We start from the raw sequence: 115,343 nt of genomic DNA on the forward strand, positions 1-115,343 counted from the left end.
CGAAGGTTTCGGAGACGAAGTAAAACGCCGTATCATGCTTGGAACATATGTTTTATCCAGCGGCTATTATGATGCATATTATAAGAAAGCTATTGTAATCCGTGAAGAAATTAACCGAGAATTTAATGATATATTTGAAAAATGTGATGTGTTAATAGCACCTACTGCACCACATACTGCATTTCCGCTTAATTTCCGAGGCGCAAGCCCTGTTGAAATGTACCTTTCTGATATCTGTACTGTACCGATTAATATTGCAGGTATCCCATCCATCTCCGTTCCATGCGGAAAGGATGCTAAAGGTCTTCCAATTGGAATGCAGATTATAGGTAAGAAATTTGATGAGGCAACCATCTTAAATATGGCTTATTTCTATGAACAAAATTCCGAAGATAAGGTCGGTATTTATGAAGGAGGGGTCAGAATATGGGATATGAAATAGTCTGTGGTATCGAAACTCATATTGAGCTGGCAACTAATACAAAGATTTTCTGCAACTGTACCACTGCATTCGGAGGAGATCCTAATACTCATTGTTGTCCAGTGTGCACCGGCCAGCCTGGTTCTCTGCCGATTTTAAATAAAAAAGTAGTTGAGTATGCTGTAAGAGCAGGTCTTGCAGTACATTGCAAGATTAATAATATTTCCCATATGGACAGAAAAAATTACGTTTATCCGGATTTGCCAAAGGCATATCAAATTTCCCAGTACGACGAGCCTATTTGTGAACACGGCTACATCGAACTGGACAGTGGAAAACGAATTGGTATCACTCGTATCCATATAGAAGAGGATGCAGGTAAGCTGGTTCATGAAAATGGATACACATATGTTGATTACAACCGTGGTGGAGTTCCACTGATTGAAATTGTATCTGAGCCAGATATCTCTTCTCCAGAAGAAGCAAAAGAGTACGCAGAAAAGCTTCAGCTAATTATGCGTTATGTAGGAATTTCTGACTGCAAAATGCAGGAAGGCTCAATGCGCTGCGACGTTAACGTATCCTTACGTGAAGCAGGTGCAAAAGAATTTGGAACTAGAACCGAGACAAAGAATATTAACTCATTGAACTTCATACAAAAGGCAATGTATGCCGAAATTGAAAGACAAACTGATATTTTGGAGGCAGGTGGTACCATCATTCAGGAAACCATGCGTTACGATGATGTATCAGATTCCGTATCGCCAATGCGTGAAAAGGAAAACTCTGATGACTACCGTTATTTCCCTGATCCAGATATTATACGTTTTGAAATTCCTCAGGAAAAAGTAGATGAAATTCAGAATTCTCTTCCAGAGCTACCTTTTGATAAGTTAAGAAGATATATAGATGAGCTTCAGCTACCAGAAGGAACTGCAAAACAACTCTTCAAATACAGACGTATTACAGAATTCTTTGAAGAGGCATTGACAGAGGGTGCAAGTATTAAAAATGCTTCTAACCTTATTACTGGTACTATTTACGCAAGCATGAGTACAGAGGAAGACAAAGAACTGTTCAAGGTTCTCATTTCTGCAAAACAGTTTGCATCACTAGTAAAACTATTGGACGAAAAGAAAATCAACGTTAAGATGGCTCAAAGCACCCTACAGCAAATGCTAGAAAGCGGCAAGTCTCCAGAGGAATTCATCAAAGCAGAAGATATGGAAGGTATTTCTGATGCTGACTTAACAAAATTATGTCAGGAGGCAATTGATGCTAATCCTAAGGCTGTTGAGGATGTTAAAGCTGGTAAGGACAAAGCAATCAACTCCATGTTCGGTTACATCATGAAGCAAACTAAAGGAAAGGCTGATGTTAAGAAAGCAGAAGCCATTATACGAGAATTAATTAGTAAGATTTCTTAATGAAAACAAATGTTTTTGATGTTTATATTATTAGAATACTATTTTGAAGAGAGTCTGTTTTGAAGCAGACTCTCTTCAAATTCTTTTTTGCATAGGTATCTTATCCTAACAGCATGAGTACTTGAAACATATCACTAGTATGGAAATACATGATATTTGCCTTGAATATAAATATCAAATCTTATTTCCTTATTCAATCTTACCTTTACTCTTCCCGGTAATATCCCATGAAGCATAAGCTTCTTATTGGTGCTGCAGTCTACAGAAATCATTACATTGTAATGCGTACCGACATAATTAAAATCTTGAATAGTCCCGGTTATCTTTCCTTCCTCATTTATAATTATATTTTCTGGTCTCACTAGTATTTTTACAGGTGTTCCTTTCGCATAAGGTATCTTATGCTTGGGTTGGATCACTCCGAATTCGCAGCGTATCAGACTTCCGCTTTCAACGATGCCATCCAGAAAGTTCGTTTTACCTATAAATTCTGCTACAAACATATTTGTGGGTTTGTTGTATATTTCATAGGGCGTTGCAACTTGTTCTATTCTTCCCTCCTGGAGTATTGCTACTCTTTGTGAAATTGAAAGTGCCTCTACTTTGTCATGAGTAACTAAAACAACCGTTGTCCCTATTTTCCGTAGGATTTGCTGGATCTCCTGGCGTACAGTCTCTCTTATTTCCGTGTCTAGATTGCTAAAAGGCTCATCAAGTAAAAGAATATGCGGTTGTCTAATTAGTGCTCTTGCAATTGCAACACGCTGCTGTTGCCCCCCAGATAATTGATGTGGATACTTATCTTTAATATCATAAATTTGCATAAGTTTCAGCATCTCATTTATCCTTTTCACATATTCTTCTTCATTTTTGATTGCAAAAGCGATGTTAGCCCAAGCTGTCATGTTGGGAAAAAGTACATAATCCTGGAATACTATACTTATATTTCTTCTTTCAGGCGGTACCCATATACTCTCACTTGATATCACATTTCCATTAAGCAATATTTCTCCTTCATCATGAGCCTCAAAACCAGATATTATCCGCAATAGAGTTGTTTTGCCGCATCCACTCTTGCCTAGCAAAGTCAGAAACTCTCCCTTTTCCACACTTAGGTCAAGTCCTTTTATTGTGTAGTTAGACGCATTTGGATATTTTTTTGAAAGCTTTCTTATCTCAAGACTTACCATAACTATCCCCCCTTCTCTTTCTTTGTTAAGAAGTATAACGGTAAGAGCGATACAATTACAATTAGAAGACCTGAAGGGGCTGCTTGGGTATAAAATCCATCACTGGCTTGAACCCATATTCTTACTGCCAAAGTATCAAATCCGGCAGGCCTCAACATAAGTGTAACAGGTAATTCCTTCATGGAACTTACCAGCACAAGTGCACCTCCAGATAAGACTCCAGGCAGAATTGAAGGAAGAATCACCCTGAACAATACACTGCCAAACCTTTTACCAAGACTATAGGCAGTTTCATCTATGATTGGCGATATCAGTGACATTGAGGCCTCAGCAGACTGTAGACTTCGAGAAAAATACCTTAATGCAAGCCCAAAAATCAATATCAGCTGACTTCCGACAAGCCAGTTAAAATATCTGTTGACTACAAAAACCATTCCAAGAGCCAGTAACGTTCCAGGAATAATCAACCCCAAGTGACACATATTATTCATAAGAGTTGTAATCTTTGATGGATGTCTAAATTTAAAATATGCTATAGGAACTGAAAACAGCATTGTTATTGCAGCTGCTCCAATGCTAACATACAAGCTGTTCATAATATAACCTGCCATCTTTACTGTAACTGCCCCTGCCAATATGCCTTTGATACTCCATAGGATAAGTGTTGATAACGGCAAGATGATTGAAAAAAACATTACTACCACAGCAAATATCATGCATAGGATCTTATATTTCTCAAGCTTTATAGCCTTAGGGGGCCTGTTCGACTTTGGATTAATAAAAAACGCTCTATTTTTCTGAATTTGATTCTTTATCAGTAAGACTATAAGTCCCAATCCTATTGTCAATATACTGAGTATGGCTGCACCTGAGCGATCCAGTTTCCCAATCATTTGGAAATACACGCTGCTTGTGAAGGTTGTATATCTTAACATGGCTACTGCACCAAAATCAGATATGATATAAAAGAAGACAATAATATTTCCAGATATCACAGCAGGCATTATGAGCGGAAGTGTGATATGCCGGAATATAGAAGAGTAGGACGCTCCACACGAACGTCCGGCTTCTTCATAATTTGCACTTATTTTGCGCAGCGCTGCTGATACAATCAGAAAAACATAAGGAAACGTGAACATTGACATTACAAAGGTAACAGCCCAGAAGGAGTAAATATCGATCACACTGCTACCAAGCAAAGAGAACAAAACACCTCGTTTACCAAAAATGATAATATACGTTAACGCTCCAATATATGGAGGAATAGCAAGAGGAAGCGTTAATGCCACTTTTAAAAACTTTCTGCACGACAGGTCAGTACATTCCACCAAGTATGCCAAGCTTACCCCTATTACTGTTGTAAATGCAGCAACCGCACCTGCCAGACTCAGAGTGTCCCATAAAATAAGCGGAATACGCGTCGCAAACAAGACCTTCCATTTCTCCAATGGAGCAGAAGCTGCCCTTATTACAATATATAAGATTGGCGATGCCATAATAAGGGCGATTATTGCGTTTATTATAAAAAGAACTGTCCTTGGAGGCTTTGCATTCCAAATCTTTAACCAGATACGATTGCCCATCACACTCCCCCTCCTAATCAGAATATCCTGCTTTTTCCATCAACTCGGTAGTCTCCTCCCACAATGGTCCAATTTCACTTAAGGAAGTATTGGCGATTTTGGCAGTTTCGTACTCTACTCCCTCAAGATTGTTTATGATCGGTGTCTCATCATTCATCTTCTGCTGCTCAGCTTTCAATAGAAATTCAACAAAAAGCAGTGCGTTTTTGGGATGTTTTGCATGCTTGGTTATAGCGACTCCAGAAATATTCACAAAAGTTCCAATTTCATCTTTGCCCTGATCGGGAAATATTTGGGCAATGTGATTTAGCCCTTCTTCTGTAAGCTGAATCTTATAATGATAGTTGTTGACAAGCCCGAATTTTACTTCCCCGCTTCCAACAGCTCTGCGCACGTCAGTATGACTTTGAAGTATTAGCGGCTCATTTGCCATGATGCCCTTTAAGAGCTCAAGAGTTTTCTCAGGTCCGATAATGGCTCTAAGTGAAGTAAAATAAGAAACCATCGATTCGTTTCCTGCCCTATCCATTGCAAATTGGCCCTTGTATTTAGGATCCACTAAATCAAAAATGGATTTTGGCATATTTTCATAGGTCATTTGATCCGTATTGTACAAAAAAACACGGTGCCTTATAGTAAGTGCGGTCCAGGTCCTATCCTTGCCTTGATAGTTTGAAGAAATCTGTTCTAATACATCTGACTCGATAGGTGTCAGCATATTCTCAAGTCTCAGATATTCAAGAATACCTGCATCATTGGCCCAAAACACATCTGCTTGCGTATTTTCTTTCTCTTCAACAATTCTGTGTGCGTACTCCGTAGCTTTACCCGATATTAGGTTCACCTTTATTCCAGTTTCTTTCTCAAATTTTTCCACAAAGGGCAGTGCAAACTTTTCCTGTCTGCCGCTGTATATTGTAAGTTCCTTCGCTTCTTCCTTGACTTCCCCAATGTCGCTGCCATCTATCTTTGAAGATGTGCAGCCTGTCATAAGAGCAGCGAGTATGAACATGATACTAATCAAAAATACCAGGTATCTATTCTTTGTAACAATCATATTTCCACCTCCAAGAAAGTTGTTCAATATAATATATACATACTTGTCCACCTTTGTGATACTGATTATGAATAAAACTTCTTATAAATAATGTGTTATAAAAAAGTATCTATTGCAAAACACAAATCAGAACTATATCTATACATTAAAAAGCTTTTCATTTGTAGTGTAGGAAAGAAAGAAAAACTTTAATAGTGACCGGTGGAATTGCAATTATTCTAATTGAATTTTTTCTGAGAATAATTACAAAAGATATGAATTTAACTTATATCGCTATAACAAAAGTATGAATAAATGCTGATGAAACAATAGTTATTGACACGCAAAAAAAGCCACATAAAATGCGACTTTTAAATAATCGTGGATTTAATTGGTGGAGGCGAAACCTAATCCGTTAAAAACAAATGTTCAGGAAATCATCTCCCTGAACATCCGTTTTTTATTAAATTTTAGTTATCTATTATTTAACACCCATCCATCCAGAAATTACCATCATTTGAACTTCTGATGTTCCTTCATAAATTTCTGTTATTTTTGCATCACGCATCATTCTTTCAATTGGATAATCACTTATAAATCCATAGCCACCAAATAATTGTAAACAACGTCTTGTTACATCACTGGCATTGTTAGCAGCAACTAATTTTGCCATAGAAGCTAAATGTGAAAATTTTTCATGATTATCCATTGCACATGCAGCTTGATATACTAGAAGTTTTGCAGCTTCTGTATTCGCTCTCATTTTAGCAAGTTCAAATTGTGTATTTTGGAATTTTGAAAGAGAACGTCCAAATTGAACACGTTCATTAACATATTTTACAGTTTCATCTATCGCACCTTCTGCAATACCAAGAGCTTGTGCAGCAACACCAATACGGCCTCCATCAAGAGTTGCCATTGCAATGTTAAATCCTTTACCTTCTTCTCCTAAAAGATTTTCCTTTGGAACTTTGCAATTATCAAAGACTAATTCACATGTAGCAGATGCTCGGATTCCCATCTTTAATTCATGAGTTCCAATAGAAAAACCTGGGAAATCTTTTTCAACGATAAACGCTGACATACCTTTTGTTCCTTTACTCTTATCTGTCAATGCAAAAATAATATATATGTCTGCATATCCTGCATTAGTAATAAAGATCTTGCTGCCATTTAATACATAATGGTCTCCTTCTAATACAGCTGTTGTCTTTGCCATAGAAGCATCAGTTCCAGCAGAAGGTTCTGTTAATGCAAATGCACCTAACTTTTCACCTGAAGCAAGTGGTTTTAAATATTTCTCTTTTTGTTCATCTGTACCATATGTGTAAATTGGTGTTGCGCAAAGACTTGTATGCACTGAAACAATAATACCTGTTGATGCACAACATTTAGATAATTCTTCTACACATTGTACATAACTTAATGTATCCATTCCAGCTCCGCCAAATTCTTCAGGGAATGGAATTCCAAGTAAGCCCATTTCAGCCATTTTGGCTACATTTTCTTCTGGGAAGCGCATACTTTCATCAATTTCTTTTGCAATTGGCTTTACTTCATTTTCTGCAAAATCACGATACATTTCTTGTAATTGTTGATGATTTTCATCTTGTTTAAAATTCATGTGAATTTCCTACCTTTCATTTTTATATTTGTATGTCAATTGTTTTTATTAGTTGTTACTATCTAATTGGTAACATACTTTACCTGGGTTCATAATAGAATTTGGGTCAAACACTTTTTTAATGCCTTTCATTAATTCCATATTTATTTCTCCAACACTATCAACTAAATAGCGGACCTTTCCACTGCCAATTCCATGTTCTCCTGAAACAAGACCTCCGCATTTTGTTGCTTCTGGGTAAATAATATCAAAGAATTTATCAACTCTTGTTTTAAATTCTGCTTCTTCTAAATCGTTACTGCATTGGTATATGTGAAGATTTCCATCTCCCGCATGTCCAAAACTTCTAATATTAAGTCCACATTCTTCACCAGTTTTATTTACAAATTCAAGATAAGAAGCAATCTTATTTACTGGAACTACTACATCACATTCATCTAATAATTTTGTTTCTGCCATAATTGCTTCTAAGAAACTAGAACGTGCAGCCCATGCATCTTTCATCTTTGCAGGTGTATCAGCTACAAGAACATCAATTGCTCCTGCTTCTAATACTATTTCACTAGCTTGTTCAATAAGGTTATTTAATTCATCTTCATTACTTGCATCTATAGTAACAAGTAAATAAGCATTTGCAGTTACTCCATCAATTACTTGTGGGAATACGCTCTTTCCAATATATCTTTCACTAGCTAGAACAATTTCTCTTTCCATAAATTCCAATGCTTGTGGATTTACGTTTGCCATTTTTAATTTAGGAACAGTAGAAATACAATCATGCAAGTTTTCAAAAGGAACAATCAAACTAGCAACTACCTTTGGTGCTGGCATGATTTTCAAAGTAAGTTCTGTAATAACTCCAAGGGTACCTTCTGAACCAATCATCAAATCCAAAAGGCTGTAACCTGAACTTGTTTTTGATACTGTAGCTCCAAAGTTAGTAATTTCTCCTGTTGGAAGAACAACTGTCATTGCACGTACATAATCACGTGTTGCTCCGTATTTAACAGCTCTCATTCCACCAGCATTTGTTGAAACATTTCCACCTAAGCAAGCGAACTTTTCACCAGGGTCTGGAGCATATAATAATCCTTGTTTTGCACAATCTTCTGCAAGATCATTTAACAAAACACCTGCTTGAACATTAACAACAAAATTTTCTAAATCATAAGAAAGTATTTTATTCATCTTTGTAAGATCAATTAAAACTCCTCCTAAAAGAGGAACTGCTCCACCTGTAAGTCCTGTTCCTGATCCTCTTGGAGTTACTGGTATCTTATGTTCATTACATATTTTTACTACTGCAGCAACTTCCTCTGTAGAATGTGCCATAAATACAACTTCCGGAGCTGTTTTTCCATAAATAGGCATTTCATCATGACTATAATCTTCATTGATATCATCGCCTGTTAAAATATGTCCTGGAGCTGCCTCCTGTAATTTTGTGATTAATTCTTCTGTTAATTTATTATACTCAGCCATTATAATCATTCCTTTCCTTTTACTTTCTTCATTTCTTCAATCATAACTGGAAGAATCTCAGTTACATTTCCAACAATAGCCACATTAGCTATTTCAAAAATTGGAGCATCTTCATCTTTATTAATTGCCACAATATAATTAGAACCTGACATTCCAGATGTATGTTGTGTTGCTCCAGAAATACCACATGCAATATAAAGTTTTGGTGCTACAATCTTTCCTGATTGCCCAACTTGATGTGCACGAGAAATCCATCCATCTTCAATTGGTGGTCTTGTTGCACCTACTACACCACCAAGTACTCGTGCTAATTCTTCAACAAGTTTGAAATTTTCTGGATTTCCCATTCCACGTCCGCCAGATACAATAACTTCTGCTTCTTCTAAATTAACAGATTCAGAAATTTCTTTTACTGTATCAACAATTTTTGCCTTAACAGCACTAGCTGGAATTTCTACTTTTTTCTCTGTAACACCTGCATTTGAAGCAGCCTCTGGCTTTGGAAAACTTCCATTTCTAATTGTAACTACGGCAGTACCTTCTACTTCAATATGTTCTAAAATTGTACCGCCATAAGCTGGTCTAGTGTATATAACCTTACTATCAGTTTTACTCATTCCTATTACATCACTTACACATCCTAAACACATACGTCCTGCAATACGTGGTGCAATATCTTTAGCCAATGCTGTATTTGCTAATAAAATAATGTCTGGATTTTGTTCCTTAACAGTTTCTGATAATACTTCTGTAAAAGTATCACAGTCTGCAGCAGTATCTATATAAATAACTGGAATTCCTAAAGCGGCTACTGTATCTGCAGCAGCCCTGTTACCTACTATAAGAGCTGTTCCTTCAGCATCTAATGCTTTTACTGCACTAATCAATTCAAGGCTTCCGCCTAAAGCTTTTTCTCCATCTGTTTCAATAAACAATAATGCTTTCATACTTTACTTTTCCCTCCTTAGATTGCCTTATCTTTTTTCATTTGCTCAAGAGCAGCACTTACTGCTAGTGCAGCATCTTTCTCTTGAATTTTGATACCAGCCTCTTTCTTAGGAGGTTCAACATACTCGATGCAACGTACTTTTGCTTGTTTTACCTCTCCAATTTCTGCTGCTGAATAAGTTGGAATAACTGCCTTACGACTTGCCATCTTAGTTTTAATAGTAGGATAACGTGGATCATAATCTGGTTTACTTATTGTTACTACAGCTGGAGATGCTATAGAAACTATATTATATCCTTCTTCAGTTTCTTGATGAACTTCCATGGCATCATCTTTCAAATTAACTTCAACTACGCTGCTAACAAAGCCTGTTCCTAATTTTTCAGCAAGCATTGCTCCTACTTGACCAGTAATTTCATCTGTGGATTCCTTACCACAAAGAATTAAATCAAATTTTTTATCTTTTTCTTTTTCAATTTTATGAATAGCATCTACTAAAACATCAGCTGTCCCAATTGAGTCTAAAGCTGCAAATGAATCATCTTTTACAAAAAATGCTTCTTTAGCTCCTACGGCAAGACAATTTTTTAATGTGTTTAAAGAATCCTCTGCTCCAACATTTAATACACTAACATTTCCTCCATTAGCTTCCATAAACCGAACTGCTAGCTCTAATGCATATGTGTCAAATGCATTTGCTACCAAACTGACTCCATTCAAACTAGGTTTTTTCTTCTCCTTATCCAAATGGATTTCAATAGAATCATCCGGAACCTGTTTTACACAAATAAGAATCTCCATACTATCCTTCTCCTTTATACTTTTTACATTTTTATATTATTGTATATGTTTACATGATTAAAATGTTTTTTGATAGAACCATTGTGTATTTAAATTTTTATAAAGTACCATTTTATAAAATTGTTTCGATTTAGTTTCTACAAAAGAATTATCTGCCGTCTGTTGTCTGCTGGTCTTACCAATTTATATTTATAATTTTAGCACAATATATAAAATATTTCAATGATTTATATAATTTTTTTCATGACAAACGCAAGGCTTAGCAGAATAATTATACCACTATAACTAAGTATGGATAAATGCTGCTATATTTATGCAATATCTTAATCCTGACACTTCAGGTGGTTTTCTTTAAACAACAAGAAAACCACCTACTGATAAAATGCTTTTTATAAGTAGGTGGTGGATTATTTCCCTAAGATGATCGTCATTGATACAAATTTATTATTCATTTTGTTTAGTATGTTTCCTTATATGGGTTGTGTTCCACAAGAAAAATAATACTGATATGCAACAATATCCTATCTGTCTTTAAAGTATTCAGTAAAATCCTTTTTCAGATCAATTCCTTCTCTTTTCAGAATCTCCTTTGCAAGATAATAGCCACTTGCCATAACTCCTGCAACTCCGAAGCCAGGAAATACCCATTGCCCCACTAAATATAAATCTTTTATATCAGTTCTCTGCTTTAGATATTTTCCATACTGAGACTGTTCTACGGACCATCCCATAAAGGAACCGTTTTTACTGTACGTATATCTCTCATAGGTCACAGGAGAAGAAAGCTCATGATATGAAACCGCATCAACAAAATCTCTGCCCATATGTTTACCAATACGGTCCATCAGAATTTTCTCGACTTCTTTCTTTAATGTCTTATATTTTTCACCGCGCTTTCTATTATCTTCGGTTTCCCAATAATTATGATACTCATAACTGATTGGAACTAACGCTACCAAAGATCGGAACTCATCGCCCTCTCTCTTAGGATAAATATAAATGATAATAGGTGCTGTTTCAGGTGTATATTCTTCTGTTCTCTTACTATAATCTTTCTTTGCAAGAATGCTTATTCCTTCTAAATTATTAAGGCTATATTTATCCTCATCAAAGGACATAAATAAGGCAGCTACCGGTTCAAATATCTTTCTTCCCGAAATTGCCTTTTTCATTTTTTTCTTTGCAGCAACTTTATCTGAAATCCATTCATATGTAAACTGTGGAGATGCATTACTGATAACAGCGCCATGATACTCTGTTCCATCTTTTGTCTTTACACCATATGCCTGGTTATCTTTAACCAATATTTCAGTCACTTCGGTATTCAGCTTCAATTCTCCTCCTAGATGATTGAGCCCTTTAACTGCCGCATCCGGAATTGCCTGCATTCCATTGACAGGGTAAAAGTTTTTGCCATATACCCACCACTGATATGCAAAAGACATGAATACCATAGGATACGGGGCTTTTGAATAAATTATGGTCTTCAATTCATCAGAAGTCGTAAATAAATCCAGTATCTTGTAGGCATCTTTATTTCCATACTTCATAAACATAGGGCGTTGCTTCTTTGCATTCATGCCAAACTTAATTAACTGGAAAAGATTCATGTCATAGGGTGGTTCTGGTGCTTCAGTTCCGGAAAACATCTCTGTAATAATAGTTTCCATGATATCAAAAATACGATTAACATCATTTTTACTATTCGGAAACTGCTTGAGAAAACTCCCACGAACATTTCCATGCTCAAAATCATATTCCTTTCCATCAATAAAGCATTTCAAATCTCCTCCAAGTGGTTTTGCCTCCACTTGCGGCGCATTCCAAAATTCCATAAATTGCGGTATGGCCTGTCCTTCTTTCAATTCATATAAACCATGGATGCCAAGATCAAAGTGGACACCTTTTCGTGAAAAAGAAGTCACCAAACCTCCAGGTATATTATGTTTTTCTAGTACCAGAACCTTTTTATTATATTTGGCGAGAAAGTTTGCAACACTTAATCCACCCATTCCTGATCCAATAATAATGTAGTCATACTGCATAATCTTTATCCTCTTTAAAACCAAAGATTTATCCCTTACCTTACCATTATCACATTATATGTGAATGGATTCAATCTATTTCTTAGCTTCTAAATAAAGAAACCCTCGGGAATGACGTAAACATGACACACTCCACGTGCCCTATCTAGGAGAACTTATCAAAAACTATAAATATTAATTTTAACAAATATTTTTTGAACACTCCGAGCATGTTTACCTTATATTTATGGTTAAGTATTTAAAATTTAAAGAAAAACAGCCTCATTTTTACCCCTAGAAACGTCAAAAGTCCTTGAAACCAAGGACTTTCTATTGTATCAAAATTATAGTTTATGTATGGTGGAGGCGAGGGGACACATTTTCCCATTGTTTCCAAATGGTGCTGACTATATCTTAAGCTTAATTAAGAATTAAGCCCCTTGGCGTTTTATAGAAGCCATAATATAGTTTTGAAGCTTCTATCCTAGTACTTCAATATTCACTGTTTTATGAACTTAGAAGCCTATGAGTCGATACGCGGCTGTTGAGTTTCCTCACATACCACTCGGTATTGCCGTCGTCTATAATAACGTTACGGTTTCACCGATAAAGCCAAGTTTTCACTTATGAATCACTTCATAAGGCGACTCTTTTATGAATCGAACCCCTGTCCGAAAGCAGCAACACTACAGCATCTCCGAGTGCAGTCCTTAATTTGACATTCCCTCCACTAGACGCCTAAGGACAGGCTTCCAGTTTCAGTAGCTTCATGTTTTCCGTTCCAAGGTCAAAGCTTTCCAAGGCTCGGTTCCCCACTAATTGACGCCCTATCCCAAGTCGTGGGACTCTCGGGTAGGACGAGCGGCTTAATTAAGCTGCTAAAGCGTAATTTTCTTCTGCGTTTATATTTAATTCCCAGTTTTTTAACGCTGGTCCAGGAAACCATCGACTCGCTTCTGTAGCACAACACACCCCCGTCGAAAGCCATGTACGCCCCCGTGTTATAAAATTCAGGTAGTATTGCATTACCTTTAATTTAAAAACGCATTCTATTATCACTATATTTTATCATTATCAATCATCACCGTCAATACGCTCTATTGAAGTGACAAATACTATAATACAATATACACTAAAGGTTATCAATAGGATTTTACAGTATTTTTTCTTAAAATAATGGAAGTATACTATATAATTATAACCAGTTACTAAAAAGTATATTCTTTTAGACAAATTATATTACCTGCTAGTAACTGGTATCTAATTTAATAATTTCCATATTTTAAAACATAGTTTCTATATAATTAACATGGCTACGACTGTAGTTACTGAAAGTCCAATAATTACTGGCTTCAAATTTCTCTTAGCCAATTCAAAGGCATCTACTCTACAAATTGCAGCTACAGGAATCAGTGCCCATGGGACTATAGTTCCACCTCCAACCCATATACCTGCTATCTGTCCAAGAGCAGTTAAAGTATCTATTCCTCCACCTATGGCTGTGGAGAACAACCTTGCAATTGAGCCTACTAGAGATATTCCTGAAAATCCTGATCCATCTAATCCTGTAATGGCACCTGCTGATGTTAAGGTTATTGCCGCAACAGCGGAATTTACAGGAACTAAGTTTGCTAGTGCTGCACCTAAATCATTAACTATTCCAGTAGAAGATTGAGGGAGAATCTTGCCGTAAATTTCATTGAAAGCGGAGTCTCCTAAATAGAAGAAGGCTGCCACTGGAATTACTACTCCAAATATTTTAAAACCAAATTGCAAACCCTTTACAAGATTATTTGTTATACTCTCTAGAGACTTTTTACCGTATGATAATACAGCTATAACTGAAAGTATAAGTATTGAAGTTCCTCCAATAAGAGCAGTTGCATCTCCACCTTGAAGTTTAGCAAAAACCATTATAATAATGTCAACAGCAAAAAGTATTAGAATAGCCATTGCTAAAACTCTTCTCACTTTTATTGAAGAAATTAAATTTAAAGATTTGTACTCTATTTCCTCCATCTCCTCTTCCTGAACAGTTAATGCACCGGATTTAATATCCTTTCTTATCAAATAGAAAGCAGCTACAGTGGTTACTACTCCCATAGTTATAGTTAAAGGTACGCTTGCGGATATAACTTGGGATACTTCAATTCCTGCTGCATCTGCAGTAATTTTTGGTGCAGCTTGAATAACATAATCACTAGATAATGCTATACCATGTCCAAAGATGTTCATAGCTACTGCAGCTCCCATGGCAGGAAGTCCAGCTTTTCTAGCTATTGGTATAAGTAGCGCTCCAACTAGAGCAACAGCTGGTGATGGCCAGAAGAACCAGGAAATTGTCATCATAACAAGTCCTATAACCCAAAAAGCTACCCCATAGGATTTAATGATTTTTTTAAAGGGTGATACTAGCTCTTGATTTATTCCTGACTCAACTAAAAGATTACTCATTGCTGTTATTACTGAAATAATTAATATAGTCGGCAATAGCTCTTTTGTAGCATAAATAAAGCTGTTAAATACACCCATTAAGGATTTATATACTGATTCAGTTCCTAATGCTCCAAGGGCAAATATTCCTATAATACATATTAGGGTTATATCCTTCTTTAATATCATGGCGAAAATAATTATTAGAATAAATAGTAGGTACACATAGTGTAATGCTGTTAACTCTATAATCATTTGTATCCCTCCGCATAAATTATATATATTACTAAATTATGCGGAAATAACAGGGAAGTTCTTTTAATTATATGTATTTATCTATAAATTAAAAAGGCTGTGCATTATGCACAGCTCTATCTCATTCTTTCTTTCATTTGTCTATCAATATCCCTCTTAGCAGATTTTTCTGCTATAGCATCTCTCTTATCGTAATTCTTTTTACCCTTTGCAACCCCAAGAGCTACTTTAACTCTTCCTTTTTTAAGGTAAAGGCTCACTGGAATTAAAGTATACCCGTCTCTAGTTGAATAGCCAAGTAAAGTATTTATCTGCGATTTATGGAGAAGTAATTTTCTTTCTCTCAATGGATCTTTATTAAATATATTTCCTTTTTCATAAGGACTTACGTGCATATTGCAAAGGAAAATCTCTCCGTTTCTAACCTGAGCATAACTATCCTTTAGATTTGCCTTGCCGCCTCTTATAGACTTAACCTCTGTACCTACAAGCACAATTCCAGCTTCCATAACTTCCTCAATAAAATAATCATGATATGCTTTTCTATTTTGTGCTAAGGTATTGTTCTTACTATCCTTCCCCATATTAACACCTACTTTTCAAAGTCACTTTTGGGTATAAATTATACATTATAATTAATACTTAGTCAATAATCAAGAATTTTACGAGGTAAAATTCTTATGAGTAACCAGTTTGCCAGTAACCAGTAAAGGAAGTTTTGCTCTGCAAAACTAGAATTTTATATGAGCGTAGCTCATTATGCTTATTGTAGCTTGCTACAATGGCGGATTTTATAATTAAGCTGCGCTTAATTATTTCATTTACTGGTTACTTAAGAAAAATGTGACGCATTTTTCTTATATTACTCTTCTTCCACAGTTTCTTCTTCATCATCTTCCTTCAACAGGTCAAAGTTTATTTCATAAGAATCTAAATCTACTTTAGATACTCTTATTTTTACTTCATCTCCTAATCTGTATTGTTTCTTAGTTCTCTCACCTATTAGACATAGATGTTCTTCATCATAAACGTAATAGTCATCGTCTAAGGTGCTTATATGAATTAAACCTTCTACTGTATTTTGAAGTTCTACAAATAATCCAAAATTAGTTACTGAAGAAATTATACCCTCGTATTCTTCACCAATTCTTTCACTCATGTATTCAGCTTTCTTTAGGTCATCTACTTCTCTTTCAGCCTCCACGGCAATTCTTTCCATATCTGAGGACTGCACAGCTGCATAATCTACAGCCTTTTCTAACTGCTGAACTCTCTTATCATCAATTAGTCCATCAAGGGATTCTTTAATTATTCTATGAATTATTAAATCAGGATATCTTCTTATTGGAGAAGTGAAATGGCAATAATATTTTGCTGCAAGTCCAAAGTGCCCTACAGATTCTGGTGAATATCTGGCTTGCTTCAATGAACGAAGTAAAAGTGTATTTACTACTGTCTCTTCCTTCTTTCCTCTTACTTCATCTATAATTTGCTGGAGTGCCTTTGGATGCACATCATTGCTTGCCTTTATGAAATATCCTAAGTTATAAGCAAAGTTTCTAAATCTTTGTAGTTTTTCTTCATCTGGATCTTCATGAATTCTATAAACAAAAGGAAGTTTAGTCCAAAACATATGCTCTGCTATAGTTTCATTACATACAAGCATAAATTCTTCAATTATTCTATTAGCAATAGCTCTTTCATAAGGTTTTATATCTATTGGCTTTCCATTATCATTTAATATTATCTTGCATTCTTCAAAATCGAAATCTATTGCTCCTCTTCTCCTTCTCTTTTCGTAGAGAATTTCACAAAGCTCTTCCATTGTTTTAAAATCTTCATATAAATCCTTATATCTTTCTATAAGCTCTGGATCCTTGTCTCTTAGGATCTTAGTTACATTTGTGTATGTCATTCTTTCATTTGTCTTTATTATACTTTTAGTAATCCTATAATCTACAACTTTTCCTTGGTTGCTTATTTCCATAAAACAAGTCATAGCGAGTCTATCAACTTTAGGATTTAAACTGCATATACCATTAGATAACTCCCTTGGAAGCATAGGAATAACCCTGTCAATAAGATATACGGAAGTTCCTCTCTTTAAGGCTTCTTTATCAAGAGGATTTTTTTCTCTTACATAATGAGAAACGTCTGCAATATGAACCCCTAGATAGTAATTTCCATTTGGAAGCTTTTCAATAGAAACTGCATCATCTAAGTCCTTAGCATCCTCTCCATCTATAGTCACCATTTTTATATTTCTTAAATCTTCTCTACCTTTATATTCTTCTTCAGGTATTTCTTGAGGAACATTTGCTGCATAACTTTGAACCTTTGGAGGAAATTCTTCTGGCAGCTTATGTTTTTTAATTATAGTTAGTATATCTATTCCTCTTTCACCTTTTTTACCTAGTATCTCTTTAACTTCTCCTTCTGGATTTCTTCTTTTTTCCGGCCATTCTTTTATTTCAACTATTACTACATCTCCATGGGTAGCGCCTTTAGAGCATTCAATAGGAATAAATATATCTTGATAAATTCTTTTATCCTCTGGAACCACAAAGCCAAAGTTTTTACTAGCTTCATATACTCCAACTAAACTCTTATTAGCTCTCTCCGTAACTCTTAGAATTTCTCCTTCTCTTTTCTTTCCTCTATTTTCATCCTTTAAAACTTTAGCTATAACCTTGTCTCCATGCATTGCACCATTCATATTAGATGAAGTTATAAATAAGTCTGCACTGCCATCGTCAGGAATTACAAATCCAAAGCCCTTAGAATGCCCTTGCAGCCTTCCTGGAATTAGTCCCATTTTTTCTGGTAACCCATAAAGATTTGTTCTTGTCTTTATTACACTACCTTCCTTTTCCATGGTTTTTAAGATATCTTTAAAATCCTTCATTTCTCCCTTTGGAATTCCGAAAACCTTTGCTAGCTCTTGTATATCCATAGGCTTATAAGCCAGTTCTTTCATAAAATCTAATAATGCATTTTTTATGTTCAATCCTTATCCCTCCTATCTAAAATCCTATTCTTATATTATGTTTACCTTTTTTTATTAAACTAATCATATTTATATATTTTTTATTATTTAAACCTATTTTCTAGTGATAATTTCTTTAAAATTCTATTCCCTTTTAATTATATACTATCCTAATTGCCAACCTTAGTCAAACCTTGTCTATATTAGAATTTATTTCTTATAATATAGCATTTTATGTAAATTTAATATTAAGTTAGTTTAATTTTATTATTTTAAATATAATAAATCGCTAATCTCTATTCCCTAATCGCTATATATTCTAAATAGCGACTAGTGATTAGCGATTAGCGATTATATTAAATAAACCTACTTTAAATACTTTAAACTCAACTAATTAAATAATCTTAATAAAATTCCTCCATTATTTGCAATCACTGTTGCAAAAACTAAAGATACTATAGTCATTAGCTTAATTAATATATTCATGGCTGGACCTGAGGTATCCTTAAAAGGATCTCCTACTGTATCACCTACTACAGCTGCCTTGTGAGCATCGCTGCCTTTTCCTCCATGGGCTCCTCTTTCTATGAATTTCTTTGCATTATCCCAAGCTCCACCTGCATTTGCCATCATAATTGCTATTAATACTCCTGAGGAAACTGCTCCTCCAATAAGTCCACCTAGGGCTTCAACTCCTAATAGCATACCTACAGCAATTGGAACAACTATAGCAAGAACACCTGGAAGTATCATTTCTTTTAGTGCAGCTGAAGTTGAAATATCTACACATTTTTTATAGTCTGGTTTTGCTTTACCTTCCATTATACCCGGAATAGTTTTAAACTGATGCCTAACTTCTTCAATCATATGATTAGCAGCTTTTCCTACAGACTCCATAGTTAAAGCACCAAATAAAAATGGGAGCATAGCCCCTATTAAGACTCCCACTAAGGTTACTGGTGTTAAAAGATTAATTGCAGTTAATTCTGTTTTTTGAGCATAGGATGCAAATAATGCAAGAGCAGTAAGTGCCGCTGACCCAATAGCAAAGCCTTTTCCAATAGCGGCAGTAGTATTACCTACAGAATCAAGCTTATCTGTAATTTCCCTAACACTTGAAGGAAGACCTGACATTTCTGCAATGCCTCCAGCATTATCTGCTATAGGACCATAAGCATCTACTGCTACTGTAAGACCTGTTGTAGATAACATTCCCACTGCAGCAAGAGATATTCCATAAAGGCCCATAAATATGTTTTCTCCTCCACCCATTATATAAAATGAGAATAAAACTCCAGCACAAATAAGTACTATAGGAATCATGGTGGAGTACATTCCCACTGCAAAACCAGAAATTATTGTAGTAGCTTCTCCGGTTTCAGATTGTTTTGCTATTCTTCTAACAAATCTATACTCATCAGAAGTATAAATTTCTGTTATTTTACCTATAGAAATTCCAACAATTAATCCAGCTAGTATTGCAAAGAAAGCTTTTGAATCTCCGAAAATGCTTATACTTAATGATAAAGACCCTATAATAACTAATACCCCTCCTATATATGTCCCATGGTTTAATGTCTTTTGAGGGTTGCTATTCTTACTATTTCTTGCAAATATTGCACCAATTATAGATGCTATTACACCAACTGAAGCTAGCATAAGAGGAAATAGTATTTTAGATTGTTCCCCTGAAAATAAAAAATAACCTAAAGTTAAAGCTGATATTATTGATCCTACATATGATTCAAACAAATCAGCACCCATTCCAGCTACATCCCCTACATTATCGCCAACATTGTCTGCTATTACTGCTGGATTTCTAGGGTCATCCTCTGGTATTCCAGCCTCTACCTTTCCAACTAAATCTGCTCCTACATCAGCTGCCTTAGTGTATATCCCTCCACCTACACGAGCAAATAATGCAATTGAACTAGCTCCAAGTCCAAAGCCTGTTATAAAATTAGGATCATTTCCTAAAATTATATACAACAATGCTAAACCAAATATCCCTAGACCAACAACACACATTCCCATTACAGCTCCACCCGAAAAAGCAATTTTAAGAGCTTTCCTTTGCCCTTCTGTTGCTGCCTGAGCAGTCCTTACATTAGCTTTTGTAGCTACATTCATTCCACAATATCCTGCAAGAATTGAAAAAACAGCTCCAAAAACAAAACAAATAGCTGTTTTGTAATCAACTGCAAGTATGATGATAATTGCTACCACCACTATAAATACAGAAAGGTACCTGTATTCTCTCTTCAAAAATGCCATAGCTCCCTCATGTATATACCCAGAAATTTCTTTCATCCTTTCGTTTCCTGGGTCTTCCTTGCTAATACCCTTAGTTAAGATGAATGCAAAAATTAAAGCTAAAATACCGCAAACAATAGGCAAATATGAATTCATATTTCTCCCCCTTAATTATTATTAATCTAGCAGAAGTAATTTATTGTATTAACTTCTATAATAAGTGTATTAAGTATTATCTAGATTTATTAATAATAAATTTTAAGGCAAAATAAAAAACATATGAATCTTTAAATTCATATGTCTAAAATCATAGTTTTAATAAAACTATCTTATGTATTTATATTATGGCCTAGTGCCTATAAAAACTACCTCAATAATGTAAGAAAAGCAGTTATTACCGCAAATCCTATTGCTAACAAAACAGTAAGTCTGCTTAAAAATGATTCATAAGTCCTAGTTTTGTTTTTTGCATAGAATGTTTCTGAAGTACTTGATATTAAATTAAAGCCATCAGCTTTTCCTGGTTGTTTTAATACAGTAATTATAAGTGCAATGGACACTAATATTTGTGCAACCTGTAAAAATTTATACAACTATATGCACCTCCCTATCTAAGCTATTATATACAATTTACATCTATTTATTTTATCACACTATACAATAAATTACAATTTATTTTACTAATATTTTAAAAAAAGAAAGTTGCTAGGCAACTTTCTTTATGAGCTAATTATTTTTTTAGATTGTAGAATGCTTTTAATCCTCTGTATTCTCCATAAGCACCTAACTCTTCTTCAATTCTTAAAAGTTGATTGTACTTAGCAACTCTTTCACTTCTTGCTGGAGCACCAGTTTTAATTTGACCAGCATTTACAGCAACAACTAAATCAGCTATTGTTGTATCTTCAGTTTCTCCTGACCTGTGAGAAACTACTGCAGTATATCCAGCTCTTTCAGCCATTTCTATAGTATTTAAAGTTTCAGTTAAAGTTCCTATTTGATTTAATTTAATAAGAATTGAATTTCCTACTCCTCTTTCAATTCCCATTGAAAGTCTCTTAGTGTTAGTAACGAATAAATCGTCTCCAACTAATTGAACTTTATTTCCAAGCTTTTCAGTGATTAACTTCCAGCCTTCCCAATCCTCTTCTGCCATACCATCTTCAATTGAGATAATTGGATATTTTTCTACTAGGTTTGCATAGTAGTCTACCATTTCAGCTGGAGTTAAGTTTCTTCCTTCTCCTTTTAATTCATATAATTTAGCTTCTGTGTTGTAGAACTCTGAAGATGCTGGGTCTAAAGCTATAAATATTTCTTCACCTGGTTTATAACCTGCTTTTTCAACTGCTTCTATAATTACTTGAATAGCTTCTTCATTGCTGTTTAGGTTTGGTGCAAATCCGCCTTCATCACCAACACCAGTTGATAAGCCTTTATCCTTTAAAAGGTTCTTTAAAGTGTGATATATTTCAGCACACATTCTTAAAGCTTCTGAGAATGATTTAGCTCCTGCAGGCATAATCATAAATTCTTGTAAATCTACGTTATTATCAGCGTGAGAACCACCATTTAATATGTTCATCATAGGTACAGGTAATACCTTTGAATTAACTCCACCTATGTATTGATATAAGCTTAATCCTAAAGATTGAGCAGCTGCTCTTGCACAAGCTAAAGATACTCCTAGCATTGCATTAGCTCCAAGTTTGCTCTTATTTTCTGTTCCATCAAGTTCGATCATAACATTGTCAATACCTACTTGATCAAGAACATTCATTCCAACTAATTCGTCAGCAATTAAGTCATTTACATTTTCTACTGCTTTTTCAACACCTTTTCCTAAATAAACAGCTTTATTGTTATCTCTTAATTCTACTGCTTCAAATATACCTGTTGACGCTCCTGATGGTACTGCTGCAACTCCTACTGTTCCATCTTCTAATTCTACTTCTACTTCTACTGTTGGATTTCCTCTAGAATCTAGTATTTGTCTAGCGTAAACATCAACTATCTCTACGAAAGTTTTCATTATTTTCTCCTCCTTAATTTACATAGAATATATATATTAGAAAACAAAATTTGTTTTCTAGTAAAATCACTTTACCAACATTACTTAATTAAGCTCTTTCCAGTCATTTCTTTAGGAATCTGCAGTCCCATCTCAGTTAAAATAGTAGGAGCAATATCTGCTAAAATTCCACCATCTCTAAGCTCTTTTCCTTTAGCATCTCTAGATACATAAACAAACGGCACAAGATTTGTAGTATGAGCTGTGAAAGGCCCTCCAGTGGAGTAATCCATCATCTGTTCAGAGTTTCCATGGTCTGCAGTTATAAATATAGAGCCATTTTTCTCTAGTATTTTATCCACAACCTTACCTAAACATTCATCCACAGTTTCAACTGCCTTAACAGCTGCATCCATTATACCAGTGTGTCCTACCATATCAGGATTTGCATAGTTTAAAACTATCATGTCATATTTATCTGAATCTATTCTTTTTAAAACTTCTTCTGTTACCTCATAAGCACTCATCTCTGGCTTCAAGTCATAAGTTGCAACCTTTGGTGAAGGAATCAATACTCTATCTTCATTTTTGTAGGTTTCTTCAATTCCTCCATTAAAGAAAAAGGTAACATGAGCATATTTTTCTGTCTCAGCAATTCTCAATTGAGTTTTTCCAAGCTTTCCTAAATATTCTCCTAATGTATTATAATAGATTTCTGGCTTGAAAGCAATTTCTACATTTTCTATTGTGCTGTCATACTCTGTCATTGTAACAAAAGTTAAATTTAAAGTTTCTCTTTTAAAAGCTTCAAAGACTTTATCATTTATTGCTCTAGTTAATTGTCTTGCTCTATCTGGTCTGAAATTAAAGAATATTACAGAATCCTCATCCTTTATTACGGAAGTAGGTTTTCCATCTTTAATTATAACTGTTGGAAGAACAAATTCATCAGTTTTATTGTCATGATATGACTTTTCCACTGCTTCCATGGCACTATTAGCATGCTCACCCTTACCTAGAACTAAAGCATCGTAGGCAAGTTGTACTCTTTCCCATCTTTTATCTCTGTCCATAGCATAGTATCTTCCTGATACTGTTGCTATGGTCCCTACTCCTATTTCACTCATATAATCTTCTATTTCTTTAATAAAACTTGGAGCTGAATTTGGTGCTGTATCTCTTCCATCTAAGAAAGCATGTACATATACCTTTTTTATATTGTTTTCAGATGCTAATTTTATTAAACCTTTTAAATGCTCTATATGAGAATGTACTCCACCATCAGATAATAGACCCATAAAATGAAGGGAAGAATTGTTTTTCTTTACATTTTTTATAGCCTTTAACAAAGCTTCGTTTTTAGCTAAATCTCCGTCTTCTATAGCTTTAGTTATTCTAGTAAGTGCTTGATATATAATTCTTCCTGCTCCAATATTCAAGTGTCCAACTTCCGAATTTCCCATTTGTCCTTCTGGAAGTCCTACTGATAATCCGCTTGCTCCTAACTGGGTATTAGGATATTCCTTTAAGATATTATTGTAATTATTCATTTTAGCTGCCTTTATAGCATTTCCCTCTTTATTATTAGATATACCAAAGCCATCTAAAATAGCCAGCATTACTGGTCTTTTACCCATTGTTCCACCTCCGTTATATAAGAATTTTACGACGTAAAATTCTTAGTAACCAGTAACCAGTTTTATTAATTCTACTGGCAACTGGCCACTGGTCACTGGTTACTTAAGAAAAATGCATCGCATTTTTCTTATATTATTTATCAAAATTAACTATAGCTGCAAACTCTTCTGCCTTTAAAGAAGCTCCTCCAATAAGTCCACCGTCTATATTTGGCTTTGCCATCTGTTCTTTAATTGTAGAAGGTTTAACTGAACCACCATACTGTATTCTTGTTTTTTCTGAAGCTTCTTCATTAAACATTTCTTTAATTGTTTTTCTAATGAAGCTTATAGTTTCTTCTGCTTGTTCTGATGTAGCAGTTTTACCTGTTCCAATTGCCCAAATAGGCTCATAAGCTATAATTGTATTAGAAACTTGCTCTGCTGTAAGACCGTTTAAGTCAAGCTTTATTTGTTTTTCAAGTACTTCCTCAGTTATATTTGTTTCTCTTTCCTCTAAAGTTTCTCCAATGCAAAGTATTGGTATTAATTTATGCTGAAAAGCTTTATGCATTTTTTTGTTTAATGCCTCATCTGTTTCAGCAAAATATTGTCTTCTCTCGCTGTGGCCTAAAATAACATATTCTACTCCTAATTCCTTTAGCATAACTGGTGAAGTTTCTCCAGTAAAAGCACCACTTTCTTCAAAATGCATATTTTGTGCTCCTACCTTTATGTTCGTTCCTTCTACAGCTTTTTTAACTGCCTGTAAACATATTGTTGGGGGACATACTACTACTTCACAGGTAGCTTCCACAACTAATGGTTTTAATTCGTTTATTAGTTTTACTGCCTCTTCAATAGTATTATTCATTTTCCAATTTCCAGCTATAATTGCTTTTCTCAAATTTTACACTCCCTTTTTTTTGTAGGTGCTAGGTTTTAGTTGCTAGGTCCTAGGTTCTAGTCTCTAATCTCTAAATTTAATTGACAATTGAGAATTGACAATGGACAATAAATGTAGTTTTTCTTTCAGAAAAACTTGAATGCAATAAAATAACTAGTTGAAATCAGTTTAATTGTTTTTTTCAAATTTGAGTTTTGCATTAGCAAAACATCCATAATTGTCAACTGTCAATTGTGCATTGTCAATTATTTATACATTTGCTATTTATCATTAAGTGCAGCTATTCCAGGTAGTTCAATTCCTTCTAAAAACTCTAAAGAAGCTCCTCCACCAGTTGAAATATGAGTCATTTTATCTCCAAAGCCTAGATTATTTACTGCTGATGCACTATCTCCACCGCCGATTATTGTAGTTGCATCTGCTTCTGCCATAGCCTTTGCAACAGCAATAGTTCCTTTAGCAAAATTAGCAAATTCAAAAACTCCCATAGGTCCGTTCCAAATAACTGTCTTTGCATCTTTTATTGCATCAGAGAATAATTCAGCCGTTTTGGGTCCAATATCTAAGCCCATAAAGTCTGCTGGAATATCTCTTCCTTCAGATATCTTTGGTTCAGCATTTTCATCAAATTTTTCAGCATATGTAATATCTATTGGAAGAAGTAATTTTACTCCTTTTTCTTCTGCTTTATTCATCATTTCTTTTGCATATTCTATTTTATCTTCTTCTAGAAGTGATTTTCCTATTTCATGTCCTAAGGCTTTTAAGAAAGTATAAGCCATTCCACCACCAATTATTAAAGTATCAACCTTCTCTAATAGGTTATTGATAACTCCTAGTTTATCAGAAACCTTTGCTCCTCCAAGTATTGCAACAAATGGTCTTTGTGGATTTTCTACTGCATTCCCTAAAAACTCCAATTCTTTTTGAATTAAATAACCGCATACAGATTCATTTAAATATTTTGTTACACCAACAGTTGAGCAATGTGCTCTGTGAGCTGTTCCAAAAGCATCATTTACAAATATTTCTCCAAGAGAAGCTAATTCTTTAGAATAATTATCTTCATTTTTAGTTTCTTCTTTTCTATATCTAGTATTTTCTAATAGTACTACATCGCCATCTTTTAAATTTTCCACTGCAGCTTTTGCATTTTCTCCTATAACGTTGTTATCTGCAGCAAATACAACTTCTTTTCCAAGCATTTCAGAAAGTCTTTTAGCAACTGGTGCTAATGATAATTCCGGTTTTGCTTCTCCCTTTGGCTTTCCAAGATGAGAACATAGAATAACCTTAGCTCCATTATTTATAAGATATTTTATTGTTGGCATAGCTCCTACTAATCTATTTTCATCTGTAATTACTCCATTTTTAAGGGGAACATTAAAATCACATCTTACTAATACCTTTTTTCCTTTAACTTGTATATCCTCTACAGTTTTCTTGTTAAATTTCATAATAAATATCTCCCTTCTTTAATTTATGAAAATATTTTTAATAACTTATTAATAGCTAATCCTTACCAACTTATTATAATACTAAATTTACTGAATATCAAAATAAATGGTAAATTACACTTTCTTTACTTTAATAATGCCTTTATTATTCTTCACCGTTTTTGCTATATTTATTAGCTTTAAAAAATATACTTAAAATACACCTAATTGGTCTTTTAACGTCCCACTATAAATCATTTTAGTCCCACTTTTATTATAACGTATTCCACATTTTTTTTACATAGAAAATTATAATTTTCTATGTAAAAAAATAACCATGAGTATAAAAATTATACTCATGGTTAAATAGTATATTATCTTTCACCTTTTATATATGGTTTACCATCTGCTCTTGGAGCTTCAGTTTTTCCAACAAATCCTGCTAAGGCAAGCATAGTTAGTATATATGGTATACTTTGATAAAACTCATTTGGTAAGCTGATGCTAAAGCCTTGAGCAACCATTTGGAAAGCAGTACCAAAGGCAAAAAGCATACAAGCCCACATAGTACCAAAAGGTTTCCAGTTTCCAAAAATCATTGCTGCAAGAGCGATAAATCCACGTCCTGCTACCATACCATCTCTATATAGAGGAGTTATTCCAATAGATAGAGCGGCTCCTCCAAGTCCCGCTAATACACCTGATATTATTACGCACAAGTATCTCATTTTATAAACACTAATACCTAAAGTATCTGCAGCACTAGGATGTTCCCCTACTGCCCTTATTCTTAAACCTAATGGAGTTTTAAATATTACATAGTTAGATACAAAAACTAATACTATAGCTAATATTACAAACCAGTTTAAACTATTTAATATAGGAACATTTTTTAAGAATCCTGGCAAATTGTATGATAAGCCTTTTACTATATTAGTTTGTCCTCCAGTTTTAAATATAGGTCCTATTAAGAAGCTTGCTAATGCAGTAGCAAAAAGATTAATAGCTGTACCTGAAATAATTTGATCTGCTCTCAAATGTATACTTAAGAAACCATGGATAGCTGCAATTACTCCTCCAGCTATCATTGCAAATAATATACCGATAATTGGACTGCCAGTAGTATAGGAACCAAAAACTGCAAAAAAGGCTCCCATTATCATCATACCTTCAAGACCAATATTAACAACTCCTGATTTTTCTGAAAAAACTCCACCAAGACCTGCAAATATAAGAGGGGCTGCCATTCTTAATGTAGCGGCTAATAATGGTACTATTATTATATTATCCATTTACAACCTCTCCCTTCTTTCTTTTATCTGCAAAATACTTCACTATATAATCTGTTGCAACGAAAATTATTATAATAGATTGTATTAAGAATACAATTTCCTTAGGTATATCATTTAACTGAAGTAAAGTTGAACTGCTCTTTAAAGCACCGAACAATACAGCAGAAGCAATACAACCAATAGGGTTAGATTTTGCTAAAAGAGCAACGGCTATACCATCAAATCCAAAGCCTGGAAGTGCCATAAAATCTTGAACCTGGTATCTTACTCCAGCAACATGAGTAGCTCCTCCAATTCCAGCTATTGCTCCTGATAAAACCATAGCTAGTATCATATTCTTAGAAACATTTATTCCACCGTATTCAGAAGCTGATGGATTTATACCCACTCCTCTGATTTCATATCCAATGGTAGTTTTCCATAGCAGCCAGTAAATAAATATTGCAAAAGCTATAGCCATAAAAATGCTAATATTGGCTTCATTAGTATTACTAAATCTCATTAATCTTGCACTTTCCTGTATTAAAGGAGTACTTGACTTTCCCGGAACTGTGAATATAGATTTCTTTACAATCCAATTTGCTAAATTCATACCTATATAGTTCATCATGATAGTATTGATAACTTCATTTGTTCCAAATCTTGCCTTTAAGGCACCTGGAATTCCTCCCCAAAGTCCCCCTATTACAATACCACCAACTATTATAATTAAGATGTGAATTACAGGATTTAAGCCTGGAATTAGACCTAGTATTCCTCCAGCTATCATTCCCATTACGAACTGACCTTCCACACCTATATTAAAAAGACCACATCTAAATGCAATGGAGTTAGCTACACCTGTAAAAATTAAAGGTGTAACATAAGATAGAGTAGTAAGAGCATTTCTCTGTGTGGCAAAGCTTCCTTGCCATACTAAGCCAAATAGATGTCCAAGAGCAGAAAAATACTCACTTATAGCATAACCCTTTGCCCACATTACAAAGAATACAGCTACGAAAATAGAAATTATAATTGCTACAAAAGGGAAAAGAAGACTTTTAATAGCATTAACTATAGTTTTTAAAATTTTATTTTCATTTTTCATTTCATTACTCACTTTGGCTCACCTCACCTTCTTCATCCTTTAAAGTTCCACCTGCCATCAATACTCCAAGCTTCTGTTCATTTGCATCTTCTCTATTAAGTATTCCAACAATTCTGCCATCATACATTACAGCTATTCTATCTGAAAGGGCTAAAATTTCATCTAATTCAAATGATACTAATAATACAGCTTTTCCAGAATCCCTTTCCTGAACTAATCTCTTATGAATAAACTCAATAGCTCCAACATCAACTCCTCTTGTAGGCTGAGATGCTATTAATAAATCCGGGTCTTTAGAAATTTCTCTAGCTACAATAAGCTTTTGCTGATTTCCACCTGAAAGTGATGCAGCCGATACTTCATCACTAGGAGTTCTAACGTCAAACTCAGTAATTATTTTGTGTGCATATTCTCTTATTTTATTATAATTTAATATTCCTTTTTTACTAAAAGGCTCCTTGTGCTGTACACCTAGTATTGCATTTTCGAATAGAGAATAATTTAAAATAAGTCCCCTTTTTTGTCTATCCTCAGGAATGTGACCGATTCCACTATCTATTATCTCTCTAGTTGGTCTATTAAAAATATTTTTACCCTTTAATTTTATGGTACCGCTTTCAGCTTTTCTAAGACCAGTTATTACTTCGATTAGCTCTTTTTGACCATTCCCATCTACACCTGCTATACCTAGTATTTCTCCACCACTTAGTCTGAAACTTACGCCATTTACAGCTGGTAAATTTCTTGCATCTTTAGCGTGAAGATTCTCAACGCTTAGTATTTCATCATTAATGTTGCATGGTTTTTTATCAACAACAAGCTTTACTTTTCTTCCAACCATTAGCTCTGCAAGCTCATCAATGGAAGTGTCTTTTGTATTAACTATTCCTGTAACCTTACCTCTTCTAATGATAGTTACTCTATCGCTCATACTCATAACTTCCTTTAACTTATGAGTAATAAGAATCACAGATTTTCCTTCTGCTTTAAGATTATCAATTATTATTGCTAATTCCTCTATTTCCTTAGGTGTCAAAACAGCTGTAGGTTCGTCTAGAATAAGCATTTGTGCACCTCTATAAAGGGCTTTTAATATCTCAACCTTTTGCTGTTGTCCTACTCCAATATCTTCAATTATGGCTGTAGGTTCAATATTAAAACCATATTTTTTTGCTATTTCTTCTACATCTTTTATAGCTTTATTAATATCTATCTTTAGTCCACGTCTAGGTTCTGTTCCAAGTACAATATTTTCTGCTACAGTAAAATTATGAACAAGCATAAAATGCTGATGAACCATTCCTATGCCTCTTTTAATTGCATCATTAGGGTTTGCTAACTTAACTTTTTCACCCTTTATGTAGATATCGCCTTTTTCTGGTTGATAGAGACCATAAAGTATGTTCATCAGGGTAGTTTTCCCTGCACCATTTTCACCTAAAAGTACATGAGTTTCACCTTTTAACAGAGTAAAATCCACATCTTCATTTGCGATAGTTCCTGGGAATACCTTAGTAATGTTTTTCATTTCAATTACCTTTTCCATTATTGTTCCCCCTTAACGGTAATTAACTTCCCATACTAGATATTAGATTGTAAAAGCTAGATGCATTTTACATCTAGCTTTTACTAGTATATTACTTATTTTATTACTTTTTAGGATAAATTAAAAGAACTATTTTACTGCATCAGTAGTAAAAGTCTTTGCATCTGCTGGCTTTTCAGGTACAACTATTTTTCCTTCTTTTATAGCTGCAGAATATTTATCAACTATTGCAAGAACATCTTGAGGAACATTTGATTTTACTAAATCCTTCATATCTGCTGGCACTTCTCCTCTTGAAGATGGAGCAATTCCAACACCGTCTTCTTTAAGTCCAAATACTTTAACTGTGTTGCCTTTGAAAGTTCCATTTACAACATCTTTAGTTGCTTCATAAGTTGCTGTATCAACTCTCTTTATCATACTTGTAAGTATTACATCAGCATAGCTAGGTTTTTTGTTTTCATCTAATACTGTTATTGCTTGGTCCATATCAACACCAATAGCCCAAACTTGTTTTCCAGCTTTCTTTAACTCTTTGGCTGCTTGGAATAATCCTATACCAACTCCACCTGCTGCATGGTAAATTATATCTGAACCTTCACCATATTCTGCCTTAGCAAGCTCAGCTCCCTTTGAAGAGTCAGAGAAGCTGTTTGCATATCTAACATCAACTTTTATGTTTGGATTAACTGCTCTAGCTCCTGCTATATATCCAGCTTCGAACTTACCAATAAGGTCTCCTTGTTGTCCGCCTATAAATCCAATTTTTCCTGTCTTAGTCATTTTAGCTGCAATAACACCAACTAAGAATGAACCTTCATTTTCTTTAAATACTAGAGATTGTACGTTATCAAGTTTTACTACAGAGTCAACTATTGCAAACCTCTTGTCCTTATTTTGAGTAGCAACATCAGTTAATGCTTTTTCCATTTGATATCCTATAGCAAAAGTTAAATCACTCTTCATATCTAATGCTAAAGCTTGAAGATTTGGAACATAAGCATCTTTGCTTGTAGATTCTACTGCCTTATAATTAAATCCGAATTCTTGTTGAGCTTTTTTAATACCTGTGTCTGCTGCTTGATTGAAGGATTTGTCATTTAATCCACCTTCATCAGTTGAAAGACCGATCATAACTTTTGGTTTTTGTGTATCTTGAGTTGTTTTTCCAGACTCATCAGTTTTTTTGCTTGATCCGCAACCAGCAAATAATGATGCAACCAGTACCACAGTTGCTAATAAGGCAACTAGCTTTCTTTTTTTCATACCCATACCTCCTATAACTTTAAAAACTTAGTTGTTTGTAAAGGTTTACATCAAATTACTCAATAATGTGTTTTAGATTAGTATCACTTATTGTTAATTCAATGGTATTCCCTTACAGTATATTGTATAAAACTGCTTTATATACTATAACTTAATCTTAACAAAAAATCAAGTTTAGTATATTTTTCCCCTAATTGAAATTATATAACTAAAAGTATTGCTTTGTAAAGAACAAAGCAATACTTTTTATTAAATAAAATTAATTAAATTATAATCTGTCAGATACATAAGCTGCTAAATCGGCAAGTCTGTTTGAGTATCCCCATTCATTATCATACCAAGATACAACTTTAACCATTCTTTTTCCAATAATCATAGTTGATAGACCATCTACTATAGAAGATCTTTCATCTCCTCTGTAATCTATTGATACTAAAGGTTCTTCGCTGAATCCAAGGATACCTTTCATTTTACCTTCTGCAGCTTTCTTTAATGCTCCATTAACTTCTTCTAAAGTAACATCTTTTGCTACAGTACATACTAAGTCAGTAACTGATACTGTTGGTGTAGGTACTCTTATTGCTAGTCCGTTTAATTTACCCTTTAGTTCTGGTAATACTAATGCTACAGCTTTAGCAGCTCCAGTAGTTGTAGGAACCATAGATTCTGCTGCTGCTCTTGCTCTTCTTAAATCGCTATGTGGAGCATCAAGTAATCTTTGGTCTCCAGTATATGAGTGAATTGTAGTCATAAGACCTTCAACTATTCCAAATTCATCTTGAAGAACCTTTGCAAAAGGAGCTAAACAATTTGTTGTACATGATGCATTTGAAATTATGTTATGTTTTGTAGGATCATACTTGTCTTCATTTACTCCCATAACTATAGTTATATCTTCATTTTTAGCTGGAGCTGAAATTAATACCTTTTTAACTGTTCCATTTAAGTGTAATTTTGCTTTTTCTGCATCAGTGAATATACCTGTACATTCTAAAACAATTTCAGCGCCAACACTGCTCCAATCTATTTTCTCAGGACTTCTTTCTGCAAATATTTTTACTTCATTTCCATTTACAATTATTGAGTTTTCTGAAGCTTCAACAGTACCTTGGAACTTACCATATAGTGAATCATATTTTAATAGATGTGCTAAAGTAGCTGGACTTGTTAAATCATTTATTGCAACTACTTGAAGTTCATTACTATAATTATTTACTAATGCCTTAAATACATTTCTACCAATTCTTCCAAAACCATTTATTGCTACTTTTCTCATAATATTACCTCCTAAAATTATATCCCATTTTAAATTAAATTTTTCTTTACAAAAGTTCTTTATTAGTGTTCTCATTTTTAATTATATTTATAATCTCTTTTGCTGCACCTTCGTCTAATATAAGGGTATTTTTAGAAATATATCTCTCAGCAGCTATAATAGCTTCAGCCTTACTTTTTCCACCAGCTATGGCAATTAAATTTTTTATTTTTTTAGTATCTTCACTTTTAATTCCAGCTGTAGGCTTTGAATATACAATGTCACCACTTCTATTAAAATAGCATCCAAAAGCTTCACCAACAGCTCCCAATTTCTCTAATTTTTCTATTTCACTCCTTTCCAAACCTCTTTTTTTCGCCATATTATCCGCTTTACCAATTCCATAAATCAATATATTAGCAAGATGAATACTATTAACTACTTCTTTAATACTTTCTTCATTAATAATTTCAAATATTTCTGCATAATCTACATTATCTAAAAGTTGAAGCATCTTATAATCACAAGAAAGTTTATCTGCAAGTCTTGCAACTAAAGTATTTGCTTGTATTTCCACTTCTCTTCCAAGACCACCTCTTGCAGGAACTATAAGAAGTCCTTTTCTATCAGTAGTATTTTGAAAGCTATCTACCATTTTTTTAACACTGGTTCCACCTGTCATTGCTATAATATTATTATCCTGTATTATACTTAAAAGATAATTTGCAGCACTCTTTCCCATTTCGTCTAATACAAGAGAGTTTTCATCTGAATCTCCCGGGACAACAATTACATTTTTTATATTTAGGGCTTTTCTAATAAATTCTTCCATATTGGATAAGCCTTTTAGTTCATGTAAATATTCCTTTAGTTCAAATAAAACATCTTTTCCATCAGCATTTAAAGTCATACCATCAGATTTGATTTCTAAAAGACCTTGTTTCTTTAAAAAATCAACTTCTGATCTAACAATTCTCTCTCCAATTCCCAAATAAGTAGCTAACAATCTTCTGCCAATTGGCTGATTGTATAATATTGTATTTAATATGTTGTATCTCTTCTCCATTAACTCCAATGCTTCCGGAACAATCTTCTTTTGTAACTCTAAGTTATATTTCAAAATTACCACCTTCTCTTGGTCGTTTTTAGTCCCATGTGTATATATTTATGTCCCACTTTTATTATATACCATTCTATAATTTTGTAAAAGATATTTTTAACAAAAAAAAGAAAAAGGTAATTAACCCTTTTCTTATTAAAACCTTTTCCTTTTACTCGAAGATTTAATACCCATTTCTTCTCTATACTTTGCAACAGTTCTTCTAGAAATATCCATATTCTTCTTTTTAAGTAGATCACAAATCTTTTGGTCTGAATAAGGTTTTTTCTTGTCCTCAGCATCTACCAATTCTTGTATTTCTTTTTTTATTAATTTTGTAGAAATATCATCAAAACTATCCATACTAGAAATGCCTGTAGTAAATAAATCTTTTATCTTAATTGTCCCTCTCTCAGTGTGAATATATTTGTCACGAATAGCTCTACTTACGGTAGATTCATGTATTTCTAAGCTGTCTGCTATTTCCTTTAATGTCATTGGTTTTAAATATTCTTCTCCAAACTGAAAATAATCCTTTTGAATTTCTACAATTTTTTCAAGTATATTGTATATGGTACTTTCTCTTTGCCTAATGCTCTTTATTAAAAAAACAGCACTATTTAATTTATCTTTTACAAACTTTACAGTATCCTTGTCCTCTTCTCCGTTAATAATTTGCTTATATAGCTGATTAATATTTAATTTCGGTATAAAGCCATCATTCATTATAATACAAAATTCTCCATCTATCTTTTTAATATAGGCTTCAGGAATAATGTATTTAATTTCTTCGCCAGTAAAAAATCCTCTAGATGGCTTTGGTTCTAAGGATTTAATAATATCTCCATATTCTTGTGCTTCTTTTACACTTATTTTTAAATCCTTTGCTATTATGTTATATTTATTTTCCGCAATCATTTCTAAATAATTTTCAATAATTATGAATAGGTTTTCATCCTCTACATTTTTATACTTTAGTTGAAGAGTTAAGCATTCTTTTATATCTCTAGCTCCAATTCCTAAAGGATCTAATCCATGAATAACCTTTAAAGCTTTTTCAGATAATTCCTTACTAATATTTAACTCTTTTTGAATTTCATCAAGAGTTATATCTAAGTAGCCTCTTTCATCAATATTTTCTATCATATATTTACATACTGCTTTTATTTCATTACTCTCGTCCAACTCTATAATTTGTTCAATTAAATATTCTTTTAATGATCTTTTAGCACTAATAAAATTAAATGGAGAAACCTCTTCTTCATCCTTAGAATAACTTCCGTGACCATAGTCATCAAATTCCAAATACTTTATGAATTTTTTATAGTCAATTTCCTCTGTAGATTTACCTGAATCAATTTCATTTTTTTTATATTCAGCATCTAGTACAGGGTTTTCTTGAATCTCTTTTTCTATATAACTTTGAATCTCAAAATTTGACATTTGGAGTAACTTAACTGATAATTGCATTTGCTGAGTCATAATTAACTTTTGTTCTTGTGTTAAATTGAGCTTGAACTCCATCTTCATACCTTATCACCACTTTGCATTTTTTACTGCATTAATATTATACCATAAGTATTAGCTAATTTAATTATTAATATTTATTTTTTCTCTTTATATAGCTATAAAAAAATAAAAAATGTCAATTTTCGCGACATTCTTTATTATTAACTCTACTATATTCACTCTAATTTAAATATATTTTTCAATATACGCAATTCCGCAAGCATTAGGTCCTGAATGAGTACCTACAACGCATCCTACTTCACACTCTACATAATTAACCTTTCTTTCAGAAAGTTCTTCCTTTAGAATTGGTAAAATATCTTCATTGTCAATATGCAGTACTATTGTATTTTCTTTTTCATCCAAGGTATTCTCATCTATATAATTTAATATTGTTTTTATTGCTTTTTTTGTACCTCGAACCTTGTCCAGTACCGCCATATTTCCATCAACTACTGCTAAGATTAGTCTTATATTCAGTAAGCTTCCTATAGCACCAGCTGCCTTAGATAATCTACCTCCTTTTACAAGGTTATCTAAGCTAGCAAAAGCATATGCAGTTTTAACATGTGGAATAATTTCTAGTATCCTTTCTTCAATTTGTTTTAAGCTACATCCTTCATTTTTCATTTCAGCTGCTTTTATGGCTAGTAATCCCAAACCTGCTGTAACATTATTACTGTCTATTACAACTATATCTTCAGTTTCCAGCATTTCCTTTGCCATACATGCAGCTTGATATGTACCACTCATTTTAGATGATATATGTATTGATATAATTTTATAACTTTCATCTAAATATTTCTTGTATATTTCGTAAAATCTATGAGGATTTACCCCAGAAGTTGTAGGAAATATATCACTTTCTTTAATTTTTTTCAAGAACTCCCTAATATCAATATCTACTCCATCCAAATAGCTTTCCTCTCCAAAATTAACAATTAGAGGAACTACCTCCAAATCATATTTTTCTATTATTTGTCTATTTAGATCACAAGTACTATCAGTTATTATTTTAATTTTTTCCAAAACAGGTCCCCCCTATTTCATTCCCGGAAATTTTAATTGTCTTAAAGCTTCATATACAACTATGGCTACAGTATTGGATAGATTTAAAGATCTAGTTGTAGTATTAATCATAGGAACTCTTATTCTAGTATCTGGATATTTATTTCTTATATCAGCTGGTAATCCTGAGGATTCTCTTCCAAAAACAATAAAATCTCCTTGTTCATATTTAACTTCTTGATATTGATAATTAGAATCCTTGGTTGTAGAAAGAAATACTCTAGAGTTTGGATATTTAGAAATCATATCTTCAAATGATTCATGCACTTCTATATCTAAATATGGCCAATAATCTAAACCTGCTCTTTTTACCTGCTTTTCATCTAAATTAAAGCCTAAAGGTTTAATAAGATGCAATTTACAGTTAGTTAAAACACAGGTTCTTCCTATATTTCCTGTGTTCTGAGGTATCTCAGGTTGAAATAAGACTACATTTAAGTTAGGTGTATTTACCTTCAATTTTGTTCCCCCCTTACATGCCACATAATTATATTACCTTAATTATGAAATAAGGTAAAGTAAAAAAATACTATCTCCTTACACTAAATTAGAGATAGTATTTGTAAAGCTTTGAATGAATATACAATAATTATGTGTTAGAGAAAAAATTTTTCTAATAGTTCAGCCACTCCATCTTCGTTATTACTGCTTGTTATGTAGTCCGCCTTTCCCCTAACAAAGTCAGGAGCATTTCCCATGGCAACTCCAAGTCCAGCATATTCAATCATTGATAAATCATTTTCTCCATCTCCAACACATATTACTTCTTCCATCTTAAATCCATAAAGCTTAGCTAGTGCCTTAACTGCACTTCCTTTTGTAATCCCTTTATTCATAACTTCAAAATTATCTCCTAGAGAGCTTGCTACTTCAAAGTTGCCTATTCTAATAATATCTTCTTTAGCCTGATTTAGTTTATTTAAATCATTACTTATACATATAAACTTCAATATTTCCATTTCTTTTTTTATAAACTCTGCTTTTATATCTTGAGTTACATAAAGTTTTACCTTCATATCCTCTGGAAGATCTGGGTTCATTTCAAGGTAAGTATATCCTTTAGGAAATGGTTTGGGAGAAATTACAGTATCAAATGTATTATAATAATATTTCAAATTATATTTATCCATTATTTCTAATAGTTTCTGGCAATTTTCTTTATCTATTGTAGATTTATATATTATTTTTTCATTATCCTTCTCTCTTATATATGCACCATTTGATGCAATAATTGGAGCTTTTATTCCTAATAAATTAGCATAGTATCTAGCTGATGTAAATATTCTCCCCGTGGATAAAGCTATAAGAATACCTTTTTCATTTGTTCTTTTTATAGCCTCCTTTGTTCTTTCTGTTAGCTCTTTTCTATCATTTAAAAGAGTACCATCCATATCTAAGCATATAAGCTTATATGTCATGCTCATCTCTCCCCGTTTTTAATTGCATTCATCTTAGAAGAAAAATGCGACGCATTTTTCTTAAGTAACCAGTAACCAGTGACCAGTTGCCAGTAGGATTAATAACACTGGTTACTGGGAATTGGTTACTGGTCACTAAGAATTTTACGTCGTAAAATTCTTAAATAAAGTACTAACTGCTTTTTTTAGTTCCCCTCTTGGTAATTCCATTTATAGGAACATAGTAATCATTTGATATAAGTTCCTTACTAATAAACCTGCCATTCTCAAATATATTTCTATAAACCTTAACTCTATATCCAGTAGAAGGCTTCTTTACAACCTCAGTTTTACCTTCAGGCATAGTAGGATCGTCAATATATTTAATAGTCGGCTCAATTTTATCATAAACTTCTGTAGAGATTGTATATGTTCTTTTTGCTAACTCGCTATTTGAATAAATATTGAAATACACTACTTTATTTTTTGTATATCCTTCTAAATATATAGGATAATCAAAGGTGTTCTTAAACTTCAAATCTATATTTCCCCAATCAACAGTAGCATCTAATCCCATTCCTACATAACTAGAAGGAAAAGTATGATGAATTCTTTCTGTTGTCTTAATATTCCCACTTAGTAAAGCATTATATAAAGTTGAGGATACTTGACAAATACCTCCCCCAAGTCCTGAATCCAATTGCTGATTAATAATAACTCCAGCTTCTTTATATCCTCTTTCCTTTGTTCTTTCACCAACTACTTCATTGAAGCTAAAGCTTTCCCCAGGCATTAATACTTTACCGTTTATGCTAGCAGTTGCAACTCTAATGTTTGTTGATCTTGCTTCTGAAGAAGAGCTAAAATCTGTTGAATAAGATGCTATTCTTGTATTAACTTGTTTTAAGCTTGCAGCAGTAACTTTAGGTTTTAATGTTTTTATTGGAGCTTGAATATTTATATCACTACTTATTTTACCATTAATACTTGAAAGAATTTCTTTCTTTAGTTTATCACTATCTAGTTCAGAACCCTCTACGTCTTCACTTACTTGGAACTTTTCTCCTGTAAAACTTATAGTTGCATCTTGTGGTTTTTTATTTATATCTTTTTCAATGCTTTTCACTAAATTCTCTAAAGGCTTTTGATTATAAGTAAACTTCAAATTAAATTCCTTTGGATTTGGACTCTTTATAAGTTTAAATTTAGATATAATATTTGATGTCTTTCCATAAGCTAAAGCTTCATCTACTGTTTCAATTATGCTAAACTTAGCATTTAATTCTGAAAAAGAAATTGAATAATTCCTGTCTAAAGCCTTTATATTTACCTTTTTCTGAAGAATTGCATCTCCAAAATTATCTCTTAGGATTTTAATAGCTTCTTCTTTTGTTTTACCTGAAAAATCCATTCCCTCTATTTTAACCTGAGGATATATTACGTTATTAAATTTTTGTTCTGTAAAATATATATAACTTACTCCTACAGACACTACTAATAAAAAAATTGAAAAGATTAGATTTCTAACTTTCTTCGAAGCTTTTTTATCGCTCTTATTATTTCTTTGTCTACTCATGATGTTTCTCCCCTCTTTCCAGTTTATTATACTACAATATGTACGTAAATTACACATGGAATGTCTCATATTATTATTATAAAATATTGTTAAAGATTATTAGTTACAATAATATTAATAATCTTTATATTTTTTTGTAGTTTTAGGTGATTATAGGAAGGATTTTATTCTATTAGGTAGAATAATATAATATATATTTAGTTCAAAATGTATGTTTTTGAAATTATTAACACTGTTCCAGCAAGGAGGTTTATATATTATATGATTGATACTACCAATTTAGATATTTTACAGCAATTGCCTATGCCTTTAATAGTAATAGACGAATCCTTTAAAATAAATTGTATGAATCTTTCCTTCAAAAATTTGTTAAGAAAACTTGGCTTAAATATAAGTGATAGTGATGATGACTTTATTTTAATTAGTAGAGACCTTAATTTTTATAATGACCTAAAAACTTTTATGGAAAATGAACAATTAAAGCTTATCTTAGAAAAAAAATTTAGTTATTATGAAAAGGTTTTATATTTTAAAATTGAATTTATTAAAGTAAATAATTCATTTTATGATTCCCAATCAATCACAATTATACTTGAAGATATTACAGAATATAAGAAATTTCAGCTATCTCTAATTAAAAAAGAAGAACAATTAAGCTATATATTAAACAGTATTCCAATAATGATGTTTGTTCTAGACAAAGATAATAACATTCTTTTCTGGAATAAGGAATGTGAAAATATTACTGGCTATTCTCAAAAAGAAGCTATATCACTAAAGAATATAGCCTATCTTCTATATCCTGACATAGATTATAGAAAGCAGTTATTTAATAAGTGTATTACTCTAGGAGATAACTTTAAAGACGTAGAAAGTAATATAGTATGCAAGGACGGAAGCGAAAAAACTATTACTTGGTTTTCTGCCTCTTTTGATTTTAATATATCTAACTGGCATTCAATTAGATTTGGTCTTAACATCACTAATAGAAAATATGTAGAAAAATGTTTACTTAATAAAACTTCAGAATTTGAGTTAATTTTTAAAGCCCTTCCAGATTTATATTTTAGATTAGACAAAAATGGTACTTACCTTGACTGCAAGGTCGAAGATCAAAAGGAATTATATTTACCTAAAGAAAAATTTATTGGTAAGACAATACAAGAAGTTATGCCTCCTGAGGTAGCACTAAAATTTAAATCAGCTATCATCAAAGCATTAAAGACCAATTCTTTAGTTATAGTAGAATATCAGTTAGAGGTTAAAGGCGAAATTAAATTTTATGAAGCTAGATTTCTTCCTCTTTCAAAGGATGAGGTTATTGTTGTAGTAAGAAACATTACAAAAAGGAAGCAATCTGATGAAGAATTATTAAAAATAGAAAAGCTTAATTCTATTGGAACCTTAGCAGGTGGAGTTGCCCACGACTTTAACAATATTTTAACTATAATTTTAGGTAATATATCAATGCTTAAAACTTATTCGCACTGCGAAGATAAAGTATTTAAAAAATTTGTAGATATAGAAAAGACTGTGTTTCAAGCTAAAAATTTGACGAAACAGCTTTTGACCTTTGCTAAAGGAAATAAACCTATAAAGAAGGTTACATATATTAATAACTTAATAAGAGAAACCGTAGATTTATCCTTAAGTGGATCTAATGTAATTTGTAATTTAAGTATTTCTAAGGATTTATCTCCCGTTGAAATTGATATTGGTCAAATAAGTCAAGTTATAAATAACTTGGTTATAAATGCTTGCCAAGCAATGCCTAATGGAGGAACTATACATATTACTGGAAGAAATATACACTTAACAGATAATGATGTATTAGGACTTAAAGCCGGAAATTACGTTAAAATATCTGTAAAAGATCAAGGTTATGGAATTAATGAAGATAATTTGCTTAAAATATTTGATCCTTACTTCACTACCAAAAAGACAGGTAATGGACTTGGTCTGACATCTTCCTATTCGATAATCCAAAAACATAATGGAAAAATCCAGGTAAAATCGAAAATAGGTAAAGGTACAATTTTTCAAATTTATTTGCCTGCATGCAATAGCATTCCAATTGAAATTGAAGAAACAAAATCAATTATTTCTATAGGTTCAAGAAAAATATTGGTCATGGATGATGAGCCTGAAATTAGAGATGTTTTAGACTGTATGCTTAAGCATTTGGGATATATTGTGGAATTGTCTAAGGATGGTCAAGAAGCGATACAGCTTTATAAAGAAGCTAAACTTTCTAAAGCTCCTTTCGATGCTGTAATTATGGATTTAACTATTCCTGGAGGAATGGGTGGAAAAGAAACTATAAAACATCTTCTAGAAATTGACCCTTGTATCAAAGCAATTGTATCTAGTGGGTATTATTCTGGAGGAGTAATTGGCGATTATAAACGTCACGGTTTCAAAGGAGTAATAAATAAACCTTATACTATTGAAGAATTGAGCAATTCTTTAAATAATGTATTAAGCAGTTGTTAATCAACAACTGCTTTTTTTACTTCTTCTGCTACTGCTATACATACTCTTTTATCTAAAGCATCAGGAATTATAAACTCCTCATTTAATTCTTCATCAGAAATAAGATTTGCAATTCCTCTTGCCGCTGCAAGTTTCATTTTTTCACTTATATCCTTTGATCTTATTTCAAGAGCGCCCTTAAATATTCCTGGAAAAACTAAAACATTATTAATTTGGTTAGGAAAATCAGATCTTCCAGTAGCTACTATTCTCGCTCCTGCTTTCTTAGCTATATCAGGCATAATTTCTGGCGTTGGATTTGCCATTGCGAAAATTATGCTATCATTATTCATATATTTAACCATTTCTTCATTTAATACATTAGGACCAGAAACACCTATGAAAACATCCTTTCCTTTAATGATATCTCCAATAGTTCCCCTTTCAAATTCTCTATTTGTAACTAAAGCAATCTCCTTCTGAGCTTCATTTAGCCACTCTTCTCCTTCAACTATTGCTCCTTGCCTGTCACACATAGTTATATGCTTTGCTCCTGCTAATAATAATAGCTTACATATAGATATGCCTGCAGCTCCTGCACCATTTATGACAATTCTAACTTCTTCTAACCTTTTATTTATAAACTTTAAAGCATTGTATAACCCTGCTAGAACCACTATTGCAGTTCCATGTTGATCATCATGAAATACAGGAATATCAAGCTCTTCCTTAAGCTTTCTTTCTATATAAAAACACTCAGGTGCTTTGATATCCTCTAAATTAATGCCTCCAAAAGTTGGAGCTATTAACTTTACAGTTTCAATAATCTTATCAGGATCTTTAGTATTAATACAAATTGGAAATGCATCTATGCCGCCAAACTCCTTGAATAGTAATGCTTTTCCCTCCATAACCGGAAGAGATGCTTCTGGACCGATATCTCCAAGTCCTAATACTGCTGTTCCATTAGTTACAACTGCTACTGTATTGCCTTTGAAAGTATATTCATATACCTTTTCTTTATCTTCTTTAATTTTAAGACAAGGTTCAGCCACTCCCGGAGTATATGCAACAGCTAAATCATGTTTTGAGTTCACAGCAACTTTGCTTTTAACTTCTAACTTGCCCCTATTTTCCTTGTGCATTTTTAATGCTTCTTCTTTTACGTTCATCTTAGTATCCCCCCAAATTATTTTTTAGATTATCATCTTTAGCCCCTAATCCACAATTATTTTTGACTAGGCTTATTTTTACTATAATATTCACAGCATTCTGAAAGTGGGCATACACTACATTGTGGATTTCTAGCCTTACATATCTTTCTTCCATGCCATATTATATAATGATGAGCATCACTCCATTTTTCCATAGGAATGTTTTTCATCAATTCTTTTTCTACTTGATCTACATTTTTTCCTGTTCCTATGCCTATTCGGTTAGCAACCCTAAAAACATGTGTATCCACTGCAATAGCTGGAACTCCAAAAGCATTTGATAAAACTACGTTTGCAGTTTTTCTTCCTACACCAGGAAGCTTAATTAATTCTTCCATGTTTTCAGGTACTTTTCCATTATGCTCATTTAAAATACTCTTAGATGCCGCTAATATATTCCTGCTTTTATTTTTATACAAACCACAGCTTTTAATTATTTCTCCTAATTTCTGTTCAGTTAAGGTAACCATAGCCTCCGGAGTATTATATTTCTTATAAAGCTCTTTTGTTACCTCATTTACTCTTTCATCTGTACATTGAGCAGATAATATTGTAGATACTAATAGCTCATATGGGCTATTAAAATCTAAACCACATTTAGCTCCTTTATATGTATTTTCTAGTATTTCTATTACTCTTTTTTTCAATTCTTTTTTCAAAGTTTTCACCTCGTAATTATGTTCATTGCCATTATACCACAAATTAAAAAAGTAGAGGTGAAATTTGCCTCTACTTATATTCTTCCTAAAATAACTGACTATATTCCCCTCTATACTCCTCTGGCAGTAGTTCTGCAATTTTTCCCATAAGAAAATTTATAGCTCTTTCATCATAGTCCTTTCCCGTTTCTCCTTCTTCTTTAGCTGGGATAGTGAAACTTGTACCAATTTTAACATTAACATCTGCATGATAAAACTTTTCTAATTCCATATTTCCTTCTTTATTTATTGGTAAAAGCTTTTCTGTTCCTGTTAATGCAATAGGAACTATAGGAACCTTACATAACCTGGCAATTAAAATTATACCCTTTTTCGCCTGTATCAGCTTTCCTGTTCTACTTCTAGTACCCTCAGGGAAAATCAACACCTTACCTCCACCTTTTATAATGTCAATAATTTTTTTTATGCCTTCCTTATCAGCAGAATTTGGCTTAACAGGAGTAGTTTTAACTATGCTTATTCCTAAACTAGTTAATGAATTATCATTTAATTTTACCCCTGCTGCGAAGGTTACATCAAGACCTTTAAGTACCCTGTTTAGAATTAGAGCGTCTGAATTGCTTAAGTGATTACATACAAATATTACTGGTTCTTTTATACTCTTAAGATAGCTAGCATTTTCAACAGTTATATTAGCATACTTATCTACATAACCTTCTAATAATCTATGTGATATAAATCTAATTAGCCCCTTCGGTAAGTGTCCTATTATCCTAGTCATAGCTGGCGATATCATGAGTTTATTCCACCCTTCTTATTCATCTGTATATATAATACATTATAAATTAGAATTTTTCAAAAGTCTAAAATAATATTCTTTAACGTAAGATGAATTTATATTTTTTATGCTATTTTCATCCATATTATTTTTATTAGATAAATTTATAAGCGCATTTCTTTGAATAATATTTTTACCTCTCCAGCCGCAAGAGGTTATCTTATACTTTTCATTAAAATCTTTCTTATTAATATTTACTAACTCCTTAATATTAGGGTTCTCCATATGTTCTTTAGGTTTAAATTCCTTAAGGGTAGAAAATTTAACTTCCTTATTGCGTGGGCAAACCTCCTGACAAGTATCGCATCCGAAAAGTCTTCCATTAAATAATTTGAACCATTTATCCTCTACATCTTTTTTCTGAGTTATATAAGATAAGCATATATTAGGATTATTCTGTTCTTTTAATATTGATTTTGTAGGACAAGCCTCTATACAAAGATTGCAATTTTCACAGGTTAAAAGCATTGGTTTATCCGCTTGTATTTCTAGATTAGTTATTATTTCTCCTAAGAAAACATAAGAACCATACTCCTCTGTAATTAACATTCCATTTTTACCGATAAATCCAATACCACATAGATAAGCGATATATCTTTCAGGTAGCCCTGTGCTATCAACAAAATATATCGCATCTCCACCAAAGCCTTGAATAAAGCTGCATATTTTTTTCAAATACTTTGAAACTACTTGATGATAATCCTCACCGCGAGTATATTTAGAAAAATATACCAATTCATTATTTTTACTTTCATACCCATAGGGAAAAGCTATAGAAATAATGGTTTTACCATCTTCCATATAAATAAACGGATTCACTCTTCTTTCTATATTACTTTCCTCAAACTCATTTTCTATTCCTTTTTCTTTTCTTTTAGTAAAAAAGTCTCTAAGCTCATCAAAGCTTCTACAATGCGTAAATCCTACTAGATTTAATCCAAGATTATTGCAATACTCTTTAATACTAACTTTATAATCCATTTTATATTAATTTACCTTTCATTCTGCACATCTTTTAAATTTTTCATAATCCCCTATATTAATCAATTCAGTATTTTTGCTTTCTACGATTTTACCTGGTATTCCAACAACAGTAGAACCTTCTGGTATATTTTTAAGCACTACAGAATTAGCACCAACTTTGCAATTATCTCCTATAGTAATAGGTCCTAGGATTTTAGCTCCAGCTCCTATAACAACATTATTTCCAACAGTGGGATGTCTTTTCCCCTTCTCTTTACCAGTACCCCCTAAAGTAACTCCATGGTATAAAAGAACATTATCTCCTACCTCGGCAGTCTCCCCTATAACAACGCCCATTCCGTGATCAATAAATAGCCCTTTCCCTATTTTAGCTCCTGGATGAATCTCAATTCCAGTTAAAAATCTTGCAAACTGCGAAATCAACCTTGCTATGAAAAAAATTCTTCTCTCATAAAAGAAATGAGCTACTTTATAATGAATCAACGCGTTAATTGTTGGGTATAAGAAAAATACTTCTACCGAACTTCTAGCTGCTGGATCATTTTTTAGAACATTATCTATGTCATATTTAATGCTTTTAATGAATTTAAACATACTAATTTCCCCCTATTAAAATAATTGTGAATAATAAAAAGCTTTATCTCTATAATAATCTAGAGACAAAGCTATCTTCTGCGGTTCCACTCTAATTGGATAAAATCCCACCTCATTCAAGCACTTATTAATAAATGCTTTATTACTATAACGGGTAATCCCGTTGCAGCCTACTGTAATTTCGGTGCAAAACTCCGAAGGGCACTTCATATAAACTCCATATAGAAATCTTACAGCCTATGATTTCCTCTCTGAATATCTTGTTTACATTACTTTCCTTCTTCACTGCATTTCCTACTATTTTAGTAAGGATTATATTTTCATTATATGGACTAGAATATAAATTGTCAACAATTTTTCAAAAAACCAAATTAAAAATTTGGGCTCTCTACTTACAAAATCTGTGGGAACCTATTATTTTAATAAGCGGTCTTGACCAAATCCAAGCACTTGTAGCTGTATTAGGGTTAAAATAATATATTGCTCCACCTGATGGATCCCACCCGTTTATGGCATCCCTTGCTGCCCTTATAGAACTAGCTTCCATCTGTGCATGTATTTGTCCGTCAACTATTGCAGTATAAGCTCCTGGCTGATAAATTACTCCAGCAACAGTATTAGGAAATTTAGGATGTTTTACCCTATTCAATACTACTGCTCCTACAGCAACTTGACCTTCATATGGTTCACCTCTAGCCTCTCCATTAATTAGTCTTGCAAGTAACATAACATCTGAATTATTTGAAGATGCAGTATTTGATGAAGTTTTACTACTGGGCCCAGCATTTATACCAAGAGCAGCTAATGTTCTATCTCCAACAATTCCATCTACTGTAAGCCCATTTTTTCTTTGAAAATTTTTTACTCCTAAGTAAGTTTCGTATCCATATATTCCATCTAAATTGCCTTTATAATACCCCCAGGCTTTTAATCTTCGTTGAACTTCTGTTACTATAACTCCTCTTGAGCCGTACCTAAAAGTATCTGTTTTAATAGGTCCATAATGGATTAAAATATTCCATGTACTTACATAGGAGAATACTAGAACTATTATTAGTACACCTATTCTCATTATGCCTAATTTTCTCTTCATGTAAAGTCTCCTCCTAAATATAGATTAGAATCAAAGTCTAATTTACATTTATTTTGTGCAAATTTGAAAAAAATACACTTAAAACATAGTCTAACAAAAATAGAGCTTATATTTTAATACAAGCTCTATTTCTAAAAAACTATACTGCTCTTTTAAATTTTTTCTTCCATTTATCTTCGAACAATTCTTCAATAATGTCGTTTATAATCACTATACCTTGTAATTTTTCTTCATTATCTATTACAGGTATTGTTATAAGATTGTATTTAACAAACTTACTCATAGCTGAATCTAATTCTTCATCATCTCTTAAAACTATCGGTTCCGTATTCATTATTTCTTTTAGCTTTACATTTGAATCTGAAAATACTAAATCATTTAATGTTAAAACTCCCTGAAGCTTTTCATTCTGATCAGTAATATATATATAGTGTGATATCTCTTCATCAGGTTTTAGCTCTTTTAATAATTCGATAGTATCCCCAGCTGTTATATTTACGTTTAACGCTACAAAATCCGTATTCATTATACTACCTACAGTTTCTTCTTCATACTTCATAAGGTCTCTTACTTTTTCAACGTCATCACTTTCTAAATTCATAAGTAGTTTTTCAGCTGCTTCTTCATCTAATTCTTCTAGGATATCTGCTATTTCATCATTAGACATATTGCTCAAAATTTCTGGAACCTTTGATTGATTCATAGTTTCTAATATATCTACTTGAATTTCTGGATCAATTTCCTCCAGTGTATCTGCGGCAAGATGCTTATCTAAGCTTTCAAATATTTTGTTTCTATACTTTAAATCAACTTCCTCCAAAATATCTGCAATATCTGCAGGGTGCAGCTCAGAAATTTTCTTGTAAGGTACTGATATTTTTAAGCTATCTTCAACCATTTCCAATGACTCAACATCATCCCACATTATAACTTTATTATTAGGATGCTTTCTCAATAGCTTATACAAAAGTTGAATAAGCCATCCAATTCCATATCTTCTGCTTAATGCTAAAAAGCCTGTTTCAACTGCTATTACTCTAATTTCATTAGAAATACTTGCAATTCTTAAATCATTAACTCTTACAACCTTTTTACCATTTACATCAACAATCTGTTTGTCTAATAAATGCTTAGATAGAAGATAAGAATAAGCTCTAGGAATAATATCTTTAACTCCTCTTGCCCTTATTTGAATTTTGCCATTTTCATTGCAAAATTCAACATTTCTAAATTCATAGTTATATACTTCTCCACCACTCTTCACTTTATATCCTATAGCTTTAGGATATCCATCTCCAGTAGTAACGTATATATCAGTTAGTTTTCCAATGCAATCACCATATTCATCGTAAATGTCTCTATGGAGTGCCTCGCTTAAATAAAAACTACTAAGCTTTCTCATGGATATTCCTCCTTTTCCATAGAGGAATACCATAATAAACTTAAAAATTGACAATTGGCAATTGACAGTAAAAATATCAAATAAAATACACACTATCAACTCTCAATTGTCAACTTTTAAATTCAAACTAATCTCCTCTATGTTACTATTAAATTTTAAAGTTTTTTCCGATCTCCTACTAAGGGGACCACCTTCCATTTATTTCACCTCTTCTCAAACAATTTTTCATAATTTCATTTACAAATTTCTCTCTTTAATATAAATTATATTACATAATTCCTAAAATGCAACCGTATTTAATCAATTACATTAAAAATATTTATTTAAGTCACTATAGTTAACTCTGGATTAAATTTTCATAGTTTCTCTTATACATTTAAAAAAATCAGACAGATAAACACTATCTGGCTGATTTTTTTAATTTCTCAATGCTATAATTCAATGCAAGAATTCCCAATACATCACTAATTATAATATGTTTAATAAAACCAAAGCCTAATAAAATTAAAATTGCTTCAATAATTATTAAGCTAGAAGAAAGCAGAAGAAGCACCTTTCCTGTCTTCTTTATTCTATTAAAGCAAAATGCCAATATTAATCCTAGTAATATTAGATTCAAAATAATATATGGAATAAATACGAGAATTTTATTTGTAAATTCCATATAGTAACCGCCAAAACTGCCTATACATATCCTAATTGGAAAGTTATATATTAAATATGAATAAACTACTCCTAAGATTATAGCTATTAAAAATATAAATGAAAATTTAATCTTATCATTTCTTATCAATATATATGTGGTAACCAAAATGCTTAAAGGAACATATATAAAGTTCAGAAAATATACTGGTTTTAAAAAATATAAATATACAATATTGTTGGCAAAGAACATGTATATCAAGCAAATATACCTTAATGTTAAGAAGGTGAATATTACTGAGCATATAAGTTTGATCTTATTAGGTGCATACTTAATAGTTTTATTAAGCCCATCATATATAATAAAAATCATAAATAACAATATCATTAAATAAAAATAAAACTTCAATTAAATTATCCCCATAAAATTGTTGTTATCTATAATTATTATACAGTAATATTTTTTATTCATATTTTTTGATTTTTTGTATTAACTACTCCTAATACCTTAATGCCGCCTTTAATACACTCAATTGTAACCGGAAAATCTGGTCCCCTTTCTCCATCTATATCCGTAACAATATCCTCAAAACATTCAATATTAAGCTTATTTGTTTTAAAATATAAAAGACCTTTAACATCTTCTAAATGTTCGCTTTTTAACATTTTTATAAATAAGGAAATTATATCCTTTAACATTCCAGCCTTAATAATAATTACATCAAGCATTCCATCACATAAGTCTGCTTTATATGCAAGAGAGAAATTTCCAGCTGTTTGACCGTTAAAAACTAACATTAGATACATATCTCCGTTAAAGTTCACCTCATCAGAACTTACATTTATACTAAGCTTTCTTAAGTTTGGTATCTGCTCTATTCCCTTTACATAGTAAGCAAGTTTTCCTATAGTATTTTTTAAATTAACATCTGTCTTTTGAGATACATCAGTAAATAATCCTGTACTTGCAACATTTACAAAATAATTATTATTTATTTTCCCAATATCTATATTCTTTGGCTCACTATTTATTATTTGCTCACAAGCCTTTTCAACATTTAATGGTATTCCCATAAATTTAGCAAAATCATTTGCAGTCCCTGTAGGAAGTATCGCTATAGGAAGCTCTATTTTAAGTCCTTTCATACAGTTTACAACCTGGTCTACGGTACCATCTCCTCCTGCAATCAGAATGTACTTATAACTTTCATCTAAATTTGCAAAAGCATCTTCTAATCTGAACTCCTTACTTATTCTAAAAGGGTCAATATTATATCCATAATTTTGATGGACCATTATTACCTTATCAATATCATTAATTATTGTATTCTCACCTGAAAAAGGATTATATATAAACTTTACTTTATTCATACTATATTTCTCCTCGTTTTTGATATAATATTCTTTTCAGCTTATTATATTTTTATAATTACCTCTTTTAATATAATATTATAGCAAAATATATTCAAGTAATAAAAGCTATAAATTGTATCGAATTATTAAAATTTCTATAATATAACAGTAAAAAAGTCTATGACAATTAAGTTCATAGACTTTTAATTAGATTACCTTATTATAATTCTAATTATCTTAAGATAAATTAATTTATTGCATTTTTGGAGTGGCTGGAGTTGATATGCTGCTTAAGGCACTTTCTGCTTCGTTTGCAAAATTTGGCTCTACAGCCATATCTCCAAGTGCCAAAATGCCAACTACTTTCTTGTTTTCCACTATAGGAAGTCTTCTAATTTGTCTTTCACTCATTATTCTTGTTGCATCTTTTATGTCCATATCGGGTGTTCCTACCACTGGATTTGATGTCATTACTTCTCTTACCTTTTGTTGATGAACATTTTCACCGGTAGCTGATGATCTTAGAGTGATATCTCTATCAGTTATAATACCTACTACTTCTTCTCCTCTGCATACAGGTATAGAACCTATATTATATTCTTTCATCATTTGAGCAGCTCTTTCTACTGAATCTTCTGGGTTAATTGTAGCGACAGTTTTAGTCATAATATTTCTTACTTCCATTTCAATCACCTCCTGTGTTTATTTTTACCCAAAAAAATAATATTATTAAAATATATTTTTCCCTTAAATATTTCTTTAAAATAATATATAATTAGATAATAAGTATCATACTAATTCTGAACTTATAATTTTATTGAATATTATTTAGGAGTGATTTTATAATGGCAAAAAGCGCAGTGCCAAATGCTTTTACTTTAGGTAATCTTGCTTGTGGACTTTTATCCCTTATTATGACATTTCAAGGAGATTATAAATCAGCCTGTATGTTTATATTATTAGCTGGAATTATGGATAGGTATGACGGTAGAATCGCTAGATTTTTAGATGCTTCTACAGAACTTGGGAAAGAATTAGACTCCCTTGCTGACTTAGTTTCCTTTGGCGTTGCACCTTCGCTTTTAGTTTTTAATCTATATGATATGATGAATTTAGGAATTCTAGGCTATTTGCTTGCGTTATTGTTTCCTTTAGCAGGTGCATACAGATTAGCAAGATATAATTGTACGGAGTTTGAAGGTTCCTTTATGGGAGTACCAATTACTGTTGCAGGAATGTTTATGTCTCTATACTCTTTCATAACTTTAAAGAATGCTTCAAATATTATGATAACTAGTATACTTATAATAGTTTTATCTTATCTTATGATTAGTAAATTAAAGATAAAAAAAGTGTGACAAATTAATCACACTTTTTTATTCTTTAAAACTTAAATCCTGCTCTATTTCTGTGTATACATATTCAACTGAAAGCCTTTCTTTCAATAGCTGAGTTTTAATATCACAGTATTCAGAATAATTACTACTTGAATGCTCTAATACTTCAATTACATCATCAATTAAATCGCCAATTTTATCAGCTCTTTTTAAAGCCTCTTTTACATCACTTTTACTTGATAGGGCTATTTTATTTAATTCATCTGCTCCTCCAATTAATATTCTATATGAATTAACTAATTTTAAGAGTAATTCACTTAAATTATTCAAATCAGAATAGTAAGTCTGAATAACCTTTCTATTTCCCATGAAATCACCTAAAAGATTAATTTATAATTATTATATTTAGGTTATGCTGATTTCATGCTAAATAATAATAACCCATGGTAATCATTAAATAAATAGCAATTAAAATTGCCCCTTCTAACCAATAGGTTTTCCCATCTTGAAATACAAAGAAGGACATTGCAATTGCAATTGAACTCATAATAATTTGATAATTACTGAATACAAAGTTCATTTGCATACCTAAAAAATAAGAAGAAATTACAAGTAGAGGTGTTACAAATAAAGCAATTTGAATACTTGACCCTATAGCTATCTCAAGACTCATATTCACTTTATTCTTTGTTGCACAGATTATAGCAGAAAAATTTTCACCAATGTTTCCAAGAACGGGAATGAATATTATTCCAATAAACTGCTGAGATAAATTATAATTAGTAATTAATTCTTTTACATTGAATACAAGCTTCTCACTAATTAAAAACAGTATTATTGAACATACAATTATTCCTATAATTATCATGTTCCTTCTCTTCTTACCAGCTTTAGTTATAATTTCTTCCTTTATTTCGCTTATTACAAATAGATTACTGTGTGTATAGAGAGAAAACACAAGACCTAGTAAATATACCCCTATTAATACAACAGAAATTTTCAAACTTATGTTAAACATTACCTGACTAGAAAGCTTACTATAGTGATTTAAAGATGCTAAGATTACCATTGCTGACATTGCTAAAAGCAGCATATTAAAATTTGTTCTTGCGATTAGTCTATTAAATCTTTGTTCTTTGTATCTTATTCCTCCAAAAAAAATTGAAATTCCAAGAACTAAAAGCATATTACTAATAATAGACCCTACTAAAGCTGATTTAACCATAGATATCATACCATAACTAATTGACCACATACTCATCATTAATTCTGGAAGATTACCTATTGTTGCTGCTAATAATCCTCCTCTTTTTTCCCCCACGTATTGAGAAAAATCCGATGTAAAATCTCCTAAAAGTATTGCCAGAGGTATAACTCCAATTGAATACACTATTGTATTAATTAAACTAGAAGAAGTATTAATAAATAAGCTTATTATAGCTATTATTATAAATAAATATTTTTTAATCATATAAACCCCCGCATGAAAAATAATATTTTGTCTCCTTCTAGTTTATGGTTAGGGGGTATTAATAGTTACTCGATAAACTTAGTATTTATAGAAACAGCTGCCTCCAATAAATTCCCTTAATATAGAATTATCTGGTACTAAATCCCCATCTAAATCCTTTATTAAACCTAAAAAACTTCTAAGTCTTAGGGCTTCATAGTAGACGGGACTATCCTCACTTATTTTTCTAAGCTCAGGTTCTGCATATTTTTTTAATACGCAAAGTTCATAAATTAAGTTGGAATTAAACATCACATCTGACTCTTCTTGAAAAACAAAAATATTTTTCTCCTCACCTCTTCGTATAGATGGCCACATTTTAAGTGTATCCTCTGCTCTATATCCTCTTGATAAATAATCTCTAACTATTCTTCTTATTATTCTTACATCAGTTGTTGATATTCGATTATGATTGTCCAAGTTTAACTGGGTTAGAGCACTTATATAAATTTTAAACTTATTTTCCTTTGAAATTGATGGTGTTAACATTTCATTTAAACCGTGTATTCCCTCGATTAACATTATGCCATTTTCAGGAATAATTAATGGCTTTTCATGCCAGCTTCTGCTGCCAGTAAAAAAATTAAACTGAGGTACTTTTACTTCTTTTCCCTTTAACAAATCTCTTAAGTTATCATTAAATAACTCTAAGTCCAAGGCATATATAGATTCAAAATCGTAATCTCCATTTTCATCTCTTGGAGTATTTTCCCTATTTAAAAAGTAATCATCCAATGATATAGGCACAGGAATTAAGCCATTGGCTCTTAATTGTATAGCTAGCCTCCTTGTAAAGGTAGTTTTACCAGAAGAGGATGGTCCTGCAATTAAAACAACTTTTACTGTCTCTCTGTCCTTTATCATATCTGCAATATAAGCAACTTTTTTTTCATGAAGTGCTTCTGCAATTCTAACCATATCAACTATTTCTTTATTAGCTACCTTATGATTTAGTGCTCCTATATCCTTAATTTGAAGAATTCTAGCCCAGTCTTCAGCCTCTGTGAATATCTTAGCCAATTTTTTTTGCTCGATAAATTCTATTACCTCTTTTGGATTGTTTTCTTTAGGCGGCATAAGAATAAAACCTGGTGAATAATGCATTAAGTCAAAAACTTTTATAACCCCAGTTGAAAAAGCCATTGGTCCATAAAAATAATCATACCTTCCTCCTAGTTCATAAAGCTCAATTTTAGAATCACGCGAATATTTTAAAATTCTGCATTTATCTTCCAATCCGTAGCTTCTAAATATTTCAATTGCTTCATCCTTATCCAGTATTACCTTATTTATTTTATAGTCCTTTTCAATTATTTCATTCATTTTATCTTTAATTTTTTCTATATCCTCTTCATTGAGTTTCGGTTCCTTATATATTTCTCCATAAATACCTTTACTTAAGGTATGCTCAATCTCTAAAATCGCATTTGGAAATAAGTCATATACAGCCTTTATAAAAATAAATTGAAGAGTTCTTATATAAGTATTAATTGATATCTTATTTAGATTGCTTACTGGTTCTAAAATACCAGGTTCTTGAATTCTATAGCTAAGCTCTGTTAATTTCCCATTAAATTTTACAATAAGGGTTTCTTCATACCCTTTTAGTTTATTCTCCTTTATTATTTCATAAATCTTATTCCCTTTTTTAATAAATAGTTTTTCTCCACTACTTAAAGTTAAAGCTATTCTATCCATAATATCCCTCCAGGTGTATATTACTAAGATTATAACTTATATCTATCTTTTGAGTAAATAAAAGCATATATAATATAATAATTTCTTAGATTAAATTTAGTCACAAAATTTTAAATTGTATTTACTTTTAATACACTTATATTTTTTCAATTTCTGATAATACTAACTAATTGAAAGGAGATAGGATAAGTATATGTTCATTGTAATGATTAGAACAATCATATTATACATTATTGTAGTGTTTATTATGCGACTCATGGGTAAAAGGCAAATTGGTCAGCTTGAACCTTTTGAACTGGTAATTGCCATTATGATATCTGAACTGGCTTCTCTTCCCATGCAAGACCTTAGAATTCCTATTATTCATGGAGTAATTCCAATAGTAACTCTTCTTATTCTTCAGAGTATAATAACTTTTCTTGAGTTAAAAAGCGAAAAAGCTGGATCACTTATAACTGGTACCCCAAGTATACTTATTGAGCATGGGAAAATTGATATTAATGAATTAAGAAACCAAAGATTGTGCTTTAATGATTTAATCGAAGAACTGAGATTAGAAGGCTATTATAATATTTCAGATATAGAATATGCCATACTTGAAACTAGCGGTCAATTATCTATAATGCCAAAGGCATCTGTAGCTCCAGTAACTAAAGAAGATTTAAAAATACCCTATACTCAAGAAATCTTACCTATTACTTTAGTGTTGGATGGTAAAATAAATAAAGAAAATTTAAAAGCTATAAATAAAGATATTAGTTGGTTAAATTCTCAGCTATCTAAAAATGAAATAGATTCTATAGAAAAAGTTTTTCTTGCTCAGATAGATTCTAGAGGAAAATTCTTTTATCAATTGAACAATAAGAATAAAAATAATAATAGGAGAAATTGATTATGAGAAATTTAGTAATTTCATTTTTGATATTTATTATTTTAATTATAACTATAGTATTTTCAATCAATTTCCTTATTAGCAAAACCAATTACTATTCTGAAAAAGCAAATCAGCTTGAAACTCTAGTTATTCAAGATTCTTGGGATAAGGCTTATGATATTTCTACAGACTTTTTAAATGGTTGGGAAAAGGATTCAAAAAAAATATCTATATTCATTAATCATTTCCACATTGATGCAATAAACAACGAAATTTTAAAATTAACTCAATATATAAAATACCAGGACAAATCAGATGCCCTCGCTATAATTCACGATATAAAATTTTTACTTAAAGTACTTTTAGAAATGGAGAAAGTTACAATTTCAAATATTTTTTGATTCAAGATATAAGAATTTTACGACGTAAAATTCTTAGTGACCAGTAACCAATTCCCAGTAACCAGTTTTATTAATTCTACTGGCAACTGGTTACTGGTTACATAAGAAAAATGCACCGCATTTTTCTTATGTATAGTAAATATACCTATATTAAGTTATAATATATAAAGACAAATCACTTTTACGATGTATATGAAAAAGTATATTATTTTTGAAAGGTGGAATTAAAATGGCATTAGTAACAACTAAGGAAATGTTTGAAAAAGCTTATAATGGGCATTATGCTATTGGAGCTTTTAATATCAATAATATGGAGATTCTTCAAGGCGTAATAGAAGCTGCCAAAGAACTAAAGTCTCCTGTTATAATTCAAGTTTCAAAGGGTGCATTAACATATGCTGGTCCTAAGTACTTAAAAGCAATGGTTGACGCTGCTGTAGCTGACACTGGAGTAGATGTTGCTCTTCACCTAGACCACGGTCCAGATTTAGATACTATTAAATTATGTGTTGAAAGCGGCTTTACTTCTGTAATGTTTGATGGCTCTCATTTTGATTATGAAGAAAATGTAGCTAAAACAAAGGAAATAGTTGATTATGCCCATGCACATGGGGTAGTTGTAGAAGCTGAACTCGGAGTTTTAGCTGGAGTTGAAGACGATGTAAAGAGCGATGTTCATATATATACTGATCCAGATCAAGCTGTTGACTTCGTTAAAAGAACAGGATGCGATTCTCTAGCAATAGCTATAGGAACAAGTCATGGTGCTTTCAAATTTGAAGGAGAAGCTAAATTAAGATTTGATATATTAGAAGATATTCAAAATAAATTGCCTGGATTCCCTATTGTTCTTCATGGTGCATCTTCTGTTGATCAAGAGCTAGTTGCTACTTGTAACAACAATGGTGGTAAAATACCTTCTAAAGCTAAAGGAGTTCCTGAAGAAATGCTTCGCAGGGCATCTTCAATGGCAGTTTGTAAAATAAACATGGATACAGACTTAAGACTTGCTATGACTGCTGGAATAAGAAAAGTATTTGGTGAAAAGCCAGCAGAATTTGACCCAAGAAAATACCTAGGTGTTGGAAGAGATTTAATAAGAAACCTAGTTAAAAGAAAAATTGTAGATGTACTAGGATCTAACGATAAGCTATAAAAAATAGGTTCTAGGTACTGGGTACTAGGAGTTGTAGTTTTTCATTAGCAAAACATCATTACCTAGTACCTAGCTCCTAGCAACTAGTACCTAATAATTTTATGGGGTAAAATTATTATTTTTCAACATAATTAGAAACGTGTTTTATAACCATATTAATGGTACCATCACCATTTCTTATTATTTCAAACTTGCTGTTATCATGATATGTTTCGTTATTTATATATAGATCAATATCCTTGTCAATCTTTAATCTTACCCTATTGAACTTCTTTTCTATCCACTCTTTATCAACGGAAATCTTTTCACTGCCCCCCTGTTCTACAAGATAATTTACGAAGTTTTCCTTTGCATCATTTTGATTTTTGAACAATTCCTCTGCAACTTCCTTAACATCTATTTCTTCTTCTTCTCTTAATTTTTTCTTTAATGTACTTCTTACATTCTCTTGGGCTTCGGCATTCTCCTTTAAATTTACTCTAGTCCACTTTTCTGCAGAATTTATAAAGTTCTTTGTCATATCCCTCTCATTATCAAAAACAGTACATCCTAAATAACTTGCTATAAAGTAATTAGAACCATACTCCTCATTATTGCTTCCTTTATTCACTTTATCTATTACCATTAAATCAAAGGTATTTTCTTCTCTAATAGGCTTTATAAAAGCACACTTTTGAATTCTTTGACCACTGGTAGGAAGTCCAGTAAATTGCGGAACTATATTTATTCCAATTTTGTTTTCAATAAATTCTATAGTATGAACATAATTTTTTGTGTAATCCATTTTGATTATTCCAAGTAATGGACCGTATTCCGTAGATATTGAAGCAAGAACTAAATCACAGGAAGGTATATTTCCTTTTGATCTCATTAGTATAAAAAGTTGTCTTGCAAGCTCTTTAGAAATTTCTAGAAAGTTATTCTCCCCATTTAAAAATTCTTGTGATAAATCCTTTACTATATTTCTTTCTTTATTAAACAATGCATATTTTAATTCCTCATCTGCAAGATTCTTTTGAATATGCTTATATAAAAATTTATATATCTCTTCATTTAAATCTAATGTATATTCATTTAAAATAGGCTCATCAGAATTGTTATCTAAGATATGTATAACAGCTTCATTAATTGTTATATCATTTATATATTCCATCTAAATTCCTCCAGTAACAAAAATATTAATCCCAAGTTATTATAGCACATATATAATTTACTGGTTAAGTTAATAATAATATTAGAACTATAATAATTACGGAGGTTAATTATATGAAGAAATTGATGCTGTTAATTTTTATACCTTTTATTTCAATTTTTACTTCCTGCAATTCTACAAAAACTCCAAGTCAAAATAATATCCCTTCCACGGAAGTTAAAAATTATAAAATAAGTGATTACTATCCCTTCAAGGAAAATATAAAAATGAGTTATATAGGTAAAGGAAATGAATATGCTTCACAAGATATTTTATTTGATTTCATAAAAGGAGATGTTGCACAAGTTAGAATAATTAATCCCGGAACCACTTCAATAAAAGTCCTCCAAAATAAAAATGGAGAACTCTCCTTAATAACCTCAAGAGGAGAATTCTATTACAAGGATGATATGACTGACCTTGCAAATAAAACATCAGAAAGAGAAATAATATTGAAAGAACCTTTAACTGCAGGAACAACCTGGGAGATCTCCAAAGGAATAAAGCGAAGCATTACTAATACCTCATCTAAAGTTTCAACTCCTTATGGAGATTTTAATGCTTTAGAGATAACTACTGAGGGATCTGATTACAAAATTAAGGATTATTATGCACTGAATGTTGGTCTTATTAAATCAATATTTACTTCAAACAATTCAGAAGTATCTAGTTCACTTGAAAAGATTGATACAAATGCTTTCCTCACTGAAAACATTAAATTATTTTTTCCTAGAATTATGACTAACGACATCAAGGAAGTCTTTACTAATGTAAATGCTAATTTAAGGACAAATGAAGAAATTAAAGATACCTTTGAAAAATATTTCAAAACACCACCTAAAGAAAATCTAAGCCCTCTTATAAGTAAAAATACAAAACTAAATAAATTGTACTTAAATACAGCTGAAAAAAAGGTTTATGCAGATTTTTCAAAAGAACTGTTGGAAGAAATGAATACTGGCAGCTCCATGGAGCTTTCAATAATTAATAGTATAACTAATACTTTAGGCACCTATTACAATACAGATAAGGTTTATATAACAGTAAATAATTCTCCCTACAGTTCTGGACATATAGCCTTAGATAAGGGAGAAGCCTTTACAGTAGATACTTCTGGAGCAGAAGAGGCAAAGTAATATTTTTACCCATAAATATAGATATTTCTGTATTATTGGGTTTCTTTATTTCTCCTTTAATTTGCAATGTTAATATGATATAATTTCCTATAAGTTCTTTTACAAGAGGTGAAGCTAATTGAAGGAGATAGAGACTAGAATAATTGATATAAATGTAGATGAAATGAGGAAGAAGCTCTTGAATATTGGAGCAGATAAAGTAAAGCAGGAAAACCAAATAAATAACATTTATGATTTTAGCGACAAAAGGCTGTTATCAGAAAAAGGTTATGCCAGAATAAGAATAGTGGAAGATCAAATTAATAATAAAATGAATTATTATATGACTACTAAAAAGCTACTTAGTCAAGATAAATATAAAATAATGAGTGAAAATGAAATAGCTATCGATGACCCTGTAGAAGGAGAAAATATATTGAAATCCTTAGGTTTAAGTTTGCTTCAATCAATAAAAAAATATAGAGAAAGTTATAAATACAAAAATTCTCTAATAGAAATTGATATAAACGATAAAAGCTTTTGCCCTTTTCCCTATATAGAAATTGAAGCTCCTTCCGAAGAAGAGCTGCTGGAAGTTGTATCTATCTTAGGCTATACACTTGAAGATACTACTTCTTCTACAATTTTTGAGTTGATAGAAAAGAAAAAGGCCTTTGAGAGTTTATAATGTTTGGATATGTATCTCCATATAAAATGGAACTAAAAATAAAAGATTTTGAAAAGTTTAAAGCTTATTATTGTGGATTATGTGTCTCTATTAAAAATTCCTTTGGTAATTTGCCTAGATTTTCACTTAATTATGACATGGCTTTTTTAGGGGTTTTGCTTGATTCTTTGGAAGACAAAAAAAACATATATATAAAAAACAGTTGTATAGCTCATCCTTTTAAAAAAAGGGTAATTATAATAAACAGTTCTGCATTAGATTATGCAGCCTTTTGTAATGTATGCTTAACTTACTATAAATTATTAGATGATTTTCATGATGATATTTCTATAAAATCTAAAATATTATCTCAGTTTTTAAATATATATTTAAAAGGACTTTCACAAGATAAAATATATATTCGTCAATATATAGAAAATAAACTTAGAGAGCTTTCCATTCTTGAAAAGGCTGCTACTAAGGAAAATTTAGATGTTTTATCTCATCCTTTTGCAGATTTAACTGGATTTATTTTATCAGCTTTTGTTGATAATAATGGTTACAAGCTTGATTTGTATTGGTTAGGCTATAACCTTGGAAAATGGATTTATATAATAGATGCTTATGACGACTTAGAAAAAGATCTTTTAAAAAAGAAATTTAATCCAATAAATTCAGCTTTAAATCATGAAAATTTAGATTATTCACAGTTTAAAAATACAATTGAAGAAAGAATTGACTTTACATTGGCCAGCTGTGCAAGAGAATGTTATGAATACTACTTAAAGCTTCCTATCAAAAAAAATCACGATATTTTAGATAATATATTACATTATGGTCTAGTACAAAAAATGAATTTAGTATTTAAAAGGAGTGTATGTGAAAATGAGAAATCCTTATGAGATTCTTGAATTAAAAGAAGGAGCATCCCAAGAAGAAATAAAGCAAGCATATAGGAACCTTGCACGTAAATATCACCCAGACCAATATGGAGACAATCCTTTAAAAGATTTAGCTGAAGACAAAATGCGAGAGTTAAATGAAGCCTATGAACAGCTAACTAAAAATTCTAATGAATATAGCAATCATAGTTATAGCTCTTCTTCTGATTTAGATTTTAATAGCATAAGAATGAACATAAATCGTGGAAACTTTTCTTATGCTGAACAACAGCTAAATAATGTTTCTAATAGAAATGCTGAGTGGAATTATTTAATGGGCATTATTAATATGAATAAAGGATGGTACGATGCAGCTTTTAATTACATCAATACTGCCTGCAGGCTTGACCCTTTCAATAGAGAGTATTCAAATACATTAAATTCTCTTAATAATAAGAATAGATCTTACAGGCAAGCTTACTACGGAAGTAACAGAAATAATGGCGAATTCTGTGATATATGCCTTAAGTTATGGTGCTTAGATAGTATGTGTGAGTGCTGTGGTGGAGATATAATTTCCTGCTGCTAAAGGAGATGGTTTTATGAATAAAACTAGTTCTATTACAAGAGGCGGTACCTTTGCTGCTTTGAGCATTTTATTTATTTATTTAAGTTCTATACTACCTACTAATAAACTAGCTCTATTAACTTTATCTAGCTTTATAATTGTTGCTTCAATTATAACCATAGGCATAAAAGCAAGCTTTATTATGTATGTTTCTGTAAGTATCTTAAGTATTTTTTTAGTTTCTTCTAAAGGAATAGCCTTAACCTATGTTATGTTTTTTGGTTTATATGGCTTTCTTAAATTATTTATAGAAAAACTGCGAAAGCTTCCTTTAGAAATTATTATTAAATTTTTATTTTTCAATATAATACTTGTATTGATATACAGCTTATATGAAAAACTATTTATAGGAGTAATTGATCTATCCAATTTAAAATTTTCTATTTATTTATTAATAGCTGCTGCTCAAATTATTTTTATAATTTATGATTATATACTTACCTTATTTGTATCATACTTTAATGATAAACTTTTAAAAAAATTTTTATGATAGCTCTTTTATTCTACTTGACTTGTAGTCATAAAGTGATTATAATTAATTCTTGTCAATACAAAGAATAATGCCCAATCGCCAAGCGGTAAGGCACCTGACTCTGACTCAGGGATTCGCAGGTTCGAATCCTGCTTGGGTAGCCAATTTTAAAAAGGTATATCATGCATTTTCGCATGATATACCTTTTTTCAGTTATTATTCTCTTCCAACTTAGAATTTCATATTCTTTAATAAATCTGCGAAAAGGAAGTTCCCTTCATCCTCTTGATTATACTTAGCTAATTCTTCTTGTACACTGGTATCAGCTTCCTTAATACTTAAAGCTATCTTCTTTCCTTCTTTATTTAACTCCAGTATTTTAACCTTCACTTCATCGCCTATATTTAGCGCTTGAGAAGGCTTTGCTATGTTCTCTTCAGTTATTTGACTAATGTGTACTAGTCCTTCAATTCCTTTCTCAATTTCTACAAAAGCGCCAAAGTCTGTAAGTCTTACTACTTTGCCTTTAACTATATCATTTATCTTAAAATTATTATCTATTTCATTCCAAGGATCTTTCTCTACATCCTTTAACCCTAAAGCTATTTTGCCTGTTTCTTTATTTAAATCTAGTACAAATACTTCTACCTTATCCCCTTCTTTAACTACTTCTGAAGGATGGTTAACCCTACCCCAAGATAGGTCAGAATTATGTATTAAGCCATCAACCCCTCCTATATCTACGAAGGCACCAAATTTAGCAAGTCTTTTTACAGTACCAGAAACCTTATCTCCTTTTTTTATTTTACTCCAAAATTTTGCTTTTTCAGCTTCAGCAGCTTCTTTTTCAACTTCCTTACCTGATAAAACTACTCTCTTCTTTTCAGGATCAAATTCTATTATCTTAACTATTAGGCTCTTGCCTACAAATTCATTTAGATCCTTTACAAAGGAATTAGACGCTTGCGATGCAGGAATGAAAGCTCTTGTATCTCCTATGTATGCTACTAAGCCTCCTTTAATCACTTCTTTTATCTTAACTTCAATAGTTTCTGCCTTTTCAAATTTATCTTGAAGTTCCTCCCAAACCTTTAATGAATCAGCTTTCTTTTTAGACAGAACTACATTTCCTTCTCCGTCATTAACTTTCATTACATAAACATTGATTTCATCATCTGGTTTTAAAATTTCTTTTAAACTTATTTCTTCATCTGTTATTTCTTCTTTTTTTATTATTCCATCTGAAATATATCCAATATTAACCAACACCTCATTATCTGATACAGAAATAACTTTTCCTTCTATTATATCTCCACTATAAATTGGCTTCATCGATTTCTCTATTTCATTCATCATATCCTTCATTGAAATTGAATCCATATTTTCCATGGTCATAAAAACATCTCCTCATCTTAAAATATTATTAGCCTGAAAATTATTTCTACTATAGTATACCAGAATCTTATTGGTTCAGGTAATTTTTCATTAACAAAAGGAGAAGAAAATCTTCAAATATACCCCATATAGGTATGATACTTAAATGTATTTTAATATAATCGTCTATAATAGCTTTGACAGAAGAGTGTTGCCCAAATATAATCTTTATATACCCCCTGGGGGTAAAATAAAAATTGTATTCACAGGAGGATTTTAAATGGCAGCATTCAATATTAAGGCAAACAGAACATTTACATTTGTAAGAAAGTGGGCATGGATTTTTACCATTGTAGTAGCTATAGGAGGTTTGTGGTATCCAAGATTAGGTCTCCTAGTTATTCCGATTATTTTGTCCTTATCAGCAACAGCATTTTTTAGAGGAAGGTTTTGGTGTGGTAATTTTTGCCCTCACGGAAGTTTATATGATACTGTTATATTAAAATTTACTAGAAATAAAAATATTCCGTGGTTTTTTAAGTCAAAGTTATTGGCAATTGCCTTTTTTTCATGGTTTGCTTATAGAATAATAAGTAAACTTATAAAAGCTTTTGGCTTATTTGGTACAGCAAGCTTTTATAATAAAGTTGGATTAATATTTGTTACTAGCTATCTTATGGTTTTAATAATAGGAGTTCCACTTGCATTATTTATTACTCCACGTACTTGGTGCAGATTTTGTCCAATGGGCATGATGCAAATTCTCTCTTATAAACTTGGAAAATTGTTAGGAGTTGCTAAAAAAACAGATAAAAAAATAACTATAGCAAGTCAAGATATGTGCCATAGTTGTGGTAAATGCTCAAGAGTTTGTCCAATGCAGCTTAAACCATACTTGGCATTTTCAGACAAAAATCAGTTTGACGAAGAAAAATGTATTAGGTGCTCTACTTGCGTAGTCAACTGTCCTGCTGGCATATTGTCACTAAAAGACGAGAAGACTTCCTTAGAAATAAAAAACAGTATTAATATTACTGGATTTGAGAATAGACAAAAGATTGAATCTAAAATTATAAAAATTCAAAAATTAAAAGATGATGTTACAGAGTATACTTTCAAATTTATAAAGCCTGAAAAAGTAAATTATAAGGCAGGACAATTTATTTTAGTAAATATATTGGAAGAACCTCACATGAACCGTGCATATTCAATATCCTCATATAACGAAGACGATACAATCCTAAGTGTTACTGTAAAAAATGTAAAAGATGGCTACGGTACAGAAATAATGTCTCAGAACCTAAAGGTAGGAGATAGTGTTACTCTAGAAGGTCCAATGGGCCATGAGCTAGTTGTAGATAAGACTGCTAAGAATATTCTTTTAGTTGGAGGAGGAATCGGAATTACACCTTTCCTTCCAATAGTTAAAGATATACTAAGCTCTTCAAATTCTATTGAAAAAGTCTCATTAGTTTATGGAGCAAACTATGAAAATGAATTTTTGTATGATAATGAATTCACAGCTTTAAGCAATTCTAATGATAAATTTGAATTTACAAAAGTTGCTGCCTTTGATAAAAATTATAAAGGTAATAAAGGTTTTGTTACAGATATAATTAAAAATTTAAACCTTAGTGATTCTAAAGTATATATGTGTGGCCCAAAACCTATGATTAATGCTGCGAAAAAATTACTAAAAGAAAAAAATATAGATGATAAAAATATTTTTGTAGAAACTGCTTAATAGTAACTAAAGCTATTCTATTAATACCTACTTGACAGGCAAAAGTCTTTTAACTATAATTAAAAATTAAAGAGTTAAATACTGTAATGCGTTGAGAAGGAGTAGTAATGTTCACTCTATTTAAAGAGAGCTATCGTTTGCTGTGAGATAGTAATAGAAGACTATGAACTTGCCTTTGAGCTTATCTGGCAAACCAGATACGGGTAATCCGTTATATTTTGAGTGAAGCTTTATGCTTAATAAGAGTGGTACCGCGGAATAGTATCTTTCGTCTCTTACAATTTAGAGACGAAAGATTTTTTGTTTTATTTAATATTAACTTAAACAACTGTGAGGAGGTCTATTTTAAATGGGAAACTATGGAACATACGTAGATAAAAAGTGGCAAGATAAATGGGAAGCCACTGGGCTACACAATTTTGATGAAAATGCTCCAGGTAAAAAATTATATGCTTTAGAAATGTTTTCTTATCCTTCTGGTGCAAAGCTTCATGCTGGTCATTGGTTCAATTACGGTCCTACTGATTCTTGGGCAAGATTTAAGAAAATGCAAGGATATAATGTATTCCAACCTATGGGTTTTGATGCTTTTGGTCTTCCTGCAGAAAACTACGCAATAAAAACAGGCATTCATCCTAAAGACTCTACAATGAAAAATATTGAAACCATGGAAGATCAATTAAAAGCTATGGGAGCTATGTTTAATTGGGATCATGAAGTAATTACATGCAATCCTGATTATTATAAATGGACTCAATGGGTGTTCTTAAAATTATTTGAAAAGGGTCTTGCCTATCGAAAAAATGCTCCTGTTAATTGGTGCCCTAGCTGTAATACAGTATTAGCAAATGAACAAGTTCTTGAGGGTCATTGTGAAAGATGTGATTCTGAGGTTCAAAAGAAGGAACTTACTCAATGGTTCTTTAAAATAACTGATTATGCTGATGAGCTTATTGAAAAGTTAGATGAACTTGATTGGCCAGAAAAGACAAAAGCAATGCAAAAGCATTGGATTGGAAAATCAAAAGGAGCTGAAGTAACCTTCAGTGTAGAAAATTCTGATATAAAATTTGATGTTTTCACTACAAGAGTAGATACGCTTAATGGAGTAACTTATGTAGTCCTTGCTCCTGAAAGTGTGTATGTAGACAGTGTTACTCAACCAGAATATAAAAATTCTGTTGAAGAATATAAGCTTCAAGCTCAAAAACAATCAGATATTGAAAGACAATCCTTAACAAGAGAGAAAACTGGAGTATTTACTGGCTCCTATGCAATAAATCCTATAACTTCAGAAAGAGTTCCTATTTGGGTTGCAGATTATGTTCTAGCAACTTACGGAACAGGCTGCGTTATGGCTGTTCCTGGCCACGATGATAGAGACTTTGCTTTTGCAACAAAGTACAATCTGCCAATAATTAGAGTTATTGAAGGAGGAGACTCACTTCCATACTGTGATTATGGTAAGCTTGTTAATAGTAATGAGTTCAACGATTTAATAGGAGATAAGGCAAAGGAAGCTATAGTTAAAAAGCTTCAAGAGAAAAACCTTGGCCGCTGGAAAGTGAATTATAGATTAAGAGACTGGTTAGTTTCAAGACAAAGATATTGGGGAGCTCCTATTCCAGTAGTATATTGTGATAAGTGTGGAATTGTTCCTGTTCCTGAAAGTCAGTTACCTGTTGAACTTCCATATGATATAGAGTTTACCCCTGATGGTAAATCTCCATTATCTAAAAATGCTGATTTCTTAAATACTACCTGCCCTAAATGTGGAAATCATGCAACACGTGAAAGTGATACCTTAGATACCTTTGTATGTTCTTCTTGGTACTATTTAAGATATGTTGACAATAACAATTCTGAGATTGCCTTTGACAGCGACAAAGTAAATAAATTGCTGCCAGTAGATAAGTACGTTGGCGGACCAGAACATGCATGTATGCATCTTCTATATGCAAGATTTATAACAAAAGCATTGAGAGATATGGGATATTTAAACTTTGATGAACCTTTTAAATCTCTAACTCACCAAGGCTTAATCCTAGGACCAGATGGACTTAAAATGAGTAAATCAAAGGGAAATACTATTTCTCCAGATGATTATATTAAAGAATTTGGTGCTGATGTATTTAGAATGTATTTAATGTTTGGTTTTGCATACTCTGAAGGAGGAGCTTGGTCTGATGATGGAATTAAATCTATCGGAAGGTTTGTAGATAGAGTTGAAAGAATCCTTGAAGAAGCAAGAGATGAACTTTCTAACAATAATAACTCAAAGACTACCCTTGAAAAAGCTGAAAAAGAGTTAAATTATGCTAGACATTATGCAATTCAACATGTAACAGAAGACACAGAAAAGTTCCAATTTAATACTGCAATTGCAAGAATGATGGAATATACAAATGCTCTATCTAAATATCTTAATGAAGAAAACAAGAATGCAGCTTTCCTTAAAGAAGCTTTAGTTGATTACATTAAGCTATTAGCTCCATTTGCACCTCATTTTGCTGAAGATCAATGGGAGCAACTGGGTGAAACTTATTCTGTATTTAGTACTTCATGGCCTACTTTTGATCCTAATGCATTAATTAAAGATGAAGTGGAAATTGCAATACAAATAAGTGGGAAAATAAGAGCTAGAATGAATGTACCTACAAATTATTCTGAAGATGAAATTAAAGAAGCAGCTATTAATAATGAAACTATTATTTCTTTCCTTGAAGGTAAGAGTATATTAAAAGTAATTGTTGTAAAAGGAAGACTTGTAAATATAGTAGCTAAATAGAAAAAATGCGACCTAAGCTCAGGTCGCATTTTTTATTTGTGCATTCCAATACTTTTTTCAGTTGCTTCTAACAGCTTGCTAAGTTCTATGTCTTCGCCTTCCGAAATAACCTTATTTAATTGGGAACGATAATTATCTGCTTCATTAGTTCTTCCTAGAGATAATAAAGTAAAGATATTATTTGTTATATCTGAAACTAAGCTAGATTTCACTTCAAATAATTTTTGAGCATCCATGATTTCATCTTTTATTTCAAGCATATCCTGATCCAGCTTAAAAGCGGCATCTGCTGCGCTTTTCAGTTTTTCTTTAATCTCTTCTGGTATCTTATGCTTGTATTTGTAATTTAGAGAATGCTCTACAGTAGCCCAGAAGTTCATTGCCAGAGTTCTTATTTGAAACTCTGCTAAAATTTCCTTTACTCCATCTGCCATATTAACTGGATATTTAACTATTATATGATAGCTTCTGTATCCGCTAACTTTTACATCTGTTATGTAGTCTTTTTCATACATTATCTGCATATCTTTTCTGTTTCTTATTAAATCAACTACTCTGTATATATCATCTACAAATTGGCACATCACTCTAATACCAGCTATATCTTCAAGTTCGTATTCTATTCTCTCAAGAGGTATATTAAATTTATTTGATTTTTCTAATATGCTAGATAATTCCTTAACTCTGCCTGTAACAAATTCAATAGGGGAATTTTCATTTTTCCTTCTGTATTCCCTTCTAATACTTTTAAATTTAATCTTTAATTCTTCTACTGCTTGTTCATAAGGTATAAGAAATTTCTTCCATTCTCCTACTGCCATATAATTCACCTTCTACATTAGCTTAAATATTTTTCTAAAAATATTATATATTATAATTTGTAACTATTACATATATATATTATTATTTTAAGAAAATCTATGTTTTTTGTACAATATTTTGCTATAATTTATTTAAGTTAACTTTTAATGATTACTAGGTGGTGGTAAAAATGAAGGATATTTTTTCTGGCTTAGATGATTTAGGCTTTGAAAACGTAGATGGTCTAAACTTGTACGGAGAAAAAGATAAAAAAGAAAATGAACCGGAAAATGACTTCAATGAAAATTCTCTAAAAGATTTATCTCATTTATATGACAAGAAGCTAACTTGTCCTGTTTGTGGTGCGTCCTTTACAGTTAAGGCAATAAAGACTTCTTCTTATAGAATGAAGGGTAAAGATAGTGATTTTTTCATTAGATACGAATTAGTAAATCCATATTTCTATGATGTTTGGTTATGTAACAGCTGTGGATATGCAGCAATGAAAGCAGATTTTGAAAAAATAAAAAGCTTTCAAAAAGACTTAGTAAAACAAAACATTACTTCTAGATGGAGAGGGCGAACCTATACTGAACCTTACGATCTTGCTATTTCTATCGAAAGATATAAACTCTCATTGTTAAATTACGTTTATATGGATGCTCCTGCTAGCAAAAAAGCCATGAATTGCCTGAAACTTGCTTGGATGAATAGATTAGAAGGTGATTCAAAAATGGAGCTTGAATATCTTAATCAATCTCTAAAAGGGTTTAATGATGCATACTTTAATGAGGATTTCCCAATATACGGAATGGACAGGTTTACTACTATGTATTTAATTGGAGAATTAAATAGACGTATTGGAAATGGTGAAGAAGCTATGCTTTGGTTTAGTAAGGTAATAACTACTCCTAGTGTAAATAAAAGGCTTAAGGAATTAGCTAGAGATCAAAAGGATCTGATAAAGTGCGTAAAATCTGATGAAAATAAGGATTCTTCTGAAAGCTATACAACTTCAAGTAAAAAGAAAGGCTTCTTATCATCTCTTTTCACTAAATAATCTAAGGTATTTTGATAAAAAGGCTGTTGACAAAATATGTTTATCAACAGCCTGAATTAGAGTTTATATTCTAGCTCTTTTTATAGTATCTTAACAGGATCAAAATTTATATAATCACATGAGGTCATAATATACTCTATCTCATTATACATACCTTCAAAAACATTTCTTAAAGAAGGCCCATGAAGATGTCCGTAAATAACCTTTTCAACTTTATACTCTTCAAGAATTTTTGTAAAATCTGATTCTTCAAATTTTTCATTTACAGGCGGATAATGCAGCATAACTATGATTTTTTCATATCCTTCATTTTTAGCTTTATCAAGAGATAATCTAAGTCTTATCTTTTCTCTATTATAAATCTTTTCATCATGCTTAGTATATTTTTCTCCTGGAGGATTCCAGCCTCTTGTTCCACATACAGCATAATCTTCGTAAGTGAAAAAGTTATTTTGAATAAAATTCATATCATCATAAAGATTATTAAGCTTATTTATACTATTCCACCAATAATCATGGTTTCCTTTAGAAATTATTTTTCTGCCAGGTAATCTATGTATCCATTCTAAATCAACCTTTCCTTGTTCCATTTTCATTGACCAGGATATATCTCCTGCAATTAAAATCGTGTCTTTATTTGAAATTTTAGTAATCCAATTTTCTTTTATTCTCTCATCATGATTAAGCCAATGTTCTCCAAAAACATCCATAGGCTTTTCAGCATCAAAAGATAAATGCAAATCCGATATTGCATATAAAGCCATACTATGTCACCTTCTATCTGCTAATCTATCTATATCCATTATATAAGCTATTACTTCCGCTACTGCATTATATAGTTCTTCAGGTATATTGCTTCCCACATCAACGTTCATAAGTAAATCAGCTAATTCCTTATTTTGAACAACAGGAACGCTATTTTTCTCTGCTTCTTCAATAATTTTATCTGCTAAATATCCAACTCCTGCAGCTGTTACAATAGGTGCATCATAATTTAATTCATATTTTAATGCTGCTGCCTTTTTTCTATCCTGTGTGGCCATTATACTCTCCCTTATTTTATACCATAAGATTAATTCTTGTAAACTCTATATCTTCAAAAAAGTCTCTGCATTGAACCAGGTCAGCCTGCTTCTCTTTTTTATCTACTCTTACATAAGTAATAAATCCAAGCTCCTTTAGTTTTTTTTCTATCTTTTCTTTGCCTAGCTCAATTACCTTAACCCATTGTTCTTCAGATTTTATATCTAAACTCAGATTAGAATTACTTACTTTTATATAAGCATCTACTACTCCCATATTTACAGTTTTTACAGAAGCAACAAATTTTACATTAGTTGAATCAATTTTTTTACCTTTTTTCCTATCATCTTTAATTATTAATTTGCAAGGATATTGCTTTTCATTAATATTAAGAGGTACATCTAAATAATAATATTGGTTTGACAAAGAATTAAATACTTTAAAATCATTCATCTTTTCTTGAAGACCTTGAATTACTTTACTGTAAGAGTCTCCTTTACTGTTGCTTTCCTGTATAGCCTGTTTTATTATTTCTTTCATTTCATTTGTTTTATCATTTATTTGCTCAATTATCTTATGAGAAATTTCAACTTTATTATTAATTATTTTATTTACTGAAGCTTCCTTTTCTAAGTTTACATTTCTAGGCATCTCTTGTTCTGCTTCTATTTCAACTTTTTTTAAATTATCAGTTGATTTATTAGTTATATCTTTATTGTTTTCAGAAACTTGACTATCCTTATCATCTACTTGTAAAAGCTGCTTGATTATTTGCTTTTTATCAATTTCTGAGTCTTTACCCACATATGAACCTTGTATATAAGCATTAGATTTAAAAGTAGTATTAGCTTCTTTACTTTCTTTAGCTGGCGTTTCTTTAGAAGCATTACTATAGTTTATATTATTTTCAATATCTTTTAGATTTATATAGCTTAGCTTATCCTTTGATAATTGACTTTCAAGACTTTCTAATTCCTTGTATATATGCATTGAATTATTATTAATATTATTAAAACTCTTTATATTCTCTTCAGTTAATGATATTTCATTTTCTGTTAAAGTCAATAATGCATCAAAGCTTAAATTTTTAAACTGGCTAAAAAACCCTTTAAGTTGATTAAATATTTTTTGACCTGCTTCGCTATCAGGTGAAATCTGCTTATTTTCAAGATATTTAAAAATGAATCCATTTTCCTCTGAAGGATTTTTACTTATCTTTTCTTGAAAATCTAGGAGAGATTTAATCATTGAAATATTATCCTTACTTAAAGGCATTCTATGCTTAATCATTCTTTCAAGAATTGCATAATCATCTTTTTTAACCTTTAGGCCTTGTTCCTCTAGTGTGTCTGTAAGAATATTCTCTTTTTCTGTTTCTTCAGTATTGCCAAGTAACTTTATAATAAGCTTGCCATTTTCATATCCATCAACTTGAAATTTTATTAATCCCTCTGGTACTGAATCAATAGGTTGTTTTATTTGGGCAGAAAATTGCCATCCATCTAATAGCTTTAAAATTGCTTCACTTGTCAATTTATCTAAATTAACAATCCTAGCTGAAAATTTATCTCCTAGTACAAATGAAAGTTTCTTTTGTACTTGCTTTGAGTCTAAATTGTACGCACTATTTACATTCCAAATTCCTGCCACCTATTCCACACCTCTTTACAAAACTATATAGATATTATTTTATTATCGAATGATTACTTCTTATCTGTAATGAAAAAAATGTCGAAATTCCGACATTTTTCTTTAAAGTTTATTGTAGAGAAATTTTATAGTAATTTTTCTTTCCCTTTTTAACAAGAGCACTACCATCCTTAAGATCTGCTTCACTTAGCGTAAGGTTTGGATTTTCAACTTTAACGTCATTTAAATAAACTCCACCTTGTTCTATTAATCTTCTGCCTTCTTTTTTAGATGGAATAACTTTTCCTTTCAATAATATGTCTAACAATCCAGTGTTCAAATCCTCTTTTGTTATTTCAATAGAAGGAACATTACTCATATCAGCTCCTCCCCCAAATAAAGCTTCAGCTGCAGTTTGAGCCTTCATTGCTTCTTCTTCTCCATGCACAAGCTTTGTAACTTCAAAGGCTAAAACTTTCTTTGCTTCGTTTATAGCTGCATCTTGTAGTGAGGCAAGTCTTCTTACTTCATCCATCGGTATAAAAGTAAGTAAAGATAAGCACTTTTCTACATCCGCATCATTTACATTTCTCCAGTATTGGTAAAAATCATATGGAGAAGTCTTAGCAGGGTCAAGCCATAAAGCACCGCTTTCTGTTTTGCCCATTTTCTTTCCTTCACTATTAGTTAATAAAGTAGAAGTCATGGCATATGCTGCTTTTCTTTCTTTTTTTCTTATTAGTTCCATTCCAGCTATCATGTTAGACCACTGATCATCTCCACCAAGCTGAATAACACAATTATATCTCTTGTTTAACTCTAAAAAGTCATATCCTTGCATTACCATATAGTTAAATTCTAAGAAAGACAATCCTTTCTCCATTCTTTGTTTAAAACACTCTGCTGTAAGCATTCTATTAACTGAAAAATGAACACCTATATCTCTTATAAAATCAACATAATTTAAATTTAGCAGCCAATCTCCGTTGTCTACAAGTATTGCTTTATCGTCGCTAAAATCTATGAATTTAGCAAACTGTTTCTTTATACTTGCCACATTTGCAGCAATCTCCTCTTTTGTAAGCATTTTTCTCATATCAGTCTTTCCACTTGGGTCACCAATCATAGCAGTTCCCCCACCAACTAATGCTATTGGTCTGTGACCTGCTTTTTGCATATGAGACATGAACATAAGAGCTATAAAATGCCCAACATGTAAACTATCTGCAGTAGGGTCAAAACCTATGTAAAAAGTTACTTTCTCTTTACATAAGAGTTCTCTTATCTCTTCTTCATGAGTAGTTTGTTTAATATATCCTCTTTCTTTCAAAATATCAAATACGTTTTCCATTTCTATTCCTCCAATTTTTCTATTCTAGCTTCAATTAATGTAAATAAAAAGTCCCTTTATATAAAAATATAAAGGGACGAAATTTCCGTGGTACCACCCAAATTAATATGCAAGCATATTCACTCATTTCCCATATAACGTTGGAATTTACGTAACAACCTAGTAAGCCTTAGCCTTTCAGTATAAGATTCAAGAATGTATTTCGCCTCATTTTTCAACTAGTTTACACCAACCACTAGCTCTCTTTATGATCCATAAGGTTACTTTTTTCTATCATTATCTATAGCTTTTATTTATTTAAGCAATATTATATAAGTATTTTTACTCTTATGCAACATATTTCTTAATAAATTCTGGCATGTTATCCTTTTCAAGATTCATGCTAATGTAGAAATCGACATCATATTTTCTAGATATTTTCTCTAAATTAAAAAATAAATGTGCCGCATCATGAACATTTCCATCTATGATATTAAATAATCCATCTATATATATAGTGTTAATATCATAGTCCCTTGACAAGATGCCGCACAAAAAACCATATAAATTGCTGTAATCCATTAAATTGTATTGTTCTGTTGAAATAAATCTAATTCTTCTGTCTAAATGTAGTAGTGGTCCATTATCGTCATCAATATAAACAACATTTCCCTTTGAAAAGTCTACCTTTTCATTAGCAGATTGGATGAGAGCTTTAGTTTTTCCTGAACCTTTTGCATCACAAAAAACATGTAGCATGCTAACCACTCCTTTTAAATTATATATTAATTTATTTATACAATATTTTGAATAATTTATCAACATACTTTTGCTTTAAATAGATTATTTAATTTTATTTATTCCTGGAAATATAACCTTAAATATATTGTCCTTATAAGAATTTACAAAAATTACATCTCCAAATTTCTTAAAGTCTTTTTTCATCCTGAAAAATCCTTTCCTTGTTTGAGCATTTAAATTATCTTCACCTAAAGTAATGATTTTTTCATATATCCACATATTTCTTCTTAGGTAGTCATTAGATACCTCCATAGACCCTTTATTTTCTTTCAATAAAACTCCTGGGCTTGTAACACTTACGCTGCTATTTCCAACTATTATTTCTATCTCTTTATTTATTATTGTATAATCTCTATAAAGTACAGCATTTTTTATAGCTTCATAAACTGCACTTTTAGGATAGTTTTTAGGAAGTATATCACCTAAGGTTTTATTACATTCCTTTAGCATACTCAATAAATCACCCTGGATTATATGGACTTTATGATTATTATTATCCACATTGTTGATAATTCTAATTAAATTATAAGGTAAATACAAATAATTTATTTTAGAAAATACTATCAATCCACCTAGAGTTACATTATATCTTTTTGATTCTTCATCTAAATATATAATTTTAGTATTTTCCATTAATGATAATCTATTTGTATCAGTACATTCAATCCCATGCAGTCTATAGTATTTATTAATAAGATCTACATCTAGGTCCTCAGGATTACTCTTAACTACAGGAGCTAATTCAATATTAATATTCATACTTTCTTGAAAAGAAGTAATAAGTTCCTGTTTTCTCATAGTATCTGTGGTGGAACCCCTTCTTATATAAAAGGCCCCATTCTCTCGAACTTGAAAAGGCTTTAAATTGCTCTGAAAAACTGTGATTATAGCAAGATTTTTATCTTCATGTTCAATAAATTCCAGCCCTATTGGTATAGGAGGCTCGCATCTTGAAGTTATTATTTGTTGAAGTTGTTCTTCAGTAATAGAATCTTTTTCTATACCTATAATCCTTTTAGTCTTATCTTCAACACCAATAATAAGGTATCCCCTTCCACCTCTTGAGTTAGCCAATGCACAAATATCTTTAGCTAGCTCCTTTTTACCTGTTTCTGTACTTAAATCAAGTATAAGTTTAAAATCCAATTTCAGCCCTTCATTACTTTTAAGTAGACTAATAAACTTTTTTTTATTCATACTCCTTATCTCCAATTTTATACTCGTTATATATTATGATTTATCTATAAAAAATACCACTAAATTTCCACTAATTTAAAAAGGAGATTGAATTGTCATTCATCCCCTATTTAATGATTTACTACTTTATTTTTCCCACTCTTCTTTGCTACGTATAGTCTATAATCAGCTACACTAATTATTTCATTTAAGTTTTTACCATCTTCCGGATAATAACTAATGCCAAAGCTTGCAGTAATACTCCCTTGTATTTCCTTATAGCTTACTACTGTATTCTTTATCTTATTTCTTATTTTATCAATCTTATCAAAGACTTCTGAAATACTATGAAAGCCTTCAATAAAGATAACCATTTCTTCTCCACCATATCTAGCAAGCATATCATTTTTATCAATATTTTCTTCAATAGTTTTTACAGTTAATTTTAATACTTCATCTCCATATTGATGTCCATACAAATCATTTGCCTTTTTAAAATTGTCTAAATCCATCATTATAATAGCAAATTTTCTTGTATTATCTTTAGCTAATTTATCTTCTACTACATCATAAAAGTATTTTCTATTGTATATTCCTAAAAGAGGATCTCTAATAGAATTTTCCCTAATTTGATTATAAAGATTATTATTTTCCAATGCTATAGCTATCTGGTTTGCAATAGTAGATATAAATTTTATATGCTCATGGACAAAAAAATTATTCAATGCATGTTCTACTATAATATATCCAATAAACTTCTCTCTTAAATATATAGGTACACCGATTAAAGAATGTATATCACTTTTATTATAATTTCTATCAAAAATAGGTTCCTTTGAATTTATAATAAATGGTTTACCATTAAAACATTCCTTAAATAATTCTTTATGAGAAAGATCTGAGGATTGATTCCTTAAATTTGAAGCTTTAAGCGTTAATTCATCATCTTCTATAAGATATATTGAACAATATGTAGCACCCAAAATACCGATTATCATATCATTTATCATAGGGATCAATTCTTTCTTACTAAGATATGAATTTATGTATTTGCTAATTTCTACAATATTAGTTATGGAATCTAACTTCTTTTCTAGTCTGATATTTTTTTCCGTAAGTAACTGTATTGTACTTTCAGCAAAACTTTGATATGTTTCAAATTCATCTTTTAATTTTAAGTAATCCCTTTTATATTGGTCATCTAAATCAGTATTATTTATGTTCATAAAGTCCCACTTTCTCCTAGAATTTTCATTACCTTATTTTATATAATAATATTACCTTATAATATTCTATAAAATCAATAGAAATCCTTCATTAACATAAATATTTATATTGCTGTTATTACTTAAATTATAAAAAAGTGATTTAAAAAATTAAATCACTTTTTATAATTCCATCTAATAGTTCTTTGGGTTAGAAATTTTCTATTTCTTAACTTTATTTAAACTTATACTAAGTGGAACAGCTATTACTATTCCTGCAACTACTTGTGCAATATTTCCTGGAATATCTTTAAGCGCTAATAAAAATGCTTCATTTATAGTAATTGAAGGAGATACAATATATTTTGCCATTAATACTCCACTAAAATAATAAGCAGCAATCATAAATAATCCACCAATTGCAAATGCAAGTATATTATTTATTATTTTTTTACCCTCATAGTCTCTTCTATAAGCTATGCTGCCAGCAATGTAAGCCATAACTCCCTTTATTACAAAAGTAAAAGGTGCCCACGCAGTATATCCATTTAATAGGTCAAACAAGCTCATACCTATTGCCGAAGCTGCTGCTGCTTTCTTTTTTCCTAATAATAGTGCTGCTACAAAAACCATGCTATCGCCTAAGTGAACTACCCCCATGAAAGACGGTACATGAATTATTGATGTAGCTACAAACACTATAGCCGCCATTAATCCAACCTTAATTAAATCATAAGTACTTGTTTTAGCTGAACTAGCCCCCATTTTTCCCCTATTTTGTTCCATTTAAATTCCTCCATTTCTTTTTGTATATCATAATTATATGTAGTTTTCATTTTTCTGCAAATGTATCGATACACATCTGTACCAAATCATCACACTGCGTAAGTGACTTGCTACAAATAATTTATTAATTATTTGCATATACTATGTTAGAAAATATTACATTATTAATTTGATCAGGAGGATATAGAATGACAATATTAAGATGGCTCGGGGCCTCTCTTCTTATAATTTGGCTGGCAGGAATAGTATTTAGAATAGGCACCAGTCTAATAAATTTTCTGATTGTTTTTTCTTCTATAGTTTTTATAATAGATATTTTATATGGCAAGAAAAAAGCTTAGGAATTTTAAAATCCCTAAGCTTTTTTTATTCATCACTCTTACTTATATCAGATAATACTAAGCCTTTATTATGTTCTAGTGCCCAATTGATTCCCCAATCATTGCAGAAGATTAGAAGATCTTTATCTTTTATGTCCTTAACAACTTTTGTATCACTAGTAATATTTAAATCCTCAGGTCTAATTTCTGACTTTTCTATCCATCTTACATTTTTATATGGAAGTCTTTCTAATTTTATATCTACGTTATATTCATTTTTTAGTCTATATTCTAAAACTTCAAATTGAAGTACACCAACTACCCCAACTATTATCTCTTCTATACCAATATGAAGTTCCTTAAATACCTGAATAGCACCTTCTTGAGCAATTTGAGTAATTCCTTTAATGAATTGCTTTCTTTTCATGGTATCTACAGTTCTAACCCTTGCAAAGTGTTCAGGTGCAAAGGTAGGAATTCCCTCAAATTTAAATTTATTTGAAGCTGGACATAGTGTATCCCCTATTCCAAAAATACCCGGATCAAATACTCCAATAATATCACCAGCATAAGCTTCTTCAACAATTTCTCTTTCTTCAGCTAAAAATTGCTGTGGCTGAGTAAGCTTTATTTTTTTATCCTGTGATACGTGATATACTTCCATTCCTTTTGAATACTTTCCAGAACAAATTCTCATAAAAGCAATTCTATCTCTATGAGCTTTATTCATATTTGCTTGAATCTTAAATACGAAGGCAGAAAAATCCTCACTAAAAACATCAATATTTCCTATGTTGGACTTTCTAGGTAAAGGTGGCGGCGTCATCTTCAAGAAGTTCTCAAGAAACGGCTCCACTCCAAAGTTAGTTAAAGCACTACCAAAGAAGACAGGAGTAAGTTCTCCACTTTTAATACTTTCTATATTAAATTCTTCTCCAGCTTCATCTAATAATTCTAAGTCCTCTAATAGCTTTTCGTATAAAGGTTCTCCAATAAGCTCTCTTATTTCTTCGTCCTCTAAAGTTCCTTCCAGAATCTGAACTGTACTTTGTCCATGATTGCCGCCGTTAAATAATAAAATATGTTTATTATTTCTATCATAAACTCCTTTAAAATCAGCTCCACATCCTATAGGCCAATTCATAGGATAAGATTTTATTCCTAATTCTTTTTCAATATCTTCAAGTAATTCAAAAGGATCTTTTGTTTCTCTATCCATCTTATTTATAAATGTGAATATAGGTATTTCTCTTAAGCTGCAGACGTGAAATAATTTTCTAGTCTGTGCTTCTACACCTTTAGCTCCGTCAATTACCATAACAGCACTATCGGCAGCCATAAGTGTTCTATATGTATCTTCACTAAAGTCCTCGTGTCCTGGGGTATCTAAAATATTTATACAGTGATTTGCATAATTGAATTGCAATACTGAGGATGTAACAGAAATTCCTCTTTGTTTCTCGATTTCCATCCAGTCAGAAACTGCATGCTTTGAAGCTCTTCTAGCTTTTACTGAACCTGCTTCTCTTATAGCTCCTCCGTATAATAATAATTTTTCGGTTAATGTAGTTTTACCCGCATCAGGGTGAGATATTATAGCGAAAGTTCGTCTTTTTTCTATTTCTCTTATTAAATCTGCCACCTATTTCTCCTCTTTCCAACATAATTTTAGGCTTTCCTTGTAAAAATCTAAACCTGAAATTTAACTCTCAACTATTAATATTACCATAAACTAATTCCTTATTAAAGTAATTTCTTAATACCCTTTTGATTTGCAATTTAAGAATTTTACGACGTAAAATTCTTAGTAACCAATTCCCAGTAACCAGTTTTATTAATTCTACTGGCAACTGGCCACTGGTTACTTAAGAAAAATGCGCCGCATTTTTCTTAAATTGTTAATACTCTCTTAACTTGAAAATGTTATAATAAAAAAATAAAGGATACAACTTAAGGGGGATACTAATGTATAAATTAATAGCTATTGATATAGATGGTACTTTACTGAAAAATGATAAAACTATTTCAACTTCAACTATAAAAGCTATAAAAGAAGCAAGTGCAAAAGGCATAAAAATTGTTCTATCAACTGGAAGGCCTATTCAAGGACTTGAAAAGTATGCTAAACAATTAAATATAATCTCTAATGACGATTATGGAATTGCTTGCAGTGGTGCCTTCGTTAAGTGTTTAGGCACAAAGGAAGTACTATTTGAAAGTACATTAACTTATGATGATATGCAATATCTTTATAATGTTGCCAAGCAGTTGAAAATAACCTTAAATATTTTATTGCAAAAGGAAGCTTTAATTTTAACTCCAACCTTAAATATTACTTCTCAATTAGAAGCCTTGCTATCAGGCTTAGATATGAAGATCGTAGATTTTAACACTTTAAATAAGGATATTACAATAAATAGAGCAGTCTATATAAATGAAAATCTACACTTTAAAGAACACTTAGTAGGAGTTATAAAGAGAAATAATTATACGCTTACTATTCCAAAAACTTCTAATGGAAATGATTCTTTGGTCCTTGACAGGGAAAACACCCCTAAAGAGTTATTTAATAAATTTACAGTATTAAGACCTTCTTATAATACCTTAGAAATACTCTCAAAAGGAGTTACTAAAGGTACGGGAATTCAGCTTATAGCAGAAAAATTAGGTATTCATAAAGATGATGTTATTTGTATTGGAGACTCAGGAAATGATATAGATATGATTAATTTTGCAGGACTTGGAGTTGCTATGGGAAATGCAACTACTGAAATCAAGGAAGTTGCTGACTTTGTTACATTATCTAATGAAGAAGATGGGGTAGCACATGTAATCAATAAATTTATACTATAGTCCTTAAAAAGAAACTATAGTATAAATTTATTTTAATAATTTATTTTGATAGTGGTATAAAACCAATCTTTTTTTGCATTTTTCTTAAAGTTTTTGTTGCAGCATAATTTGCTTTTTCTGCACCCTTTTTATAAATGCTTTCTAGATATTCCTTGTTAGTTGTTAACTCCTTAACCTCTTGTTGAATAGGAGCAAGTTCACCTACTATTGCTTCTGCTACATCCTTCTTAAACTGAGCATAGCCTTGACCTTCATACTCCTTTTCAATTTCCTCATGAGTTTTCCCAGTTATTGCACTTAGTATTGTAATTAGATTCTTTACACCTGGCTGCTCATCAGTATATTTTACAATTCCTAAGCTGTCTGTTACAGCTCTTGATATTTTCTTTCTTATCACCTCCGGAGGATCCATTATAAGTATAAAGGAATTTGGATTATCTGAGGATTTTGACATTTTCTTAGTTGGTTCCTGTAAATCCATTATTTTTGCACCTTCTTCAGGTATATAAGGCTCAGGAATTTTAAAAGTAGGACTATAGCTATTATTAAATCTTTCAGCTATATCTCGAGTAAGCTCTAAATGTTGTTTTTGATCATTTCCAACTGGAACTAAATCTGCTTGATATAATAGTATATCTGCAGCCATTAATACAGGATAATTAAATAGTCCAGCAAGAATGCTATTACCATATCTTTGAGATTTATCTTTGTATTGAGTCATTCTACTTAGTTCACCAATATAAGTATTGCAATTTAAAAGCCATGCTGCTTCTGCGTGAGCTGGCACATGTGATTGAATAAAAATTGTATTCTTATCAGGATCTAATCCAGCTGCTACATAGGTAGCAAGAACTTCTAAAGTCCTTCTTCTTAAATCCTTTGGTTCTTGTTTTACTGTTATAGCATGCATATCAACAATGCAATAATAGCAATTATAATCATCTTGAAGCTTAACCCAGTTTTTAAGTGCTCCTAAATAGTTTCCTAAGGTCAACTCACCTGAAGGTTGTATTCCACTAAATATAACCTTCTTTTCAACAGTCTGTTCCACTATTTTTACCTCCATTTGTTTAGTAGTTATGTAAATATAATCTTGCCCTTCTATATTATAAATTAAATTATATATATAATAAAAGCCCTATATAACAATTATTTAGTTTTTCTATGTTCCTTCTATTATAAAAATATTTATACTTGAAATATTAATTTATTATATATTTAATTATTTATTTTGGTGAAATACTAATTATTGTAGAAAATCTATAGTAAAAGGAGTGGAAGTAATTGAGTAAAGGTAAAAGAGTAGTTTACGGTCCTAATCAAAGAGGATATTTTGAAAAAATGCCTTCAAAAATAAAATCCTATTCTAAAGTAGATTATACATTTCTCCCTACACCTGAAAATGATCCTATAGTTTCAAACAACATCTCCAATATGGAATTTGATTATACTTATAATGGAGGAGAAGATATCTGGGGTGAAGATTATCTAGATGAATAATTAAGTATTTTATAAAAGCTAATCTGTAAACTTATAATTCAAGTTTACAGATTAGCTTAATTTATTATAATTATTTGTTTAGACTTTTGCTCTGAGATTCAATGGTGCTTTTTTTACTTTCTAGTACTACTATAACCTCATGCTCTCCTTCTGAAGTCATAGGAATTACACCTGTTTCAAGAATTTCTCCATTCATTGTGACAGAGGCATTTTCTCCTTTATAGACTTTGATGTTGTAATTACTATTTTTATTTTTATACTGAAGCTCAAAACCACTCCACTCTTCTGGTAAAGCAGGTTCAACTACAAAGCCTTCTTTACCTTTAAATTTTAAGCCTAGTATTCCTTCCACTGCAACCCTATACATCCATCCAGCAGCTCCAGTGTACCAAGTCCATCCTCCTCTTCCAATATGGGGTTCTCTTCCATATACATCTGCAGCCATGACATAAGGCTCTACTTTATATCTTTCACAATTATAGTAGGATTTAGAGTGATTTATAGGGTTAAGCATACTATAAACCTTATGTGCTTTATCTCCATTTCCCATTAAAGCCATTGCCAGCACTACCCAAGTGGAAGCATGAGTATATTGCCCACCATTTTCTCTTACCCCAGGAACATACCCTTTTATATAACCTGGTTCCAGCTTACTATCTGCAAAAGCTGGAGTCAAAAGAAGTACCATTCCAGTTTCTTCTTTTATTAAATGTCTTTCTAAAGCATTCATTGCTTCTTCAACTTTTTCTTTTTCTCCTGCTTTTGATATAACAGCCCAAGATTGAGATAATGAATCTATTTGACATTCATCATTTTCAATAGAGCCTAACGGAGTTCCGTCATCAAAATATGCTCTTCTATACCAGCCACCATCCCAAGCATTTTTATTAAGATTTTCTTTGATAAAATCCTTCATTTCTATATATCTTTGCAGCCTATACTGATCATTTCTAATCTTACATATATCTTTAAAGTCATCTAATATACTATATAAAAACCATCCCAACCATACACTTTCTCCTCTTCCCTTATTGCCTACTTCACTCATACCATCATTCCAGTCACCGGAACCCATTAATGGAATGTTATGAGGACCAAATTTCAAGCTTTTTTCTATGGCTTTAATACAATGTTCATATATAGTACCAACTTTCTGTGATTTCTTAGAAATTGTATATCTTTCATCCTCACCTTCTTTTAAAGGTTCATCCTCTAGATATTCAGCTTTTTCATCTAAGATACTGTAATCTCCTGTTCTTTTTATATAATCAGCCGTTACATAAGGAAGCCATAATAAATCATCTGAAAATCTTGTTCTTATGCCGCTATCTACAACTGGATGCCACCAATGCTGGACATCTCCTTCTATAAATTGCCTAGTAGCACTATAAAGTATATGTTCCCTAGCCATTTCTGGATTCACATACCCAGCGGCCATTACATCCTGAAGCTGATCCCTAAATCCGAAGGCTCCACCTGACTGATAAAATGCACTTCTGGCCCATATTCTACATACAATAGTTTGATATAGCAGCCATCCATTAAGCATTATATTCATTGCTTTATCAGGTGTATTTACCTTAATACAGTTAGTTATCTTTTTCCAATAATCTTTTACCTTTTCAAACTCTCTTTTAACCGTATCAAAATTCATATATTTTTCTATTAGTATTTCTATATTATTTAGGCTTTCATCCTGACCAAACACTATTACTAGATTTTTTTCTTCACCTTTTTTCAAGATTATCTTAGAATTTTCTGCAAAACATGGATCTACTCCTGCACCAACTTCATTAGAAAATTCCACCTTTTTTAGAGCTTCAGGTTCTTCAAGAGTTCCTCCTCTTCCTATAAACTCAGTTCTACTTCCTGTAAAGCTTTCACCTTCACCACCTATAATCTTAAGGTAAGCATACAAGCTTCCAAAATGCTCACTATATGGATTCTGTGCATATATATAATTTTTCTCTTTGTTTAAGTATGTTGCAATATGTGTGGCATTGTGCTCCTTAACAACCCCTAATACAAGTTGTGTAAAGTATGTTAAGGACAACTTTCTATCGGTACTTGAATTATTTTTTAATTTAATCTTGCAAATCTTTACTTTATCCTCTAGAGGAACAAACATGTTGGCCTCTCCTATTATTCCCTTTGCTTCATGTTTAAAATTGGAATAACCAAATCCATGCTCAATAATATATTCCCCTTTATCTCGAATAGTACTTGGTAATATACTCCAAACATCACCATTTTCTTCATCTCTTATATATAATGCTTCTCCTGGCAGATCTCTCACCCAATCATTTGACCAAGATGTAAGTTTATTCTCTCTGCTGTTTTTGCACCAAGTGTAAGATGCTCCTCTTTCTGAAACAATAAAGCCCATATCCTTATTAGCTACCACGTTTATCCATGGTGCAGGAGTATTTCTACCTTCTCTCAAGATGATAACATATTGATTATTTTCTAAATCAAAGCCGCCATACTCATTAAAATATTCCAATTTGTTGATATTAAATCTGTATGGCTCATAGGTATAAGATTTATTAGATACTATCAATTCTTTATTACTAAATTGTTTTTTCACTTCATTAACCTGTTTAATCAGTGAACCTTTGTTACCATATAGCACAATTCTGGATATTGCAATTAATAAGTCTTTATCTTCTTCCTCAACAGCAGCCCTGTTATATAAGAAAACACCTCCTGGCTTGTTTTGCTTATCTCTAGCATAACTAGTTGATATCAAATCTCTAATACTATCTTGAAGAGGCTGAATATAAGAAATGTTTTGCATATTTAAAATTACTAAATCCACTTTTAAGCCTTTAGTTCTCCAATATTCATGTGCATTAAGCATTTGCCTTACTAACTCCTTGTGCTTTTCATCATCCACTACTACAAGCACAATAGGCAAATCACCTGAAATACCATATTTCCATAGTGAAGACTGCCCTCTCTTTATTCTCTTTATATATTCTTCTCTCTCTTTATATAAGCTGCTTAAATACAATATCTTAGAGGCCATAGTTTGATATAGATTTGCCTGAGGAGACTTTATACCTAGGTATTTCATTTGAATTAAGCTCTGTGTAAAAGCAATTTCAAACACTCTATCTATACTCTTCATTTCTTTATATTTACTTGCAAGTTCCACAGCTTCTGCTTTAGACTCTGCAATTCCAGTTGTATATGCTATTTTTACTGTTTCTCCAGGTTCAATTTTTATTCTCTTTCTAATGCTGATTATTGGATCAAGAACCGCCCCTTTACTATTACCTAAGGCAGAGCTTCCTTCCATAGCTATAGGATTAGTTAAATCTCTTCCTCTTCCAATAAAATTAACTCTACTTGTTTCATACTCAGTTACTCCAACTTCCTTACCTTCTAGCGCAAAACACTGGACAATGTAAGGGGTTTTCTGCCCCTTAGCTCTTGGTCTTCTATTGGCAATAATACATTCAAGGTCCTTAACATACTCAGTTCTAATAAAAAGATTACTAAAAGCTGGATGAACTATATCAGAACTAAAGGTTGTAAGAGTAACCTCACAATAAGAGGTTATTTCTATTATTTTTACCTCTTTTCCATTATTGCTTAGAGAAATCCTTCTTATTTCAGCGTCATCTTCACTAGATAATGTAACTTCAGAATGAGTTGTTATTTCTCCATCTTTTCTTTTAAATTCAGCTTTATCCGGTGAAAATATAACCTCATAGCTGTCTCCATGTTTCTTACAGGGTTCATAGGTACTGCTCCAGTATTCACTTGTTTTTATATCCTTTATATAGAAAAACATACCGCTGCTATCAGAAGTAACATCTTCCTTCCATCTGTAGGCTGACATTTCACCCTTTTTACCATATCCACTTCCACTATTATTAATCATCCAAGAATAGCTTCCGTTAGATAACAATTGGACCTCAGGAATGCTTGTTTTTGCTGTGTCAAATCTTCTAAGAATTATATTCTGTTTTTCTTCCTTTATTTCAGTTTCATCAAACCTTTGATCTCTTTCATATACTACTACTTTTGGAACCTTTTCTTGAAGTAAAAGCTCTGTAGCCTTTACTTCTGATATTCTATGAAATCTTTCTCTTAGAATATTCTTATTTAAAACATTATCTATAGACATTAAACTCATACCTTCATGATGTACCATAAAGCACTTTACAATTGAACTAAGCTTTTCCTTTTGCATCCTTTCCTTAGTATAATCTATCGCTTCATATAGTCCATATTTTCCTTCCAAGCCTTCACCAATAAGTCTTTCTATATTCTTTAACCCACCTGTTAAATCTACTTGAAGAGCCAATATTGTAGAATATGGTGAAACCACAAGTTCATTTTTCAGCCCTCTTTTTAGCCCTATACCTGGTATACCAAAAGCCTTATACTGATAATTTAAACTTACATCAAAAGCCCTATAAGCAGATTCAGAAATACCCCAAGGTACTTTTCTGATTTTTCCATATCTTTTTTGACCTTCTACAACTGATTTGTAGGTTTCTGATAATAATGTATTAGGATAAGGCTTCATAATTAAAAGCGGCATCAAGTATTCAAACATAGTTCCAGTCCAAGAAACCAGACCCTTGTTTCTCCATATATTAGCCATAGATCTTCCAAGTTTAAACCAATGCTTAGCATCTATATCTCCCTTTGCAATTGCAACAAAACTTGCTTGCCTTGCCTCTGATGCTAATAAATCATAATAGCTTTTACCTAAAGTATCCCTTTCCACATCATATCCTATTGAGAAAAGTCCTCTCTTCTTATCAAATAACATCTTAAAATCTGTATTACAAACCATATTATTTGATTTTTCTTTTAAAGCATCAATTTTATTTATAAGCTTTGTTATTTCATATACTGTTTGCTTTAATGAATTAACTAGCTCTTTCGTAAGTGAGGCTTCATTTAACAAAAGTTGTTCTATTTCATCTTTAGATTTTTTTACTGATACCTTCCTAGCAAGATTATCAAGTTTATTTCTAACTGCTTCCGGAGCATTCTCTGATAATACAGTATCAATCCAAGGACAAATTAATCTCAATTCATATAATGCTTTTTCAACTGAAATTTTTAACTTCTCATTCCAGTAGAGTTCTTCTGAACTTTTATTATTTATTTCGCTAATTTTATTTAATAGTTCCTCATAGAATGTTTTGCTATCAAATATGTCAAATTTTTTAGTATTTATTTTTTTTATTTGTTCACTATAAAAATTATGGATTTTAAGCTTTTGATTTATTTCTTCTTCTGCAAGGCATATAGTGTCTAAAATTCCACTCTTAAAATTTTTATTTATTAGAGGATTATTTAAATATTCCTCTAATGTCTCTACCAATAACCATAAATACCCCGCTAAATTTCCACTATCTACTGTAGAAACATATTTAGGATTTAGCGGTTCTTTGGTTACAGTATTGTACCAATTATATAAATGCCCTTTATATCCCTTTAAATCGTCAACACTTGTTAGTATTCTCTCAATTCTATCTACATTTTGGAATATTCCAATATAGCCTAGATCATAAGCCACTAGATTCGAAGTAATTCCCATTGCTATATTAGTAGGGGATGTTCTGTGGGCAACTCCATTATTTGGGTCCTCCTGATAGTTATCCGGAGCAAGCCAGTTATTTTTTTCGTTAACGAAGTCCTCAAAATATGCCCAAGTTTTTCTTGCAATTCTTCTTATCAAAGCTTTCTGTTCTCTACTTAAGCTATTGCCCTTTTCTTTTTCTTCCATGCTTATATAACAAGCTATCCATGGGCATAAAAACCAAACAACAGAAGATGGTAACATTATAATTCCTGCATCTATTGATTTCATAAATGCTAAAAATAATAATATTATTGAAATAAAACTGCCTTTCCACATAAAAGCTATATAATCCTTTAGTTCTGTTCCAGATCTTGCCTCCACATCTGCTGCTGTTTGCCATTCTAAAAGATTCTTTTTACTGATATAAACCCTATATATTGTTCTAACAATAGCATCTACCATTGTATAAGCTACAAATGGCAAAAAACAGAATATCAAAAAAACCTGTTCCATTGCAGTTTTATTATTATTTATTTTACCAGACATGCTTATTCCTCTAATTGGAGATGCTACAGATTCCGTAACATCAAAAATTAAAGGACTAATTAAAGCAAGAATAGCTGCTACAATCCATTTATCATTCCCATCTGGAAGCACTTGAAATGATAATGCAATTAAAATGATTATAGCTGGTGCCAAAAGACTTCTTCTTAGGTTATCAATCATTTTCCATTTAGAAAGTGTATTAATAGATTTTTTCTTTTTGAGCCAAGGTAAAAGCTGCCAATCGCCTCTAACCCATCTATGGAGTCTTTTAATACTTGCCATATAATAAGCTGGATACCCGTCTATAAATTCAATATCAGTAACTAATGCTGTTCTAACATATGAACCTTCTAGTAAATCATGGCTTAAAATTGAATTTTCAGGTACCTCATCTTTTAACATATAGTTGAAAGTATCAACATGATATATTCCTTTACCAGTAAAAATTCCCTCTCCAAATGTATCCTGATAAACATCTGAAATAGCAGTTGTATAAGTATCAATTCCTGTTTCACCGGAAAATACCATTGAAAAAATTGTTTTATTTGCACTTAAAGTACTGATACTAATCCTTGGCTGCATTAATCCATAACCTCTAACTACCATCTTTTTATCTTCATCTATGTGAGGTTTATTTAAAATATGCGCCATGGCACCAATAAGCTTTCTTGCACTATCTCTTGGCAATTGAGTATCACAATCTAATGTTATTACATATTTAACATTGTAAAAATTAGATATATATCCACTAATAACATCATAACTCGTATTAGGATTACCTCTAATAAGAGAGTTGAATTCTGCAAGCTTACCTCTCTTTCTCTCCCATCCTATCCACTTTTTTTCTCTTTCGTTGTATTGCCTGTATCTACCGAAAAAGTAAAATATATCTTCTCTATTTTTGCAATACTTATTATTTAGCTTTCTAATATCCTCTAAAGCATTTTCCACAATATACTTATCTTCATCATTTTCTTTTTCATTACTATCTTTAAAATCACTTAGTAAAGCAAAATATAAATCTCTATCAGCATTTGCTAGATAGTAAACCTCCATATTGTTAATGAGTTCATGAACTTTATCTACATTATTAACAATAGTTGGAATCACAACAACAGTTTTGTTTTCTTCTCCTATTCCTTCTTTAAACTCAATCTTAGGAATAAAAGCTTCATCGTTTAAATGATTAATGCTCCAATTTAATAAGGAAATAGCAACTTCGCTGCATGGTATAAGTAATACTAAGGCTGCAACTAAGTACCTCCATAAAATTCTTTCGGAATCATTAACATAACTTAGTATAAGAAACATTCCTATAAGTGCAAAAGTAAATATTACTATAGCTCCTATATAGTATTTCACAGCATCCTTTTTTATTTTATTGGATACACTTCTTATACCTTTATCCTTAAATGCAGATTTACTTTTTAAGCATTCTATACCATCATCTAAAATGTAATATCCTACATGTCTCTCATATTCGTTGTGTTCGTTTATTTCTGCTTCTTCAGCACACTGTACAGCTTTTTTTGCTATAAAGGACTCAGGCTTATTCATTGCTTTTGCAAGCTTTTCTAGCCTATGTCTATAATAATCTCTTGATTCAAAATCCATTTCAGAGTATATATTTGCTGGATCTTTTCTCAAAACGTTCTCTACATAGCTTAGTCTCTCAAAACTTTCTCTCCAGTTTAAAGCCTCAACCTCTCTAATTGAGCTTATAGAGTTTCCAAGAGAGCACTGATATCCAGCTTGTAATTGGTGCTCTAGTGTTATCATCTTTTCAGAGTTAGTTTCTTTTATCTCTAATTTTTCATCAATCCATCTATATATTTCTTTGCAATCCAAACCATTCTCTCTTATTATTTTTAAAAATCTCTCTGTAAAAGGTGCAGTAAAATCTGTATTTTTTCCAGAAATATCAGCAATCAATTGACTCATTGTATTTGTTTCTAACGCTTTAATAAATTTATCTGATATTTCATCAGCTTTTAATTTTTCATTTAAATTGAATACAATTTTTTCTGATATCTTACTTATGTTTTGAATTAATGCAATTCTAAGCATTATTGGAAGCGCCCACAGCTCTCCACTTGTTAAAACAGAACTTGTTTGATAAGCATAAATGAATCTTTCTATAGTTTCTTCGTCTATTTTACCATCAGTATGGGACACTAATTCTATAGCTATATGATATATCCTTGGGTATCCTTTTAAAATTCCTTTATCTATTACAGGAAGATTTCTATAATATGCTTTTGGCATATTATATTTTATATGCTTATATTCTTTTTCAATAAGGTATAAATTATCTAATAACCATTCTGAAGCAGATGCTACTTCTCTTTTATTTCTAACTGCTTTATCTATTTCCTCGTAACTCTCTAATATTTTCCTATAGCTTAAGTCCAAGCTATTCATTATCCTTCTTCTTGAATTTAAATTTCTAGTAAAAGAGTGGTTTCTTGATATTTCTATAGCATGTTTTTCCAAATCCTCTTTGTTTACACCAATAACTGTCATGTCCTCTAATATGTTTTTATTATCTTTATCCTTTCTATTTATTAAAATAAAATAAATAGCTATAAGTAATGCTATAGATACAATTGCTATAATATATGTCATTTACGTCACTCCTTCAATACATTTAACTTCTTAATAATATAATTCCTAAATATTGTTCCCCTAAAAGGCTAAATTAAACAAAAAATAAATAAGGAACTCTTGATAGTATTTTTAACAAAAGTTCCTTATTTATTGTATATATTAAATTTGAATGGCTAAGTTATTGAGCTTTAATAAAGTCCAAGCTCGTTAGAAATTAAATCTTCAAAAGATTGTCTTTTACAAATTATTTTGCTTTTACCTGATGAAACTAGCACCACTGCTGCTCTTGGAATTTTATTATAGTTACTTGACATAGAATAACCATAGGCCCCTGTATCTAAAACTGCTAATATATCTCCACTCTTTGCTTGTGGTATTTCAACGTCATTTAATAATATATCTCCAGATTCACAGCATTTTCCAGAAACAGTTACAGTTTCTTTATCTCCTACTGCATTTACATTGTTTGCTACTACACATTCATATTCAGCTCTATATAAAGCAGGTCTTATATTATCTGTCATTCCACCATCTACAGCAACGTACTTTCTCACTTCAGGTATTTGTTTAATAGATCCTATTGTATACAAGGTAGTACCTGCATTTCCTACAATTGATCTTCCAGGCTCTATAGTTAAAGCTGGCAAAGTTAAGTTAAGTTCTTTTGCAACCTTTTCTGCTTCCTCTAAAATTGCTTCGCATACATCTTCAGTTTCCTTAGGCAAGTCACCTTCTTGATAATATATTCCAAAACCTCCGCCTAAGTCTAGTTCTTTAATTTCATAATTTAATTTATCTTTTACTTCCTTTATTAAAGAAAGCATTACCCTTACTTCTTCTCTATAAGGTTCAATTTCAAAAATCTGAGAACCGATATGACAATGGAACCCAACCAGTTCGATATTCTCCATCATATTTGCTCTTTCTACTGCGCTTAAAGTTTGATTTTCAAGTAAAGTAAATCCAAATTTAGAATCTACTTGTGCTGTTTTTATATAATCATGGGTGTGAGCCTCTATTCCTGGGGAGATTCTTAGTAAAATTTTTTGAACCCTATTGTGTTTTTTAGCTATCTCATCTATTTTCTCAATTTCATAAAAATTATCCGCAACAAATCTTCCAACCCCAAGTTTTATTCCCATTTCAATTTCTTCAAGAGTCTTATTATTTCCATGGAAATATATCTTGTCCATAGGAAACTCACTCTTATAAGCTGTATAAAGTTCTCCCCCTGATACTACATCTAGACATAAATCTTCTTCATTTATTATTTGACACATAGCTATGGTCAAAAATGCCTTTCCAGCATAAGCTACCCTATTTATGCCCTGGTTAACCTTAAAGCTATTGTAATACCTTTTGCAATTACTTCTTATTAATTCTTCATCCATTACATACAATGGTGTTCCGAACTCTTTTGCTAATTCAATTGTGTTAATTCCTCCAATATTTAAGTTATTATCTATTACCTGCATTGTTCCAAATAGTTTCATTAATAATAAGCCCCCAATTTATATATAAAAATGTTTTATTAAATTAAAAAATATTGCGGCAAGGGACACCCTCGCCGCAATATAAAAATCTAAACTATATTCCGAACTCAGTGTACCTTGTAGCTCTCCACGTTAAATACGCGACAACCTTGCACATATTCTATGCAAGGCCAGAAAATAAATTCGTCAATTTACTTTCTTCGGCCATAATTCCTTTCTTTATTCATCTCAGCCTACCGACTCCGAATAAATACTTTTAATTACAGCTCCTCTACCCTAGGCAACTAATCTAATATTTACTTTTTTAAATTATTGATAGTTTAACACGTAATTTATAATTATGCAACCTTTTTTAAAAATAAAAATGCGGAGCATTTTTATTAGTAGCTGATCGCTAATCTCTAGTCGCTACATAAGAATTTTACGACGTAAAATTCTTAGTAACCAGTAACCAATTCCCAGTAACCAGTTTTATTAATTCTACTGGCAACTGGCCACTGGTTACTTAAGAAAAATGCATCGCATTTTTCTTATTTTTTCCAAGTATACAAATTAACATTCTACAAAAACTATTTTTATAATACTAAAGCAAGAAAGGAGAATAATTTATGTCCCGTAGACCACTTGTCCCATCTGCTAGTGCTGGTTTAGATAGATTTAAAGTAGAAGTTGCAAAAGATATGGCTGTAGAAAATTATTACGACACAAATCAATACAAAGGAGACTATACTACAAAGACAGTTGGCAAAATGGCTACTGCAGGAAATGTAGGCGGCGAAATGGTTAAAAGAATGATTGCTTCCGTAGAACAACAAATGGCAAATAAAACTGATTAGGCTTTGGGCTTTTCCAAAGCCTATTTTCTATTTAACCATTATTAATTGAATTTAATAATATTCTTCTGTTATACTATATTTTATAATATAAATTTGTTAATGTTCTTACAAAAATCGGAGGAAAATTACTTATGAATAAGCAAAGTTTATCCAAATTGAAGCTTTTTTTTATGGGAATAGAAAATAGATTTTCTGAAAACTCTTCTATTTTTAAATCCATAAAAACCAGCTATAAAACTGGATTAAAAATATTTAATGGAAACGGCTCTTATGAAAATGGAAAAATCAAATATAATTTTAATGGCAAAACTGAAACATCTGATATTAGTTTAATTTTAGCTAAAATCCTAAAGGATTCCGAAAGCTATGAAGCTCTTCAATTTATATATAGTGAAAGAGGCACAGATATATTAATTTCTGCAGACAATAAAAATGTAACTATGAAAAATGTAGCTATTAATGAAAGTGATATAGAAGCTTCTTTAGGTAAAACTGCTGATACTTGTAATATTGTACATCCTATCAAGGACGCTCACACCTCTACTTTATTAAATAGAGATTACTATATAAAAGTTGGTAGTGCAGATGCATTACTTAAAGAGATAAACATAATGACAAAGGACGGAAAAATTAAAAATGATAAAATAAGAAAATATAACCAAATTGATCATTATGTAGAGCTTTTAGATGGTATCTTCGATAAAATTTCAACTAAAGGTACACTTACTATACTTGATTGTGGCTGTGGAAAATCATATTTATCATTTGTGCTAAATTACTATCTAACAGAAGTGAAAAAAATTAAATGCTACTTTATAGGTCTTGATTATTCAGAAGGTGTAATAGAATCCTCAAGGAAAATGGCACAAAACCTGGGATATAGAAACATGGAGTTTCACGCTATAGATATAAAAAACTATATTCCTAATAAAAAGATAAACATAGTTTTGTCTCTACATGCTTGTGATACTGCCACAGACATGGCACTTGCCTTAGGTATAAGAGTTAATTCTGATGTAATAATTGCAGTGCCTTGCTGCCATAGGGAGCTATTAAATCAGTATTCATATGAACCCTTTAAAAGCGTTACAAAGCATGGTGTCCTAAAGGCTAGACTTGCAGATATTTTAACTGATAGTATGAGAGCCACCATGTTAGAAGCTAAAGGCTATGAAGTTTCTGTTGTGGAATATATATCTCCTCTTGAAACGCCAAAAAATCTTATGATAAGAGCAATAAAAACTAAGGAAGAAAATCCCAAGGCTTTAGAGGAATACATGGGATTAATGAAAAGCTTAAATGCAAATCCTGCCTTATATAAATTTTTAAAAGAATGGTAATTCATTAACAAAAATTTTTAAAATAAATAATATAAAACTATAAGTAATTAGTGTAAGGTGTTTTCATTGTTAAGTAAAATAATTCTTATAGTTTTATTTATTTTGTCTTTAATAAATAAAAACAAAAGTCTTACTGGAGCTGCATTTATTATTTTTATCATTTCCCTTATAGACAATGGCAAAAGTGCAGACTTCATAGAAAAACATTTTATGAATTTAGGAATGACCTTTCTAATGATATGGATGCTTGCACCATTAATTAAGCAAACTTCTATAGAAACAATAGATTTAAATCAGCTTTTAAATGCTAGATCAATTATATCAATTATTGCAGGAATCTTAGCTGTACTAGTAGCCTCCAAAGGAGTGACTTTTTTAAAGCTTAACTCAGATACTATGCCTGGAATCCTTATTGGTTCAATTATTGGTGTTACATTTTTAGGTGGAGTTCCGGTAGGACCTTTAATAGCCTCTGGAATTGTATGTGGAGTATTAAAATTAATTAATTATATATTTGAATTAAAATAATAAAGAGCTATAATAAGCTTATTGAAAAATATTTCTAAAGAGGTGTTGCCATGGATAAATTAGAATATGAATTTTGCAGTAATGTACCTGTGTATAAATGTAGTTTCTGCGGTAAATGCAGCTCATTTATTGAGTCTACTTCTTATACAAGCATAAAAACTAGAGGATGTTGTTGGTATTTCCCAAAATATTCTCTAATAGATATGAAAAATATTATTGATTCTGGAAACAAAAATTTTATATATAGTCTTTTAAATATGGACAATGCGGAAATTTATCAATACTGCATTAACGTCAATGGTGAATTTAATAAAAAAGAATATGAAGAATATTTAAAAGAAACTTTTCAAGAGGACTCTGAAGTTTCAGATTTTGACCAAAAACTATTTTTTAGACTGTGTCCCTTTGCTACTACTAAAGGCTGTAGTATAGCCTTTGATTTAAGACCGCACCCATGTAATTTGTACTTATGTAGAGAAGTTATCAATTCTTGCGGTAAAGATTATAAAGAATTTTCTAAAGAGAGAAAGGATTATTATTCTTACTGCAACTACTATTCAGATACATTAAAATATATCTTAATGGATAATACTGTTGATCTTACAAAGGATCCATTTAAAGCTATTGATATATTAGAAAAAACAGAAATTCCAACCTTCGAGTTTAAAAATTTAAAACCAATTATCTTTAATGCTGATCTGTCTTATTGATAAGCTTGTCTTGAATTTTTCTTATAGCTTTTGCCGTAATATTCCCTGGCAAAAGCTTTGATACTATAATAGCAATTTTATTCTGTATTCCAGGTATAACAAGCCTTTTGTTTTTCTTTAATGCTAAAAAAGCAGCCAATGCAACTTTTTTAGCCTCCATTGAGCCTTTAATTTGGGCTTTACCTGCCCTTTTAGAAAATTCAGATTTTGTAGCTCCAGGACATATGGTTGTAACAGTTATACCATAATCCTTTAGTTCATTGTAAATCGCTTCTGAAAAAGACAACACATATGCCTTTGTAGCATAATATACAGCCGTATAAGGACCTGGCTGATAGGCACCTGTAGAAGCTACATTTAATATTTTTCCTCTTTTATTTTTAATCATCATTTTTGAAAATAGCTTTGTTAAGTTAGTTAGTGAAGTCATATTTAATTGAATTATTTTGTTATCTATATCATAATCAATTTCATGAAACAACCCACTTGCTCCTGCTCCTGCATTATTTACAAGAATATCTATATTCATATTAAGATTTAATACTTCTTCATATAGCTCATAAGCAGAATTAGGATATGACAAGTCCTTATTAATAATTATTACTTGAGTACCGTATTTTTCTCTTAATTCCTTTTCTACTTCCATTAGTTTTCTCAAGTCTCTAGCTACAATAATAAGATCATACCCATTTTGTGCAAATATTTTAGAAAGTTCATAACCTATACCTGTTGATGCCCCAGTAATTAAAACCGTTTCTCTTTTTTTATCAATTTGCTTCATACTAACTCCCTATACCCTCGTCAATAACTTTAATAAATTTATTTACATTTGAATCCTTTATTGGAGCTCCAAAATACCAAGGCTTTTCTCTTTGAATTTCTCCACCAAAATATCTAGCTTTATAAATAATTTCAGGTCTATACTCAAAATGTAATATATCAAAATGCCCCCATTTACCTCCCCAGACAAAATTGTTTTTTTCAAAAACTTCTACAATTTCTGTTGGATAAGAAAGCATTCTCTTTTCTCCATCCTGTCTTGAAGCCCATTTCCAGTAATCTCTTTTATCACTTTTTAGATCAATGGCTATCCCAAATGCGTGTGCACTTAATTGATTTGTCCCTGAAATTAAACGATAATTAAAAGTTCCACTAGGTGGAAATATACATGCTCCTATATTTCCTCTATCCTTAATAATACCAGATATTTCACTCATAGCATTTTTTAAGGATTCCGCTGCCTTATTATTTTTATTGAAATCTAAGTAAGTATATCCTACTTTAACTCTAACAAGATTTGATTGTACCTTTTCCTTTGAACCCCCATAAACCTCTTTTAACAATGGATATATCCTTCTACGTCCTGGGTCATGGTCTTCATCCATAAGCCTATTTATTCTTTGTAGAGGATATTTTGTCTCTAACATATCCTGTAGATCAGGATATGAAAGTTTATCCTTTGGAGATTTTTGTTTTTTATCATCATATAGTAATTTAGAACCGCCTTTTGTAACTAAATAAACTTTATCATCTATTGTTTTCTCTACCTTTACTATAAGGTCTGGATAAGCTATCATTATACATAATAAGTCTTGTTTCATAATTATATCATAATCTAATCTATTTTCTTCAGTAAAAGCGTAAGCATTTACCCTGATTGCAAAATTATTTTGTATTATCCCCATGGAAATAAAAAAAGTAATCACATATGTTAACAACTTTCCATTATTCATAATCTACATTTCCTTTCAATGAATTTAAGTTATAAAAACGTAATAAAAAATCATACCTTGTTTAGTATATGTAAAAAAAATTATTTGATAAGTAAGTTTTATAGTTGACAAAAAAGTATAAAAAGCTTATACTGAACATAGTTCATTTGAAACTAGAGGTGTTAATTTTGTCAAGAATTATAGATAATCCTAGAGAATTAATTTTAAGTAAATCAAAAGAAATATTATATAATGAAGGCTATTCCGCACTAAACATGAGAAATGTAGCTAAAGCATGCCAAATAGCTCTTGGAACTATTTATAATTATTTCCCAACTAAAAAAGAATTAGTTATGGAAATGATGATTGATTATTGGAAGAAATATTTTTTAATATTGGATTCTATTAAACACTCTGATGGTGATCTTTATTACAAACTAGAAAAAATTTTTAACGAACTTTCTAACTTCATCAAAACCTTTAAAGAAGTTTGGTTAAAGCCTGAACTTTGCGATACTTCAGAATTTATCCAAAGTGGACTTGAAAAACAATATTTATATATGTCAGAGTTGATTAGAATTATAGAGAATATTCTATCCTCAGATACTTATTATACTAATAGTGAACTAAATAAAAGATTAAGTTCAAATGAAATAGCCAGCTTTATAGTAGTAAATTTTATTTCAATGATCCAAATGCCTTTTTTCAAATATGAAAGCTTTGAAAAACTGTTAAAGGCATTTTTAAAATAATCATATGGAGACATATGATTTTAAATTGAACACAGATGAACATTGTTCATTTCAAATAATAATTTTAACTTTTGGGAGGGATATTTAATGGTTAAGTATTCAGTAATATTCATCAATTTAGCTCTATTATTTTATACAGTGGGAGTTTTGAGTGAAAAAAAACAAGGAGAATTAAAAAAGTGGCATTTAGCAGTATTCTGGGTTGGACTAGTTTTTGATACCCTTGGAACAACAATTATGGGCAAACTAGCTGGAGAAGGTTTTGGCTTAAATTTTCATGGTATAACAGGTATGTTAGCAATAGCTTTAATGCTTTCTCATGCACTTTGGGCTACAGTTGTAATGATTAAAAATGATAAAAAGGCAAAAGCTAATTTCCATAAATTTAGCATTTTTGTATGGTTCATTTGGTTATTTCCTTTTGTATCTGGTGCAATTTATGGAATGACAAGATAATAGATCTCATGTGTGAATTTGCATAAGGCTACAAATTCACACATGATTTATTTTATGAGGTATTATGTATTTATTTAGAACAATTGAAAATTTATTTTTGAAATTCTTTTGCTAAGTTGACTAATGGTTTATCACACATTCTATATACAGTCCATTCATCCATAGGAACTGCCCCTAAATGCTTGTATACTTTGATGGATGGTTCATTCCAATCAAGGCAGCTCCATTCTAGTCTGCCGCATCCTCTTTCTATTGCTAAATTTCCTAAAAAAGATAGCATTATCTTTCCTATTCCCTTTCCTCTCATGCTTTCTTTTACAAATAAGTCCTCTAAATATATACCTGGCCTACCTAAAAAAGTAGAGAAGTTATGAAAAAACAATGCAAATGATACAGGTTCATTTTCATATTCTCCTATTATAACCTCAGCTACCTTACGGTTAAAAAGTGAATCCCTTAATATTTCTTCGGTTGCAACCACTTCATTTTCCATTTTCTCATACCTTGCTAGCTCTTTTATAAAATCCAATATAATGACCGTGTCTTCTTCCTTAGCAAATCTTATTTTAAATTCATCCAATTTACAATCAATATAATTCAATTTTGTTTCCTCCTTGTGTACTTTTAACACTTATCCTATCATAGCTTGTCTTTTATGTAAATTACCTATAGAATTCCATAGCTTCAGCAGCTTAGTTATTTGATTGCTAAATGAATAAAGTAACTATTCATTAACTGAATAGCTACTTTATTTTTATCTTTAATCTACTGGAGTGCAGCAATCCTCACAATAAACAACTGTTAGACTTACTAAAGCATTATCTTGAATATCCCCATTAGGTGCAAAAGCAGTAACAGTAAATGTTACATCTTCATCTCCTACACATAGAGGTTGAACTAAGGTTGTATCAAATTCTCCACCAAAGTTTGAATCTTCAACAAATCTATGGCAGAAAAATATTGTTCCTTCTGAAATTCCTTCAATTAGAGCAAATTTAGCTTCGCCCATTTCTTGTACAAAAGAAGCATATATCTTTGTAATACAAGAGTTTGCAGGAACAGTAACTGTAGCAACTCCGTCATCATCACTTTCGCAAACAGAATTTGCTACGCATAAGCATTGTCTCCCTCCACCTTGACATTTGCAATTACAATCTACTTTCCACTCTTTAGATGCTAAAGCACAACAACATCTCTTTATAGTTTCTTTAATTGCTCTTAATTCTCTTGCAATATAGTCTTCACCTGAACTGTTTTCTATATTACTGTTCATGGTATACCTCCTAATATATAATAAAAGAATTTTTCTACTTTTAAAGTCACTTCTAGTGTGACTAATATATACTATGAGGTTTATATTTAAATAGTGATAATTCATATATAATATAATTCACCTTTAAAAATCATAACTGCTTTACCTGACAGAAAAACTCTATCTCCAGCAACTTGAACCTTTAGACTTCCTCCTCTATCAGAAGCTTGATATGCCATAAAAATGTCTTTGCCTAATTTATCTTTCCAGTAAGGTCCTAAGCAGCAATGAGCAGAACCAGTTACTGGGTCTTCAAAAATCCCTGCTTCTGGAGCAAAAAAACGTGAAACGAAATCATACTCTGGTGATTTTGAAATACTTGTAACCATTACACCATGCATAGGAATATTCATAATTTCATTGTAATTAGGTTTCATATTTCTTACTTCTTCCTCTGATTCAACCTGTATTAAATAATTAGATTTACTTCTTCCAATGTAAATTGGCTTAATTCCAAGAGCTTCAATTAATCCTTTTGGAGGGTCAGAAGGCTCCTGTGATAATGCTGGGAAATCTAATTGAATCCAGTTATCTATTAGCTTTGCCTTTAAAATACCACTTTTCGTATAAAATTTTGCTTCCTTATCCCTGCTCAGATTTCCATTTTCCCATAAAACATAGGCACTGGCTAAGGTTGCATGTCCACATAAATCTATTTCCATACTTGGAGTAAACCATCTTAAACTATATCCATCCTCTTTTTCTAATAAAAATGCAGTTTCGGATAAATTCATTTCCTTAGCTAAACTTTGCATAAAGCTTTCTTCTTTTGGCTCCTTTAATATGCAAATTGCTGCTGGATTGCCTGAAAAAGCCTTGTTGGTAAAAGCATCTACTTGAAAAATTTCTATCATATAAATTTCCCCCATTTAAAGTTACTGATTTATTATTTTAAATTCTTTAAGCAATCAATATAAATTATATATTTGGAACTACCTTCCTGTAAAGAAACATTTTTCTTCTCATCTATGCCCTCTATTTTTTCTTCAACAATTTTATTTGGAGCAAACACATCTTTTATTTTATTTACAGCTGCACTACCATATTGTGTATTTGCAAGAGCAACTATTGCAATTGCTGCAGCAATAGCATCATATAAATTTTCATATTCTTCAAAGCTGTAATCATCCTCTTCACTCATATAGCCTTGTATACTCGTTTCTGTAAAATCATCCACTAGAACTGCATCTGCAGCACTCATTTTATCTCTTGTAACAGTCAGGGCAACCCTTAGAGCATATTCTGCATAATTGCCATATAGCTGTTCAAATGCGTCACTATCTCCCTCTTTAATCTTTTCCAATAAAACTCTTTCCAATCTGCTACCCCCTATGTTAAGCTTAATCACTTACCAGTTAGTCACTTATTATTCATCTAGATCAATTAACTGCTTTCATATGTATATACCCTTCTAGCTCAAAAAAAGTTTCCTATTTTTAAAAGCTTTTACATTTTATTTTTTCTTAGAACTTTTCGTCCTTAAGCGATAAAAAAATAGCAAACATCAGCAAATTAAGAAATATATTGGTAATTAAGGACTTATTGATATAAAATATAGATACAAACTTGTAAGACTAAGGTTGAAGTAAAATTTTCTGTATGCTATATAGATGATTATATATTTATGTAAGAATATTAGATGAATAATTTGATAATAAGTTAGGAAGGTGCTTTTATGAAGGTCAAATTAGAATTTAGAGAAATTCAGCAAGTATCCAATGATATACTGCAAGAACTTTCTATGTTATTAATAAACGTGGTTGATGATGGCGCATCCATTGGATTTTTGCCGCCATTAAGTATGCAAAATGCAGAAAAAAGGGCTACAGCTGAGGGACGAAGTTTACTTGTTTTAGACACGAGGTTAGGGGACCCATCAAATTTATTATACAAATCCATTGGATATATTGAAGCGGGACGGATACCTAAATATGCTCAATCAGCTAATGGTTGCTTAGATGAAACGGTGTTTTATTACAAAGAAATATAAGAATTTTACGGCGTAAAATTCTTAGTAACCAGTTTATTAATTCTACTGGCAACTGGTTACTGGTTACCTAAGAAAAATGCACCGCATTTTTCTTATATTACTAACCGTTTATTATCAGCTTATACAAATCATTTACAGAATCCACAATGTATGTAGGTGAAACTTCCTGAAATTCTTCTAAATCTCCATATCCATATAAGACTCCAATAGAATCTATGCTATTTTCTTGAGCTCCAATTATATCATGCTTCCTGTCACCTATCATTACGAATTCTTCTAAATTATTAATATTTAATTGCTCTAATACACAGCTTATAACTTCTCCTTTGCTTGTCCTAGTTCCATCCAAATTACTACCTACTACTATATGGAAGTATTCTTTCAAACCAAAGTGCTCAACAATTCTTTCAGCAAATACTGTAGGTTTTGAGGTTGCAATGGCAATTATAAATCCATTATTTTTTAGCTCTTTTAACAATTCAGGTATACCTTCATATACTCCATTTTCAAAAATACCTTTATCCTTAAAATATTCTCTGTAATATTCAATTGCTTTATTTGCTCTCTCTTCATCAAAGGAATAAAACTCCATAAAGGACTCTTTTAATGGAGGTCCAATAAATTTAATTAAATCATCTAAGGATTCCACTTCAATATTATTTTTATTTAATGCGTACTTTACTGATTTTGTTATTCCTACCTTTGGATCAGTAAGTGTTCCATCTAGATCAAATAAAATGTATTTATATTTCATTAAAATTCCCCCATTTATATAGATTTATAATCTATATAATATCATTATGTCATGACTCTGCATACTATATGTAAGATTAATTTTTCTATTGGAGGCATACATGTACTTATCTCCTTATATCTATAGCTTTCTGCCATTACTCAGATCCCCCGCTAGTTATAGCATCACTATAAATGTTGCAGCTCGTCAACTTACTTTATTTAAAGATGGCAAAGTATTTAAAAGTTATCCTGTTGCGGTAGGTAAACCCTCCACCCCAACCCCTAGAGGAAACTTCACAATTATTAACAAAGCAGTAAATCCAGGTGGACCATTTGGAGCAAGGTGGCTAGGTCTTTCTAAGAAAGGCTATGGAATTCACGGAACAAATAACCCTTCTTCTATTGGAAAAGCTGTATCCAATGGGTGTATTAGATTGCACAACCCTAACGTTATTGAACTTTACAATTTAGTTCCTATTGGTACACCCGTAAGAATAGTTTAGCTGTATTATCTTATGTTTAAAAAGAAAGTTCATAGCAACATAACATACGATATGTATATTGCTATGAACTCTAAGTTGTACTTATGTATATGTTCTCGTATTCTTACATTTTTGAGGTAGTACCGCGTACCTTAGTGGAGGACTGAAAAGACTCCTCTTGTTCCTCCACAGATTAAATTATGCTACCTAATATTTCTTTTTCTGCAAAAATAGCTATTGCACCACCTGTATGCAGAAATACAACATTGCTTCCTTTTCCGATTTTACCTCCCCTTACATCATGAATTAATCCTGCAAAAGCCTTTCCTGTATATACTGGATCTAACAGTAACCCCTCCTTCTTTGCCAACATTTTGATAGCTTCCGTTGCTCCTTCATTAGGGCATTCATATCCTGGTTCATAAAATCCTGTATCCACATAAAAATCTTTTTCTTCTACCTTAGATTCAAAATTTAAATAAGCTAATGCTTCATTAGCAAGACTTGCCTTACTGGCTGCATATCGCTCTCCAGTATCCAATACTGCAACTGAGCGAATAGTTGTATCGACACCCAAAAGTTTTTTTCCTGCCATTAGCCCGGCCATGGTTCCACCTGATCCTGTTGCGTGATACAAATAGTCAAAATTAATTCTCAGATCCTGAGCCTGTTCACACAACTCTATCATTCCCATGATATATCCTACGGAACCCACATCATTAGCTCCACCCATAGGAATATTCATGCATTTATGTCCTTCTGCTTCTAGCCTCTTAATATGCTCTTCTCCAAGAATTAAGGAACGCTTCTGTGCTTCGTGAAAAGTTTCGCCTTTCTTAAGGCTCACTATGTGAATTTCCGCATCAAAGATCTTGTCCAACAGAAGATTTGCCTTCATATCATTCTCATCTGGCTCCACTACTGCAGTCAGGTAAACTACTGGTTTAAGACCATTTGCAACTGCTGTCCATACGGTCTGCATCGCATGGTTAGACTGAGTTGCACCATAAGTAAATACATATTCACACTTGTCTTTCAGGGCTTTACCAATCAGGAATTCCAGTTTTCTGGTCTTATTTCCACCAAAGAGATTTTTTCCCGTAAAATCATCTCTCTTAATGAACAGGTTAATTTTCAGCTCTTTCGATAACTTTTCAAGTTTATATAAGGGTGTAGGAAAAAACCCAAGATCAACTCTTGGTGATGTATCAATGTGATTTTTTACTTCTCTTATTGTCATTGACATATTCTTGTCCTCCTTGCATTGCCTAGTTGTAACATTTAATATCTATGTTGCAAACCCTTCTTTTATACAATTGGCTGCACCTTAATCAACAGATTTTCCTAATCCATCCCTCTGGTGCTTCTATATCTCCTAACTGAATTCCAGTTAATGTATCGTATAGCTTCTGTGTAACAGGTCCCATAGTCTTCTGACAGCCAGAAAAACAGATTTCTTTTCCATGATCTACCACCTTTGCTACCGGCGAAATCACCGCTGCTGTTCCACATAAACCACACTCCAAAAAAGTATTGATTTCAGACAATTTAACCGGTCTCTCAGTCACTTTCAAGCCAAGATATTTCTCTGCCACAATCACCATAGAGCGTCTTGTAATAGATGGTAAGATGGTATCTGATTTTGGAATAACAATTTCATTATCTTTTGTTACAAAAAAGAAATTAGCTCCGCCGGTTTCTTCCACGAAAGTTCTCGTAGCAGAATCTAGGAACATATTCTCATCAAATCCTCTTCGATGTGCTTCCACATATGTATGTAAACTCATTGCATAATTTAATCCGGCTTTTAAATGACCGGTTCCGTGTGGTGCAGCTCGGTCAAAATCACTGACACAAATTGTTAATGGTTTTACGCCACCTTTAAAATAAGGCCCAACTGGAGTACATAATACACGGAACTGGTATTCCTCCGCCGGCTTTATACCGATTACTGGGGAAGATGCAAACATGTACGGTCTCAAATAAAGTGTTGCTCCACTTCCGTAGGGTGGAACCCAGTCAGCATTCGCTTTTACTACCTGATCAATGGCATCTAAAAATCGCTCTTTTGGAAATGGTGGCATTTCCAGGCCTTTTGCAGAATCTATCATACGTTCTGCATTTAAATCAGGGCGGAATGTTACAGTGCTTCCATCCTTTGTAGTATAAGCCTTTAACCCTTCAAATACGGACTGGCAATATTGAAAAACGCCTGCACTTTCATTTAAAATTATATTGGAATCTGAGGTAATTGCACCTTTGTTCCATTTGCCATTTTTGTAATTTGAGACATATCGTTTATCAGTTTCTCTGTATGAGAACCCTATACTTTCCCATGCTAAATTCTTTTTTTCCATATTCTCACCTTCTATTTCTATAATTTTATAGTAAAGCTTTTTTATTTTTCTTTATAAATCAAGGATTACAGGTTTTTTTGTTTCAAAAAAACTCTGTAATCTTTTTTTTCTGTATTAAGATAGTGCTCTCTGAATTGCTTTTGTTTGTTTCTAATTTGATTTCAATTAAAGCTTACTAGCCTCTGCAATGATGTTCTCTACTGCAGTCTTTACATACTTAGGATCTGTAGCAAGATTCAATCTGATAAATCCCTTAAAATTCTCGCCGAAGCATTCGCCATAATCTACCGCTAAATGGCATCTGCCCTGAATGAATTCCACCAATCTTTCTGCCTCAATGCACTTACGCATATCAAGGAGTACAAGATAAGTTCCTTCCAGTGCACAAACTGTTACATCCGGTAGTTTTTCATGTAATTCCTTTTTAAGATAATTATAATTATCACGAATCACTCCCATGAGATTTGACAACCACTCTCCACCATGAGTATATCCTTTCATAGTAGCAGTTAATCCCATAATATTCATCTCTGTTCTATTCATACCTCTAGCAAATTTATCGTAGATTTTCATTAAGTTTTCATTTGTAATAACAATATGTGAATGTAGCAATCCTGCTAAGTTAAACGTCTTTGAAGCAGATGATACTGTAATAACTATATCACCATATAGTCCATCAGAAACAACTGCAGATGGGATGAATGGATTTTCTCCCAGTACGATATCCTGATGAATTTCATCACTTACTACTAAAACATTGTATTTTTTACAGATTGCTAGAATTTCCTCTAATTCCTCCTCGCTCCAGACTCTTCCTACTGGATTGTGCGGGGAACACTGGATAAACATTTTTACTTGATTTTCCACTATTGCTTTTTCAATTGCTTCATAATTCATTGTAAAGTATCCTTCATTGTAATCCAAATCAACAGACACTAATTCCCTTCCATTGCTTGTAACCACATTATGAAACGGATAATAAACCGGTGTCAAAATCAAACACGCATCTCCTGGATTTGTAAATGCATGTATCATCCATGCAATTACGGTTATACAACCCGTTGAAAAACGCACCCACTCTTTCTTAATCGGAAAATGATATCGTTCACTCATCCAATCAGAAAATGCTTTATAGTATTCCTCTGAAACAGAGGAATATCCAAAAACCCCATGCTTTGCTCTTTCAACCATTGCCTCAATGATCTGATCAGGGGTTTTGAACTCCATATCTGCAATCCACATGGGAATTAAGTTAGGGTCTCCATATCTACTTTCTAACTCATCCCACTTAAAGCAATCTGTCCCACGTCGCTCAATCAAATATTTTTCTAAAAACTCTTGTTTATTCACAAAACTAATCCTCCATAATTTTCTTTAGAACTTCATCTAGCTCAAAGGTTCGTGTGCCATCTTCTAACGTAAAGAATGGAATTCCAATTCCACCATTCTTTTTCACATTATTATAGATTGGATTGTTTTCACGGGCCTTTAGAAAAGCCTTAAGTGAAGGGAAGCTTGAGGAGATGTCCTCAAATTCAACCTCTATTTTTTTATCTTTCAATTTAACAAGGGCATATAAGGTATCCGTGCATAAATGACTCCCTATTACATTTACTTTCATTTTTATGCTCCTCCTTTGGGAATATTAATAAGTAATAATATTATTCGCTTATTTTACTAGACTCTGTTTTCCTGCCATGATCTTCGTTTTTATACGATATGCAAATGAGTTTATTATCCTGTTTAGAAGGATTAGAAGTATACAGACTATCCACCATTTTATTCCCCATTCATTAAATGCTAGTGCAGCTCCAGCTAAGATAATAAGAAAATCTGCTAGTAAAAAAAGTAACTTACTTATATTAAATCCTTTTTTAACAATATGCAAAAATCCTAAAATTACAAGCTTTATTCCGTAAATACCTATAAAAATTCCGGCTACATCTTGAATTAAATAATATAGTTTTAAATCCATATACTTCACCTCTTTTTAGAAATAATCCATTTTCTATATTTTAAAAACTTGCTTTATTCAAACTTAAAGCGTTAAGCATTTAGTTCTAACTCATTTTCAAGTATTTCATCATCATCATACTTTTTCATTGAAAATCCAGTAAACCCATATATTAAAGTAACAATCGGTGAAATATAATTCATAAAGCAATATGGGAGATATGCTACTGTGGCTACGCCTAGTGTACCCGCTGCATAAATAGCATGCCCATTCCAAGGCATAAGCACTCCTCCGTAAGTTCCACATGATTCAATTACACGTGATAAGTTTTCAGACTTTAATCTAAATTTTTTATATAACGGCCCCATAAAAGTACCAGCCAATACAGCAGCAAGACTTGCACTTCCTCCAACTCCATTACCAAAATAAACCACTATCATTGTAGCAACAGTTAAAGATTTTACACTTTTTATTTTAGTAATTAAAGGTTTTAAAAATGTATCCATAACTCCTATATGATTTAGAACTCCAGATACAAACAATGCAAAGAACATTAAAATTCCAACACCAAACATAGAAGTAACTCCACCTCTATTTACAAGAACGTTTACAAACTGCACACCTGTATCTGTAGAAAATCCTTTATAGAAAAACTTAAGAATTGATGCTAGTGATTGACCTTGATAAAAAATTGCCACTATCCCCCCTGCTACTGAAGCAAGCATAAGTGATAAAAATGGAGAGACTCGCTTAGCTAAAAGAACTATTACTAAAACTGCTGGTAAAAATGCAATGAATCCTATTTTAAAATTACTGCTAATAGTATTTAAGATTAAATCTATATTTCCCATATCAAGATTAGCACTCTTATACTTAAATCCTATGAATATGAAGATTATAGCTGTAATAATGTACGTAGGTACCTGTTCATACATCATATGCTTAACATGAGTCATAAGTTTAGTATTAGTAACAGCTGCAGCTAAATTAGTAGTATCTGAAAAAGGCGACATTTTATCTCCAAAATAAGATCCGCATATAATACAACCAGCTGTTAAAGGTGCAGGTATTCCTAGCCCTTGACCTACACTCATCAAAGCAACTCCAGCAGTTGCCATAGTACCCCAAGATGTACCTGTTGCAAGAGATGTAATGGAACATAACAAAAGTGAAGTTATCAAAAATAATTGAGGTGAAATAATTTTCAAACCATAATAAATTAAAGAAGTAATTGTTCCAGCTGCCATCCATGTACTAACCATACCTCCTACTGCTAGTACAATAAAAAACGGTTGCATACCTTTTCTTACAAAGTTAAACCCTTCAGTTTCTATTTCATCAGCACTATAACCTAAGGCTATTCCTGCACATATTACTATAATAAATGATAAGAAGAACATTCCATCAACTGGAGCATTAAAAACCATTTTTCCAATTATTATAACCCCTACAACTAACGTTAGAATTATAGCAGCTAAGCCAAATGTTAACTCTTTTTTCTTTTTCATAATATAACTCCCTTCAATTATCAGTTTATACACATTATTTTTATATTTGAATCAATGGTAATCTTATTTAGTACAACAGGTTAACTTAGATATTGAGCCATATCCCTAGATAGTAGAGGTATAAAATGATCAAATTCTAGGATATTGCTAAACCATTAGCACTAGGGATATAGCTTATTGTCCAATCAATTCTATATTCATAAAATGATATTCACTATAAAGTTGTTTACTGGTAATATAAAAGAAAATATTAACTTATTTTTCAACAGCAATTGCTTCAATTTCGCAAAGAACTCCCTTAGGAAGCGTTTTTACTGCAACACAGCTTCTAGCTGGCTTTGATACAAAATACTTGGCATAAACTTCATTAAAAGCTGCAAAGTCTCCCATATCAGCCAAAAAACATGTTGTTTTAAAAACTTTATTAAAGCTGGATCCTGCTTGTGAAAGAATCGCTCCAACATTCTTACAGCTCTGTTCTGTCTGGGCAACGATTCCTTCTGGTACCATGCCATTTTCTGGATTTACAGGAATCTGACCGGAAGTATATACAATTCCATTCACAACAAATCCCTGAGAATAAGGTCCAATTGCTCCTGGTGCATTTTTTGTTTCAATAATATTCATTACTTTTCCTCCTCTAAAATTAACAATTTTCTGTGTATTTTTCATTATGTTTAGTATTAACTGCTTCACATATTCGTTTCAAACCTTCTGCTACCACAGACTTTGGACATGCCAAATTTAATCTGATAAAACAATCAGAATTCTGAACGAACATATTACCACCTTCAAGGAGAACGCCGGCTTTATATGCAAAGAATAAAGGTAAATTCTCGTCTTTCTCAAAATAAGCGCTTAAATCCACCCATGCAAGATAAGTGGCTTCTGATATTTTGAATTTTGCCTTTGGCAAATTTTGCGAAAGATACTCTTGGGTAAATCTGAAATTTTCATCCAGATAAGCTCGTAATTCCTCAAGCCAAACTTCTCCTTTTTCATATGCCGCCTGAGAAGCTGCAATACTCAAAGGATTATCAAAATTATAATGTTTTTTAAGCCATATTTCTCTCAGCTTTTCATCTGGGATAATAATATGTGAAATCATCATACCAGCCAAATTAAATGTCTTACTAGATGCCATACATGTAATCAGTTTTTTATAATCCGGCATAATCTTTCCTAGTGGAATATGTGTTTGATTAAGACGAATTAAATCGCAATGAATTTCATCGGAAATAACCCAAAGCTGATGCTTTTCTACTATTTTTGCGATTTTCTTTAGTTCATCCTCCTTCCACACACGTCCTGTAGGATTGTGAGGATTGCAGAAAATAAAGAGTGTCGTCTTATCATCTGCAGCTTTTCTTTCCAAATCTTCAAAATCTATTGTATAATATCCATCCTCATTGATCAGGTTTGAACACACACTTTCTCTTTGATTAAAATCAGCCGCATACTTGAAATATGCATAAGACGGAGTTAAAAATAAAACCTTTTCATCCTCTTTACAAATATAATTCACTAGCTCATACAATGCCGGTATAATACCATTTGACATAACCAAATCATTTTTATCAAATTTCCATCCGTAGCGTTTCATGCACCAATTTGCAAAAGCCTCATAATAGCTGTTTTCGAATACTCTAGTATATCCGAAAATACGTTTTTCCAATCGTTCTTTAATACCCTCGATTACAACATCTGGAGTTGCAAATTCCATATCTGCAACCCACATTCTTATAAATTCTTCATCTTTATAAGGAAAGGTCATTGTTTCATCCGCATGAAAAATATAACTGCGGAACCCATCTGTATTCATAGCATTTGTGTTTCGACGTTCAATAATTTCATCAAAATTATACATATCTTCCTCCTCCTGTCCATTACTTAAACCGTATGATTATAAGTCATTCCTAAGCCACTCTACAGCATAACGCACAGTAGAAATAGCACCAGTTTTCAACACAGATTCATTAAAATCAAATTTTTCATTATGATGATTTGCCCCATAACCAGCTTCTTCGTTTTTAATACCTAAAAAGGCAAATACACCTTTATATTTTCTTAACCATTTAGAGAATGTCTCTCCACCATACCACGGATCACAATCAACAACTGTACCCACTGGTAATACTTCTTGTAATACACGTTCAGCAACTATAGCACTTTCTTCGTCATTAATTACAGCACTGTTGATGGTCTCTAATGGAAATTCTGCTTTACATTTATGCATAGCAGCCGTGTGAACAGCAATATTATGGAACATTTCTTGTGCTTTTTTACCTTCTTCATCATTAAAAAATCTGAATGTTCCCCTAATCTCTGCCTTGTTATCAATTATATTTGATTCATTTCCAACATGCATCATTGGGATAGCCATTGTAACAGTTTCACCAGCTGTTATTTGATTACAAAATGCCACACAAAGATTATTCAAGAAGCTTGCAGAACAGAATAATGGATTAGCTGCTAAATCTGGTCTAGAAGCATGTCCTTCTTTTCCAATAAAATCAACCCTAGCAGTGCAATAACCTGCCATTCGTGGTCCAGCTTCTACAGAAATCTTTCCTTCCTCTAATTCCGCATAAACATGAATTCCCCAAATACGGTCAATTTCGTATTTATCTAATGCTGCTAGAAGTGCATCAACCCCACTATTAGGTTCTTCCCCTTCCTCAAAGCAAAACAATATAACGCCGTTTAATGAGTCTTTCAAAGCATATAGCACCTGCATTGCCCCTAGCAGCATAGCTGTATGAGCATCATGTCCACAACCATGAAAGGCTTTAGGCTGTTCAGAAATGCATGTCCTTGTCCCAACAAGATTGGTTGGTGACTCTGTCATTAGTAATGCATCCATATCAGCGCGAAGAGCAATATGTTTACCAGGGCGGCCTGTATCTAATTTAACTATCACACTAGTTGTTGGTACTTCCTCATAGGTTAAACCAAGTTTCTTAGCTTCATCAATGATAAAAGCTTTCGTTTTAAATTCATACATACCAATCTCAGCAAAGGTATGTACTTTTCGTCGGCAATCGATAATATAATTCTCATATTCATTAGCAAGTTCTAAAATCTGATCATTTAAAGGCATGAAATGTACCTCCTCAAAATCTTATATTTTTCATAAATAGCATAAAATTACCTTTTGTAAACGGACCTTTCAATGACCAAACATATAAATGTCACATTCACTATACCTTATTTAAAGGCTCCCCATATCGTTGAAATTTATTCAGTTAAGCAATTCATATTAAATAGCTACATCTTTTTAGTTGATAATAGCACCTCCTATTCCTTTCCTTGTATGATCATGCTGTATCATATTTCTTATTTTAATATTAAAAATTTTTCGCGTCAAAACACATAAAGTTTCTTATGAATAAACTTTTTTTCTTATTTTTTTAATTAAAATAGATTTTTTTCTTTTCCTATGTTAAAATTCTTGTATACAAAAAAAATCACCAAATTTTCGAACTTTTGTGTATTTATACGAAACTAATCATAAGAGGTGGAAGACTATGTCTGAAATCAACATACAGATTGGCAAGCAGATTCGCACCTATAGAAAAATGCGAAAATTAACACTTGATGAATTATCTACTATGCTACATAAAAGTAAATCCACGATTTCAAAATATGAAAAAGGAGAAATTTCCATAGACATAGAAACACTATATGAAATTGCTGATGTTCTCGAAATTCATGTTGAACAATTGCTCTACCTTCGTCCCAAACGTACTGTTATCTCTTCTCATAATAACAGTCCTGCATTTTTCAGTGGAGTATCTCAATTCTACTCCTATGTTTATGATGGACGAAGCAACAGTATCATTCGTTGTGTATTTGACGTCCTCTCTGAAACAGAAAATCATCAACATAAAATTATGATGTATATGAACTATAAAGATTTTGATAATTACCAGAATTGTGAAAATACCTATTGGGGCTATATTAAGCATTATGACGCACTTACTCACATTTCACTTGTTAATAAGGATACAGCTATGGAAAATGTCAGTGTTCAGATACTGGCTTCCTACTTAGATTCTGACACCAAATGGGGATTGTTTAACGGATTCTCATCTAGACCAATGATGCCCATTGCCGTTAAAATGCTGTTTTCAAAAACCCGTTTGAAAGAAGATTCTACTCTTGTTCATCAGCTAAAAATTTCTAAAGATGATATCCGATTATTGAAATTATATAATATGTTATCTGCTACTTAAATAAGAGAATTACCTGAAATATACAAAAGCCGTACAATCTATTAGTTGTACGGCTTGAATGCATAATTAGAAATTATGCTACACTATATATCTTCACATCAGGATTAGCATCCCATAATGGTTTAAGCCCTATAAAAACGTCGTTTTTAAATAACTCACTATCTAAATATGCCTTTGCATTCTCTACACTGTCAAATCCATGAAGTACCTGAACATCTTCATCGCGAATTAAAAGGTCTTTAGTAAGTGCACCAGGTATGTCATTCAAAAATGGAGTGCGGTAATCTGAATAAATCTTTCCTGCAGCAGGTCTGTTTTCGTTGCTGATTTTCATTGTGATTTCAAGATAAGCTTTTACTTCCATGATAAAATTCCTCCTTAGATATTGTTATATTTGCTTATTGCACAATCAAAGTATATTAAAAAAACTATACAAGTTAAAGATATCATTAAATTTATGAGTAACTAATAAATTTCATAGTAACTTGTAAATTGATAGCAAGAGGTTATAATTTAGATATAAAAAGTATTGGAGGGATGACGGATGTATAAACCAAAATTAGAAAAAGAAATTAGGTGCCCCTTGGAATACGGATTGGATATATTCGGTGGAAAGTGGAATTCACGAATTATATGTGTGCTGGCTGAAAAGAATATCTTGCGTTATAGTGAAATTCGTAAAGAAATGACAGATATAACGGATGCAGTATTGGCTACAACTCTAAAAAATCTAATTTTAGATAACATTGTAAGAAGAGATCAATACAATGAAATTCCTCCTAAAGTTGAGTATTCATTAACAGATAAAGGAAAATCTGTTGTGCCTATTTTACAAAGTATTTGTAAGTGGTCTGGAGCTTATCACAAAAATGAAAGTGAACATATAATGGCTCAATGCCAGAAATGTGATTATAGCAATGAATAAAATAATTTACAATTTGTATGTTCCCTATTAGTTACTTTTAGTAATGAAGTTACTAAAATAATAATGAAGTGACAGTAGATAGATTTGTATAAAAACAAATCTGCCTACTGTCTTTTTTGTAAAGGACATAGATATAAGATTATTTTGAATTTTAAATTCTATTTAGCATTTATTATAACGCTACATTTCCTAAAACAAAAGCTTCTAATTGAC

The 115,343-nt window shown here is 31.6% G+C and carries 101 protein-coding genes, 1 tRNA gene, 1 other RNA gene, 1 riboswitch and 3 other annotated features (1 of these 107 cut by a window edge); of the genes, 29 read left to right on the forward strand and 74 right to left on the reverse strand.

Annotated features, from left to right (window positions below; genetic code table 11):
* Together gatA and gatB are read left to right on the forward strand one after the other, a co-directional pair.
* Positions 1-442, forward strand: the final stretch of a protein-coding gene (gene gatA, locus CLHOM_RS04275; RefSeq protein ID WP_052220453.1) for an Asp-tRNA(Asn)/Glu-tRNA(Gln) amidotransferase subunit GatA. Its footprint begins 1,028 nt before the window's first position; only the last 442 of its 1,470 coding nucleotides appear in the window; its start codon lies beyond the left edge, outside the window; it ends in the stop codon at positions 440-442.
* Complete coding sequence (gene gatB, locus CLHOM_RS04280; protein WP_052220454.1) at positions 427-1,848, forward strand: Asp-tRNA(Asn)/Glu-tRNA(Gln) amidotransferase subunit GatB; 1,422 nt, start codon at positions 427-429, stop codon at positions 1,846-1,848. The genes gatA and gatB overlap by 16 nt, the downstream gene beginning before the upstream one ends.
* Positions 1,849-1,982: 134 nt before the next feature.
* Here gatB and CLHOM_RS04285 read toward each other — a convergent pair whose 3' ends face one another.
* From CLHOM_RS04285 to CLHOM_RS04425, 29 genes are all read right to left on the reverse strand, one after another.
* Positions 1,983-3,038: an ABC transporter ATP-binding protein gene (locus CLHOM_RS04285; RefSeq protein ID WP_052220455.1), complete on the reverse strand. Its 1,056-nt coding sequence runs from the start codon at positions 3,036-3,038 to the stop codon at positions 1,983-1,985.
* A 2-nt stretch (positions 3,039-3,040) separates the two neighbouring features.
* Complete coding sequence (locus tag CLHOM_RS04290; protein WP_052220456.1) at positions 3,041-4,621, reverse strand: ABC transporter permease; 1,581 nt, start codon at positions 4,619-4,621, stop codon at positions 3,041-3,043.
* 13 nt (positions 4,622-4,634) lie between these two features.
* Positions 4,635-5,678 (reverse strand): extracellular solute-binding protein, encoded by a 1,044-nt coding sequence (locus tag CLHOM_RS04295; protein WP_052220457.1) that lies wholly within the window; start codon positions 5,676-5,678, stop codon positions 4,635-4,637.
* Between the two features lie 460 nt (positions 5,679-6,138).
* Positions 6,139-7,281: an acyl-CoA dehydrogenase gene (locus CLHOM_RS04300; protein ID WP_052220458.1), complete on the reverse strand. Its 1,143-nt coding sequence runs from the start codon at positions 7,279-7,281 to the stop codon at positions 6,139-6,141.
* Positions 7,282-7,329: 48 nt separating this feature from the next.
* Entirely contained in the window at positions 7,330-8,763 is a 1,434-nt protein-coding gene (locus tag CLHOM_RS04305; RefSeq protein WP_052220576.1) for an FAD-binding oxidoreductase, read from the reverse strand.
* 5 nt (positions 8,764-8,768) lie between these two features.
* On the reverse strand, positions 8,769-9,710 hold the full coding sequence (locus tag CLHOM_RS04310) for an electron transfer flavoprotein subunit alpha/FixB family protein (protein WP_052220459.1): 942 nt from the start codon (positions 9,708-9,710) through the stop codon (positions 8,769-8,771).
* Between the two features lie 17 nt (positions 9,711-9,727).
* Positions 9,728-10,513 carry an electron transfer flavoprotein subunit beta/FixA family protein gene (locus CLHOM_RS04315; RefSeq protein ID WP_052220460.1) on the reverse strand — a complete coding sequence of 262 codons (786 nt, stop codon included), beginning with the start codon at positions 10,511-10,513 and terminating at the stop codon, positions 9,728-9,730.
* A gap of 521 nt (positions 10,514-11,034) precedes the next feature.
* Positions 11,035-12,558, reverse strand: coding sequence for a phytoene desaturase family protein (locus tag CLHOM_RS04320; protein WP_052220461.1), 1,524 nt, complete (start codon positions 12,556-12,558; stop codon positions 11,035-11,037).
* Between the two features lie 634 nt (positions 12,559-13,192).
* Positions 13,193-13,526: a transfer-messenger RNA gene (gene ssrA / locus CLHOM_RS17805) on the reverse strand.
* A 307-nt stretch (positions 13,527-13,833) separates the two neighbouring features.
* A complete protein-coding gene (locus tag CLHOM_RS04330; RefSeq protein ID WP_052220463.1) occupies positions 13,834-15,225 on the reverse strand; it encodes a hypothetical protein in 1,392 nt (463 codons plus the stop codon).
* Between the two features lie 116 nt (positions 15,226-15,341).
* A complete protein-coding gene (smpB, locus tag CLHOM_RS04335) occupies positions 15,342-15,809 on the reverse strand; it encodes an SsrA-binding protein SmpB (RefSeq protein WP_052220464.1) in 468 nt (155 codons plus the stop codon).
* A gap of 278 nt (positions 15,810-16,087) precedes the next feature.
* A complete protein-coding gene (gene rnr / locus CLHOM_RS04340; RefSeq protein WP_052220465.1) occupies positions 16,088-18,232 on the reverse strand; it encodes a ribonuclease R in 2,145 nt (714 codons plus the stop codon).
* Positions 18,233-18,601: 369 nt separating this feature from the next.
* Positions 18,602-20,620, reverse strand: a complete 2,019-nt coding sequence (locus tag CLHOM_RS04345; protein ID WP_052220466.1) for a sodium-translocating pyrophosphatase — start codon at positions 20,618-20,620, stop codon at positions 18,602-18,604.
* Between the two features lie 209 nt (positions 20,621-20,829).
* Positions 20,830-21,057, reverse strand: a complete 228-nt coding sequence (gene secG, locus CLHOM_RS04350) for a preprotein translocase subunit SecG (protein WP_052220467.1) — start codon at positions 21,055-21,057, stop codon at positions 20,830-20,832.
* A gap of 137 nt (positions 21,058-21,194) precedes the next feature.
* Entirely contained in the window at positions 21,195-22,496 is a 1,302-nt protein-coding gene (eno, locus tag CLHOM_RS04355; RefSeq protein WP_052220468.1) for a phosphopyruvate hydratase, read from the reverse strand.
* 80 nt (positions 22,497-22,576) lie between these two features.
* Positions 22,577-24,112, reverse strand: coding sequence for a 2,3-bisphosphoglycerate-independent phosphoglycerate mutase (gene gpmI / locus CLHOM_RS04360; RefSeq protein WP_052220469.1), 1,536 nt, complete (start codon positions 24,110-24,112; stop codon positions 22,577-22,579).
* A 133-nt stretch (positions 24,113-24,245) separates the two neighbouring features.
* Positions 24,246-24,998 carry a triose-phosphate isomerase gene (tpiA, locus tag CLHOM_RS04365; protein WP_052220470.1) on the reverse strand — a complete coding sequence of 251 codons (753 nt, stop codon included), beginning with the start codon at positions 24,996-24,998 and terminating at the stop codon, positions 24,246-24,248.
* Positions 24,999-25,258: 260 nt separating this feature from the next.
* Complete coding sequence (locus CLHOM_RS04370) at positions 25,259-26,455, reverse strand: phosphoglycerate kinase (RefSeq protein ID WP_052220471.1); 1,197 nt, start codon at positions 26,453-26,455, stop codon at positions 25,259-25,261.
* A gap of 353 nt (positions 26,456-26,808) precedes the next feature.
* Entirely contained in the window at positions 26,809-27,726 is a 918-nt protein-coding gene (locus CLHOM_RS04375) for an ABC transporter permease (protein ID WP_052220472.1), read from the reverse strand.
* On the reverse strand, positions 27,719-28,813 hold the full coding sequence (locus tag CLHOM_RS04380; RefSeq protein WP_052220577.1) for an ABC transporter permease: 1,095 nt from the start codon (positions 28,811-28,813) through the stop codon (positions 27,719-27,721). The genes CLHOM_RS04375 and CLHOM_RS04380 overlap by 8 nt, the downstream gene beginning before the upstream one ends.
* A gap of 4 nt (positions 28,814-28,817) precedes the next feature.
* Positions 28,818-30,359: an ABC transporter ATP-binding protein gene (locus CLHOM_RS04385; protein ID WP_052220473.1), complete on the reverse strand. Its 1,542-nt coding sequence runs from the start codon at positions 30,357-30,359 to the stop codon at positions 28,818-28,820.
* A 129-nt stretch (positions 30,360-30,488) separates the two neighbouring features.
* Positions 30,489-31,625 carry a BMP family lipoprotein gene (locus tag CLHOM_RS04390; RefSeq protein WP_052220474.1) on the reverse strand — a complete coding sequence of 379 codons (1,137 nt, stop codon included), beginning with the start codon at positions 31,623-31,625 and terminating at the stop codon, positions 30,489-30,491.
* A 268-nt stretch (positions 31,626-31,893) separates the two neighbouring features.
* Positions 31,894-32,901, reverse strand: a complete 1,008-nt coding sequence (gap, locus tag CLHOM_RS04395; RefSeq protein WP_052220475.1) for a type I glyceraldehyde-3-phosphate dehydrogenase — start codon at positions 32,899-32,901, stop codon at positions 31,894-31,896.
* Positions 32,902-32,947: 46 nt separating this feature from the next.
* Positions 32,948-34,000 carry a sugar-binding transcriptional regulator gene (locus CLHOM_RS04400; protein ID WP_052220476.1) on the reverse strand — a complete coding sequence of 351 codons (1,053 nt, stop codon included), beginning with the start codon at positions 33,998-34,000 and terminating at the stop codon, positions 32,948-32,950.
* Positions 34,001-34,135: 135 nt separating this feature from the next.
* Complete coding sequence (gene rpoN, locus CLHOM_RS04405) at positions 34,136-35,503, reverse strand: RNA polymerase factor sigma-54 (protein ID WP_175478646.1); 1,368 nt, start codon at positions 35,501-35,503, stop codon at positions 34,136-34,138.
* 171 nt (positions 35,504-35,674) lie between these two features.
* A complete protein-coding gene (locus CLHOM_RS04410; RefSeq protein WP_052220478.1) occupies positions 35,675-36,517 on the reverse strand; it encodes a DegV family protein in 843 nt (280 codons plus the stop codon).
* 12 nt (positions 36,518-36,529) lie between these two features.
* Complete coding sequence (gene trmL / locus CLHOM_RS04415; protein ID WP_052220479.1) at positions 36,530-37,015, reverse strand: tRNA (uridine(34)/cytosine(34)/5-carboxymethylaminomethyluridine(34)-2'-O)-methyltransferase TrmL; 486 nt, start codon at positions 37,013-37,015, stop codon at positions 36,530-36,532.
* A gap of 137 nt (positions 37,016-37,152) precedes the next feature.
* Entirely contained in the window at positions 37,153-37,974 is an 822-nt protein-coding gene (locus CLHOM_RS04420) for a Cof-type HAD-IIB family hydrolase (RefSeq protein WP_052220480.1), read from the reverse strand.
* A 172-nt stretch (positions 37,975-38,146) separates the two neighbouring features.
* Positions 38,147-39,529: a VanW family protein gene (locus CLHOM_RS04425; RefSeq protein WP_052220481.1), complete on the reverse strand. Its 1,383-nt coding sequence runs from the start codon at positions 39,527-39,529 to the stop codon at positions 38,147-38,149.
* A gap of 261 nt (positions 39,530-39,790) precedes the next feature.
* Here CLHOM_RS04425 and CLHOM_RS04430 point away from each other — a divergent pair, with 261 nt between their 5' ends.
* Positions 39,791-42,022, forward strand: a complete 2,232-nt coding sequence (locus tag CLHOM_RS04430; protein WP_161803197.1) for a PAS domain-containing hybrid sensor histidine kinase/response regulator — start codon at positions 39,791-39,793, stop codon at positions 42,020-42,022.
* Here the strand turns inward: CLHOM_RS04430 and CLHOM_RS04435 are convergent.
* The 10 genes from CLHOM_RS04435 to CLHOM_RS04480 all read right to left on the reverse strand — a co-directional run bounded on the left by CLHOM_RS04435 (position 42,019) and on the right by CLHOM_RS04480 (position 51,464).
* Entirely contained in the window at positions 42,019-43,173 is a 1,155-nt protein-coding gene (locus CLHOM_RS04435; RefSeq protein ID WP_052220482.1) for an NAD(P)-dependent malic enzyme, read from the reverse strand. The genes CLHOM_RS04430 and CLHOM_RS04435 overlap by 4 nt on opposite strands.
* A 56-nt stretch (positions 43,174-43,229) precedes the next feature.
* Positions 43,230-43,874 carry an endonuclease III gene (nth, locus tag CLHOM_RS04440; RefSeq protein ID WP_052220483.1) on the reverse strand — a complete coding sequence of 215 codons (645 nt, stop codon included), beginning with the start codon at positions 43,872-43,874 and terminating at the stop codon, positions 43,230-43,232.
* An 85-nt stretch (positions 43,875-43,959) separates the two neighbouring features.
* On the reverse strand, positions 43,960-44,670 hold the full coding sequence (locus CLHOM_RS04445; RefSeq protein WP_052220484.1) for a lysophospholipid acyltransferase family protein: 711 nt from the start codon (positions 44,668-44,670) through the stop codon (positions 43,960-43,962).
* A 42-nt stretch (positions 44,671-44,712) separates the two neighbouring features.
* Positions 44,713-45,693 (reverse strand): tRNA epoxyqueuosine(34) reductase QueG, encoded by a 981-nt coding sequence (gene queG / locus CLHOM_RS04450; RefSeq protein ID WP_052220485.1) that lies wholly within the window; start codon positions 45,691-45,693, stop codon positions 44,713-44,715.
* Between the two features lie 18 nt (positions 45,694-45,711).
* A complete protein-coding gene (epsC, locus tag CLHOM_RS04455; RefSeq protein WP_052220486.1) occupies positions 45,712-46,290 on the reverse strand; it encodes a serine O-acetyltransferase EpsC in 579 nt (192 codons plus the stop codon).
* A gap of 58 nt (positions 46,291-46,348) precedes the next feature.
* Positions 46,349-46,585 (reverse strand) — a binding site (T-box leader).
* 93 nt (positions 46,586-46,678) lie between these two features.
* Positions 46,679-47,383: a spore cortex-lytic enzyme gene (gene sleB / locus CLHOM_RS04460; RefSeq protein ID WP_052220487.1), complete on the reverse strand. Its 705-nt coding sequence runs from the start codon at positions 47,381-47,383 to the stop codon at positions 46,679-46,681.
* Positions 47,384-47,522: 139 nt separating this feature from the next.
* The gene (locus CLHOM_RS04465; protein ID WP_052220488.1) at positions 47,523-48,785 is read right to left on the reverse strand and encodes a magnesium transporter MgtE N-terminal domain-containing protein; all 1,263 of its coding nucleotides are present in this window, start codon (positions 48,783-48,785) and stop codon (positions 47,523-47,525) included.
* A gap of 400 nt (positions 48,786-49,185) precedes the next feature.
* Positions 49,186-49,449: a hypothetical protein gene (locus CLHOM_RS18120; RefSeq protein ID WP_139205616.1), complete on the reverse strand. Its 264-nt coding sequence runs from the start codon at positions 49,447-49,449 to the stop codon at positions 49,186-49,188.
* A gap of 446 nt (positions 49,450-49,895) precedes the next feature.
* Complete coding sequence (locus CLHOM_RS04475; protein WP_052220490.1) at positions 49,896-50,798, reverse strand: YegS/Rv2252/BmrU family lipid kinase; 903 nt, start codon at positions 50,796-50,798, stop codon at positions 49,896-49,898.
* A gap of 234 nt (positions 50,799-51,032) precedes the next feature.
* Positions 51,033-51,464, reverse strand: coding sequence for a CBS domain-containing protein (locus CLHOM_RS04480; RefSeq protein ID WP_052220491.1), 432 nt, complete (start codon positions 51,462-51,464; stop codon positions 51,033-51,035).
* A 161-nt stretch (positions 51,465-51,625) separates the two neighbouring features.
* Between CLHOM_RS04480 and pssA the strand changes: the two genes are divergently transcribed.
* A complete protein-coding gene (gene pssA, locus CLHOM_RS04485; RefSeq protein WP_052220492.1) occupies positions 51,626-52,138 on the forward strand; it encodes a CDP-diacylglycerol--serine O-phosphatidyltransferase in 513 nt (170 codons plus the stop codon).
* Between the two features lie 18 nt (positions 52,139-52,156).
* Here the strand turns inward: pssA and CLHOM_RS04490 are convergent, their stop codons facing one another.
* From CLHOM_RS04490 to CLHOM_RS04500, 3 genes are all read right to left on the reverse strand, one after another.
* Entirely contained in the window at positions 52,157-52,486 is a 330-nt protein-coding gene (locus CLHOM_RS04490) for a hypothetical protein (protein WP_052220493.1), read from the reverse strand.
* 52 nt (positions 52,487-52,538) lie between these two features.
* Positions 52,539-53,588: a calcium/proton exchanger gene (gene cax / locus CLHOM_RS04495; protein WP_052220494.1), complete on the reverse strand. Its 1,050-nt coding sequence runs from the start codon at positions 53,586-53,588 to the stop codon at positions 52,539-52,541.
* A gap of 78 nt (positions 53,589-53,666) precedes the next feature.
* The gene (locus tag CLHOM_RS04500) at positions 53,667-55,325 is read right to left on the reverse strand and encodes a nucleoside kinase (RefSeq protein ID WP_052220495.1); all 1,659 of its coding nucleotides are present in this window, start codon (positions 55,323-55,325) and stop codon (positions 53,667-53,669) included.
* A gap of 193 nt (positions 55,326-55,518) precedes the next feature.
* Here CLHOM_RS04500 and CLHOM_RS04505 point away from each other — a divergent pair, with 193 nt between their 5' ends.
* From CLHOM_RS04505 to fba, 3 genes are all read left to right on the forward strand, one after another.
* The gene (locus tag CLHOM_RS04505) at positions 55,519-56,217 is read left to right on the forward strand and encodes a DUF421 domain-containing protein (protein WP_052220496.1); all 699 of its coding nucleotides are present in this window, start codon (positions 55,519-55,521) and stop codon (positions 56,215-56,217) included.
* A 2-nt stretch (positions 56,218-56,219) separates the two neighbouring features.
* Positions 56,220-56,600, forward strand: a complete 381-nt coding sequence (locus CLHOM_RS04510) for a DUF4363 family protein (protein WP_052220497.1) — start codon at positions 56,220-56,222, stop codon at positions 56,598-56,600.
* Between the two features lie 229 nt (positions 56,601-56,829).
* The gene (gene fba / locus CLHOM_RS04515; protein ID WP_052220498.1) at positions 56,830-57,756 is read left to right on the forward strand and encodes a class II fructose-1,6-bisphosphate aldolase; all 927 of its coding nucleotides are present in this window, start codon (positions 56,830-56,832) and stop codon (positions 57,754-57,756) included.
* Between the two features lie 115 nt (positions 57,757-57,871).
* Here the strand turns inward: fba and CLHOM_RS04520 are convergent, their stop codons facing one another.
* The gene (locus CLHOM_RS04520) at positions 57,872-58,909 is read right to left on the reverse strand and encodes a nucleoid-associated protein (RefSeq protein WP_052220499.1); all 1,038 of its coding nucleotides are present in this window, start codon (positions 58,907-58,909) and stop codon (positions 57,872-57,874) included.
* 113 nt (positions 58,910-59,022) lie between these two features.
* On the opposite strand from CLHOM_RS04520, the gene CLHOM_RS04525 reads away from it, so the two are divergent.
* From CLHOM_RS04525 to CLHOM_RS04550, 6 genes are all read left to right on the forward strand, one after another.
* A complete protein-coding gene (locus tag CLHOM_RS04525) occupies positions 59,023-60,084 on the forward strand; it encodes a GerMN domain-containing protein (protein ID WP_052220500.1) in 1,062 nt (353 codons plus the stop codon).
* Between the two features lie 118 nt (positions 60,085-60,202).
* Positions 60,203-60,751, forward strand: coding sequence for a class IV adenylate cyclase (locus tag CLHOM_RS04530; protein ID WP_052220501.1), 549 nt, complete (start codon positions 60,203-60,205; stop codon positions 60,749-60,751).
* Positions 60,751-61,632: a DUF5685 family protein gene (locus CLHOM_RS04535; protein ID WP_052220502.1), complete on the forward strand. Its 882-nt coding sequence runs from the start codon at positions 60,751-60,753 to the stop codon at positions 61,630-61,632. Before CLHOM_RS04530 ends, CLHOM_RS04535 begins: the two co-directional genes overlap by 1 nt.
* Positions 61,616-62,200 carry a DnaJ domain-containing protein gene (locus tag CLHOM_RS04540; RefSeq protein WP_052220503.1) on the forward strand — a complete coding sequence of 195 codons (585 nt, stop codon included), beginning with the start codon at positions 61,616-61,618 and terminating at the stop codon, positions 62,198-62,200. The genes CLHOM_RS04535 and CLHOM_RS04540 overlap by 17 nt, the downstream gene beginning before the upstream one ends.
* Positions 62,201-62,213: 13 nt before the next feature.
* Positions 62,214-62,729 carry a hypothetical protein gene (locus CLHOM_RS04545; protein ID WP_052220504.1) on the forward strand — a complete coding sequence of 172 codons (516 nt, stop codon included), beginning with the start codon at positions 62,214-62,216 and terminating at the stop codon, positions 62,727-62,729.
* Positions 62,730-62,800: 71 nt separating this feature from the next.
* Positions 62,801-62,875: transfer RNA gene (locus CLHOM_RS04550), tRNA-Gln, on the forward strand.
* A gap of 67 nt (positions 62,876-62,942) precedes the next feature.
* On the opposite strand, the gene rpsA is transcribed toward CLHOM_RS04550, so the two are convergent.
* Positions 62,943-64,106, reverse strand: a complete 1,164-nt coding sequence (gene rpsA, locus CLHOM_RS04555) for a 30S ribosomal protein S1 (RefSeq protein ID WP_052220505.1) — start codon at positions 64,104-64,106, stop codon at positions 62,943-62,945.
* A 259-nt stretch (positions 64,107-64,365) separates the two neighbouring features.
* On the opposite strand from rpsA, the gene CLHOM_RS04560 reads away from it, so the two are divergent.
* Together CLHOM_RS04560 and leuS are read left to right on the forward strand one after the other, a co-directional pair.
* On the forward strand, positions 64,366-65,829 hold the full coding sequence (locus CLHOM_RS04560) for an FAD-binding oxidoreductase (RefSeq protein ID WP_052220506.1): 1,464 nt from the start codon (positions 64,366-64,368) through the stop codon (positions 65,827-65,829).
* Positions 65,830-65,911: 82 nt separating this feature from the next.
* Positions 65,912-66,108: a binding site (T-box leader), on the forward strand.
* Between the two features lie 70 nt (positions 66,109-66,178).
* Positions 66,179-68,617: a leucine--tRNA ligase gene (gene leuS, locus CLHOM_RS04565; protein ID WP_052220507.1), complete on the forward strand. Its 2,439-nt coding sequence runs from the start codon at positions 66,179-66,181 to the stop codon at positions 68,615-68,617.
* A gap of 32 nt (positions 68,618-68,649) precedes the next feature.
* Here the strand turns inward: leuS and yjbM are convergent, their stop codons facing one another.
* Positions 68,650-69,438: a GTP diphosphokinase gene (gene yjbM / locus CLHOM_RS04570; RefSeq protein WP_052220508.1), complete on the reverse strand. Its 789-nt coding sequence runs from the start codon at positions 69,436-69,438 to the stop codon at positions 68,650-68,652.
* A 170-nt stretch (positions 69,439-69,608) separates the two neighbouring features.
* Here yjbM and CLHOM_RS04575 point away from each other — a divergent pair, with 170 nt between their 5' ends.
* Positions 69,609-70,478 carry a DUF2225 domain-containing protein gene (locus CLHOM_RS04575; RefSeq protein WP_052220509.1) on the forward strand — a complete coding sequence of 290 codons (870 nt, stop codon included), beginning with the start codon at positions 69,609-69,611 and terminating at the stop codon, positions 70,476-70,478.
* 80 nt (positions 70,479-70,558) lie between these two features.
* On the opposite strand, the gene CLHOM_RS04580 is transcribed toward CLHOM_RS04575, so the two are convergent.
* From CLHOM_RS04580 to CLHOM_RS04615, 8 genes are all read right to left on the reverse strand, one after another.
* Entirely contained in the window at positions 70,559-71,242 is a 684-nt protein-coding gene (locus CLHOM_RS04580; protein WP_052220510.1) for a metallophosphoesterase, read from the reverse strand.
* Between the two features lie 6 nt (positions 71,243-71,248).
* Entirely contained in the window at positions 71,249-71,521 is a 273-nt protein-coding gene (locus CLHOM_RS04585) for an EscU/YscU/HrcU family type III secretion system export apparatus switch protein (protein WP_052220511.1), read from the reverse strand.
* Positions 71,522-71,537: 16 nt separating this feature from the next.
* The gene (locus CLHOM_RS04590; protein ID WP_052220512.1) at positions 71,538-73,151 is read right to left on the reverse strand and encodes a hypothetical protein; all 1,614 of its coding nucleotides are present in this window, start codon (positions 73,149-73,151) and stop codon (positions 71,538-71,540) included.
* 109 nt (positions 73,152-73,260) lie between these two features.
* The gene (gene tyrS, locus CLHOM_RS04595) at positions 73,261-74,481 is read right to left on the reverse strand and encodes a tyrosine--tRNA ligase (RefSeq protein WP_052220513.1); all 1,221 of its coding nucleotides are present in this window, start codon (positions 74,479-74,481) and stop codon (positions 73,261-73,263) included.
* 69 nt (positions 74,482-74,550) lie between these two features.
* Positions 74,551-74,767, reverse strand: a binding site (T-box leader).
* A gap of 41 nt (positions 74,768-74,808) precedes the next feature.
* Positions 74,809-75,219: a hypothetical protein gene (locus CLHOM_RS04600; RefSeq protein WP_052220514.1), complete on the reverse strand. Its 411-nt coding sequence runs from the start codon at positions 75,217-75,219 to the stop codon at positions 74,809-74,811.
* Positions 75,220-75,303: 84 nt separating this feature from the next.
* Positions 75,304-76,458 carry an AlbA family DNA-binding domain-containing protein gene (locus CLHOM_RS04605; RefSeq protein WP_052220515.1) on the reverse strand — a complete coding sequence of 385 codons (1,155 nt, stop codon included), beginning with the start codon at positions 76,456-76,458 and terminating at the stop codon, positions 75,304-75,306.
* A 110-nt stretch (positions 76,459-76,568) separates the two neighbouring features.
* A complete protein-coding gene (locus tag CLHOM_RS04610) occupies positions 76,569-77,663 on the reverse strand; it encodes a sensor domain-containing diguanylate cyclase (RefSeq protein ID WP_052220516.1) in 1,095 nt (364 codons plus the stop codon).
* 201 nt (positions 77,664-77,864) lie between these two features.
* Positions 77,865-78,428 carry an ECF transporter S component gene (locus tag CLHOM_RS04615; protein WP_052220517.1) on the reverse strand — a complete coding sequence of 188 codons (564 nt, stop codon included), beginning with the start codon at positions 78,426-78,428 and terminating at the stop codon, positions 77,865-77,867.
* A 188-nt stretch (positions 78,429-78,616) separates the two neighbouring features.
* Here CLHOM_RS04615 and CLHOM_RS18450 point away from each other — a divergent pair, with 188 nt between their 5' ends.
* Positions 78,617-78,769 (forward strand): DUF5670 family protein, encoded by a 153-nt coding sequence (locus tag CLHOM_RS18450; RefSeq protein ID WP_175478644.1) that lies wholly within the window; start codon positions 78,617-78,619, stop codon positions 78,767-78,769.
* A 25-nt stretch (positions 78,770-78,794) separates the two neighbouring features.
* On the opposite strand, the gene CLHOM_RS04620 is transcribed toward CLHOM_RS18450, so the two are convergent.
* Positions 78,795-80,390 carry a peptide chain release factor 3 gene (locus CLHOM_RS04620; protein ID WP_052220518.1) on the reverse strand — a complete coding sequence of 532 codons (1,596 nt, stop codon included), beginning with the start codon at positions 80,388-80,390 and terminating at the stop codon, positions 78,795-78,797.
* A 323-nt stretch (positions 80,391-80,713) separates the two neighbouring features.
* On the opposite strand from CLHOM_RS04620, the gene CLHOM_RS04625 reads away from it, so the two are divergent.
* Positions 80,714-81,601: a Cof-type HAD-IIB family hydrolase gene (locus tag CLHOM_RS04625; RefSeq protein WP_052220519.1), complete on the forward strand. Its 888-nt coding sequence runs from the start codon at positions 80,714-80,716 to the stop codon at positions 81,599-81,601.
* Between the two features lie 40 nt (positions 81,602-81,641).
* On the opposite strand, the gene trpS is transcribed toward CLHOM_RS04625, so the two are convergent.
* Complete coding sequence (gene trpS / locus CLHOM_RS04630; protein WP_423230624.1) at positions 81,642-82,652, reverse strand: tryptophan--tRNA ligase; 1,011 nt, start codon at positions 82,650-82,652, stop codon at positions 81,642-81,644.
* Between the two features lie 233 nt (positions 82,653-82,885).
* Here trpS and CLHOM_RS18455 point away from each other — a divergent pair, with 233 nt between their 5' ends.
* Entirely contained in the window at positions 82,886-83,101 is a 216-nt protein-coding gene (locus tag CLHOM_RS18455; protein WP_052220521.1) for a hypothetical protein, read from the forward strand.
* A gap of 70 nt (positions 83,102-83,171) precedes the next feature.
* On the opposite strand, the gene CLHOM_RS04640 is transcribed toward CLHOM_RS18455, so the two are convergent.
* Both CLHOM_RS04640 and lysA read right to left on the reverse strand, forming a co-directional pair.
* Complete coding sequence (locus tag CLHOM_RS04640) at positions 83,172-91,823, reverse strand: glycoside hydrolase family 94 protein (protein WP_052220522.1); 8,652 nt, start codon at positions 91,821-91,823, stop codon at positions 83,172-83,174.
* Positions 91,824-91,993: 170 nt separating this feature from the next.
* Positions 91,994-93,298: a diaminopimelate decarboxylase gene (gene lysA / locus CLHOM_RS04645; RefSeq protein ID WP_052220523.1), complete on the reverse strand. Its 1,305-nt coding sequence runs from the start codon at positions 93,296-93,298 to the stop codon at positions 91,994-91,996.
* A 112-nt stretch (positions 93,299-93,410) separates the two neighbouring features.
* Positions 93,411-93,580: riboswitch (Lysine riboswitch) on the reverse strand.
* 326 nt (positions 93,581-93,906) lie between these two features.
* On the opposite strand from lysA, the gene CLHOM_RS04650 reads away from it, so the two are divergent.
* The 4 genes from CLHOM_RS04650 to CLHOM_RS04665 all read left to right on the forward strand — a co-directional run bounded on the left by CLHOM_RS04650 (position 93,907) and on the right by CLHOM_RS04665 (position 96,712).
* Complete coding sequence (locus CLHOM_RS04650; protein WP_052220524.1) at positions 93,907-94,134, forward strand: alpha/beta-type small acid-soluble spore protein; 228 nt, start codon at positions 93,907-93,909, stop codon at positions 94,132-94,134.
* 131 nt (positions 94,135-94,265) lie between these two features.
* A complete protein-coding gene (locus tag CLHOM_RS04655; protein ID WP_052220525.1) occupies positions 94,266-95,474 on the forward strand; it encodes a class I SAM-dependent methyltransferase in 1,209 nt (402 codons plus the stop codon).
* A gap of 57 nt (positions 95,475-95,531) precedes the next feature.
* Entirely contained in the window at positions 95,532-96,002 is a 471-nt protein-coding gene (locus tag CLHOM_RS04660; protein WP_242846735.1) for a DUF441 domain-containing protein, read from the forward strand.
* A 50-nt stretch (positions 96,003-96,052) separates the two neighbouring features.
* A complete protein-coding gene (locus CLHOM_RS04665) occupies positions 96,053-96,712 on the forward strand; it encodes a hypothetical protein (protein WP_052220527.1) in 660 nt (219 codons plus the stop codon).
* On the opposite strand, the gene CLHOM_RS04670 is transcribed toward CLHOM_RS04665, so the two are convergent.
* Both CLHOM_RS04670 and CLHOM_RS04675 read right to left on the reverse strand, forming a co-directional pair.
* Complete coding sequence (locus CLHOM_RS04670) at positions 96,690-97,493, reverse strand: SDR family NAD(P)-dependent oxidoreductase (RefSeq protein ID WP_052220528.1); 804 nt, start codon at positions 97,491-97,493, stop codon at positions 96,690-96,692. The two genes, CLHOM_RS04665 and CLHOM_RS04670, sit on opposite strands and share 23 nt — an antisense overlap.
* Position 97,494: 1 nt before the next feature.
* Positions 97,495-98,445 carry a M15 family metallopeptidase gene (locus CLHOM_RS04675; protein WP_052220529.1) on the reverse strand — a complete coding sequence of 317 codons (951 nt, stop codon included), beginning with the start codon at positions 98,443-98,445 and terminating at the stop codon, positions 97,495-97,497.
* A gap of 167 nt (positions 98,446-98,612) precedes the next feature.
* Between CLHOM_RS04675 and CLHOM_RS04680 the strand changes: the two genes are divergently transcribed.
* Both CLHOM_RS04680 and CLHOM_RS04685 read left to right on the forward strand, forming a co-directional pair.
* The gene (locus tag CLHOM_RS04680; RefSeq protein ID WP_052220530.1) at positions 98,613-99,176 is read left to right on the forward strand and encodes a TetR/AcrR family transcriptional regulator; all 564 of its coding nucleotides are present in this window, start codon (positions 98,613-98,615) and stop codon (positions 99,174-99,176) included.
* 87 nt (positions 99,177-99,263) lie between these two features.
* A complete protein-coding gene (locus CLHOM_RS04685; RefSeq protein WP_052220531.1) occupies positions 99,264-99,632 on the forward strand; it encodes an HsmA family protein in 369 nt (122 codons plus the stop codon).
* Positions 99,633-99,723: 91 nt separating this feature from the next.
* Here the strand turns inward: CLHOM_RS04685 and CLHOM_RS04690 are convergent, their stop codons facing one another.
* From CLHOM_RS04690 to CLHOM_RS04705, 4 genes are all read right to left on the reverse strand, one after another.
* On the reverse strand, positions 99,724-100,224 hold the full coding sequence (locus CLHOM_RS04690; RefSeq protein ID WP_052220579.1) for a GNAT family N-acetyltransferase: 501 nt from the start codon (positions 100,222-100,224) through the stop codon (positions 99,724-99,726).
* A 168-nt stretch (positions 100,225-100,392) separates the two neighbouring features.
* Positions 100,393-100,905 carry a hypothetical protein gene (locus CLHOM_RS04695; RefSeq protein ID WP_052220532.1) on the reverse strand — a complete coding sequence of 171 codons (513 nt, stop codon included), beginning with the start codon at positions 100,903-100,905 and terminating at the stop codon, positions 100,393-100,395.
* A 101-nt stretch (positions 100,906-101,006) separates the two neighbouring features.
* Entirely contained in the window at positions 101,007-101,798 is a 792-nt protein-coding gene (locus tag CLHOM_RS04700; protein WP_200903900.1) for a PhzF family phenazine biosynthesis protein, read from the reverse strand.
* Between the two features lie 32 nt (positions 101,799-101,830).
* Positions 101,831-102,262: an RNA polymerase sigma factor gene (locus CLHOM_RS04705; RefSeq protein ID WP_052220534.1), complete on the reverse strand. Its 432-nt coding sequence runs from the start codon at positions 102,260-102,262 to the stop codon at positions 101,831-101,833.
* A 357-nt stretch (positions 102,263-102,619) separates the two neighbouring features.
* Between CLHOM_RS04705 and CLHOM_RS04710 the strand changes: the two genes are divergently transcribed.
* A complete protein-coding gene (locus CLHOM_RS04710; RefSeq protein WP_052220535.1) occupies positions 102,620-102,934 on the forward strand; it encodes a hypothetical protein in 315 nt (104 codons plus the stop codon).
* Positions 102,935-103,034: 100 nt separating this feature from the next.
* Here the strand turns inward: CLHOM_RS04710 and CLHOM_RS04715 are convergent, their stop codons facing one another.
* Positions 103,035-103,688 carry an HAD family hydrolase gene (locus tag CLHOM_RS04715; RefSeq protein WP_052220536.1) on the reverse strand — a complete coding sequence of 218 codons (654 nt, stop codon included), beginning with the start codon at positions 103,686-103,688 and terminating at the stop codon, positions 103,035-103,037.
* A 100-nt stretch (positions 103,689-103,788) separates the two neighbouring features.
* Between CLHOM_RS04715 and CLHOM_RS04720 the strand changes: the two genes are divergently transcribed.
* Complete coding sequence (locus CLHOM_RS04720) at positions 103,789-104,172, forward strand: L,D-transpeptidase (RefSeq protein ID WP_052220537.1); 384 nt, start codon at positions 103,789-103,791, stop codon at positions 104,170-104,172.
* Between the two features lie 172 nt (positions 104,173-104,344).
* Here CLHOM_RS04720 and CLHOM_RS04725 read toward each other — a convergent pair whose 3' ends face one another.
* The 9 genes from CLHOM_RS04725 to CLHOM_RS04765 form a co-directional block, all read right to left on the reverse strand.
* Positions 104,345-105,397 carry a 1-aminocyclopropane-1-carboxylate deaminase/D-cysteine desulfhydrase gene (locus tag CLHOM_RS04725; protein ID WP_074782743.1) on the reverse strand — a complete coding sequence of 351 codons (1,053 nt, stop codon included), beginning with the start codon at positions 105,395-105,397 and terminating at the stop codon, positions 104,345-104,347.
* A gap of 85 nt (positions 105,398-105,482) precedes the next feature.
* Positions 105,483-106,508, reverse strand: a complete 1,026-nt coding sequence (locus CLHOM_RS04730) for a branched-chain amino acid aminotransferase (RefSeq protein WP_052220538.1) — start codon at positions 106,506-106,508, stop codon at positions 105,483-105,485.
* A gap of 165 nt (positions 106,509-106,673) precedes the next feature.
* A complete protein-coding gene (locus CLHOM_RS04735) occupies positions 106,674-107,858 on the reverse strand; it encodes a MalY/PatB family protein (RefSeq protein ID WP_052220539.1) in 1,185 nt (394 codons plus the stop codon).
* A 4-nt stretch (positions 107,859-107,862) separates the two neighbouring features.
* Positions 107,863-108,129: a glutaredoxin gene (locus CLHOM_RS04740; protein ID WP_052220540.1), complete on the reverse strand. Its 267-nt coding sequence runs from the start codon at positions 108,127-108,129 to the stop codon at positions 107,863-107,865.
* A gap of 48 nt (positions 108,130-108,177) precedes the next feature.
* Positions 108,178-108,483, reverse strand: coding sequence for a hypothetical protein (locus CLHOM_RS04745; protein ID WP_052220541.1), 306 nt, complete (start codon positions 108,481-108,483; stop codon positions 108,178-108,180).
* A gap of 71 nt (positions 108,484-108,554) precedes the next feature.
* Positions 108,555-109,970, reverse strand: coding sequence for a Na+/H+ antiporter NhaC (gene nhaC, locus CLHOM_RS04750; RefSeq protein WP_052220542.1), 1,416 nt, complete (start codon positions 109,968-109,970; stop codon positions 108,555-108,557).
* A 255-nt stretch (positions 109,971-110,225) separates the two neighbouring features.
* Entirely contained in the window at positions 110,226-110,597 is a 372-nt protein-coding gene (locus tag CLHOM_RS04755) for a RidA family protein (RefSeq protein ID WP_052220543.1), read from the reverse strand.
* A gap of 19 nt (positions 110,598-110,616) precedes the next feature.
* Entirely contained in the window at positions 110,617-111,837 is a 1,221-nt protein-coding gene (locus CLHOM_RS04760; protein ID WP_052220544.1) for a MalY/PatB family protein, read from the reverse strand.
* Positions 111,838-111,873: 36 nt separating this feature from the next.
* Positions 111,874-113,070 carry an amidohydrolase gene (locus tag CLHOM_RS04765; protein ID WP_052220545.1) on the reverse strand — a complete coding sequence of 399 codons (1,197 nt, stop codon included), beginning with the start codon at positions 113,068-113,070 and terminating at the stop codon, positions 111,874-111,876.
* A 427-nt stretch (positions 113,071-113,497) separates the two neighbouring features.
* Here CLHOM_RS04765 and CLHOM_RS04770 point away from each other — a divergent pair, with 427 nt between their 5' ends.
* Positions 113,498-114,205, forward strand: a complete 708-nt coding sequence (locus CLHOM_RS04770; protein ID WP_052220546.1) for a helix-turn-helix domain-containing protein — start codon at positions 113,498-113,500, stop codon at positions 114,203-114,205.
* Positions 114,206-114,278: 73 nt separating this feature from the next.
* On the opposite strand, the gene CLHOM_RS04775 is transcribed toward CLHOM_RS04770, so the two are convergent.
* Positions 114,279-114,569: a hypothetical protein gene (locus CLHOM_RS04775; protein WP_052220547.1), complete on the reverse strand. Its 291-nt coding sequence runs from the start codon at positions 114,567-114,569 to the stop codon at positions 114,279-114,281.
* 180 nt (positions 114,570-114,749) lie between these two features.
* Between CLHOM_RS04775 and CLHOM_RS04780 the strand changes: the two genes are divergently transcribed.
* Complete coding sequence (locus CLHOM_RS04780; protein ID WP_052220548.1) at positions 114,750-115,130, forward strand: winged helix-turn-helix transcriptional regulator; 381 nt, start codon at positions 114,750-114,752, stop codon at positions 115,128-115,130.
* Positions 115,131-115,343 lie beyond the last annotated feature (213 nt).

It is taken from the genome of Clostridium homopropionicum DSM 5847, assembly GCF_001263795.1.
Lineage (GTDB): Bacteria > Bacillota > Clostridia > Clostridiales > Clostridiaceae > Clostridium_H > Clostridium_H homopropionicum.

What these genes read in the sequence shown, in the direction of transcription:
- gpmI (WP_052220469.1), bottom strand. Translation starts at nt 24,112, where the DNA reads ATGGGTAAAAGACCAGTAATGCTGGCTATTTTAGATGGCTTTGGTATA.
- gap (WP_052220475.1), bottom strand. Translation starts at nt 32,901, where the DNA reads ATGAGAAAAGTAGCAATAAATGGTTTTGGAAGAATTGGTAGAAATGTA.
- CLHOM_RS04770 (WP_052220546.1), top strand. Translation starts at nt 113,498, where the DNA reads ATGTCTGAAATCAACATACAGATTGGCAAGCAGATTCGCACCTATAGA.
- CLHOM_RS04720 (WP_052220537.1), top strand. Translation starts at nt 103,789, where the DNA reads ATGTACTTATCTCCTTATATCTATAGCTTTCTGCCATTACTCAGATCC.
- CLHOM_RS04755 (WP_052220543.1), bottom strand. Translation starts at nt 110,597, where the DNA reads ATGAATATTATTGAAACAAAAAATGCACCAGGAGCAATTGGACCTTAT.
- CLHOM_RS04375 (WP_052220472.1), bottom strand. Translation starts at nt 27,726, where the DNA reads ATGGATAATATAATAATAGTACCATTATTAGCCGCTACATTAAGAATG.
- CLHOM_RS04475 (WP_052220490.1), bottom strand. Translation starts at nt 50,798, where the DNA reads ATGAATAAAGTAAAGTTTATATATAATCCTTTTTCAGGTGAGAATACA.
- CLHOM_RS04710 (WP_052220535.1), top strand. Translation starts at nt 102,620, where the DNA reads ATGAAGGTCAAATTAGAATTTAGAGAAATTCAGCAAGTATCCAATGAT.
- CLHOM_RS04425 (WP_052220481.1), bottom strand. Translation starts at nt 39,529, where the DNA reads ATGAGTAGACAAAGAAATAATAAGAGCGATAAAAAAGCTTCGAAGAAA.
- CLHOM_RS04290 (WP_052220456.1), bottom strand. Translation starts at nt 4,621, where the DNA reads ATGGGCAATCGTATCTGGTTAAAGATTTGGAATGCAAAGCCTCCAAGG.
- CLHOM_RS04585 (WP_052220511.1), bottom strand. Translation starts at nt 71,521, where the DNA reads ATGGCCACACAGGATAGAAAAAAGGCAGCAGCATTAAAATATGAATTA.
- CLHOM_RS04605 (WP_052220515.1), bottom strand. Translation starts at nt 76,458, where the DNA reads ATGAATAAAAAAAAGTTTATTAGTCTACTTAAAAGTAATGAAGGGCTG.
- CLHOM_RS04430 (WP_161803197.1), top strand. Translation starts at nt 39,791, where the DNA reads ATGATTGATACTACCAATTTAGATATTTTACAGCAATTGCCTATGCCT.
- rpoN (WP_175478646.1), bottom strand. Translation starts at nt 35,503, where the DNA reads ATGGAGTTCAAGCTCAATTTAACACAAGAACAAAAGTTAATTATGACT.
- CLHOM_RS04300 (WP_052220458.1), bottom strand. Translation starts at nt 7,281, where the DNA reads ATGAATTTTAAACAAGATGAAAATCATCAACAATTACAAGAAATGTAT.
- CLHOM_RS04510 (WP_052220497.1), top strand. Translation starts at nt 56,220, where the DNA reads ATGAGAAATTTAGTAATTTCATTTTTGATATTTATTATTTTAATTATA.
- smpB (WP_052220464.1), bottom strand. Translation starts at nt 15,809, where the DNA reads ATGGGGAAGGATAGTAAGAACAATACCTTAGCACAAAATAGAAAAGCA.
- CLHOM_RS04700 (WP_200903900.1), bottom strand. Translation starts at nt 101,798, where the DNA reads ATGATAGAAATTTTTCAAGTAGATGCTTTTACCAACAAGGCTTTTTCA.
- CLHOM_RS04780 (WP_052220548.1), top strand. Translation starts at nt 114,750, where the DNA reads ATGTATAAACCAAAATTAGAAAAAGAAATTAGGTGCCCCTTGGAATAC.
- CLHOM_RS04320 (WP_052220461.1), bottom strand. Translation starts at nt 12,558, where the DNA reads ATGCAGTATGACTACATTATTATTGGATCAGGAATGGGTGGATTAAGT.
- CLHOM_RS04655 (WP_052220525.1), top strand. Translation starts at nt 94,266, where the DNA reads ATGAATAAGCAAAGTTTATCCAAATTGAAGCTTTTTTTTATGGGAATA.
- CLHOM_RS04315 (WP_052220460.1), bottom strand. Translation starts at nt 10,513, where the DNA reads ATGGAGATTCTTATTTGTGTAAAACAGGTTCCGGATGATTCTATTGAA.
- CLHOM_RS04745 (WP_052220541.1), bottom strand. Translation starts at nt 108,483, where the DNA reads ATGGATTTAAAACTATATTATTTAATTCAAGATGTAGCCGGAATTTTT.
- CLHOM_RS04740 (WP_052220540.1), bottom strand. Translation starts at nt 108,129, where the DNA reads ATGAAAGTAAATGTAATAGGGAGTCATTTATGCACGGATACCTTATAT.
- sleB (WP_052220487.1), bottom strand. Translation starts at nt 47,383, where the DNA reads ATGAAGAGAAAATTAGGCATAATGAGAATAGGTGTACTAATAATAGTT.
- CLHOM_RS04540 (WP_052220503.1), top strand. Translation starts at nt 61,616, where the DNA reads ATGAGAAATCCTTATGAGATTCTTGAATTAAAAGAAGGAGCATCCCAA.
- CLHOM_RS04420 (WP_052220480.1), bottom strand. Translation starts at nt 37,974, where the DNA reads ATGACATATAAGCTTATATGCTTAGATATGGATGGTACTCTTTTAAAT.
- rpsA (WP_052220505.1), bottom strand. Translation starts at nt 64,106, where the DNA reads ATGACCATGGAAAATATGGATTCAATTTCAATGAAGGATATGATGAAT.
- leuS (WP_052220507.1), top strand. Translation starts at nt 66,179, where the DNA reads ATGGGAAACTATGGAACATACGTAGATAAAAAGTGGCAAGATAAATGG.
- CLHOM_RS04285 (WP_052220455.1), bottom strand. Translation starts at nt 3,038, where the DNA reads ATGGTAAGTCTTGAGATAAGAAAGCTTTCAAAAAAATATCCAAATGCG.
- CLHOM_RS04535 (WP_052220502.1), top strand. Translation starts at nt 60,751, where the DNA reads ATGTTTGGATATGTATCTCCATATAAAATGGAACTAAAAATAAAAGAT.
- CLHOM_RS04760 (WP_052220544.1), bottom strand. Translation starts at nt 111,837, where the DNA reads ATGTATAATTTTGATGAAATTATTGAACGTCGAAACACAAATGCTATG.
- CLHOM_RS18450 (WP_175478644.1), top strand. Translation starts at nt 78,617, where the DNA reads ATGACAATATTAAGATGGCTCGGGGCCTCTCTTCTTATAATTTGGCTG.
- CLHOM_RS04445 (WP_052220484.1), bottom strand. Translation starts at nt 44,670, where the DNA reads ATGATATCGCCAGCTATGACTAGGATAATAGGACACTTACCGAAGGGG.
- CLHOM_RS04600 (WP_052220514.1), bottom strand. Translation starts at nt 75,219, where the DNA reads ATGCTACATGTTTTTTGTGATGCAAAAGGTTCAGGAAAAACTAAAGCT.
- CLHOM_RS04695 (WP_052220532.1), bottom strand. Translation starts at nt 100,905, where the DNA reads ATGAACAGTAATATAGAAAACAGTTCAGGTGAAGACTATATTGCAAGA.
- CLHOM_RS04310 (WP_052220459.1), bottom strand. Translation starts at nt 9,710, where the DNA reads ATGAAAGCATTATTGTTTATTGAAACAGATGGAGAAAAAGCTTTAGGC.
- CLHOM_RS04465 (WP_052220488.1), bottom strand. Translation starts at nt 48,785, where the DNA reads ATGAGAAAGCTTAGTAGTTTTTATTTAAGCGAGGCACTCCATAGAGAC.
- fba (WP_052220498.1), top strand. Translation starts at nt 56,830, where the DNA reads ATGGCATTAGTAACAACTAAGGAAATGTTTGAAAAAGCTTATAATGGG.
- CLHOM_RS04725 (WP_074782743.1), bottom strand. Translation starts at nt 105,397, where the DNA reads ATGTCAATGACAATAAGAGAAGTAAAAAATCACATTGATACATCACCA.
- CLHOM_RS04615 (WP_052220517.1), bottom strand. Translation starts at nt 78,428, where the DNA reads ATGGAACAAAATAGGGGAAAAATGGGGGCTAGTTCAGCTAAAACAAGT.
- CLHOM_RS04685 (WP_052220531.1), top strand. Translation starts at nt 99,264, where the DNA reads ATGGTTAAGTATTCAGTAATATTCATCAATTTAGCTCTATTATTTTAT.
- CLHOM_RS04525 (WP_052220500.1), top strand. Translation starts at nt 59,023, where the DNA reads ATGAAGAAATTGATGCTGTTAATTTTTATACCTTTTATTTCAATTTTT.
- epsC (WP_052220486.1), bottom strand. Translation starts at nt 46,290, where the DNA reads ATGTTTAAATTCATTAAAAGCATTAAATATGACATAGATAATGTTCTA.
- CLHOM_RS04505 (WP_052220496.1), top strand. Translation starts at nt 55,519, where the DNA reads ATGTTCATTGTAATGATTAGAACAATCATATTATACATTATTGTAGTG.
- CLHOM_RS04380 (WP_052220577.1), bottom strand. Translation starts at nt 28,813, where the DNA reads ATGAAAAATGAAAATAAAATTTTAAAAACTATAGTTAATGCTATTAAA.
- nhaC (WP_052220542.1), bottom strand. Translation starts at nt 109,970, where the DNA reads ATGAAAAAGAAAAAAGAGTTAACATTTGGCTTAGCTGCTATAATTCTA.
- lysA (WP_052220523.1), bottom strand. Translation starts at nt 93,298, where the DNA reads ATGAAACTATTTGGAACAATGCAGGTAATAGATAATAACTTAAATATT.
- CLHOM_RS04435 (WP_052220482.1), bottom strand. Translation starts at nt 43,173, where the DNA reads ATGAACGTAAAAGAAGAAGCATTAAAAATGCACAAGGAAAATAGGGGC.
- CLHOM_RS04765 (WP_052220545.1), bottom strand. Translation starts at nt 113,070, where the DNA reads ATGCCTTTAAATGATCAGATTTTAGAACTTGCTAATGAATATGAGAAT.
- pssA (WP_052220492.1), top strand. Translation starts at nt 51,626, where the DNA reads ATGGCAAAAAGCGCAGTGCCAAATGCTTTTACTTTAGGTAATCTTGCT.
- CLHOM_RS04545 (WP_052220504.1), top strand. Translation starts at nt 62,214, where the DNA reads ATGAATAAAACTAGTTCTATTACAAGAGGCGGTACCTTTGCTGCTTTG.
- tyrS (WP_052220513.1), bottom strand. Translation starts at nt 74,481, where the DNA reads ATGGAAAACGTATTTGATATTTTGAAAGAAAGAGGATATATTAAACAA.
- CLHOM_RS04345 (WP_052220466.1), bottom strand. Translation starts at nt 20,620, where the DNA reads ATGAATTCATATTTGCCTATTGTTTGCGGTATTTTAGCTTTAATTTTT.
- CLHOM_RS18120 (WP_139205616.1), bottom strand. Translation starts at nt 49,449, where the DNA reads ATGGAATTTACAAATAAAATTCTCGTATTTATTCCATATATTATTTTG.
- gatB (WP_052220454.1), top strand. Translation starts at nt 427, where the DNA reads ATGGGATATGAAATAGTCTGTGGTATCGAAACTCATATTGAGCTGGCA.
- CLHOM_RS04625 (WP_052220519.1), top strand. Translation starts at nt 80,714, where the DNA reads ATGTATAAATTAATAGCTATTGATATAGATGGTACTTTACTGAAAAAT.
- CLHOM_RS04675 (WP_052220529.1), bottom strand. Translation starts at nt 98,445, where the DNA reads ATGAATAATGGAAAGTTGTTAACATATGTGATTACTTTTTTTATTTCC.
- CLHOM_RS04575 (WP_052220509.1), top strand. Translation starts at nt 69,609, where the DNA reads ATGAAGGATATTTTTTCTGGCTTAGATGATTTAGGCTTTGAAAACGTA.
- CLHOM_RS04385 (WP_052220473.1), bottom strand. Translation starts at nt 30,359, where the DNA reads ATGGAAAAGGTAATTGAAATGAAAAACATTACTAAGGTATTCCCAGGA.
- yjbM (WP_052220508.1), bottom strand. Translation starts at nt 69,438, where the DNA reads ATGGCAGTAGGAGAATGGAAGAAATTTCTTATACCTTATGAACAAGCA.
- CLHOM_RS04305 (WP_052220576.1), bottom strand. Translation starts at nt 8,763, where the DNA reads ATGGCTGAGTATAATAAATTAACAGAAGAATTAATCACAAAATTACAG.
- CLHOM_RS04560 (WP_052220506.1), top strand. Translation starts at nt 64,366, where the DNA reads ATGGCAGCATTCAATATTAAGGCAAACAGAACATTTACATTTGTAAGA.
- CLHOM_RS04640 (WP_052220522.1), bottom strand. Translation starts at nt 91,823, where the DNA reads ATGACATATATTATAGCAATTGTATCTATAGCATTACTTATAGCTATT.
- CLHOM_RS04730 (WP_052220538.1), bottom strand. Translation starts at nt 106,508, where the DNA reads ATGGAAAAAAAGAATTTAGCATGGGAAAGTATAGGGTTCTCATACAGA.
- CLHOM_RS04500 (WP_052220495.1), bottom strand. Translation starts at nt 55,325, where the DNA reads ATGGATAGAATAGCTTTAACTTTAAGTAGTGGAGAAAAACTATTTATT.
- CLHOM_RS04665 (WP_052220527.1), top strand. Translation starts at nt 96,053, where the DNA reads ATGGATAAATTAGAATATGAATTTTGCAGTAATGTACCTGTGTATAAA.
- CLHOM_RS04670 (WP_052220528.1), bottom strand. Translation starts at nt 97,493, where the DNA reads ATGAAGCAAATTGATAAAAAAAGAGAAACGGTTTTAATTACTGGGGCA.
- CLHOM_RS04775 (WP_052220547.1), bottom strand. Translation starts at nt 114,569, where the DNA reads ATGGAAGTAAAAGCTTATCTTGAAATCACAATGAAAATCAGCAACGAA.
- CLHOM_RS04650 (WP_052220524.1), top strand. Translation starts at nt 93,907, where the DNA reads ATGTCCCGTAGACCACTTGTCCCATCTGCTAGTGCTGGTTTAGATAGA.
- CLHOM_RS04610 (WP_052220516.1), bottom strand. Translation starts at nt 77,663, where the DNA reads ATGAACATAAATAATACTGATTTAGATGACCAATATAAAAGGGATTAC.
- eno (WP_052220468.1), bottom strand. Translation starts at nt 22,496, where the DNA reads ATGAAAACTTTCGTAGAGATAGTTGATGTTTACGCTAGACAAATACTA.
- CLHOM_RS04480 (WP_052220491.1), bottom strand. Translation starts at nt 51,464, where the DNA reads ATGGAAGTAAGAAATATTATGACTAAAACTGTCGCTACAATTAACCCA.
- CLHOM_RS04490 (WP_052220493.1), bottom strand. Translation starts at nt 52,486, where the DNA reads ATGGGAAATAGAAAGGTTATTCAGACTTACTATTCTGATTTGAATAAT.
- CLHOM_RS04580 (WP_052220510.1), bottom strand. Translation starts at nt 71,242, where the DNA reads ATGGCTTTATATGCAATATCGGATTTGCATTTATCTTTTGATGCTGAA.
- CLHOM_RS04520 (WP_052220499.1), bottom strand. Translation starts at nt 58,909, where the DNA reads ATGGAATATATAAATGATATAACAATTAATGAAGCTGTTATACATATC.
- CLHOM_RS04370 (WP_052220471.1), bottom strand. Translation starts at nt 26,455, where the DNA reads ATGAAATTTAACAAGAAAACTGTAGAGGATATACAAGTTAAAGGAAAA.
- CLHOM_RS04715 (WP_052220536.1), bottom strand. Translation starts at nt 103,688, where the DNA reads ATGAAATATAAATACATTTTATTTGATCTAGATGGAACACTTACTGAT.
- CLHOM_RS04390 (WP_052220474.1), bottom strand. Translation starts at nt 31,625, where the DNA reads ATGAAAAAAAGAAAGCTAGTTGCCTTATTAGCAACTGTGGTACTGGTT.
- CLHOM_RS04330 (WP_052220463.1), bottom strand. Translation starts at nt 15,225, where the DNA reads ATGATTATAGAGTTAACAGCATTACACTATGTGTACCTACTATTTATT.
- queG (WP_052220485.1), bottom strand. Translation starts at nt 45,693, where the DNA reads ATGGATTATAAAGTTAGTATTAAAGAGTATTGCAATAATCTTGGATTA.
- cax (WP_052220494.1), bottom strand. Translation starts at nt 53,588, where the DNA reads ATGATTAAAAAATATTTATTTATAATAATAGCTATAATAAGCTTATTT.
- CLHOM_RS04295 (WP_052220457.1), bottom strand. Translation starts at nt 5,678, where the DNA reads ATGATTGTTACAAAGAATAGATACCTGGTATTTTTGATTAGTATCATG.